The sequence below is a fragment of the Halomonas ventosae genome (genome assembly GCF_004363555.1).
Classification (GTDB): Bacteria; Pseudomonadota; Gammaproteobacteria; order Pseudomonadales; family Halomonadaceae; genus Halomonas; species Halomonas ventosae.
Map to the genome: position 1 here is coordinate 55,866 of NZ_SNZJ01000004.1, position 114,225 is coordinate 170,090.

The following is a 114,225-nucleotide window of genomic DNA, read 5'->3' on the forward strand; positions in this document are numbered from 1 at the left end:
TTACATGCGCGAGCTGCTGCATACCCTGGCCCCCTTGCTGAACGAGCTCGACAACCGCATCAGCATCAGCGGCCATACCGACAGCCTTCCCTATGTGAATGGCCAACGCGGCTACGGCAACTGGGAGCTGTCCAGCAACCGTGCCAACGCCTCGCGTCGCGAACTGGTCAGCGGCGGCCTGGACCCCGGCAAGCTCTTGCGTGTCTCCGGCATGGGGGACCAGCTCCCCCTTCCCGATGCGCCACCCGATGACCCCATGAATCGCCGGATCACCCTGCTGGTCCTCGACACCGAAGCCAGAAACCGCATACAGCGCCAGGGCGAACTGTGGCAGCTCGCCGAACGCGCGCCCCTTCCAGTGACCGATTAGCGTGGCATTCGCCACGCTATTCCCCCGATCACCCGTCGCCGGGCCTGAGCAGAATACGCACCATCCCCAATAGCGTATGACTGACAGGCACCGCCGGGCATGGCCGATCAGAGCAGCGACCAGGAAAAGACCGAACCCGCCACGCCCCGACGGCTGGAGAAGGCCCGCGAGGAGGGCCAGGTCGCCCGTTCCCGTGAGCTGACCACCTTCATGCTGCTGCTGGCCGGGGTCGGCGGACTCTGGGGCATGGGCAGCATGCTCTACGACCAGCTTGGGCTGGTCATGGAACAGGCCTTCCTGTTCGAACGCCGAGAGGCATTGGAGGTCATGCCGATGCTGACCCTGGCGCTGGCGCTGGGGGAGCGCACCCTGCTGGCCCTGCTGCCGCTGTTTCTGCTGCTCACCGTGGTGGCCCTGGTGGCCCCCGCCTTGCTGGGCGGCTGGCTGATCTCGGCCAAGTCCCTCCAGCCGCAGCTCTCCAAGCTCAACCCCTTCAAGGGGCTCAAGCGCATGTTCGGCGTGCAGGCACTCGTTGAACTGGCCAAGGCGATCGCCAAGTCGGTGCTGGTGGGCAGCGTCGCAGTCGCCTTCCTGTGGTCACGGCGTGACGACTTCCTGGCGCTGATGGACCAGCCGATCCAGCAGGCACTGGCCAGTGCCCTGACCATGTCGGCCCAGGCTGGTGGATTGGTGGTGCTGACGCTTCTGGTCGTCATCCTCATCGATGTCCCGTTCCAGCTCTGGAACCACGCCAAGAAGCTGCGCATGTCCAAGGAAGAGGTGAAGCGTGAGCACAAGGAGACGGAGGGTGACCCGCACGTCAAGGCGCGGATCCGCTCCCAGCAGCAGGCCATGGCCCGCGGGCGCATGATGAGCCAGGTTCCCGAGGCGGATGTCATCGTCACCAACCCCACCCACTTCGCCGTCGCGCTGCGCTACGACGGGGCGCGCATGGGGGCGCCTTGCGTGGTCGCCAAGGGGCGCAACGACGTTGCCCTGCGCATCCGTAAGATCGCCAGCGACCACCAGGTGCCACAGCTGGAGGCACCTCCTCTGGCGCGTGCGCTCTATCAGCACGTGGACCTTGAACAGGAGGTCCCGGCTACCCTGTATACCGCCGTGGCCGAGGTGATGGCGTGGGCATACAGCCTGCGCGCCCGGGATGGCAGCCCCCCCCTCGATACCCCCCACGACCTGCCGGTTCCCGAGGCACTTGATCCCGGTGCCGATGCGGACGACCTGCCTGGAGCCGCACCTTGAAAGCGTTGAGCCAACTGCTGGGACAGACCACTGCCCTGCGCCAGGTACAGATGAAACTGCTGGCGGGCCCGCTGCTGATCCTCCTGGTGATGGCGATGCTGATCCTGCCATTGCCGCCCTTCGCCCTGGACATGTTCTTTACCTTCAACATCGCGCTGTCGGTGATGGTCCTGCTGGTCAGCATGTTCACCCGGCAGCCACTGGATTTCGCCGCCTTCCCCGCGGTACTGCTGTTCACCACCCTGCTGCGCCTCTCGCTCAACGTGGCGTCTACCCGAGTCATCCTGATGGAGGGCCATCAGGGTGGGGATGCCGCCGGGCGGGTCATCGAGGCGTTCGGCCAGTTCCTGATCGGTGGCAACTTTGCCGTGGGCCTGGTGGTGTTCGCCATCCTGGTGGTGATCAACTTCATGGTGATCACCAAGGGTGCCGGCCGCATCGCCGAGGTCGGGGCTCGCTTCATGCTCGATGCCATGCCCGGCAAGCAGATGGCGATCGACGCCGACCTCAATGCCGGCCTGATCGGCGAGGAGGACGCTCGCCGGCGCCGCGCCGAGGTTGCCCAGGAGGCCGACTTCTACGGCTCCATGGATGGCGCCAGCAAGTTCGTGCGTGGCGATGCGATGGCCGGCCTGGTGATCATGGTGGTCAACGTGATCGGTGGCCTGCTGATCGGCATGCTGCAGCACGACATGGCGTTCGGCGACGCGGCGCGCACCTATACGTTGATGACCATCGGCGATGGCCTGGTGGCACAGATTCCGGCCCTGGTGATCTCCACCGCGGCCGGCGTGACGGTCTCCCGCGTCAACACCGATCAGGACGTCGGCCAGCAGATGATGAGCCAGCTGTTCGTCAGCCCTCAGGTCCTGATCCTGTGCGCCGCGGTGATGGGCCTGCTGGGCCTGGTGCCCGGCATGCCGAACCTGGTGTTCCTGCTGTTTACCGGCGTTCTCGCCGGCCTGGCCTGGACGCTGCAGCGCCGGGCCGCCAGGGAGCAGGCCGAAGCCGATCTGAAGGCGCCTCCGCCCCCTGCACCAGAGGCGCCGGAAGCCAGCTGGGATGATGTCCAGCTGGTCGACCCGCTCGGCCTAGAGGTCGGGCACCGTCTGATACCGCTGGTCGACGAGCGCCAGGACGCGGAACTCCTCGGTCGCATCAAGAGCGTGCGCAAGAAGTTCGCCCAGGAGATCGGCTTCCTGCCCCCCGTGGTGCATATCCGCGACAACCTCGAGCTCGGCGCCAACACCTATGTAATCTCGCTGAAGGGCGTGGAGATCGGCCGGGGAGAATCCTTCCCTGGCCGCTGGCTGGCCATCGACCCCGGGCAGGTCTCCGGGGAGGTCGAGGGCACGCCCACCCAGGACCCGGCCTTCGGGCTGCCGGCTCGCTGGATTCAGCAGGATCAGCGCGAGCTGGCCCAGGTGTACGGCTATACCGTGGTGGACGCAGGAACGGTGGTGGCGACCCACCTCAATCACCTGCTCCAGCAACACGCCGCCGACATGCTTGGCAGACATGAGGTGCAGCAGCTGCTCGACAAGCTCGGCGAGGAACAGAAGGCCCTGGTGGAGGAGGTCGTCCCCAAGGCACTGACGCTCACCACCCTGCAGCGCATCCTGCAGTCCCTGCTGCAGGAGGAGGTGTCGATCCGCGACCTGCCGACCATCCTCGACACCCTGGCCGAGCACGCCCCCCACCAGCAGGATGTCAACGAGCTGGTGGCCCAGGTGCGCATCGCCCTGGGCCGCGGCATCACCCAGCAGTGGTTCCCGCCGGGCGAGGAGCTGCGCGTCATCGGCCTGGATGCCGGTCTGGAGCGTGTACTGCTGCAGGCCATGAACAACAACAGCGCCCTGGAGCCGGGACTCGCCGACAGCCTGATGGAACAGGCCGGTATCGCCCTGTCGGAACAGGAGGCACGCGGGGAGCCGCCGGTGATGGTCGTGCAGCATGCGCTCAGACCGCTCCTGTCGCGCTTCCTGCGCCGCCAGCTCCCCCATCTTGTCGTGATGTCACAAGCCGAAGTCTCCGCCGACCGAACGTTGAGGGTCACGAGCCTCGTCGGCGGTCAGGCTGCATCGAGAGGATAACCCGACACCATGAGTGTGATTCGTTTCACCGGCGTCAACAGCCGGGATGCCATGCGCCGGGTCAGGGATGCCCTGGGTGAGGACGCCCTGATCCTGGCCAACCGACGCACGGAACAGGGCTACGAAATCCTGGCCATGGCGGAGGAGCATGCCGTCGCCGCCACCCAGGCTCCAGAGGCTCTGCCGCCAGCAGTCCCCTCGAGCGCCAAGGCACCTGCCGAGCCAACGCCCGGTCCACAGCTGGAGCGGCATCCCCTGACACAGGCCTCCACACCTGAGGTCGTCGAAGATGCCTCCGTAAAGCATGCCCCACGTCCTGCGCGGCCGCCAGCCGAGCCCCTTGAGCAGGACTTCGCCGCCCTGGGAAGGCGCCTGCTCGATGAGATGCAGGAGATGCGGACCCTGCTCGATCGTCCACGGGTAGCCCCTGGCGAGAAGTCACTGACGGCGCAGTTGATGCAGGAGCTCCACAACGCGGGGTTCAGCCAGCCGCTCGCCGACAGCCTGCTGACCGGCCTGCCACCGGAGCTAGCCGATGCCCCCACGCGTATCGCCGAGGGGCGTGAGTGGCTGATGCAACGTCTTACCCGGCGGCTGAGCCACGAGACGACCCATGACCCCTTCTCGGCAGGTGGCATCGTGGCGCTGGTCGGCCCGACCGGTGTCGGCAAGACCACCACCACCGCCAAGCTGGCGGCACGCCAGGTCATGCGCCTTGGCGCCGATGCGGTGGCACTGGTCAGCACCGACAGCTACCGCATCGGCGCCCATGAACAGCTCCGCATCTACGCCGAGCTGCTTGGTGTCTCCCTGCTCACCGTCGACAACGACACTCCCCTCGAGACGCTGCTACCGCGCCTGGCCGACAAGCAACTGGTGATCGTCGATACCGTGGGCATGAGTCAGCGCGATGCACGCCTCGTGGACCAGCTGGAGAGCCTGCGCGCCACGGGCCGCCCCCTGCACCTGCTGCTGTTGCTGAATGCCGGCAGCCAGGGGGAAACCCTCGAGGAGGTGGTCACCACCTACCAGCGCGCAGCCAATGCCGCCGGTCATCCATTACGCGAGGCCATACTCACCAAGCACGATGAGGCCGCACGACTGGCGCCAGTGCTGGATGTCGTGATCCGCCACGGGTTACGCCTGCACTATGTCTCCCATGGCCAGCGCGTACCGGAAGACCTGTCACCGGTGCAGGCCGACACCCTTGCTCAGCAGGCGCTGGTCCAGGGCGCCGAGCATGCCGGCAGCGCCTGGCACTCGAGGGCCGAGGCTCCACGCCTGAGCCGGCTGTCACACCAGCTGCTCGGCCAGGGCAGAAACCTGGCAACCCTGTGGCAGACCCTGCGTCGTGAGGTGCCCGGCTTCAGCGCCCTGGAAGCGGCCTGGGAGCTGACCGACCTTCCGGCGGGCCGGCAAGACGACGCCCTGGCACGCCTGCAGGGACGACCGACCGAGGCAAGCTGCCTGCTCTGGGCTCGCCCGGGCCCGGCCCGTGGTCAGACCTGGGCAATGCCGGCACTGTGGCTGACCGAGGACGGGATGCCCTGCGGGTTGCCGCTGCTGCAGCATCAGCAGCCGGCAGGGTGGCCGGAGCGGCTGGCTTGGTCCTCGGCCTGGCAGCCGCGCATGCATATCCTGCCCAACCTGCCCGATGCCGGCACGCGCCACTGGCTGGAAAGCGAAGGGTGTACCTGGCTAAGCCACGCCAGCCCGCATAACCGCCTATGGTATGCCGGTATCAAGCAGCCCCTCAGGGAGCTCGCTCCCCTGGCGACCTGGCAGAACCAGCAAGTGACGATGCTTCGTCAGCAGCCTCTCCTTGCCGACTTTCATCGACTCTCGCTACCCGAGGGACTGGCTCCCAGACACAACGAAGGCGCTCCTCTGGAGGCATGGTGCGGTCGGCTGACCCATGCGGAGAGTGGCAAGACCGCGAGTGAGCGCTACTGGATCGCCTCCGCGACAGCACCTTCTGCGCTCTCTCTCCTGCTGGGTCGCCTGGTCATGCTGGACTCGATGACGACGCTGACCGCACGCGCCGACAAGGCGCTTGCAGAGACGCAGCTGGGCGAGATCGACCGCAACTGGCGCCTGGCCATGGCCGCCGGGCTTGCGGGCCTTGCCTGTCACCTGACCGCCACGCAAGCCTCCTGGGCCCTGGACCTAAGGGGGGAGCTGCTGGCGCTTAACGGCAGCAGGCGCCGCGCCGGAACGCAAGCGCTGCTCGACGGCTTGATTCTGCTGTTCCTGGTGGAAGACACCTTCGTCAATCTCGGCGCCCAGTGGCGGGGAGGCAGCGCACATGCCAGCTGATCAGGCACAGGGCTTGCGGCAGTGGATGCAGCGGCAAGAATCGGCATCGGAGTCAAGCGAGGAAGCACTGGAGGACACCTCTCCCACGCACGCTTCGGCATCATCACCGGCGGAATCGACACCGGCGTCACCGCCGGCGGTTCGGCACACCCTGATGGTGGTGGGACTAGCCGATGCCTCCAGCATCCAGGTTGCCCGCGTACGGCAAGTGCTCGACCGCTGGGCCAGTGCGGGGCGCCACTGGGTCGGTGACCCGGATGCCTGGCGGATCGTGCCGGTCATGGCAGACTCACCGCACCTGCCGTACCTGACCCAGCATCAGGCGCACTGGGGGCTTTGGGTCGATGACGATCGGCAGGCCTTCCGACGAGCCCATGACACCCTGAAGCTCCTGCAGGAGCAGCCAGTTCCCCGCCACATGGTCCTGCTTCACCCGGCACCTCCGACACAGGGGTTGGTGCCCAACGTCCGTGCCGTGGCCAAAGCGGTTTTCGACATCAACCTGCTGGTGGTGTCGGCATGAAGCTTCGCACGGCGTTGGCACTCGTCGGGATGCTGGTCGCAGCGGATGCCCATGCCACGGGAAGCTGGTCACAGCAGGTACCGGGGCCGCTTCTCACGAGCCCGGGGCGCACGGTCGAGACACTTCTCTCGCCACCTGACGCCGCCTCGTTGTCCGGTCAGCTGGTCACTCGGGTCCGCTGGCGATTCGACCACGACTCGGCCCCTGGTGGCTTCGAGGGCTCACTATGCCATCAAGAAGCGTGTGTGGAGGTGATCCATCCCTTCGGCTGGACCGACGCCTTGTACGGCAAGCCTGCCGATCGCTCCCTGCACTTCCGCTTTCGCCGGCTCTCTCCTCAGGGCCCACCGATCAAGATTCGCTACCTGCAGGTCATCGTCGACTACCGCTAACCCATGATTAATCGGCCAAACTCCTGCTTTCTCGCCAGTTGCCCGATACCCGACCTGGCCAATAATGGCATGTGTGGGACCACGACTCGCGAGGAGATGCATGTACACGGCTAAGGGCAAAGTCGATCAAGGCAGCCTGCTTGATCAATACCTGCCGCTGGTGCGCCGCCAGGCATTGGCCCTGCAGGTGCGGCTGCCGGCAAGCGTTGACCTGGATGATCTTATCCAGGCCGGCGCTGTGGGCCTGCTCGATGCGTTCAACCGCTATGACGCCAGTGCTGGCGCTACCTTCGCGACCTTCGCCAGCCAAAGAATTCGTGGCGCCATGCTCGATGAGCTGCGCACGCGTGACTGGCTTCCTCGCAGCGTCAGGCGTCAGGCTCGGGCCATGGAAGAGAGCCATCGAAGATTGGCTCAGCTGCTGGGACGCGCCCCCGACGAGCGCGATATTGCCGCTGACCTGGGCATGCCCCTGGCCGAGTACCAGAAGCTGCTCAATGATACGAACTGCGGTTTGCTGATGCCCTTCGAGGAGGTGGTGGCAGCCGGCGGTGAACCGGCCCCGGAGCAGGCGGAGAGCCTGACGCCGCAGGCCTTGCTGGAGGCCTTCGAGGACCAGACACAGCTTGCCGCCGCCATCGAGGCCCTTCCCGAACGCGAAAAACTGCTGATGGCCCTCTACTACCAGGAAGAGTTGAATCTCAAGGAGATCGGCCTGGTGCTTGATGTCAGCGAGTCACGAGTCTGCCAGCTGCACAGCCAGGCGATTCGTCGCCTCCGCGCACAGCTCCTTTAACGCTGACCGGCGCCCGGCGCTCAGCGTAACGCCATGAGCGCTTGAGTTTGGGCCACGGCCTCCAGATAGGCGCCCCGCAATTGATCCGCCGCCAGCTCATCACTGTGGGCCCCTGCATCGGCCTGGAGCGTCTCATACTCCTCGACCAGCGTCAACAGCGCCCCCTGCTCGCCACGCCGCTCGCGCAGCGCCCTGATGATGTCATCGTGAAGCGGAATCTCTACCAGCAGGGTCTGCTGGTCGATCTGCAACAACCGATCCATCAACGAGAAGAACCCCGTCGAAAAGGCATGCTCGGCCTCCAGCGATGCGAAGGGGCGAGCCAGCGCGCGGCACATGAACCCCCGCACCAAGGCCTGACGCAGGGTGAACACCAGCCGAGGCGTGTCATAGGCCAGCAACAGGGTGGCCACCAATACCCGCAGTTCCCGCAAGCCGATGACCATGATGGCCTGCCGTAGCCCCAGCGGCTGGCTCGGCGGCTGGAAATAGCTCGAGTGGGCCAGCTTGATAATGCTGGCATGCAGGTAGGGATACTGAATGATGTAGCGCTCTATGGACTCCAGGCTGACATCGACACGGTAAAGCTCCGAGAACAGGCGAAGCTTGATGTTGGGATTGCCATGACGACCCGGATGCACAGGCGCATGTGGTACCGGCTGCTCCAGGCAGCGGCCGGAGAAAAGGTCACAGCCTGCTCCCCGCGACACGTTCAACTCGTTCAAGCTGTCGATACCACAAGCCGCCACCCGCCCACCAGACTGTCGCCAGGAGAGATATGCCTCTTGCGCAAACGACCGTCTGCCGTGGACCAGCAGCAGGTCAACGGCATCCAGCAGCTCCGGGTCGGGCAATTCATCCGCAGCCAGGTGCATCCCCAGGCGATAACCTTCCGATCGAAGCCGCTGGATCGTCCGTTTTCCCGGCCTTTTGGAATCGTCAGCTGGCAGGATAATCCGCAGCCTCTCTGGCTGCGCTGGCCACAGTTCCGGATAGGCCAGCCACTCCCCCCCTAGATCCAACCATAGGGGTCGATTCCCCACCAGTCGATCGAGGCCTGTCTCATACAGCAAGTGGCAGCAGGCCCTGGCACTTTGCGTCAGCTGATCCTCACTGGTGGCGTCCGTCGTGAAGAAGGCCCGCTCGGCGATATGCGTCCACTCATCATCGAAGACGGGCTCTATCAGGATAAGGCTTGGATGATGTGTCAATACGCGGCTCCTTAGCGTCGTCACTCAGGTGGCGAGTTGTACGCGGTTGCGACCTGCGCTCTTGGCCTGATACATCGCCTCATCGGCGCGCTGCACCAACCCCTTGCGGCTATCCCCTTTTCGCCAACTGGCCACCCCGATGCTGATGGTGATCCCTTGCGACAGGCCAGGAACCTCCAATGCTTCCACACGCTCCCGCAAACGTCGAGCCAGGCCTTCGCCGGCGACCTGGTCAGAGCTGGTGGCAAGTACGATGAACTCTTCTCCACCCCAGCGGCCGACATAGTCACAGCTTCTCAGCGTTCTGGTCAGCTCTTCTGCAAGGGCAATAAGGGCCTGGTCACCAACATCGTGACCCAGGGTGTCGTTGATCTGCTTGAAATGATCGACATCCAGCAACAGCACGGAGAGTGGACGCCGATAGCGTTCTGCGGCGGCCAGTTCCTCTTCCATGAGCTGCTCTATCCGGTAACGGTTGGCCACACCGGTCAAGGAGTCCCGGTGAGCCAGCTCCACCAGGCGCTTGTTGGCCTCTCTGAGGTGCTCACTTTTTCGTTGCAAGCGTGCATTGAGATGCGAGATTTCCTCGGCAGACTCCATCACCGCGAGGTCTTCCGCCAGGTCCATCGCCGCCAGCCTTTCGATTCGCTCCCACTCCTCACTGCGCCCACGGACCTCCTCACGCCATACCTGATGGCGTTCGAGCAGGCTTGAGGACCCTGCCGGCTCCACGACCAACATTCCCGTTTCCGGCATGCCCGCCCAGGTATGCGACTGTCGAAGCTCGGCACGAAACAGAATGAGCCAGCGCCTGGTCTTATCAGCAGTCAGCATCGGTACGGCCAACACGCCACAGGCATCGCCAAGATCCAGGTCATGCGTGAGGTCTTCCTCACTGACTGAAGCGGTGTACCAGGGGCCGCCGTGCTGCTGGGCTGACTCAAGCCGCTCTCTGAAAAGCGTCAGCTGATGATGGGATGGCACCTTTCCCCGGGTCTCTTGTACTCCGGGGGAGACCAGCGCAACGCCGCTCGCCCGAAACAATGCCTGCCAGTCGTCGCCGTGCCGCACCAGTAAGTCCGCGGGGGTCAGAAGTCCGGCATGGTGCGATGCCAGGAGGTCGCGGCTATCCTGAACCTGCTGCCGATAGCGGGCTTCGGCCCTGGCCTTGAGCAGGAAAAGTCGCTGCGTGGCCATCTGTACCAACCCCATGGCCGCATCACGGATTTCCGGCGCCACATGATGAGGCCGCCCGGACTGGGCAACGAGCAGTCCCCAGACTCCCGAGTCACCTTGGATCGCCATGTTCAGGATGCTCTCGACTCCCATGCGCTGAAGGTACCGTCGCTGTCGCGACGACAACCCCCTCAAGCCTCCCGCGTCGTGCCTGACTTCCTGATCCACCGGCTCGCTTCCCTGCATGATCGGCACGTAAGGTGCCTGGATATCAGGCACATACCTCAGCGGCAGAGCGTCGAAGCGCTTGCGCACCTCAGGTGGGAAGTCACTGTTCGGAAAGCGCATGCCCAGCAGGGAGCGGACGCCGCGGCAGGCATCCTCCGACACCACTGCACCATGCCCCTCTGCATCGAAGGCACAGACCATCACCCTCTCATGCCCGGTGAGCTGCCTGACACCTTGAGTCAGGCAGGTGAGTAGCGCATCGGCATGATTGGCGTCAGCAAGCAGACGTATCCAAGCGTTGACATCAGCCAACAGGTTTCGCTGGTTAAGTGCGCCAATGCGCTCGATCTCCAGCAGCACGACGTCGCCTTGTAGCGAGGCCTCCAGCTGAAAGCGAAAGCTCAGCTGGCCCACCTTGCGCTTGACCCGCAAGGTGCCTCCAACACTCCCCGCACCAAGAGGCTCACGGCGGAGACGCTGAAGGGCACTACGGCCCAGCACTGCCATGGGCCCCTTGGCGATTGCCTCGTGAGGCATTATCCCAGTGAAGTCTTCCAGGTTCTGACTCGCTTGTAGCACCCTGCTACAGGCGGAATCCAACACCAGCAACGCGCCATGCGACTGAATCGCAGGCGGCAATGGGGGAACAGTTTCAGCAAGCTGCAGGTCATCAGGATCAGAGGTCAACACGATTTGACTCCACCAGACACAGAGTCGCCTGTTCACTGGGTAGTTAACCTCCACAGCGGGAGTGGACGAGGCATCTCGGTGCGTATACAGGAAGGTGGCCGATCATATCTTCAACCCGTCCTCTCCATAACGATCATAAGGGGCACCTTTCATGCCTAATCGTTGGCTATGCACCTTGCGTGGCGGCTTCGGCGGCACGCCCGCAAGGGAGGCGGCCCTGGTTGCGATCAAGATCCGCGCGGGTGCGGCCGGCGCCTCCAAGACCAGCGTTTCTCGCTATTTCAGTGAAGATCGTGAGCGCCTATCGCCGGGCATGCAGACACGCATCGCCGCCGCTGCTCAGCGTCTGGGCTACCGCCCCAATCAGATCGCCCGGAGCCTCAAGGGTGGTCACTCAGGGTTGATCGGCATGCTGGTGGCCGACATTCGCAATCCCTTCTCGGTGGCCGTCATGCATGGCGTGGAACAGGCCTGCCGCGAGCGCGGCCTGTCGTTGATGGTCTGCAACACCGACAATGACCCGGCCCAGGAGCGCGAACACCTCGCCTTGCTCGCCTCCTACCGGGTTGAGGGCCTAGTGATCAATGCCGCCGGCAGTCCCGATCGTGAACTTCAGGCCTGGGTGGATGAGGGCATCCCCCTGGTATTGCTGGACCGGGAGCTGAACGCCGTCGACGCCGAAGTCGTGGGCCTCGACAATGCCCGCGCCATCGATCTCGCCCTGGACCATCTCCAGGCTCACGGCTATGGCGATCTTCTCTATCTCAGCGAGCCGCCGGAGCAGGCCAGTCCCCGCCAGGTGCGTCTGACCCACTTCCTGCAGGGGGTGGCAGCCCGTGGCCTGGCCGGCGAGGTTCATTGCCAGCCACTCATGGAGCACGACGCCCTGCAGCGCACCATCGGCGACTTCCTGGCTCACCCCGGCATGCGGCCCCGTGCGCTACTCTGCGCCAACGGCAACGCCACCCTGGCGACGACCCGGGCACTGCAGGCCCTCGGCGCCCGCCTCGGCGAGACCGGCCTGATGGGCATCGATGAGCTCGACTGGTGCGAGCTGGTTACCCCGGGCATCACCACGCTGGCCCAGCCCACCGACGCGATCGGTCGCGCCGCCGTGGCGTGCCTGGTGCCCTCTCACGGCGATGGTGCCAGCTCAGCGTTACGTCGCCATGCGCCCGAGTTGATCGTCCGCGGTTCGACCCGGCGCCCGGTGCCATAAGCCTGCAGGACAATACCGACAATTCCCGGCAATGACACATCAGCCACCCTTCATATGACTGCGAGGTCCTTCATGCCCGCCCCTGCTTCTTCCGCCCCCGAGCTCCTCACCTTCGGCGAGGCCATGGCCATGTTCGTTGCCGAGAGCCCGGGCGAGCTGGCCGAGGTCGAACACTTTCGGCGTCGCATCGCCGGTGCCGATACCAACGTCGCCATCGGCCTGGCCCGCCTGGGCTTTCACGTCGGCTGGTTGAGCCGGGTCGGCGACGATGGCTTCGGAACCTTCATTCGTCGCACCCTGGAGGCCGAGGGACTGGACTGCCGGCATCTGAGCTGTGACCCCGACCACCCCACCGGCCTGCTGTTCAAGGAGCGCGCGCTGGCAGGAGCCGATCCCAGTGTCACCTACTTCCGTCGCGGCAGCGCCGCCAGCCACCTGGGCCCCGCCGATGCCGAGGCCGTCGACTTCCGGGCCTTGCGCCACCTGCACGCCACCGGCATCCCGTCCGCGCTCTCGCCCAGTGCCCGGGCATTGTCGGGACACATGCTCACCCGGGCGCGCGATGCCGGCGCCAGCGTCTCCTTCGACCCCAACCTTCGCCCCAGCCTGTGGCCGAGCGAGACCGAGATGCGCGACACCCTGAACGAGCTGGCCGCCCATAGCGACTGGGTGCTGCCCGGCCTGTCCGAGGGACGCCGGCTCACCGGCCGGGACAGCCCCGAGGCCATCGCCGACTTCTACCTGGAGCGCGGCGCCCAGGCCGTCATCATCAAGCTGGGACCCGAGGGCAGCTACTATCGCGGTACCCTGGGCGGCCAGCAGGATAGCTTTACCCTGCCGGGCTTTGCGGTCGACGACGTGGTGGATACGGTGGGGGCCGGCGACGGTTTCGCGGTGGGCGTGGTCAGCGCCCTGCTCGACGGCCGCTCGCCCCGGGAGGCGGTCCGCCGCGGTAACCTGATCGGTTCGTTGGCGGTGCAGGTGGTGGGCGACATGGAGGGGTTGCCGAATCGCAAGCACCTCGCCACCTTGGAAGCCAAGCTGTCCGCTCTCAAGACAAGGAGCCTGACCCATGAAGAAGCGCATCCTGGCCTATGGCCGCCTGAATGATGACCAGCTGGCCCAGCTTGGCCAGGACTTCGAGGTCCAGGCCTTTCCGGACCTGTCGTCCGCCGACGACCCGGCCTTCCGGGCCGCGCTACCCGAGGCCCATGGCCTCATCGGCGCCAGCCTGGCCATCACCCCCGAGCTGCTCGACGCCGCGCCAAAGCTCGAAGCCATCGCCACCATCTCGTTGGGCTACGACAACTACCCGGTCGAGGCGCTGACCCGTCGCGGCATCCTTCTGTGCAATACCCCGGACGTGCTCACCGAGACCACCGCCGACACCGGCTTCCTGCTGATCATGGCCGCCGCCCGGCGCGCCGTGGAGCTGGCCGACCTGGTCAAGCGCGGCGACTGGCAAGCCGGGATCGGTCCCGAGCACTTCGGCAGCGACGTGCACGGCAAGACCCTGGGCCTGATCGGCTTCGGGCGCATCGGCGCCGCCGTGGCCCGGCGCGGCGCCCTGGGCTTCGGCATGCGCATCCTCTACTCGAACGCTTCACCCAAGCCCGAGCTGGACGCGGAGCTCGGTGCCGAGCGCCGCGAACTCGACGAGCTGCTCGAAGCGTCTGACTTCGTGTGCGTCACCGTGCCCCTCACCGCCGAGACCGAGCACCTGATCGGCGAGCGAGAGTTTGCCCTGATGAAGCCGTCGGCGATCTTCGTCAACATCGCGCGCGGCAAGGTCGTCAACGAGGCGGCGCTCATCGAGGCGCTGGAGATGGGGCGCATTCGCGCCGCCGGCCTGGACGTCTTCGAGCAGGAGCCGCTGTCGCCGGAGTCACCGCTGCCGCACATGGCCAACGTGGTGGCCCTGCCACATATCGGCTCGGCGACCCACGAGACACGTACCGCCATGGCCCAGCGCGCCGTGGACAACCTGATCCTGGCGCTAAGAGGCGAGGGCCCGCTCAACCTGGTCAATGACGCAGCCTGGAGACCCGCATGACCCTACCGCTCTGCCTGCTCTTCGACTCCGATGGCACCCTGGTCGACAGCGAGATCCTGCTCGCCGAGGTGATGGGCGTCATCCCGGGCCACATCCCGCTAGATCTCTGGCTGGGCAGGACAAACTGCAAGGGTGATTGACGCAAAAAGCCCCGCCAAAACGGGGCAAAAAGGAACACCGCTAGCAACTCTACTTCCTAGAAAAAATACTTGAAACGCAGTCGTCCACCGTAGCGATCGGCATTATCGATATTGTCGATTTCCTCATGATCAACCCGGCTATAGTAGGCGCCGAGATAAATATCAAAGTTGTCAATACTCATCACATTGGGAAACCGGTAGGAAGTATAGAGCGTATCGACGGTGTACTCACCCGGGACACTAAGATCGAAGTCCCCATTGGTACCAGGCTTGACTTCATCGATCTCGTTGCGGGCATGGATATACCCCACCCCGATATTGTGCCACACCGTATTGAGGCCCAGTGTCAGGTTGTCTTCCTCGAGGGCATCCAGATAAGCCAGGTTAACATTCACCGACCAGTCGCCCTCGGCGTAGGTCAGGCGCGTACCGTAGCCGGTGCGGTCACTGATATCCTCACCGCGCTCATCGACAAGGGCATTGTCTACCAGGTTAGTCTCCATGCCGGCGGCCAGCGTCCAGGGACCCGGCGACCAGGCAAGCACCGGTCGCACGATAAAGGAGTTCTTGGCATCCGGGTCGATGTCGAAGCCATGATAGGTACCACCATTGCCGGCACCATGGAAGAAGTCGGTACGGTCGCCGAACAACGTCGAGAGTTCAGCGTAGAAGTCACCGCTGCGCTGGCTCAACATCACCTGCCCCGCACTATCTGCGCGACCTCGCCCCTCCTTGGCCTGATACACATAGCCCTGCCCGTCTGTATAGAGGCCGTCTGATGTACTGCCGCTATAGCTGTAGATCGTGTCCTGCCCCAAGGGGAACAGATCGAAGGCCTCATAACGACCCACCTTGACTTCCTGACCGGCAGGAGTTCCGAAGGCGAACCAGGCATCATCGATACCGGGGTCACCATTGGTCTTGATCAGAGGTTGTGCCTTGAAGCGGGCATAGTTTCCGGTATCACTGGTCCGTTCGCCACTCACGTCGAGCAGAATGCGCCCACTCTGATTGTATTCATCGTTGCTATCGATATCGTCGGCAAAGAATATCGGGCCTTCCTGGGTGTTCTGCGCGTTGATATCAAGTTCCACATCACCGCTGAACGACAGCCTCCCCGCTTCACCCTCTACAACCAGCTCGGCAAATGCCGGCATGGCAGAAAAAAGGGCCAATGACCCCATGCAGATTGTTGTTGATGTTTTAAAACTCACTTCATTCCTCCTAGTGTTGTTGTCATCCACGTTGCTGTTGCTGTGCTGCTCTTGTCGGGCTCGTTGCTGTCTATCACCTCCCGGGATTGACCTTGTCATCGCCCGCACTTTCCCAAGTGACCGGCGCAGGAGCGCCGTCACGGTGGCGGGATGAGAAAGGTAGTGAAGGTGCCCACGCCTGCCTGGCGGTGCGCCAGCGGCGTGGGCGGGGAGGAGGTCAGGCGGTCTTGTTGCGCTTGCGCTGACGGTATTGATCGACCACCACGGCGGCGACGATGATCGCGCCCTTAACGATATCCTGGTAGTAGGCGTCGACGCCCAGGAAAGTGAAACCGCTGAGCATCACCCCGAGGATCAGCGCCCCGATCACGGTGCCGGCAATGCGCCCCACACCCCCAGCCAAGCTGGTACCACCGATTACCGCTGCAGCAATAGCATCGAGCTCGTACATCAGCCCCATGCCGGCCTGCCCGGTGCCTGCACGGGCCGACGCCACCACACCGGCCAGGCCCGCCAGCAGGCCACCGATGGTGTAAACCAGTACCAGGTGACGGCGTACGTTGATGCCTGACACGCGGGCCGCCTGGGGGTTGGCACCAATGGCATAGGTGTACTTACCGTAGCGGGTGTACTTCAGGGCGATGTGGAAGATCACGGCCACCGCAAGGAAGATGATCACCGGGTTGGCGCCGGAGCCGATCCAGGTGAACTCGTCGGTCAACATGCTGACGGGTTGGCCGTCGGTGTAGGCGCGAGCCACACCACGGGCGCTGACCATCATGCCCAGGGTAGCGATGAATGGCGGAATCACAGCGAAGGAAATCAAGGCACCGTTGATCAACCCGCACAGGGCACCAACCAGAACACCGGCGATAAGTGGGATGATCCAAGGCATATCGGTCAGTGCGGGGTAGACGGCACGCACGTAGTCGGACTGCTGGGCCAGACTGGCCGTGACCATGGCCGTCAGGGCCAGTACCGAGCCCGACGAGAGGTCGATGCCGCCAGTGATGATGATCTGCGTCACCCCGATGGCAATGATGCCGATGATCGACATCTGCAGGATCATGATCAACAGGCGCTGGGGGTTCATCAGGAAAGAGTCGCCGCGCACGACCCAACCAAGTATCTCGAAGAGAATCGCGATGCCGACGAGGACGAGAAAGATGCTCACCTCGGTAGGCAGCTTCTTGCGGCGTTTACGGACCACCTCCAGGTGGTCGGTAGCTTCCATTGTCTTGGTCATTGTCTTCTACCTCATTGGTACCCGTAGCTCGGGAAGAACTCAGCTTTCTACGACCGGAGGCTCCACCGGCGAGGAGGCGAGTTGCATGATGTTCACCTGGTTGGCTTCGCTGCGGTCGAGGAATCCGGTGACCCTGCCCTCGTGCATCACCATGATGCGGTCGCTCATGCCAAGCACCTCGGGAAGCTCAGAAGAGATCATGATCACGGCCACACCTTGTCTGACGAGTTCGGTGATCAACTTGTGGATCTCGGCCTTGGCACCCACATCGATTCCGCGAGTCGGTTCGTCGAGAATCAGGATGCGAGGTTTGGTCATCAACCAGCGGCCGATCAGCACCTTCTGCTGATTGCCCCCCGAGAGATTGCCGATGCGTTCATCCATGGACGGGGTCTTGACGCTCAATCGTTCCGTCATCGAGTCACACTCCTGGTCGAGTCGATCCTGCTCGACGAAGGTGGCCTTGGTGTAGCCGTCCCGCAGTACGGCCATTTCCATGTTCTCGATGACCGAAAGACCGAGGAACAGACCGGTTTCCTTGCGGTCCTCAGTCAGTAGCGCCAAGCCGCGCAGCATCGCCTGGTGCGGTGAGCTGATGATTTCTTCCTTGCCATCGATGGTGATCCTGCCCGAGGTGGGCGGCGTCACGCCGAACAGAGTCTCGGCGACATTGGTGCGACCTGAGCCCACCAGGCCGGCGAGGCCGAGGATCTCGCCCGCACGCACCTCGAAGCTGATGTTCTCGAAGACTCCTTGCAGGCTGAGGCTGTCTACCGACAGCACCACATCTCCGATCGGCACCTCCTCCTTGGGAAACATCTGGGTGACCTCGCGGCCGACCATCAGCTTGATGATCTCGTCGGAAGTCATGTCGCTGGCTGCAGCGGAGTGGATGAACTGGCCGTCACGAAACACCGAGATGTCGTCGGCGATCTCGAAAACCTCGTCCATCTTGTGGGTGATATAGATGATCCCCTTACCCTGGGCCCGCAAGTCGTTGATGATCCGGAACAGGTGCTCCACTTCACGATCGGCCAATGACGAAGTGGGCTCATCCATGATCAGGACATCGGATTCATAGGAGACGGCCTTGGCGATCTCGATCATCTGGCGGCCGGCCACGGTGAGGCGGCGAACCTCCATTTCCGGGTCCATGTCGATGCCCAAACGCTCGAACAGCGCCCCAGTCATCTGGTTCATCCTGTCGTGATTCACCATGCCGAAGGCATTGAGCGGCTCACGCCGGATCCAGATGTTTTCGGCGATGGTCATGTAGGGCATCAGGTTGAGTTCCTGATGAATCATTGCAATGCCCGCTTCCAGGGCGTCCAGCGGGCCTTGCAACTGCAGCGGCATGCCATTCAGGCGCACCTCACCCTGGTCGGGAATGTAGACGCCGGCGATGATCTTCATCAGGGTCGACTTGCCAGCACCATTTTCGCCCATCAGGGCATGCACGGTGCCAGGGCGGACCTTGAGCTGGACGTTGTCCAGTGCCACCACACCAGGAAAGGTCTTGCGGACATCGGCCACTTCGAGAATGAACTCGGCGGTGTCGGGGGTCAGGTCTTCGGCGGTCATCGTAGCCATGGCGATACTCCTGGGCGTGATAGGTAGCCCGTCTGACGACGGGCCGCCTGCCCGTTAGTCGGCAAGGAAGTCATCCAGGTTATCGGGGGTGACCAGTTGGAAGGGCACCATCTTGATCTTCTCGACGTCTTCACCATTGATCAGGCCGATGGCCGATTCGACGGCACCACCACCCTGGCCCACCGGGTCCTGGAAGACGCTGACCGCCAACTCACCGCGTTTCATTGCCTCCAAGGCATCGCGCGTAGCATCGATACCGCCGACCAGGATGTCGTCGGGCGAGATGCCGGACTGCTTCATGGCGATCAGGGCACCCAAGGCCATTTCGTCATTGTTGGCGGCAATGGCATCGATCTGCTGCCCCCCTACAATCCAGTTGTTCATCAGATTGATGGCCTCGGTGCGGAGGTAGTCGGCCGGCTGCTCCGCAATGATCTCGATCCCGGGGTATTCGGCGGCAACTTCCTTTACCCCTTCGGTGCGCTGGTGGGTGGCGCCCGACGAGAGCTCACCGAGCATGATGGCAACGTTACCCTCACCACCAAGCATCTCGGCCAGCGCCTCCATCTGAAGGGTGCCCGAGAGTTTCTGGTCGGAGCCCACGAAGACGACATCCTCGTTCTCGAGATCGCTGCCTTCCGGCTGGCGGTTTACGTATACCAGCGGGATACCGTTCTGTACGGCGACTTCGGTCATCTTTCCGGTGGCAGCGGTGTCGACGGGGTTGATGATGATGGCATCAACATCCTGGGCGGACAGGGATTGCGTCTGGCTCAGCTGGCGGCCGATATCGCCCTGGGCGTCGAGGAACTGGATGTCGTGGCCCTGGGCATCGGCTTCAGCCTGCATGGCATTGCGCATGGTGGTAAGGAAGTTGTCATCGAAATAGGCCACGGATACGCCAATGGTGGCGGCCATGGCAGAGCTGGAGCAGGTGGCGAGAACGGCGGCACCGAGCAGTAGGCGTTTCATGTGCATTCTCCTGTGGATCTGTCGTTGTGGTTGTTGCCAGCGAGGCTGGTGGAACGCAGGGTCTGTTCAAGCCCGTACATGGAATTTAGATTCCATAGCCCGAAAATGCAAAAAGGAATGTTCTATACTTTGGTATATGTGGAACGTTTATTTCGAGCCTGCACCACCCACACCAGGCGCCAAGTCGCTGGATCAGGCAAAAAAAACCCCGCCGTGGCGGGGAAGAGAGACGTCAGGACGTCACGGAAACCGTTTCGTCATCGGGGACTCACTGTTTGACGATCCACTCGTGAGCCGGGTCGTTCTGGAATTTCCACTTACGCTTGGGGCCGGCCATCACGTTCAGGTAGTAGAGCTCGTAGCCGTGTGGAGCACCCACCGGGTGGTAACCCCTAGGCACCATCACGCAGCAGCCGTTCTCCACGGCCATCGTCTCGTCCAGCGAGCGGTCATCGGTATAGACCCGCTGGAAGGCGAAACCCTGTGACGGGTTGATCCGGTGATAGTAGGTCTCCTCGAGGATCGACTCTTCCGGGAGGTTGTCCACATCATGCTTGTGGGGCGGATAGCTGGACCAGTTGCCAGCAGGCGTGTAGACCTCTACCACCAGCAGGCTATCTGCCGGCTCGGTCTCCGGCAGGATGTCCTGAATATGGCGGGTATTGGTACCGCTGCCGCGGGTGGCCTGCTTGACCTGGCCGGGGTCGATGAGGCGCGGTTCGTGGTTGCCATGGCCGGGAGCGCTACAGACCGCCAGTTCAAGATCGGTGGTGGCTTCCACCCTGTAGCTGACGCCACCGGGAAGATAGACGGCGTAGGGAGGGATCTTCTCGAAAATGTCCATCCGCTCGCCGATATCCTCCCAGCGGTGCTCACCGCTGGTGACAGTGGCGCGCCCGGAGAGCAGGACCAGGCACTGCTCGCGATCCTCGGTGGAGGCTTCGATGCTCTGGCCCTTGGCCAGCCGATGGACGCGAAAGCCGACATGCTCCCAGCCTGCGGAATCTGGGGTGACTTCAAGCACCCTGCCCTGGGCGTCAGGTTCATGGGGCCGTACCAGTAGTGACGACATGGGTCGCTCCTGTCGTGTCATTGGAGTGAATTCAGGGATGAGTGCCTGGGTCAGGCACGTTCAGCGCCATCGTCCTCGGCCTTGCGATCGCGAGCCTTGTCTTGGCGGACACCCAAGGCGATCGCAAGCGTCTGAGTGAGACAAAGCGAGGCGGTCAGGCCGCGGAAGCTCTTCACCTCAGCCTCATGCACCACCAGTGTGACGTCTGCCAAGCGGGCCAGCGGGCTCAAGTTGGAGTCAGTAATGACCACCAGCGGGATACCGCGCCTGCGAGCTTCATCGGCCACGTCCCGGGACTCCTGGGCATAGGGCGAGAAGCTCACCACCAGCAGTGCATCCTCGGCGTCGATGGCACGAACCTGCTCGCCATACATGCCTCCCAGGCCATTGACCAGAAAGGTGCGCTTGTCGATGTGGTGCAACGCATAGGTCATGTAGCTGGCCACCACGAAGCTGCGACGCGCCCCCATCACGTGGATGGCGCGCGCCCGTTCGAAGATATCCAGGGTCCGCTCCAGGAGGCGCGGGTCGGTGCGTCCCGGAAGCTGGTCCAGCACCTCACGGTTGGCCTCGGCGAATTCCCACAACAGCTCGGTGCTGTCGGGTGTCTCGCCGGTGGCGCTGCGGACGGCACGTATGCGCTCGTTGTAGTTGGGCAGCTCGTCGACCAGGCGTGCCCGGAACAGCTGCTGCATCTCAGAGAAGCCGGAGAAACCGAAGTGATTGGCGAAGCGGATCAGCGTGGAAGGGGTGACACCGGCACGCTCGGCCAGCTTTGCCACCGTCGCGAACGCGATCTCCTGGGGATGATCCAGGAGGAAACGGGCCGTCTGCTGCAGACGACGACTGAGCGACGGATAGTCGGCCGTGATGCGTTCTTCCAGTGTGGAGAAATCCTGCGGTGTCTGGCTCATGGTGTCCGCCTCGTGGGTGGCTTCTCGCAATGCATTGAATCCTGTTTCCTAGAGCATAGCCTTTTGGGAACAAAAATTCCATTAACACGTTAGTCTAGAATGCCGTCTCTGGCAATGGTGGTGCATCCGAGGCCATCTCGATCATGCCGGGCAGCTGCTGCTTTGGTCGAAGACCTATCCCTCGGGCAACCCCGAAATCTTTCTTCAACATACTGATTCACTTGAAAAATCGACGCATGTCTCGGGTGAATGTCAAACAAGATGGAATATTCTGTTTGTTGATCAGTTGGAATATGTATTCTAGCCTTCCTGCAACCCTGGACAGCGTACCCCTCTGCCAGTTGGGCGATACGGCCCCGCGATGGGTTACGACGACACCACCAAGTCACCTGGAGGCCGCCATGACACAACACGCCCTGAAGTTCTCCCTGAATCATATGGTCTGTCCCCGCTGGACCCCGCAGCAGCTGATCGAGACCGCCGCCGAGATGGGCGTCGGTGCTGTGGAGCTGCGCAATGACGTGGGTGAGAACAGCATCCTCGACCTTGAGGCCGCGCATGGTGCCGGTCAGCGCGCGAAGGAACTGGGTATCGAGGTACTCAGTATCAATGCGCTCTATCCCTTCAATATCTGGAACGAGGAGCGCGCAACCAAGGCGCAAGAGCTGGCGGAGCTGGTCGATGCCGCCGGCGGGCGAGGCCTGGTGCTCTGCCCGCTGGTGGATGCCGACTATTCCGCCAGCGCCGAGGAGAAACGCACGAGGCTGGAAAAGGCACTCATCGAGCTGGATGCCATCCTGGGCCGCTATAGCCTGCAGGGCTTCGTCGAGCCCTTGGGCTTCCCCATCTCCTCGCTTCGCACCAAGGCCGAGGCAGTGGAGGCGATTCGCTCGCTGGGCCTGCAATCGCGCTTCGGTCTGGTCCACGACACCTTCCACCATCAGGGGGCCGGCGAGACCGCATTCTTCGCCGAAGATACCGGGCTGGTGCACATCTCGGGGCTCGAAGACCCGGCCATCGGTTTCGAGGCGATGCTCGACGAGCATCGTCTGCTGGTCGGGGAGCATGACCGCCTCGACAACATCGGTCAGCTCCAGCGGCTGCTGGCCGACGGCTATGACGGCTATGTGTCGTTCGAGCCCTTCGCCGCAGCGATTCATGACCTGGCGGATCCCGTGCAGGCCCTGCGCCAGAGCATGGACCATATCCGCTCACGGCTGGCGATCTGAATTCATCACAGGACAATAAACAGGAGTGACGCCATGAAAATCGCCCTCGACCCCTTCATGCACCGCCATGTACCCCTCGATGACCTGCCAAGGCTCGCCGCCGACCTGGGCTACGAATACATCGAGCTTTCTCCGCGCGCGGACTTCCTCGACTGGTTCGTGCATCCACGGGTCTATCCCGACCGCCTCCAGTCCTTCAAGAAGTCGCTCAAGGACCACGGCGTCCAGCTCTCCTCCCTGCTGCCCATGTATCGCTGGGCGAGCCCCCACGAGGACGAGCGCCAGGCAGCGGTGAAGTACTGGAAAAAGGCCATCGAGGTCGCCGTGGAACTGGGTGTGGACACCATGAACTCCGAGATGGGACGCGGCCCACACCCCGAGCGCGGCAGCTGTTCCAGCTGCTGCCAGGGCGGCGCGACCACCGAGTCCAGCGAGGCCTCCTGGTGGCGCTCCATGGAGGAATTGGTACCGATCTTCGAGCGTGAAGGTATCCAGCTCAATATCGAGCCCCACCCGGACGATTTCGTCGAGACCCTGCACCCCGCGGTCGACATGATTCGCACCGTCAACTCGGACAACGTCAAGTTTCTCTATTGCGCGCCGCACACCTTCCACTTCGGCGATGACATGGAGCAGATGATTCGTGACTGCGCCCCGGTGCTGGCCCACGTCCACGTGGCGGACACCTTCAACCACAAGGCGTCCTCCGGGCTGCGCTACATCATCAATCCGCCGGGATCCACCGCCCGGGTCCACCAGCACCTCAATATCGGCGAGGGCGAGGTCGACTGGGACCTGTTCTTCAAGACCCTGGCCGACGTGGGCTTCGACGGCATCATGACCGCCTGCGTCTTCGCTTGGGAAGAAAAGGCCGAGGACTCCTCTCGCTTCATGCGCAACGAGATCCAGCGTTACGTCGACAAGTACTGGAAATAAAACGGAGAGAACACCATGACAGTCAGAATCGGAGTCATCGGCACGGGGATGATCGGTGAAGAGCACTCGCGCCGCATTACAGAACAACTCACCGGCGGCAAGATAACCGCCGTCAGCGACGTCAACCTGGACCAGGCGCGGGCCGTGGTCGACCGCCTGGGACTCGAGGCCCGCGTCTTCGATGACGGCCAGGCGCTAATCCAGTCCGAAGACGTGGACGCCGTGCTGGTCACCTCCTGGGGGCCAACCCATGAGGAGTACGTGCTGGCCGCCATCGCCGCCGGAAAACCGGTGTTCTGCGAGAAGCCCCTGGCGACCACCGCCGAGGGCTGCCGCAATATCATCGATGCCGAAATCAAGGCAGGCCGTCGACACGTGCAGGTCGGCTTCATGCGCCGCTACGACAGCGGCTATCGCATGATGAAGGACACCATCGACGGCAATCGCCTGGGCGAGCCGTTGATCATCCACGCCGCCCACCGTAACCCCGAGGTGCCGGAGCGCTATGTTACGCCCATGGCGATCCACGACACCCTGATCCATGAGCTGGACACCTTCCGCTGGCTGCTGGACGACGACTACAAGAGCGCCCAGGTGCTCTTCCCACGCAAGACGCGTCATGCCCACAGCAAGGTCGAGGACCCGCAGATCGTGCTGCTGGAGACGGTCAAGGGCGTGCGCATCGACGTCGAGGTATTCGTCAACTGCCGCTACGGCTACGACATCCAGTGCGATGTGGTCGGCGAAGACGGCATTGCCCGCCTGCCCGAGCCCCAGAGCCTGCAGTTCCGCCAGGCCGGCCAGCGCTCCAACGAGATCCTCCAGGACTGGAAGAAACGTTTCAGTGATGCGTTCGACGTGGAACTGCAGTCGTTTATCGACGGCGCCGCCACCGGCGAGATCGGCGGACCTTCCTCCTGGGACGGCTATGCGGCGGCCATCGCTGGCGATGTCTGCGTTCAGGCTCAGGAGAGTGGCGGTATCGAGGCCATCGAGATGCCAGAACGACCGGCCTTCTACGCCTGAGACCTGTCTCTCGGCCGTCCTTGAGCGGCCCCGGCCCTGGCAGGGCCGGGGCCGCTTCTTTTGTCGAGCGCCTCGTGCCGCCCCGATCTTTCCCTCATGTCGAACATCGTCGCCCAATGCGACCAAAGCACTACGAATCATCTTTTCCATTTATTGATTGGATGGAATTTCCGTTCTAAACTGATCTTCAATGAAACACACAAATTGAACGTGAACCCCGTTCCCAACAAACCGACCGGCCGAGCCGCGGAGCTGTGATATCCGCGCAGGGCTCGCGACTGGCCAAGCGTAGGATGTGATCCCATGAACGACACCAAGACACTGGATCTGATCTGCCTGGGGCGTGCCGCCGTCGATCTCTATGGTGACCAGATCGGCAGCCGCCTCGAGGACATGACCAGCTTCGCCAAGTACCTCGGCGGCTCATCCGGCAACATCGCCTATGGCACCGCCCGCATGGGCCTGAAATCGGCGATGCTCACCCGGGTGGGCGACGAGCATATGGGTCGCTTCGTGCGCGAGGAGCTGGCGCGGGCGGGCGTCGACACCAGTCACGTGGTAACCGACGCCGAGCGTCTCACCGGCCTGGTGATCCTGGGCATCAAGGACCGAGATACCTTCCCGCTGATCTTCTACCGCAACGATTGCGCCGACATGGCGGTCGACAGCGCTGACTTCGATCCGGCGTACATCGCCTCCAGCCGGGCGCTGCTGATCACAGGCACCCACTTCTCCACCGAGCAGACCTACCAGACCAGCAAGACCGCCATCGAGTACGCCAAGGCGGCCGGCACCAAGGTGATCCTTGATATCGACTATCGGCCGGTGCTGTGGGGCCTGACCACCCTGGGCGATGGTGAGACCCGCTTCGTCTCCAACGAGGGCGTCAGCCGCCACCTGCAGACCATCCTGCCCGACCTGGACCTGGTGGTGGGTACCGAGGAGGAGGTGCATATCGCCGGCGGCAGCACCGATACCATCACTGCCCTGAAGACGATCCGGGAACTGACCGATGCCACCATCGTGCTCAAGCTCGGCGCCCAGGGATGCACGGTGCTCGATGGTCAGATCCCTGATAGCGAGGCCGACTTCGAGGTGCACACCGGGGTTCGCGTCGACGTACTCAACGTGCTGGGGGCCGGTGACGCCTTCATGAGCGGCTTCCTGCGCGGCTGGTTGCGCGGCGAGTCCCATGCCCAAAGCTGCGCCTACGCCAATGCCTGTGGCGCCCTTGTGGTCTCGCGCCATGGCTGCGCCCCGGCCATCCCCAGTGCCGAGGAGCTCGACGACTACCTGGCGCGTGCCGAGTCGATTCCTCGTCCCGACCTGGACACACGTCTCAACCACCTGCATAGGGTCACCACCCAGCGCCTGCCGACCCAGTGGAAGGACCTCTGCATCCTGGCGTTCGACCACCGCAAGCAGCTCTTCGACATGGCACGCGAGGAAGGCGCCGATCCGGTCCGCATCAACACCCTCAAGCGCTTGCTGGTCCAGGCCACCGAGCGCGGCAGCGAGCACCTGGGCGACAGCCAGGTCGGCGTGCTGATCGATGACACCTACGGTCAGGACGCCCTCAACGATGTCACCGGCCGCGGCTGGTGGATCGGCCGCCCCGTCGAGCTGCCCAGTTCGCGCCCCATCGAGCTGGAGGGTGGCCGCAGCATTGGCTCGCGGCTCAAGACCTGGCCGCGCGAGCATATCGTCAAGTGTCTGGTGTTCTACCACCCCGAGGATCAGGGGGAACTGCGCCGCGCCCAGGAGCGCCAGGTGATCGAGCTCTATCGCGCCTGCTGCGAGTCCGGCAACGAGCTGTTGCTGGAGATCATTCCGCCTCGCGACCTAGCCAAGGATGACGACACCTACCTCAACGCCATGCAGCGCTTCTACAACCTGGGCGTGCAACCCGACTGGTGGAAGCTGCCCCCCCAGACCCCGGACGCCTGGCAGCGCATCGGCGACCTGCTCGCCGAGCGAGCACCCCACTGTCGCGGTGTGGTCATGCTCGGCCTGGACGCGCCGGCCGAGGAACTCAAGAAGGGCATCATGGACAGCGCCGGTGTCGGTGTCTGCAAGGGCTTCGCGGTGGGCCGCACCATCTTCGGTGAGCCGAGCCGCAAGTGGCTGCGCGGCGACGTCGACGACGAGCAATTGATCGAGGCCGTGAAGGCCAACTATCTCGAGCTGGTGGAAACCTGGCAGGCGCGCCAGCGCGCCTGATCCCGAACGATCCTGTTGAAGGGTTACTGACATGAAGACTATCCGACTCACCATGGCCCAGGCCGTCGTCCGCTACATGATGGCCCAGAAGGTCGACGTCAACGGCGAGATCAAGCCACTGTTCCCCGGGGTCTGGGCGATCTTCGGCCACGGCAACGTGGCCGGCCTCGGCGAGGCGCTCTACCAGGCCAGGGAGAGCCTGCCCACCTACCGGGCCCATAACGAGCAGGGCATGGCCCACGCCGCCATCGCCTATACCAAGACCCTCAATCGCCGCCAGGTGATGGCCTGTACCGCGTCGGCGGGGCCGGGCTCCACCAACATGGTCACCGCCGCCGCAGTGGCCCACGTCAATCGCCTGCCGGTGCTCTTCCTGCCGGGTGATACCTTCGCCACCCGCATGCCCGACCCGGTGCTGCAGCAGGTGGAAAACTTCCACGACCACACCCTGACCACCAACGACTGCTTCAAGCCGGTGAGCCGCTTCTTCGATCGCATCACCCGCCCCGAGCAGCTGCTCACCTCGCTGCCCCAGGCGGTGCGCGTGCTCACCGACCCGGTGGAGTGCGGTCCGGTCACCCTGGCGCTGCCCCAGGACATCCAGACCTTCGCCTTCGACTATCCCGAGCACTTCTTCGCCGAGAAGGTGCACCGCCTGCGTCGCCAGGCCGCCGACCGGCAGGAGCTCGCGGACGCCATCGCCCTGATTCGCCAGGCCAAGAAGCCGCTGGTGATCGCCGGGGGTGGGGCCCACTACTCGGGTGCCCTGGCCGAGCTCGACGCCTTCGTCTCCCACCACCACCTGCCGGTGGGCGAGACCCAGGCCGGCAAGGGCGCCCTGCCCTGGGACCATGAGCAGAACCTGGGGACCATCGGCGTCACCGGCGGTGCGGCCGCCAACGCCCTGGCCGCCGAGGCCGACCTGATCATCGCCGTGGGCACCCGGCTGGGTGATTTCGCCTCCGGCTCCCGCGCCATGATCAACCCCGAGGCCAAGCTCTTGAGCGTGAACGTCGCCTCCTTCGATGCCGTCAAGCACAAGGGCCAGGCGCTGGTGGGTGATGCCAAGCTCACTCTGCCGGAGCTGAGCGCAGGCCTGGAAGAGTGGCAACCCGAGGGGGGCTGGATCGAGCAGGCTGCCTCGCTGCGCACCGACTGGAACCAGACCGTGGAACGCGTCACCGCCGATCGTGGCACCAATCTGCCGTGTGACGCCGAGGTGGTGGGAGCGGTAAACCGCGCCGCCGGCGAGCGCGACATCGTGGTGTGTGCCGCCGGTGGCCTGCCCGGCGAGCTTCAGAAGCTCTGGCGCACCCGCTTCGACCGTGGCTACCACATGGAGTATGGCTACTCCTGCATGGGCTATGAGCTGGCCGGGGGTCTGGGCGCCAAGATGGCCCTCCCCGACTCCGAGGTCTTCGTCATGGTCGGCGACGGTTCCTACCTGATGCTCAACTCTGAGATCGCCACCTCGGTGATGCTGGGTCACAAGATCATCGCCGTGGTGCTCGACAACCGTGGCTACGGCTGTATCCACCGCTTACAGCAGTTCTGTGGCGGCCCCGGCTTCAACAACATGCTCGACGACTGCCTGACCATCGAGGGAGGCGCCCCCAAGACCGACTTCGCCGCTCATGCGATCTCGCTGGGTGCCAAGGCCGAGCAAGTAGACAACATCCAGGAGCTCGAGAAGGCACTTGAGCGTGCCAAGGCTTCGGACGTGAGCTACGCGATCGCCATCGATACCGATGCACTGGCCGACACCCAGGATGGCGGCAGCTGGTGGGACGTAGCAGTGCCCGAGGTCTCTCCACGCGCCGAGGTCGAGGAGGCCCGTGAGCGCTACGAAGCGTACAAGGCTCGCCAATTCAAGAATCTCTAAACCTCCGATCACGACGACCAACTTCAGGAGTTCGCCATGAGTGTAAGACTGGGCATCAACCCGCTGACCTGGACCAACGACGACATGCCGTCCCTCGGTGGTAATACGCCTCTCGAGGTGTGTCTCTCCGAGGGCAGGCAGGCCGGTTTCTCCGGCTTCGAGCTGGGCCACAAGTTCCCCCGCGACCCCGAGGTACTGGGGCCGATCCTCGACAAGCACGGCCTTTCCCTGGTCTCCGGCTGGTACAGCAGCGAGCTCTTGACCCGCAGTGCCGAGGAGGAGATCGAGGCACTCAAGCCACACCTGCACCTGCTCAAGTCGCTGGGCGCCACGGCGATGGTGTTCTGCGAGGTGACACACTGCATCCATGGGCAGCGTGAGACGCCGCTCTCCCACTCGCCACGGATGAGCAAGGAGGGCTGGAAGACGCTCATTCCGCGTCTCAACCAAGTGGCCGACTACTGCCTGGAGCAGGGCGTGCAGATCGCCTACCACCATCATCTGGGCACGGTGATTGAGACGCCCGCGGAGATCGAGCGGCTGATGGCCGAGACCAAGCCCTCCGTCGGCCTGCTGCTGGACTCCGGCCACCTGGTGGGCGCCGGAGGTGACCCCGTCGCTGCCCAGCAGCAGTATGCCGACCGCATCGTTCACGTGCACTGCAAGGACATCCGCCGAGAAGTGCTCGAGGACGTGCGCAACCGAGACCTCAGCTTCCTGGACGGTGTGCTGAACGGCATGTTCACCGTACCGGGCGACGGCTACATCGACTACGTCCCCCTGTTCAGGGGGCTGCGCGAGAGCGGCTACGAGGGCTGGATGGTGGTCGAGGCCGAGCAGGACCCCGCCGTGGCGCATCCGCTGACCTATGCACGCCTGGGGCATGACAACCTGAAGCGCTTCTGCACCGAGGCCGGGCTTCAGGTCACCGAATAAGCCAATACACGATTCAAGAGGAGCTCCCTTATGAGCATTCTGGGCAACTTCATCAATGGCCAGGCCGTGGCCAGTCAGAGTGGCCGCACCGCGCCGGTCTACAACCCCGCCACCGGCCAGCAGAGCCTGCAGGTGGCACTCTCCTCTGCCGACGAGACCCGCGAGGCGGTGCGCCTCGCCCATGAGGCGTTTCCCGCCTGGGCCAAGGTCACGCCACTCAAGCGTTCGCGGATCCTGTTCAAGTTCAAGGCGCTGGTCGAAGAGCATGCCGACGAGTTGGCGCGGCTGATCTCCAGCGAGCACGGCAAGGTGTTCTCAGACGCCAAGGGTGAGGTGACCCGCGGCCTGGAGGTCGTCGAATTCGCCTGCGGCATCCCGCACCTGCAGAAGGGCGAGCACTCCATGAACGTCGGCACCGGGGTGGACAGCTACTCTATGATGCAGCCGCTGGGGGTCTGTGCCGGCATCTCGCCGTTCAACTTCCCGGCCATGGTGCCGATGTGGATGTTCCCCATCGCGCTGGCCTGCGGCAATACCTTCGTGATGAAACCTTCCGAGAAGGATCCGTCCACCTCCATCCGCCTCGCCGAGCTGCTCCAGGAGGCCGGCCTGCCCGACGGCGTCTTCAACGTGGTCAACGGTGACAAGGAGTCGGTGGACGTGCTGCTCACCGACGAGCGGGTCGAGGCGGTGAGCTTCGTCGGCTCCACCCCCATTGCCGAGTACATATATGCCACCGGCTCGGCCCATGGCAAGCGCGTCCAGGCGCTGGGCGGCGCCAAGAACCACATGGTGATCATGCCCGACGCCGACCTCGACCAGGCTGTCGGAGCGCTGATGGGCGCCGCCTACGGCAGTGCCGGCGAGCGCTGCATGGCCATTTCCGTCGCCGTGCCGGTCGGCGAGGAGACCGCCAACCGTCTGCGCGACAAGCTGGTCGCCGAACTCGACAAGCTGAGCATCGGCCCGGGCCTCGTGGAGGGGCCGGACAACGACATGGGCCCGCTGGTCACCCGCGAGCACCTGGAGAAGGTCAAGGGCTATATCCAGACCGGGGTGGACGAGGGCGCCGAGCTGGTGGTGGACGGCCGAGAGGTGACCATCGAAGGCGACGGCTTCTTCCTGGGTGGCTCGCTGTTCGACCACGTCACGCCGGAGATGCGCATTCACAGCGAGGAAATCTTCGGTCCGGTGCTGGCCATCGCCCGCGCCGACAGCTTCGATGACGCGGTCACGATGATCAACGACCATGAGTTCGGCAACGGCACCGCCATCTTCACCCGCGACGGCGACGCCGCGCGCCAGTACTGCGAGCAGATCCAGGTGGGCATGGTCGGTGTCAACGTGCCGATCCCGGTGCCCATGGCCTTCCACAGCTTCGGTGGCTGGAAGCGCTCGCTGTTCGGGCCGCTTCACATGCACGGCCCGGACGGTGTGCGCTTCAATACCCGCATGAAGACCATCACCCAGCGCTGGCCCAGCGGCATCCGTGAGGAGACTAACCACTTCACCATGCCGACGCACTGAGCCTAACCCGCCAAACGGGATACCAGTGACAGCAAAACGCCGGGGCCCTGAGGTCCCGGCGTTTTGGTAGGCAATGCTTTATCTGGATTGACGGTGTAGTGCTTCTTCGCTGCGCCGAGCCCTTCCCACGATACAAAAAGCACTGGATCTCAGCGGGACTCGCTCTCTTTTGCCGTCTCTACCCCCCATATCCCAGCCTGTCACTGTTCGGAATGGAAATTCCATAGCAATCACCTCAGAAATGAGCGCGAGCCTTCACCGCAGCTAGCCATAAAAAGGCTTTATTATCAGATTTCTGGCATGAGCTCCTACATCGAATCAGCGTTCTATTTATACTAAAGTATAGAACAATAGATTTGATGTGGTGGCATATGGAATATATATTTCATGCAGTGAATGACAACCACGTATCACTGCCTCTGGATCCATGCCCTTTTCTGACCATGGCTCCCACCACGGAACCAACGAGCGAAGCAAGGGTAGGTCCAGACCGAAGAAACACAACATTCAGGCAGTAGCATCAGGAGAGCTCGATATGGACAGCTCCAAATACAATATAAGATACCTGCTGACGATCTGCGGCGTTGCGGCCCTTGGCGGCCTGTTGTTCGGCTACGACACCGCGGTGATTTCCGGTGCCATCGGCCCGATTCAGCGTCATTTCGACCTCAGCTCACTCGAGACCGGCTGGGCAGTCTCCAACGTTGCCATCGGCTGCATCATCGGCGCCTTCGCATCAGGCGCCGTGGCTGCCCGACTGGGGCGAAAGAAGACGCTGATCATCGCCGCACTGCTCTTCACGATATCGGCCGTCGGCGCCGCTGTGGCCACGAGTTTCTTCTGGTTCATCATCTACCGCTTTATTGGCGGCATCGCTGTCGGCATAGCCTCGGCGGTTTCGCCCATGTACATGAGCGAAGTCTCGCCCAAGAACCTCCGTGGCCGCGCGCTCAGCATGCAGAACATCGCGATCGTGTTCGGCCAGGTGGTGATCTTCGTGGTCAACTACCTGATTGCCAGGGGCGCAACAGACGCCTGGCTCGCCGATGTGGGTTGGCGCGTGATGATAGGCTCCGAGGTCCTGCCCTGCATCCTGTTCTGCCTGGTCGTGTTCTTCATCCCGGAATCACCGCGCTGGCTGGTAATGGTCGGGCGTGATCAGGAGGCCCAGAAGACCCTGGGCCGTATCGGTGGTGCAGGGTACGGTGAGCGCGTACTGGCCGAGATCCGCGAGTCGCTGGCCAGTGACCGGTTACGTCGTCAGCAGGCGGACCGCAAGGGCGAGCTGCTCCGGGATCGGCGATTCTGGTTCATCGCCTCCATTGCCTGCCTGATCGCCTTCTTCCAGCAGGCCAGTGGCGTCAATGTGATGATGTACTTCGCCCCGGTGGTGCTGGGGAATGTCACCGGCAATACCGAGGTGGCCATGTTCCTGACCATCTGGATCGGCGTCGTCCAGCTGCTCGGTAACGTGCTCGGCATGATGCTGATGGACAAGGTGGGCCGCGTTCCTCTGTTCAAGGTTGGCACCGTCGGATGCGTGGTCGGCCTGCTGATGACTTCCTTCTTCCTGTATCGCTCGGGCGGCCTCAGCGGTGACGCTGCCGTCCTCCAGGGTTACCTGACGCTGGCAGGCATGCTGGTGTTCATGCTGTTCTTCGCCTTCTCCTGGGCGTTGGGTGCCTGGATCATCGTGTCGGAGATCTTCCCTAACCGCATGCGGGCCTTCGGCATGTCGCTCTCGGTTACCACGCTGTGGATCAGCAACTTCCTGATCGGCCTCGGCTTCCCGATACTGAACCAGAACCCCTGGCTCACGGAACAGTTCAATGGCGCCTTCCCGATGTGGCTGTTCGCGGCACTGATGGCGCTGGCCTTCCTGTTCATCCGCCGTTTCCTGCCGGAAACCAACGGGATCGCCCTGGAGGAGATGGAGGACAACGTCCTGACCAAGTACCCGGGTGGCACTGCCAAGCGCCGAGGCGCCACCGGAGAACTCGCAGGGGCCACACGCTGATCCACCAGCAGTCGGGGGGCCAAGAAGCCCCCCGCTTCATCCGCGGGGCGACCGGCAACTCAGCGCCGGCGATGGGAGTCGCGGAGAATCAACTCTCCCGGCAACAGATGGCAACGAGGGACCTCTTCCTCGAGACCGATTCGCCGAATTGCTTCACCGACCAGCCGTTCCAGGGGCTGTCGATAGGTCGTCAAGGCGTAGCAAGGTGACGCCGCCAGATCGATATCGTCGAAACCGATGATCCCCATGCTGCTGGCCTCTCCTCTCTTGTGAAGGGCATCGAGAGCGCCGATGGCGAGGATATCGTTCTCGCAGAACAAGGCCTCTACCCGGCCGTTGGCTGGCCTCGACGCCAGGTATTGGCTCAATGCGTTAAAGCCAGCACCTCGCTGGTAATGTCCCGCCTCCACGATCTCCTCTACCGCCAAGCCGTGTTCGGCCAAGCCATCACGGAATCCTTCGAGACGCCTCAATTGCGTCGACTCGCTGAGCGGGCCGGCCATGTAGCCGATCCGCTGATATCCCTGTTCGACCATTGCCTCTGCGATCTCGCGTCCCGCGAGATGGCCGTCGGTCGATACGACCTGGATATGGGGAATATCACTGTTGCGATAGAGAACGATCAAAGGGATATGGTGGATCTGCTGGGCCAGGTGCACCAGTTCATCGGTCAGCACGGTGCCGAGGAAGATCAGGCCATCGACCTGGAATTGATCTGCGAGTGAGATGGCGGCCCCCTCCCTGTCCTCCTCGCTGATGTTGAGCAGCATGGAAAGATAGCCCCGCCTCTGAAGCTGCAGACTGGTTTCCTTCAGCAGGCCCAGCAGGTTGGGGTTATCCATCTCGTCCACGACCAGACCCACGATGCGCGTTTGACGCTTGGTCAGGCCGCGGGCCAGCAGATTGGGGCGATAGCCCAGTTCCGCCGCTGCCTTCAGAACCTTCTCGCGAGCCTTGGGAGAAATGGAGGCGCCCTCGGTAAAGGCCCTCGAGACGGTCCACTTGGAGACACCGGCCCGTCGGGCCACATCGCTGGCGGTCACCTTGTGGGTGCCACCCGCCGCCTGCATGTTTTTAGACTTTTTGATCATTATTTCACCTTGACGGAATTTTTGTTCCATTCTAGTCTTTATGCAACCGGGTGCAGAACTGGTTTCGATACTAGCAGATGGAGCCTCGCCTGACGCTGGTGGCATGAAGCCATCAAATTTTTTTGCCGCAATTTGCACCCGGTTGCAAATTGTTGCGAGCAAGCAAGAAGGCGGTTGGAAGTAGACGAATCAAAACAATTCACAAGAGGAGCATTGCCATGCTGAACGGCGAGAAAACGATCGAGCGCCCCCTGCGTTGGGGCATGGTGGGCGGCGGCCGCACCGGCCAGGTTGGCTACAAGCACCGCACCGGCGCCCTGCGCGACAATACGGCCTATCGGCTGGTGGCCGGAGCCTTCGATCTGGACGCCGAACGCGGGCGCGACTTCGGCACCCAGCTGGGTGTCGCCGAGGATCGCTGCTACGCGACCTATCAGGATCTCATCACCGGCGAAGCCTCGCGAGACGACGGCGTCGAGGTGGTGTCGATCGCCACTCCCAATTTCACCCACTACGAGATCACTAAGGCCTGCCTGGAAGCCGGCCTCCACGTGATCTGCGAGAAGCCGTTGTTCTTCACCGTCGCCGAATGCGACGAGGTGGCGAGACTGGCCGAGGACAAGGGGCTGATCGTGGGGGTCACCTACGGCTTCAGCGGTCACCCGCTGGTTCACCAGATGGCCGCCATGGTCAAGAAGGGCATGCTGGGCGATATCCGTATCGTCGACATGCAATACACCCATGGCTTCAACTCGGGCGACGATACGGACGCGGGCGAGGCCGTGAAATGGCGCACCAACCCGGAGACCGCCGGCCCCACCTTCGTGCTGGGCGACATCGGCACGCACCTCTACTACCTCTCGGAGGTGGTGCTGCCGCATATGAAGATCGAGAAGCTGCTCTGCGACCGCAAGGCCTTCATTCCCACCCGCGAGCCGCTCGAAGACCATGCCACCGTGTTGACCCACTACGATAATGGCGCTCGCGGCCGCCTGTGGGTGTCATCGGTGAACGCCGGTCACATGGGTTCTCAGCGCTACCGTTTCGTCGGCTCCCGCGCCTCACTCGAGTGGTCCGATGCCCATCCCGACCAGCTGATCTACGAAGTGCAGGGCGAGCCGCCTCGCACCCTGCACCATGGCATGCCCTACCTTGAGGAAGAAAGCCTGGCCATCGATCGCATGGGGGCACTGCACACCGAAGGGCTCGGTGACAGCTGGGCCAACATCTATCTGTGGATCGCCCAAGCCATCGACGCCAGGCAGCGTGGAGACGACGCCTTCCTGAAGACCCATCACTACCCGGGCATCGCGGCCGGTACCGAAGGGGTGCGCTGGCTGGAGAACTGTGTCCGTTCCGCCGACAAAGGCTCGGCCTGGGTCGATTTCCACTAAGACAGGAGACCACCACGATGAAGCTTTCCATCTGTACCGACGTGATGGGCGATCTCCCCTTTACCGAGATGCTCGACAAATGCGTGGCCCTGGGTGTCGAGGGCATCGAGATGACCGGCGGCGGCTGGTCGCCGGCACCCCATTTCCGCGCCGACGAACTGCTGGCCGACAAGGGCCTGCTGAAGCAGAGAATGAATGAGATCGAGGCCCGCGGCCTCGAGATCGCCGCCCTCAACTGCTCGGGCAACCCGCTCGATCCCGGTGCGCTGGGCGAGCGTCACCGCAAGCAGATCGAACAGACCTTCCGCCTGGCCGGCGAGATCGGCGTCAAGAAGATAGTGACCATGTCCGGCCTGCCGGCTGCGGCGCCGGGTGACAGCGTGCCGAACTGGCTGGTCTATACCAAGAGCTGGCCGGAAGAGATGCCCGAACGCGACCGTTACCAGTGGGAGGACTGCGCCTTCCCCTACTGGCATCGCCTGGTGAAGCTCAGCAAGGAAGTGGGTGTCGAGAAGATCGCACTGGAGAACTTCTCGGCGATGCTGGTCTGGAACCCCGAGACCCTGTTCCGTCTACGTAACGAAGTGGGGCCGATGGTCGGCATGAACCTCGACCCGTCACACCTGTTCTGGAAGGGGGCCTGCCCGATCGCCGGGGCACGTGCCTTGGGCGATGCGATCCATCACGTGCACGGCAAGGACACCCGCATCGAGCGTGGCCTGGCCGACGTGAATGGCCTGCTGGAGCTCCGGGAGGTCACCGACGTGGCCAACCGCGCCTGGAACTACGTCGCCGTCGGCGCCGGTCACGACCTCCAGTGGTGGAAAGAGTTCTTCTCGGTCGTGCGCATGCTTGGCTACAACGACTGGGTCAGCCTCGAGATGGAGGACTTCACCATGTCCACAGAGGCGGGCATCCAGTCCTCCATAGACGCCCTGCAGCAGACCATCAGCCGGTAAGAACCACTTCCCACGAAGACAACAACAACGGAGTCATTCGATGAAAAAGCTCAGCCTGCTTCCGCTCGCCGCCGCCCTGATGACCGGCCCCGCCCTGGCCGAGGAGCTCGATATCGGCGTCAGTTTCTTCAACCTCAATGAGCGTTTCATCATCGGCCTGCGCGAGAGCCTCGAGCAGTCCGCTGAGGCGCAGGGCATGGACGTCAACGTCGAGGATGCCCGCAACGACATCGGCCGCCAGCTCAGCCAGGTGCAGAACTTCATTGCCTCGGGAGTCGACGGCATCATCGTCAATCCGGTGCACTCGGACTCGACCAGCGCCATGAGCCGCGCCGCCGCCGAGGCGGGTATCCCACTGGTCTACGTGAACCGCCAGCCTGTGGACATCGACTCGCTGCCCGACAATCAGGCCTTCGTCGGCTCCGACGAGAGGGAGTCCGGCACCCTGCAGACCCAGGAGGTCTGCCGGCAACTCGATAGCGAAGGGAAACTGCTTGTGATGATGGGCACCTTGGGTGACAACGCCGCAGAAGTGCGTACGCAGGACATCCATGACGTCATCGCAACTCCCAAGTGCAGTGGGCTCGAGATCGTCGAGCAGCAGGATGCCGACTTCCAGCGCATCGAGGGCAACAACCTGATGACCAACTGGCTGACCTCGGGCCTCGAGTTCGACGCGGTGATCGCCAACAATGACGAGATGGCCATCGGTGCTATCCAGGCGCTGAAGAATGTCGGCTACGACATGGATGAGGTGATCGTCGCCGGCATCGATGCCACCAGCGATGCACTGGCCGCCATGCAGGCCGGCGAACTGGACATCACCGTGTTCCAGAACGGTCCTGGCCAGGGCGAAGGTGCCGTCGACACCCTGCAACGGTTGATCGAGGGCGAGGACGTCGACAATGCCGTATGGGTACCCTTCGAACTGGTAACCCCTGACAACCTGGACGAGGACGTCGGGCGCAACTGAGGCACTTTTCCCTGCCGATGACACCAGGCCCCGGATTCGAAAATCCGGGGCCTGGCATCTGTTATGGATGGCCGACCTGACCGGTAACGGCGTTACAGGCCACTACCAGCGCAAGAAAATGAAGTCTAGTGCCTACGCTTACCCGCCTTACACACAAGACACAGCAATGAAGCGAGCTTGAAGGACAACGCCTCTTCCGGATGGTGGGTAATAAAGCAAGAAAGTGACATCTAGCTGGCAGCAGGATTGCTGTAATGGGTGCGATCGGGAGGAAGCCCGTTACCAATGACAACAACCAGCGGAGTCATCTAGATGAACATGCGAATCGCCAGCGCACCCTGCTGCTGGGGCGTCGACGACGTCAACAACCCCCATCTGCCGCCTTGGCAGAAGGTCCTGGATGAGGCCGCCCAGGCAGGCTACCAGGGCCTGGAGCTCGGCCCCTACGGCTATCTGCCCCTGGACCGCGAACGGCTCGGCCAGGCCCTGGACGAGCGTGGCCTGAAGGTCGTCGCCGGAACCATCTTCGATGACCTGGTCAATCCTGCCAATCGTGACAGCCTGATCCGCCAGACCCATGAGATCTGTGCCTTTCTCAAACAGCTGCCGGAACTTCCCCGCGAGCCGGGCCAGCACTACCCGGCGCCCTACCTGGTGGTGATCGACCACGTGCATGCCGAGCGCAGCCGCTACGCGGGACATCCCGACACGGCGCCGCGACTCGACGATCCGCAGTGGGACACGTTGATGGAACATATCCGCACCATCGCCGAGCTGGCCAGCCGGGAGTACGGCATCCGCGCCGTCATCCACCCCCATGCCGGCGGCTACATCGAGTTCGAGGACGAGATCCTGCGCCTGATGGGGGCTATCCCCTACGAAACCGCTGGGCTGTGCCTGGATACCGGCCACCTCTACTACTCCGGCATGGATCCCGTGACCTGGATCCACGAACACGCCACGCGCATGGACTACCTGCACTTCAAGGATATCGAGCCGAAGGTCTTCGATGATGTCATGGCCCGCCAGGTGGATTTCTTCGATGCCTGCGCCCAAGGGGTGATGTGCCCCATCGGCGAAGGCATCGTAGATTACGAGGCCATCCAACGGCTGCTCCAGGAGATCGATTACCAGGGCTATATCACCATCGAACAGGAACGCGACCCCCGCGATGCCCATGGCAGCCTCGCCGATGTCACGGCGAGTCTCGAGTACCTGAAGCGTCAGGGCTTCCAAGCCAGCCTCTAACACAGGAGACATGACCATGATCCAGGGTGACCTGAAAGTTGCAGCCCCGATTCGCTGGGCGATGGTGGGCGGCGGCCGCGGCAGCCAGATCGGCTATAGCCACCGCTGTGCGGCGCTGCGCGACAACAGTTTCCAACTGGTGGCCGGTGCCTTCGACATCGACCCGGCCCAGGGCCGCGAGTTCGGCGAATCGCTGCGGCTGGATCCCGAACGCTGTTACGCGGACTACCCGACGCTGTTTGCCGAGGAAGCCAAGCGCAAGGACGGGATTCAGGCGGTCTCTATCGCCACGCCCAACAGCACCCACTTCGCCATCTGCAAGGCGGCGCTGGAGGCCGGGCTGCACGTGGTCTGCGAGAAGCCGCTGTGCTTCAGTGTGGATGAGGCCGAGGAACTCCGTGCCCTGGCTCAGGAGCGGCGACGCATCGTCGGCGTGACCTATGGCTACGCCGGGCATCAGTTGATCCGCCAGGCGCGTGAGATGATCGCCAACGGCGACCTCGGCGAGATCCGCATGGTCCACATGCAGTTTGCACATGGCTTCCACAGCGAGGCCGTCGAACAGGCCAACCCTGGCACCCGATGGCGGGTCGATCCGCGCTACGCCGGGCCCAGCTACGTGCTCGGGGACCTAGCGACACACCCCTATTACATCGCCGAAATGATGCTTCCGGAGTTGCGCATCAAGCGATTGCTGTGTTCGCGTCAGAGCTTCGTGGCCAGCAGAGCACCGCTGGAGGACAACGCCTACGTGCTGATGGAGTACGAGGGGGGCGTCATGGGCCACCTCTGGACCTCGGCAGTGAATGCCGGCTCCATGCACGGCCAGAAGGTGCGGGTCATCGGCTCCCGGGCCAGCGTCGAGTGGTGGGACGAGCACCCCAACCAGCTACGCTACGAAATCCAGGGCGAACCGGTGCGGATTCTGGAGCGCGGCATGGACTACCTCTATCCCCAGGCGCGGGAGGATGATCGCATCGGCGCAGGGCATCCCGAGGGGCTGTTCGAAGCATGGGCCAATCTCTACTACCGTTTCGCATTGGCCATGGAAGCACAGGATCGCGGCGACACCGAGGCCGTCGAGGCGCTTGGTATACCCGATATCGATGCCGGCGTGGAGGGCGTGCGCTGGGTCGAGAACTGCGTGCGATCCGCCGATGCCGGGGCGGCCTGGGTAGACTATGTCTAACGACTCGCACCGACCCGTCGGAAAGCTCCAACGGGCTGGCATGTGACGCCGAGGATAGGCGAAGATGACAGGTGAACGTAGCCATTGCGGAGGGGCAGCGGTGATTCAGCGTTTCATTAGTCCTGGCACTCGTGGACCTTTGGTGGTGGAGCACCCGGCCGAACTGCTCTATATGTGCAAGGCCGAGGGCAGCCAGAGCGCGATGCCTCGCGCCATGCACCTCCATGACGACCGTACCGAGATCGTCTTCATCCGCGAAGGCCAGGGCACGCATATCATCGGCGGACACGAGTACCAGACCCACAAGGGCGACGTGCTTATCTACAACAGCGGTATCCTGCACGATGAGTCTGCCCGGCCCGAGGTTGGCATCACCGCCTACTGTTGCGGCTTCCGTGGGCTAAAGCTCAGGGGGTTGCCGACCAATTATCTGGTTTCCGAGCAGGGGTGCCCGGTGCTGGCCAGTGGCGAGCAGCATGCCGCCTTCGAGGGCCTGATGCAGTTGCTCTACGATCAGGTGGGACAGGACGGTGCCGCCGAGACCTGCCACCACCTACTGCAGGCATTGGTGCAGATGGTGGGGCGGCTGCTCCAGCGGCCGGAGCCTCGCCTCGATATTCCCGGTCACGACCTCGGCCAGGAGGTTCGGCGCTACATAGACGAGCGCTATGCCGAGGACCTCGACCTGCAAGCCATCGCCAAGCGCTTCAAGGTCAGCCACTTCCATCTCGCGCACCGTTTCAAGGCCACCGTAGGCTGCTCGCCTATCTACTACTTGATCCGACGCCGGGTAGGTGAAGCCCAGTCTTTGCTGATCAACACCGACCTCAGCGTAACCGATGTTGGCGAGCGGGTCGGCTATCGCTATCCCAGCTACTTCAACCGTGCCTTCAAGAGGGTCGTCGGCGTGCCCCCCGGCGACTATAGAAGACGCTACCTCGTTGGCTGAGGTGCCGAAGGCCCATACAGTACCTGTTTCCCCGACGATTGCCTTCTTACAAGTACGCGTTGCCAGGTTTGCCTAAAAGCCCCCCTTCGAGTGAATCACCAAACCACTGCTGACGCAGGCCGCGCTGCTCGCGAAGCAAGATGGGAAGGTAGAAGTAGTCGGCCAGCGCCGGAGGGTCGGCGCGAAGGCGTAGAAGCCATCGCGGTTCTCGACCTGAACCAACCCGTCGAAGGCGTCGAGGTCGCGCCAATCGAGGTCGAGAAAATCCCGGGGTGCATCTGGCCAGGCCTTGGAGCTGCTCTGCCACAGCGGGGAACTGGCCAGTACACGTCAATCGCGAGGCTTCTCGCAGACGCTCTTCTCCTTCTGGTTCCCCAGGTGAGCCTTTTTGGCGGTGGTCAGGCCGCTGAGCTCAATTTCGCTCTCTACCAGGTAGCCTCGAGGCTATAAGGGCCCCAACGATGTTGGTGTGGCCGACAACAGTGAGTTCCAGCAACCCTTGAGGTGACCGCGGATCATAACGATGTGTTGCAGGTGAGCCATGGCGGCACCTCAAGGGGGGGTGAACTGGGTCCGCACGCTCGTCACTCTCCTTTTCCTGGATACCATTTGGTTGCTACGCTATCGTCTGGGTCGGATCAGGTGTAAACCCCATGCTCTATCCTGCCGATCAGATCCAGCACCTGCTGAGGGTCTTCTTGCATGACATCGATGGGGCGCTTCCACCCCAGTCCCATGGCCTCATGATGTAACCAGCGGTCTGCCGCTGTTCTATCACCCTCAAACATTTCGATGGCCGCCCGCCAGACTGCGACTGTGTTGTGCACTTCTGGGCCATCAGTGCCGAGCATCATCCAATCCTCCTCTTCTGCAGCAGGCTCCAGCGGGGGCTCATACTTGATGACGCTCCCCCGTAGCCGTTCAGGCGGCGTATCGCGTCGATTCGTCACCGCAGCCTCCATCAGATAACCGAGTAACGGGGGGTAGCTCTCCATTGACAGGCTTGCCAAATGGATCGGCGTGCCATCAGGACTGAGCCTCGTGAAGAACTGCCGAAGAATTCTTAGCAGTTGCCGCCTCATCCAAGCCAGCCGGCATCCAGTGACCGCAGATAGCGGCACAGCGCCTCGGTGTGACCGGCAGCCACAAGCTGCTCAGCAGTTTGGCCGTCGAACACATCAATTGGTTCGTTGTGGAACCAGGTGCGAGTTTGAACCCTAGAGGCGCAGATCCGTTCGGCGGCGTCCAGCACTGCCGCTGTGTGGTTTTCAATAGTGCTAGGCTCTGCACGCATTCGCTGTCACTCGGTATCACTGCGAGGAGGTGCAATTATGGGCACCTTTCTTCAAGGATAATTCAAACTCATGATGTAAAGAAAACGTAGTGTTTCTTATCGGATGCAACCAGAAAGGTCATAGCCACCGTGGGCGGTATCGTGGGCGTCTATAGGGGAGTCGGCGTTTATCCATCAAGGAGTTCCTTGCGCGTTGATCAGCGCCTCCTGGGTAGCGAAGTCTTCCTCTGAGATCTGCTCGTCCAGGAAGTCGAGCAGCGCCCGCACCGCCGGCAGCAGACCCCGCCGCGAGGGGAAGACCGCATGCAGGATTCCACCCCGGGGCTCCCAGCCCGGCAGGACGTCGATCAGGCGCCCGGCCTGGATATCCCGAGCGCCCACCAGTAGCCCCAGCTTGACCACGCCGAGCCCTTTCAGGGCGGCGGCATGCAGGGTCTCGGCGCTGTCAGTGACCAGCCGCGGCCAGTGGAGGATTTGCGCGCTGGCCCCCTCTGGCCCCACGAGGTCCCAGCAGTGGCGATGGTCGTACTGTTCGAAGTCGAGGCTCGGAAGCTCGGCGAGATCCGCTGGGCTGCGGGGCCGTGACCGGTCGTCGAACAGGGCGGGGGCGGCCATCAGCCGCTGAGGGCTTGAAGCGAGTACCTTCATGGTCAGGTCGCTGTCCTCAAGCGGCGGGAAGCGTACGCGGATCGCCAGATCGAAGCCCTCCTTGATCACGTCCACCCGCCGGCTGGTGGCCTCCACCTGAACCTCCACCTTGGGACAGCGCGCCATGAAGTTCACCAGCAGCGGCGTGATCAGGTAGTGCAGCACGCTGGGCGAGCAGCTCAGCCGCACTGTGCCCTGGGGCTCGGCGTGATGGCGCTGGATCAGCTCCTCAGCGGCTTGCGCCTCCACCAGCATGGCCAGGCAGTGGCGATAGTAGGCCTGTCCCAGCTCGGTGACCGAGACGTGACGTGTCGAACGGTTGAGCAGCCGAGTGGTGAGGCGCTCCTCGAGCTGGGTGATGCGCCGGCTCAGCTTCGACTTGGGAATGCCCAGTGCGCGCCCGGCCGGGGCGAAGCCGCCGTGGTCCACCACCTGAACGAAGTAGTAGAGGTCGTTGAGGTCCTGCATGCTTTCGTTCCATCTATGAAACGCTGAATGCCATTTCCAGCGTATACCGAATAGGTCGTTCATGAAATACGCTTTCTTCATCGGGAGATGACCCTCCCTTGTCATCACAGGAGCCGACGATGAAGAAGATACAGGCAGTATACGGTGCCCCGCGCGGCCATTGGGTCGGCGACGGTTTTCCGGTGCGCTCCCTGCTCAGCTATGACCGCCTGGGGGCAGAGCACATCAGCCCCTTCCTGCTGCTCGATCATGCCGGCCCGCACCGCTTTGGCCCGACTCGCCACCGCCGGGGGGTGGGTCCCCATCCCCACCGGGGCTTCGAGACCGTGACACTGGTCTACCAGGGAGCCCTTGAGCACCGTGACTCGGCGGGGCATGGCGGCCAGATCGGCGAGGGCGATATCCAGTGGATGACTGCTGGCGCTGGCATCGTCCACGAGGAGTACCACGCTTCGGCGTTCGCCGAGTCTGGTGGCCTGCTGGAAATGGTGCAGCTCTGGGTCAACCTCCCGGCCCGGGACAAGTCCGCCCCACCGGCCTACCAGACCCTTCTCGACAGCGAGATCCCCCGAGTCGACCTTCAGGGCAATGCTGGCCAGCTCAGAGTGGTGGCCGGCAGCTATCTCGATCGGCAAGGCCCGGCGCGCACTTTTACTCCCATCAACGTCTGGGACCTGCGCCTGGTGGCCGATGGCGATGTCCGGCTCGACGTGCCCGAGGGCCATACCACCCTGCTGGTCGTGCTGGAGGGCACGGTACTCGTCAACGGCGAGCGCATCGTCCGCGACGAGAGCGTCGTCGCCTTCGAGCGCCGCGGTGAGACCCTTCACCTGGAGGCCAACAACGACGCCAAGCTGCTGCTGCTGAGCGGTGAGCCCATCGACGAACCGGTGGCCGGGCAGGGTCCCTTCGTGATGAATCATGAGACCGAGCTCCACCAAGCCTTTGCTGACTTCCACGCCGGGAAGTTCGGCAACCCGCGGGGCGCATGAGCCGACTCATGCCCCACTACTGCTCGGCGATGGTCGCCGGGCAGCCCCCTGACTGCCAAAGACAGCGAAAGGAGAACGATCATGTCCTTTACCTACAATCGACTCGACAAGGATGACGTGGCCCTGCTGATGGTGGACCATCAGGCCGGCCTGCTCTCCCTGGTGCGCGACTTCAGCCCGGACGACTTCAAGAACAATGTCATGGCCCTGGCCGATATCGCCAAGTTCTTCGAACTCCCCACCATCCTCACCACCAGTTTCGAGGATGGCCCCAACGGCCCCATGGTGCCGGAGCTCAAGGAGATGTTCCCGCAGGCGCCTTATCTGGCCCGCCCGGGGCAGATCAATGCCTGGGACAACGAGGAGTTCGTCGCCGCCATCAAGGCCACCGGCAAGAAGCAGCTGCTGATCGCTGGGGTGGTCACCGAGGTGTGCGTGGCCTTCCCGGCGCTCTCGGCCCTCGAGGAGGGCTATGAGGTCTTCGTGGTCACCGATGCCTCCGGGACCTTCAACCAGACCACCCGGGACGCCGCCTGGGATCGCATGTCCCAGGCCGGCGCCCAGCTGATGACCTGGTTCGGGGTGGGCTGCGAACTGCACCGTGACTGGCGCAACGATATCGAGGGCTTCGGCGGCCTGCTGGCCGGCCATCTGCCCGCCTACGCCAACCTGATGCAGAGTTATAATCAGCAAAGCCAACTGGGCTAAGGTGCCAGCCCGATAGCAACTAATGGCGTCGGCCAGGCGACAAGCCTCGAACAGGCACCGCTGTGCGTCTCGAGGCTGTCGGTAGAGCGCCGAGGGCTCGGCCCCTGGCAAGGTTCTTCGGGGCCTATGTTAGGGGCCGGGTCCTTCTTCACATCCCAGGAGCGCTAAACCATGAGCAACCTCGTCAACGAACGCGAACTGGTCAGCTCCCTCGACTGCCCCATCGTCGACGGCCAGCGACAGGTACAGCATGTCACCCCACATAGCGCCGAGGTGGGCGGGATTCCCGTCAACCGCGCCCTACCACGCCGCCAGCGCCGGCTGATCGGCGCCTGGTGTTTCCTCGATCATATCGGCCCCGCCGACTTCGCGGCGGATGATCCTGGCCTTCGGGTCGGCCCCCATCCGCATATCGGCCTGCAGACCTTCACCTGGATGCTCGAGGGCGAGATCCTCCACCGCGACAGCTTGGGCACCGCCCAGGTGATCCGCCCCGGCCAGGTCAACCTGATGACTGCCGGCCGCGGCATCAGCCATACCGAGGAGTCGCTGTCCGGCGAGGCGACCCTGCATGCCGCCCAGCTGTGGATTGCCCTACCTGAGGCCGATCGCGCCACCGACCCGCGCTTCGACCACTACCCAACCCTGCCCAGCTGGCAGGAAGAGGGCACTGAGCTGACCCTGCTGGTGGGCGAGTTCGCCGGACATCGGGCGCCGACTCTGACCTTCTCGCCCCTGGTGGCCCTGGACCTGGCCAGCCCCCGGGGTGGCCAGTTGCGCCTGCCGCTGCGCGAGGATTTCGAATACGGCCTGGTACCCCTTCAAGGTGACTTGGAGATCGATGGCGACACCTTCGCCACCCATGAGCTGGCCTACCTGGGCCGCGGCCGCGACGATGTGACACTAACGCTGCCGCTCGACGGCCGGGTCTTGTTGGTGGGCGGTGAACCCCTGAGCGAGGAGATCCTGATCTGGTGGAACTTCGTCGGCCACAGCAAGGCGGAGATCAGCGATGCTCAGCGCGACTGGGAGGCCGAGAGCCCACGTTTCGGTAGCATTCCCGGGTTCGACGGCCCGCGGCTGACCGCGCCGCAGCTACCCTGGCCGGCCTGATCCTCTTCTCGACTCTGACCAAGGAGGCTCCATGAGAGCTACCTCCATCCTAGTCTTCGCCTGCAGCACTAGGCCCGGCTCCCATAATCAGCACTTGGGCCGGCTCGCTGCCGAGCTCCTCGAGCACCACGGCACCCAGGTCCCTCAAGGACTACCCCTGCCCATACCATTGGTGATGTCGCCAACATCATAACCTTCCTCCCTCAGCTGCCAAGCCTGCCTGGAGCGTCTCGATCTGAGAGGTGGTGACTTGCCTTCTCGTTCGTCACCTGCTCAGAGTAGCAGGGGGGGAAATAGCAGGCGCTGAATGGAAGTTCAATCCGGATACGAGACCACTCGGTGCTGGAGCATGAGGTAACAATGCCCCGCGCTTGACCAGAACAGATGAGGCTCACTGCCACGAAAGCAGAAAGCCTCGGAGCAGGACCCAAAGGTTTGAGCACTGGATCGATTTGTCCAACGGAGTCCTAATTGGTTCGGGGGAAGCCACGCGCAAAGTATGGGCTGAGGTATGGGCCAAGATTAGCCAGAAAAAGAAAAAGCCGCTGAAATCAGCGGCTTATTCGATATTCGTGGCGGAGGGGGAGGGATTCGAACCCTCGAGGCCTTTCGACCTACACACTTTCCAGGCGTGCTCCTTCGACCACTCGGACACCCCTCCACATAGTGGTTCTCGAGTCGAGCGACCTCGGCTGTGCCGCGCCTTCTCCTCCAGAACGGCGCACATGTTATCGACTTAAGTGCGCGATTGCAAGCCGTTTTCCCTTGGCCGCCCGCTCATCCGGCGGGCAGCACGGCATAGTCGCCGCGGGCCTCCAGGCAGAGGGTATCGCCGCACCAGAGCCGCTGGACCAGGGCGATGCGCCCCTTGCCGCGCTGCGCCAACCGCTCGGCCAGGGCCGAGGGTCCATCGCCGGCCTCGGGCTCACAGGTCAGGCGATAGTCGCCGGTCACCGGGGCCAGGAACCGCTGGGTGGCCTCGGCCACCACCACGTCCCGGGCGAGTCCGCGGCGACGCAGCCAGAGGGTGGTCCAGCACCAGCCCAGCAGAGTCGTCTGGGCGGTGAGGGCGCCGCCGAAGCCGGTGCCCTTGTCATTCAGACTGGGCGTGAGCGAGAGTGACCAGTCCAGGCAGTCGCCGTCGCACGTCATCTCGCGGATACCCAGCGAGGGGACCATGGGGATCGCCTCGCCCAGCCAGGCGAGGAAGTCGGCCATGTCGTCCTCGCCGCCGGCAGCGGGCAGCGGCAGGCGCGGGTGGGGAACGCCGATCTGTCGCATCTCAGTCCCAGCGCTCCACGAAGGCCTCGATGTCGTGTTCGGGGAGCGGCTTGTGGCGCCCGCCCGGAGTGCCCAGGTAGAGGAAGGCCACCACCTCGTCCTCCTCGCCAAGCCCCAGGCCCTTGCGCACCGTGGGATCGAAGGCGTACTTGCCGCTGCGCCACATGGCGCCGAGCCCTTGGGCGTGGGCGGCGAGAAGGATGCCGTGGGCCGCACAGCCGGCGGAGATCACCTGCTCGATCCTCGGCACCTTGGGGATGTCGGGCGTGACCTTGGCAATTACCGCGATGATCATCGGCGCACGCCGCGGCTTCTTGCGCGCGGCATCGAGGGCCGCGTCGCCCACGTGGGGATCCTCGCGGAACTCCGCCTCGGCAAACAGCTCACCGAGCCGCGAGAGGCCCTCGCCGGAGAACTCGATGAAGCGCCAGGGGCGCAGCTCCTTGTGATCCGGCGCCCGCAGGGCCGCCCGGTAGATCGCCTCTAGCTGCTCGGGGCTCGGCGGCGGCCCCATCAGCTTGCCCATGGAGCTGCGTTCGTGCAGCAGCGTCATCGCATCCATATCGCACTCCTGTTCAAGTTCTGTCGGCACTCTACCCAAGCGGCTACTGGCGCGCCAGCCGCAGCGGCGCGGGCGGGCGCTCGCCGGGGGTGGCACGCCAGGGGCTGATGTCCAGCCCGCCGCGGCGCACATAGCGCGCCAGCACCAGCAGTCGCTCCGGGCGGGTGCGGGCCATCAGGTCCATGAAGATGTGTTCCACGCAGTGCTCGTGGAAGTCCTGGTGCTGGCGATAGCCGATCAGATAGCGCAAGAGCCCCTCGCGTTCGAGTCGCGGGCCCCGGTAGCGGATCAGCACGCTGCCCCAGTCGGGCTGACCGGTGACCGGGCAGTTGGACTTGAGCAGGTGGGAGTGCAGCGTCTCCTCGACGACCTCCTCCCCTGCCCGCAGATGCTCGGCGCTGGGCGTGTAGTCGGTCACCTCGATATCCAGGTCGTCCAGGCACTCACCCGGCAGAGGCCTCACCGCCAGCGCCTCATCGTCCACGTGGAAGAGCTCGACGGACACCGGCGCACCGGCGGCCGCCGACAGGTCGTGCTCCAGGGTGTCGATGACCGCCTGGCGACTCTCGAAGCGGGTCTGGTTGAAGCCGTTGAGGTAGAGCTTCCAGGACTTGGACTCGATCAGGTTTGGCGAATCCGCCGGCAGGCGGAAGCGCGCCACGGCGACCAGCGGCTTGCCCCGGGTGTTGAGCCAGGAGACCTCGAAGGCGTGCCACTCGTCCTCGCCGACGAAGGGCAAGGCGCCCTCCTCGATGCCCAGCGGCACCCGGTTGGCAGCACGGGGGATGGCAAAGAGCAGCCCGGCATCGTAGTGCTCCGGGTAGGCGGCCTCGCGCCCCAGGGGGGCATGCATGAGGGTATCGGGTCGGTGATGTGCCATGTCAGCTCCTGATGCCCTTGCCGCGATTCAGCATCCACAGCGCTACCCCGAAGAGCACGCTGATGAAGGCCAGAATGGCGGCCAGCGCCCAGCCCACGGGGATGTCGGAGACGCCGAGGAAGCCGTAGCGGAAGACGTTGACCATGTAGAGGATGGGGTTGAGCATCGAGACGCCCTGCCAGAAGGCCGGCAGCAGCGAGATCGAGTAGAAGACGCCGCCGAGGTAGGTCAGCGGCGTGAGCACGAAGGTCGGCACGATGGAGATGTCATCGAACTTCTTGCCCAGCAGGGCGTTGATGAAGCCGCCGATGGCGAACAGCGCCGCGGTCAGTACCACCACGAACACCGTCAGCAGCGGGTGCGCAACCTCGATGCGGGTGAAGAACAGCGACACCCCGGTGACGATCAACCCCACGCCGAGGCCGCGGGCCATGCCGCCCAGCACGAAGCCGGTGAGGATCACCCAGTTGGGCATGGGCGAGACCATCATCTCCTCGATGGAGCGCTGGAACTTGTTCGAGAAGAAGCTCGAAGCAACGTTGGAATAGCTGTTGGTGATCACCGCCATCATGATCAGACCCGGGACGATGAAGTCCATGTAGCTGTAACCATCCATCTCGCCGATCCGCGAGCCGATCAGGTTGCCGAATATGATGAAGTACATGGTCATGGTGATCGAGGGCGGCAACAGGGTCTGCGGCCAGATCCGCGTAAAGCGCTTGACCTCCTTGTGCACCAGGGTCCAGAGGGCGATGGCGATCTGGGTCGGGTTCATGCGCGTGCCTCCGCCTTATCCGCCGCCGCCTTGTCGCTGTTGCCCTGCTCCACCATGGAGACGAACATCTCCTCTAGCCGGTTGGCGCGGTTGCGCATCGACATCACCTGCAGCCCCTGGGCGCTGAGCGCCTCGAAGACATCGTTGAGGCGCTGGCCGCGGTGCACCACCACCGCCAGCTGGGCGGCATCGACCCGGCTCACCTCGAAGCCCGCCACCTCGGGGGCAGCCTCGATCGGGTGCGCCAGGTCCAGCAGGAAGGTCTCGGTATCCAGCTCGGCGAGCAGCTCACGTACGCTGGTGTTCCGGATGATCTCGCCGTGGTTGATGATCCCCACGTTGCGGCACAGGCTCTCGGCCTCCTCCAGGTAGTGGGTGGTGAGGATGATGGTGGTGCCCTCGTCGCGATTGATGCGGCGCATGTATTCCCACATGCTGCGGCGCAGCTCGATATCCACGCCGGCGGTGGGCTCGTCGAGGATCAGCAGCCGTGGCCGGTGCATCAGGGCACGGGCGATCATCAGCCGACGTTTCATGCCCCCGGAGAGCATCCGCGCGCTGCCGTTGCGCTTGTCCCAGAGGCCCAGGTCGCGCAGCAGCTCCTCGGCCCTTGGCAGTGCCTCGCGGCGCGACATGCCGTAGTAGCCGGCCTGGGCCAGCACGATGTCGATGACCTTCTCGAACTGGTTGAAGTTGAACTCCTGGGGCACCACGCCGAGATGGTACTTGGCACGGGCGAAGTCCCGGTCGATGTCGATGCCGAAGATCGAGACGCTGCCCGCCGTCTTCTGGACCAGCGAGCAGACCACGCCCAGGGTGGTGGACTTGCCTGCGCCGTTGGGCCCCAGCAGGGCATAGAAGTCGCCCTCGGCGACGTCGAGGTCGATGCCCTTCAGGGCCTGGAAGCCATTGCCGTAGACCTTGGTCAGGCCACGGATGGACAGTGCCGGTTCGGCCATGTGCGATCCCGTCAGAGAAATGAAAGTCGTCGAGAGAACCCGATGAGATGGGGATGGCCCGGGAAACTTCAAGGTTCCCCCTCCCAGCCCGGCAGCGAGAACTCCTCCTGCAGGTGGCGGAGTTCGGGCTGGTGCAGGGCCGCGATGCGCTCGGCCAGCTCTGCGCCCCTGGCGAGCAGGTGCACCTCCATGCGGCGACGATCGGCCCGCCCGGGCCGGCGCTCCACCAGGCCGGCCTCCTCGCAGCGCCCGACCAGCGCCACGGTGCCGTGGTGCTTGGCCTGCAGCCGCTCGGCCAGCTCACCGACGCTCGCCCACTCGCGCCCCGCGAAGCCCTTCAGGTGCAGCAGCAGCTGGTACTGCAGGGGGGTGAGGCCGTGGTCACGACAGATGTCCTCGCTCTGGCGCAGGAAGCAGCGCAGCCGGTAGCGGAAGTGCGAGAGGCGCTCGAAGTCCTGCTTGGTCAGGGACTCGGGGCTCGGATCGAGGTCTCGGGGCATGGTGGACTCCTTGACAGCGGGTGACACGGAGACTAATACATATCATAACATGATATAAAACAGCGATCCTGACCACGAGGTGCCCCATGAACGCCATGACCCTCTTCCGCCTGCCCTTCTCGCGCACTGCGGGCTGGAAGGAGCTCCAGCAGCGGCGCATCCCGATCCCGAGCCTGGCCTGGCTGGTGGTCCTGCCGATGTCGTTGCTCCCCCCGCTGATGCTCTACTATGCCGGCACCCACTACGGTGACGACTTCGTCACCGGCTTCGCCGAACGCCCCTGGCGGTTCATCACCACCATCCTCTTCCTGGCCGAGCTGCTGACCTTCTTCGTCATGGGCTGGCTGATCCATGCCGTGGTCAACGGCCAGGAGGAACTGTCGATCGATTACCACGATGCCTACCTGCTGGCCGCCATGGCTCCGCTGCCGTTGTGGAGCGCCTCGCTGTTGCTGTTCGTGCCCAGCCTGCTGCTCAACGCCCTGGCCGTGCTGGTGGCGCTGGGGATCTCGTGCAGCCTGATCTACCACGGCCTGCAGGGGCTGTGCCGGCGAGGGGATGACGACCTGGTGGCCCAGTCGGCGACCTACACCATCATGGCGTCCGGCGTGCTGGCGTGGGGCGTGCTGATGGCCGTGGTCTGGGCATACTGATCCGCCTACCCGGGGAGGCCGCAAGGATTCCGGACGGAGCGAAGAATTAGAATAAATCGATTGGAGCGGGAAACGAGATTCGAACTCGCGACCCTCGCCTTGGCAAGGCGATGCTCTACCACTGAGCTATTCCCGCCTGGAAGGAGTGACATGCGAGCGAGGTGGCGTCCCATAGGGGGTTCGAACCCCTGTTACCGCCGTGAAAGGGCGGTGTCCTAGGCCACTAGACGAATGGGACGCATGGAGCGGGAAACGAGATTCAGCCGGGCTGGCGTTCCAGCTCGCGACTCTCACTATCCAACTCTTGGCCCATCTGCCCGAAGGAAGATGGAGCGGGAAACGAGATTCGAACTCGCGACCCTCGCCTTGGCAAGGCGATGCTCTACCACTGAGCTATTCCCGCAGGTCTCGCACTGTCAATACCGGAAGTGGCGTCCCATAGGGGGTTCGAACCCCTGTTACCGCCGTGAAAGGGCGGTGTCCTGGACCACTAGACGAATGGGACGCATAAGCTATTTTAGCTTGGAGCGGGAAACGAGATTCGAACTCGCGACCCTCGCCTTGGCAAGGCGATGCTCTACCACTGAGCTATTCCCGCACTCCAGTACCTGATGAGTCGAGTGGCGTCCCATAGGGGGTTCGAACCCCTGTTACCGCCGTGAAAGGGCGGTGTCCTGGACCACTAGACGAATGGGACGCAATGTCTCGCCTCGTCGAGGTGCGGCGAATATTACCCAGCACCCGGGAAGCTGTCAAGCGGGTCTCGCCGGACGTTGATATCCCGTGACGGAACCTGCCCGATGACTGGAAACACCCGCCCCTGTTGATGTCAGAATGGGAGTGACACGCGCGGGGGCCGCCCCCGGCGCCAAGACAAGGAGCAGAGGCCATGCGCAGCAAGATCCAGAAGAGCGGTGCCGAATGGCAGCAGCAGCTGACGCCCGAGCAGTACCGCGTCACCCGCGAGAAAGGCACCGAGCCGCCCTTCAGCGGCCACTACCACGTGAGTGACGAGCACGGCATCTACCACTGTGTCTGTTGCAACGCCCCGCTGTTCGAGAACGAGCACAAGTTCGACGCCGGCTGCGGCTGGCCCAGCTTCGACCGTCCCTTCACGCCGAGCTGCGTGGCGGAGCAGACCGATACCAGCCACGGCATGCAGCGCACCGAAGTGACCTGCGCCCGCTGCGATGCCCATCTCGGGCACGTGTTCCCGGATGGCCCCCAGGAGACCACCGGGCTGCGCTACTGCATCAATTCGGTGGCGATCCAGTTCCACGCCGGGGAGTAGTCCCGGCGCATCTCCGCCTTCCCCTGACACGGCCGCCCATCTGCTATGATGGGCGGCCGTTTTCATTCATGCGCATGCAGGAGAGGCTCGATGCTCGGCTGGTACCCGGGACACATGAACAAGGCGCGCCGGCAGATCCTCGAGGCGCTGCCGGAGATCGACGTGGTGATCGAGGTCCTCGACGCCCGCCTGCCCTACTCCAGCGCCAACCCCATGCTGGCCGAGCTGACCCGTCACAAGCCGGTGTTGAAGATCCTCTCGCGGGCCGACCTCGCCGACCCCGAGCGGACCCGCGAGTGGGTCAGCTTCTTCGACGCCCAGGACGACATGCGGGCCCTGGCGGTGACCACTACCCAGGCCCGGGAGCTCAAGCGCATCCCGAAGCTATGCCATGAGCTGGCCGGTCAGGTGCGCGCCGACCGCGACGTGCGGGTGATGGTCATGGGCATTCCCAACGTCGGCAAGTCGACCCTGATCAACGGCCTGGCCGGGCGCACCATCGCCAAGACCGGCAACGAGCCGGCGGTGACCAAGCGCCAGCAGAAGGTGCGCATCGGCGGCCGCGTGGCGCTGATCGATACCCCCGGGGTGCTGTGGCCCAAGATCGAGGACCAGGCCAGCGCCCACCGCCTGGCCGCCAGCGGTGCCATCCGCGACACCGCCATCGACTACGTGGAGGTCGCCGTGGTCGCCGCCGCCGAACTGGCCAGGCGCTACCCCGAGGCCCTCAAGGCGCGCTACAAGCTCAAGTCCCTGCCCGAGTACGCCCCCCACCCCGAGGCCGGGCTGGTCGAGGCCGATGGCCCGGAGCGGGTCGACCTGCTCGCGCTGGCCGGCTTCGATGGCCATGCGATCCTTGCCGAGATCGCCGCCAGGCGCGGCGGGCTGCGCCCCGGTGGCGAGGTCGACCTGCACCGCGGTGCCGAGGTGCTGCTCCACGAGCTGCGCGACGGCAAGCTGGGCCGGCTGACCCTGGAGACCCCGGCGGACATCCCGCCCGAGCCCGAACCCGACGCCGCCGACGCGGTTGGTGGCGACGGTGCCGAGCCCGCATAATCACCGGCAACACTTCCCCGAGACGACGCCCGCCCCGGCAGAGGCGGCACACCGACACCACTGGATCTCAGCGCCCATGGACACTCCCCCGATCAGGAAATCGCACAAGCTCGAGAACGTCTGCTACGACATCCGCGGCCCGGTGCTCGAGCACGCCAAGCGGCTCGAGGAGGAAGGCCAGCGCGTCCTCAAGCTGAACATCGGCAACCCCGCCCCCTTCGGCTTCGAGGCACCGGAGGAGATCCTCCAGGACGTGATGCGCAACCTGCCCACCGCTCAGGGCTACTGCGACTCCAAGGGGCTCTACTCGGCGCGCAAGGCGATCATGCAGGAGTGCCAGCGCAAGGAGATTCCCGGCGTCGGCATCGAGGACATCTACATCGGCAATGGTGTCTCCGAGCTGATCGTGATGGCCATGCAGGCGCTGCTCAACGACGGCGACGAGGTGCTGATCCCTGCCCCGGACTACCCGCTGTGGACCGCGGCGGCCAACCTCTCGGGCGGCCATGCCGTGCACTACCTGTGCGACGAGCAGGCCGACTGGGCGCCGGACATGGCCGACATCCGCGCCAAGGTCACCGCCCACACCCGGGCGATCGTGATCATCAACCCCAACAACCCCACCGGGGCCGTCTACCCGCCGGCGGTGGTGCACGAGCTGCTGGAGATCGCCCGGGAACACGACCTGGTGGTGTTTTCTGATGAGATCTACGACAAGATCCTCTACGACGGGGTCGAGCATGTCTCCACCGGGGCCCTGGCCGGCGAGGACCAGCTGGTGGTGACCATGAACGGGCTCTCCAAGAGCTATCGCTGCGCCGGTTTCCGCAGCGGCTGGATGATCCTCTCGGGGAACATCGCCAAGCAGCGCGCGGCCGACTTCATCCAGGGGCTGACCATGCTGGCCTCGATGCGCCTGTGTGCCAACGTGCCGGCGCAGCACGCCATCCAGACCGCCCTGGGGGGCTACCAGTCGATCAACGACCTGATCCTGCCCGGCGGCCGCCTGCTCGCCCAGCGCGACATCACCGTCGAGAAACTCAACGCCATCCCCGGGGTCAGCTGCACCCGGCCCAAGGGGGCGCTCTACGCCTTCCCGAAGCTCGACCCCAAGGTGTTCAACATCCGCGACGACCAGCAACTGGTGCTCGACCTGCTGCTGCAGGAGAAGATCCTGCTGGTGCAGGGCACCGCCTTCAACTGGCCCGACCCCGACCATGTGCGCATCGTCACGCTGCCCTGGGCCGACCAGCTCGAGGACGCCCTGGACCGCTTTGCCCGTTTCCTGTCGCGCTACCGCCAGTAGATCGGGGATGCCTTTCTTCCCGCCGCTTGAAACCCGGCGGGGAAGCACGTATCTAAGCAACAGCTTTTGCAGCCCGCAACGTGGGGCGCCCCCTTCCCGACGACTGGAGATTTCCGGCAATGATGAGAATCCTGCTCTTCCTGGGCACCAACCTGGCCGTGATCGTGGTGGCCAGCATCACCCTGCGCCTGCTGGGGGTGGAGGGCTACCTGACCGAACAGGGCATGAACTTCAATGCCCTGCTGATCTTCTGTTTCATCTTCGGCATGGCTGGCTCGATGGTCTCGCTGTTCATCTCCAAGTGGATGGCCAAGCGCACCACCGGCACCGTGATCATCGAGACGCCGTCGAATGCCACCGAGAAGTGGCTGGTGGATACCGTGGCGGAACTGGCCCGCGACGCCGGTATCAAGACCCCCGAGGTGGGCATCTTCCCGGCCCAGCAGTCCAACGCCTTCGCCACCGGCTGGAACAAGGATGACGCCCTGGTGGCGGTCTCCGCCGGCCTGCTCAACCGCATGCGTCCGGAGGAGGTGCGCGCGGTGCTGGCCCACGAGATCGGCCACGTGGCCAACGGCGACATGGTCACCCTGGCGCTGATCCAGGGCGTGCTCAACACCTTCGTGATGTTCTTCGCGCGGGTGGTCGCCCACCTGGTCGACGGCTTCCTGAAGAGTCGCAGCGACGGAGAAGGGGGCCTGGGTTTCATGGGCTACTTCGCGGTGGTAATCGTCGCCGAGATCGTCTTCGGGCTGATCGCCTCGGCCATCGTCGCCTGGTTCTCGCGCTTCCGGGAGTATCGCGCGGACAGCGCCGGCGCTCACCTCGCCGGCAGCGGGGCCATGATCAACGCCCTGGCCCGCCTCAAGGCCGAGACAGAGATGCCGGACCAGATGCCGGACACCATGCGGGCCATGGCCATCACCAAGGGTCAGACGCGCTCGCTGATGGAGAAGCTGTTCGCCAGCCACCCGCCGCTGGATGATCGCATCCGTGCATTGAAGGAAGCGGCCTACCGGCAGTAACGGCGATCCGCGGCGGGGGTCACCCGCCGCTGCTCTCTGTACAGGCCGCATCCGTGCGTTGAAGGCAGCGACCTATAGGCAATAGCCACAGCGGATAACACCTCGCAGTGAGCCATCGCGATAACATCAGCGGGCCCGCTGATGTTTGCCGCCCCATCGTCGTCAGGCAGTGGCGGTCTCGACCCGGAAGCCCGCGCCTGACAGCAGCGGTGCGAGCTCCCAAGCCCCCTCGCGAAGCTCTATGGCGAGGGTCGCGCACTCCCGACGCAGCGGATAGGCCGCCCGGCAGGCATCGAAGCCCTTGGCCATGCCCTGGCGACGGGCCTCGCGGTGCAGGCTATCGTGGTCACGCCGCACGTCGTAGACGGCGCGAAGGCACAGGCGCAGCGCCTCCTCGGGGCCGAGGCCGGCGTCCAGCGCCAGGCGCCTGACCGGGGGAGCCGGTGCGAGGTCTGCCAGCGTCAGCCGCGCCGGCAGGCCTACATGGCGGGCCAGGGCGCGGTAGATCCGGTGGGTGCCGCGCAGCTTGCCGTCCAGGCTGTAGCCGGCGACATGCGGCGTGGCAATGGCGGCGAGGTCCGCCAGGCCGCTGTCGATGGTGGGCTCGTGCTCCCAGACATCGAGCACCGCGCTGACATCGCCCTGCCCCGCCAGCCGCTGACGCAGCGCCTGGCCATCCACGCAGTCGCCGCGTCCGGCGTTGAGCAGCACGCTGCCCGGGGCCAGGGCCGCGATGCGCTGGGCATCGAGCAGGTGGTGCGTCGGGTAGGGCTCCTCGGTCACCAGCGGGGTATGCAGGCAGAGCACGTCGCATTCGTCGATCAGGGTGTCCAGGTCCACGAAGCCGGCCAGCCCCTCGGCACCCTCCGCCGCCACGCGGGGCGGGTCACAGGCCAGGCAGTCGACGCCCATCGCCGTGAGACGCGCCAGCAAGCGCCCGCCCACGTTGCCCACGCCGACGATGCCGACGCGGCGCTCGATCAACCGCCATCCCTGGCGCTCGGCCAGGGTCGAGAGGCTGCCCAGCACGTAGTCCACCACCGCCTCGGCGTTGCAGCCCGGGGCGCTGGCGAAGGCGATGCCGCGCTCGGCCAGGGCCCGCTCGTCCACATGGTCGGTGCCGATGGTGCAGGTCCCGACAAAGCGCAGCCGGGAAGCTCGCGCCAGCAGGGCCTCGTCGACGCGGGTGATGGAGCGCACCACCAGGGCGTCGGCCTCCTGCAGCGCGTCGGCATCGATCTCGCGCCCCGGCAGGCGGACCACCTCGCCCAGTTCCCCGAAACATTTCTCGGCGGCGGGCACGTTGGCATCGACGACGATTCTCATGGCTGGTTCCCTTCCGGCTGGTGATACGACTTGTTCAGTGTGCCCAAGCCCTTACAATACCGCCATTGCCACTCGCGCGCCGCAGGCCTGCGGCGCCCTCCACCTCGGGAGCTGCCGTGATCGTCCGCTGGGAAACCGACCATGACTATGTGCTGGTGCATGTCCATCAGGACATGTTCGGCGACTGGATCTTCAGCCGTGCCTGGGGGCAGATCGGCACCCAGTTCGGCGGCCTGAAGCATCGCCTGGCCGATGACCACGACCAGGCGATGATGTGGCTGGCTGACGAGACCACCATCCTGTCCTCGCGGGGCTTTCGCAAGGTGCTGGAGGTGGAGGCCGAGAGTGCCGAGGGACGCGACGCCGTCAGCCAGCTCTCGCTGCTGGACTCGCTGTAGCCGCCGGATGCCGGCCGAGGGGGATCAGCCCAGATAGCGCCGCCCGCCGCGCAGGGTTGCCCCCTTCGACGCCCTCTTCGTCACCCCGGGCGACGGCTCGCCACTCAGCTGCTGCAGCTGCTGCCAGGCCGTCTCGTCCAGCCAGCCCCGAGCCGCCAGCCAGGCGGCCAGGCGGTCGGGTTCCATGCCGCGGTCCAGCTCCCGCCCCACCTCGTCCACCAGCACCGGGATGCGCACCCCGTAGCGGGCGACCAGCCCCTCGTCCTCGCTGATCTCGACCCGCTCCAGCCGGTAGCGCTCGGCACACAGGGTCGCCAGCACCGCCTCCAGCTGCTCGCAGAGATGACAGCCCAGGGTGGTATAGAGCCTCAGACGGATCATGCGCCCTCCCGATGGCGAATCAGGAACACATGGTGCAGGTCGGGGTTCCTCGAGAAATCGGGATCGAAGGTGCGCGAGGAGATATCCTCCACCCGGAACTGCTCGGCGAGGTCCGCATCCAGCTTGAAGCGCCGCTGGTTGTTGGAGAACACCAGGGTCCCCCCCGGCGCCAGGCGTGCCATGGCCAGGCGCACCAGTTGGCCGTGGTCGCGCTGGACATCCAGGGTATCGGCCATCTTCTTGGAATTGGAGAAGGTGGGCGGGTCCAGGAAGATCAGGTCGAACTCGCCGCCGGCGGTCGCCAACCAGCGCAGGCAATCGTCACGCACCACCCGATGACACCCGGGGTCGAGCCGGTTGAGGGCGAAGTTGTCCCGGGCCCACTCCAGGTAGGTGTTGGAAAGGTCGACGCTGACGCTCTCGCTGGCCCCGCCGGCCGTCTCCGTGCCCTCTTCCTGCGCTCCGAGGGCGGCCTGGACCGTGGCGGCCCCGGTATAGCAGAAGAGGTTGAGGAAGCGCTTGCCGGAGGCCATCTCGCCGAGCAGCCGGCGAACCGGGCGATGGTCGAGGAAGAGGCCGGTATCCAGGTAGTCGCGCAGGTTGACCCACAGCCGCGCCCGGCCCTCGCGCACCTCGAAGCGCTCACCGCTGGCCGCCTGCTTGCGGTACTGCGCCTTGCCGCTCTGCCGCTCGCGACGCTTGACCACGACCTTCCCGGCATCTACGCCGAGCACCTCGGGAATCACGCCCAGCGCCTCGTGCAGCCGCTTCTGGGCCTGGGCGGCATCCACGGACCTGGGTGGCGCATACTCCTGGACGTGCACCCGGTCGCCGTAGAGGTCGATGGCCAGGGCGTACTCGGGCATGTCGGCATCATAGAGCCGGTAGCAGCTCTCGCCGCTCTTCTTGAGCCACTTCTTCAGCCGCTTGCGGTTCTTCTCCAGGCGATTGGCGAACATCTGCGCCCCCTCGGAGCGCGCGGGGGCAGCCCCCCCGGAGGGCGATTCCTCCGCTTCGGGAATCGCCATCAGCAGCAGCTTCGCTTCCAGGGGGCCGTTGCGCAGCGCGTACTGCTTGCGGGCGCGCAGCCCGATGCGATGCCCGAGGTCCGGGTTGGCGGTGAAGACCGCCAACTGCCAGCCGGGGAAGGCCGCCTTGACCCGCTCGCCGAGCTGGCCGTAGAGGCGCACCAGTTCGGGAAGCTCGCCGAGGCGCTCGCCGTAGGGCGGGTTGGTGATCACCAGCCCGCGGGGGGTGTCAGGCAGCCCCGCGGGGCGCGCGAACCCGGCCAGGGAGGCCCCTTCGAGCTCGATCAGCGCCGGCACGCCGGCGCGCATGGCGTTGGACTTCGCCGCAGCCAGCGCCGGGGGGCTCTCGTCGAAGCCGTAAAGCCGCGAGCGGCAGCGCTTGCGCCCGATGCTGGCCCGTGCCTCGGCCTCGCGCTTGAGCTCCCGCCAGCAGCGCTCGTCGTGGCCGGCCCAGCCGTGGAAGCCGAAGCGCTCCCTGGCCAGACCGGGGGCGATGTCGGCGGCCATCAGGGCGGCCTCGATCAGCAGGGTACCGGCACCACACAGCGGGTCGACCAGCGGCGCCCCCTCCCGGGCCATCGCCGGCCAGCCGGCGCGCACCAGCAGGGCGGCGGCCAGGTTCTCCTTGAGCGGTGCATGGCCCACGTCGCGGCGATAGCCACGGCGGTGGAGGCTGTCGCCCGCGAGGTCCACGCCCAGGGTCAGCCGACCACGGTGCAGGTGGGCATAGAGGCGCAGGTCCGGCTGCCGGGTATCGACGTCGGGCCGCGGCCGACCCTCGGCGTGGAGGCGGTCGACCACCCCGTCCTTGACGGTCTGGGCACCGAAGCGGGTGTGGCGGATCGCCTCGGCGCGGCCATGGAAGTCCACCGCCAGGGTCGCGCCCGGTGCGAGGTGGTCCCGCCAGTCGACGGCCGCGGCGGCGGCCCGCAGCGCCTCGGGAGTCTCGATGCCCTCCCCCTGCGCCAGGCACAGCACCAGCCGGTTGGCCAGCCGCGACCACAGGCAGATGCGGTAGGCGCTCTCGAGGCTCGCGCGCAGGTGGACCCCGGCCACCGTGGTCTTGCCGGGCACGGCACCCAGGGCGGCCAGCTCATCGGCCAGCAGCAGCTCGATGCCCCGCGGGCAGGTGGCCAGAAGATCCAGTGAATCAGGGGAGTGCAGTTCAGTCATGACATATCCATCGGCGTGGCGCCTGGCCGGGGTGAAGGTGTGACAGGCAGGTAAACGCCTTGTTACAAATCATCGGTCGACAATCGTCGTCATCCTGGGCTATCAATGACTGAGTAGCTACTGAATGACGCATGCGTTCTGTCAGCGGGCCTCAAGTCGTCGTGCAGCACGGAGTTGCCGCAGAGACCGATGTCGCCCGGGCAACATGAATCCGGTCTCGAGGCCGGGTTCTCGTCGGTACCTTCATCAAGAGGTAGTCCAATGAAACGACAGAAACGTGATCGCTTCCAGCGTGCCTATGTTCATGGGTACAAGGCGGGTCTCTCAGGTCGTTCCCGCGATGACTGTCCAAGTCAGGATATCAATCTACGCGAGTACTGGATGAGCGGTTGGCGTGAAGGTCGTGGGGATCAATGGTCCGGCATGACGGGAGTCTCCGGCATTCACAAGAACCCCATGGTGATGTGACCCCCGCATTCACCGGGTCATCAGACCATCGTCAGAGGTGTTGACGAACATATCAAGCCCATGGCCCTGCCATGGGCTTTTTAGTGGCCGCCCGCCGGGACCTCACTGCCCGGCGAAGCGGGCCTGAAGTGCCCGGGCACACTCCCCCACCAGCGCCGGCCCGCGATAGATGAAGCCCGAATAGAGCTGCACCAGGTCGGCGCCGGCCGCCACCTTGGCCCGCGCCGCCTCGCCGCTGTCGATGCCGCCCACGCCGATGATCGGCATGCCGGGAAGCCGGCGGCGCAGTTCGCGGATGACCGTGTTCGAGGGTTCGAATACCGGCCTACCGGAGAGCCCCCCCTGCTCGTCGGCATGCGCAAGCCCCGCCACCGCCTCGCGAGAGACGGTGGTATTGGTGGCGATCACCGCGTCGATGCCATTGGCCTCGAGGGTGCGCGCCACCAGGCCGACCTCCTCGTCGCTCATGTCCGGGGCGATCTTCACCGCCAGGGGGACGCGGCGACCGGCCTCCCGGTCGAGCCGGCTTCCCTCCGCGCGCAGGGCACCGAGCAGCGCATCCAGGTGCTCGCCGAACTGGAGGTTGCGCAGCCCCGGGGTATTGGGCGAGGAGATGTTCACTGTGATGTAGTGCGCATGGCCATGCACCTTGCGCAGGCAGGTCAGGTAGTCGTCCACCGCCTGCTCCACCGGGGTGGTGAGGTTCTTGCCGATGTTGATGCCGATCACCCCGTCGTAGCGGCTCGCCTTCACACGCTCGACCAGGTGATCCACCCCGGCATTGTTGAAGCCCATGCGATTGATGATGGCGCCGGCCTCCGGCAGGCGGAACAGCCGCGGCCGGGGGTTGCCGTACTGGGGCCGGGGCGTCACGGTGCCCACCTCGACGAAGCCGAAGCCCAGCGCTCCCAGGGCATCCAGGTGGTCGGCATTCTTGTCCAGCCCGGCGGCCAGGCCAACCCGGTTTGGAAAGCGCAGCCCCATCAGTTCCACCGGGTCCTCGACCCGCCCGCCGCCGAGTCGCTCCGCCAGGCCCAGGCGACCGGCCAGGTCGAGCCCCTTCAGGGCGACGCCGTGGGCGGTCTCGGCGTCCAGGCGAAACAGCAGCGAACGGGCAAGCGAATACATGGCGACTCCGGTCAAGGGGGCGGGCGGGGGCCGCAGAGTATAGCAGTGCCGGTGGCCAGACACGACGCCGACGCCTCAGGCGCCCGACGACCGTCCCCGCGGCGACAGCCAGGGGGCGTTCTGTGATCTACTGTACGCAACGCCGTCGCGATCACGGCCGGGTGGGCCGTGCAGCCTAACAAGCCAGGGAGATCCATATGGCCGATACCACCGAAACCCTCGAGGACCGCCTGTCGCGCATTCACCGGGCGCTGGGCGACGAGCGGCTCGATGCCGTCGACGACGTCCTGGCCGACCTGGAGCCGGCGGAGGTCGCCCTGCTGCTGGAGTCACTGCCCCCGGCGGCACGCATCAAGCTGTGGGAACGGGTGCCGGGCGAGGTCGACGGTGAGGTCCTGCTTCACGTGCACGACGAGGTGCGCAGCACCCTGCTCGATGACATGGACCATGCCGAGATCGTGGCCGCCACCTCGGGCCTCGATACCACGGACCTCGCCGAGATCTTCGAGGACCTCCCCCAGCAGGTGGCCGAGGACATGCTGCGCTCGATGGACGAGCTGCAGCGCAGCCGGCTGCAGGAGACGCTCTCCTTCGAGGAGGACAGTGCCGGGCGCCTGATGCGCACCGACACCATCGCCGTGCGCGCCGACGTCAGCCTGGAGACGGTCAAGCGCTTCCTGCGCTGGAAGGAGGCGGTGCCCGACAACACCCATGCGCTGATGGTGGTCGACCGCAACGGCTTCTTCGTGGGGGTGCTGCCGTTGGCGCGCCTGGTCTCCAATGACCCCGAGATGGCCGTCGCCGACCTGATGGACCGCGACGTGGACAGCATCCAGGTGACCATGCACTCCCGCGAGGTGGCCACCCTCTTCCAGACTCACGACCTGGCCTCCGCGCCGGTGGTCGACGAGGAGGGCCTGCTGCTCGGTCGCATCGTCATCGACGACATCGTCGACGTGATCCGCGAGAACTCCGAGCAGGCGCTGATGAACATGGCCGGCCTGGACGAGGAGGAAGACCTCTTCGCGCCGGTGATGCCCAGCGCCAAGCGACGCGCCGTGTGGCTCGGCATCAATCTGGTCACCGCCTTCCTGGCCGCCTGGGTGATCGGCCGCTTCGAGGATGCCCTGGACAAGATCGTGGCCCTGGCCGTGCTGATGCCCATCGTCGCCAGCATGGGCGGCATCGCCGGCAGCCAGACCCTGACCCTGGCGATCCGCGGCCTGGCCCTGGGCCAGATCAGCCGCACCAACAGCAGCTGGCTGCTGCGCAAGGAGATCGGCATCGCTGCCCTCAACGGCGTGCTCTGGTCGCTGGTGGTGGCCGTGCTCGCGGTGCTGTGGTTCGGCAGCATCGCCATCGGCGTCATCATCGCCGCCGCCCTCGTGATCAACATGCTGGCGGCCGGCATCGCCGGCATCGTCATCCCGCTGATGCTCAAGCGCTCGGGCATCGATCCCGCCCTCTCGGGGTCGGTGATCCTGACCACGGTGACCGACGTGGTGGGCTTCATGGCCTTCCTGGGGCTGGCCACGCTGTTCCTGCTCTGACCGCTGCCTTGCCCGCCCCCTGGAAACACGAACCCCCGCCGATGGCGGGGGTTCGTGGCATTGGCCATCAGCAAGGCGGAGCGGTCAGGTCTCGCGATTGCTCTCGGCCAGGTCGACCAGCTCGCGCACGGCCACCGCGAAGAGCGGGAAGCCGCCATGGCTGCCGCTGCCCACCTCCTCGAGCAGGCGGCACCAGCGCCGGTGCATGCCCTGGTGGAGCGAGAGCCACTGCTCCACCCGTTCCGCGCAGTCCCGCGGGCCGCCTTCCATGCCCAGCACGCTGATGGTCAGCGCCAGCTGCTGGCGGTCGATGTCGTCGCGGAAGGTCTCGCGGGCCTGGGCCTGCCAGCTGTCACGCACCTTGAGCTCGGTGATCTGCTGGATCATCCACGGCAGCTCCAGGCGATCGCCGATCTCGTAGAACACCTCGGCGACGCGCTGCGGCTTCTCGTTGGTCTGGCGGGCCGCCTGGATAATGCCGAGCGCCGCGTAGAGGCTGCCGGCGGCCGCCACGGTCGATGCCAGGGCCTCCGGCACGCCCGCCTCGGTGAGCTCGTTGCGGCGGGCCTCCCAGGCCTCGTGCTCCTCGCCGCGCAGGCGCTTGCCGATGTTCTCCTGCAGCTGGGCCAGCCGCGGGGCGAAGAAGTCGATGGCATCCCGGGTGCTCATGCCGGTGCGGTTGCGCAGGAACCAGCGGGTGGCGCGCCGCAGCATGCGCATCAGGTCGAGCATCATGGCGTACTGCACGTCGCTCGGCACCCGGTTGTCCAGCGCCTCGATCTGCTCCCAGAGGCGCGGCAGCTGGAAGCTGTCGCGCGCCACGACGTAGGAGCGGGCGATGGTGGCGCGATCAGCGCCGGTGGAGTCGATCAGCCGGCGCACGAAGACGATGCCCATGTGGTCGACCAGGTCGTTGGCCACCTGGGTGGCGACGATCTCGCGCTTCAGGCGGTGGTCGTACATCTCGTCCTTGTAGCGCTCGACCAGCACCTTCGGGAAGATCCGCTCGACGAACTTGACGATGGTCGGGTCGTCCGGGACGTCCGAGGCGATCAGGTCGCCCTTGAGCACGCTCTTGGCGTAGGAGATCAGCACCGAGAGCTCCGGCAGCAGCATCCCCTGCTCGTTGGCGGCGCGCTCGTTGAGGATCTCGTCGTCGGGCAGGAACTCCAGCTCGCGGTCGATCTGGCCGGCGGCCTCGAGCTCGCTGATGAAGCGCCGGAAGGGCCCGATGCCCTGCCGGGAGAGGAGCTCGGCGAGATCCAGCGCCTGGGTCTGGCGGTAGTTGTCCAGCAGCACCAGGTCCGAGACCTCACCGGTCATGTCGGCGAGCAGCTGGTTGCGCTGCTTCTCCGTCATGTCGCCACGCTTGACCACCTCGTCGATGAGGATCTTGATGTTGACCTCATGGTCGGAGCAGTTGACCCCACCGGCATTGTCGATGAAGTCGGTGTTGACCCGCACGCCCCGCGCTGCTGCTTCCATGCGCCCGCGCTGGGTGAGGCCGAGGTTGCCGCCCTCGCCGACGACACGGCACTGCAGCTCGCGGCCATCGATGCGCAGGCCGTCATTGGCCTTGTCGCCCACCTGGGCATCGGTCTCCTCGCTGCTCTTGACGTAGGTCCCGATGCCGCCGTTCCACAGCAGGTCGACCCGGGACTTGAGCATGGCGCGGATCAGCTCGTTGGGGGCGAGCTTGTCCTCCTTGATGTCGAACAGCGCCTTCATCTGCTTCGAGATGGGGACGGTCTTGGCCGAGCGCTTGAACACCCCGCCGCCCTCGGAGATCAGCTCGGCGTTGTAGTCCTCCCAGCTGGAGCGCGGCAGGGCGAAGAGGCGCTGGCGCTCGGCGAAGCTCGCCGCCACGTCCGGGCTCGGGTCGACGAAGATATGCAGGTGGTTGAAGGCCCCCACCAGGCGGATCCTGTCGGAGAGCAGCATGCCGTTGCCGAAGACGTCGCCCGCCATGTCGCCGATGCCGAGCACCGAGAACTCGTCCTCCTGGGTATTCAGCCCCAGGCCACGGAAGTGGCGCTTGACCGACTCCCAGGCCCCCTTGGCGGTGATGCCCATCTTCTTGTGGTCGTAGCCGTTGGCCCCGCCCGAGGCGAAGGCATCGCCCAGCCAGTGCCCGTACTCGGCCGAGATCTCGTTGGCGATATCGGAGAAGGTCGCGGTGCCCTTGTCGGCCGCCACCACCAGGTAGGCGTCGTCGTCGTCGTGGCGCACCACGTCGCGAGGCGGCACGATCTCGCCCCCCACGCGGTTGTCGGTGACGTCGAGCAGAGCACGGATGAAGGTCTTGTAGCAGGCGATGCCCTCCTGCTGGATGGCATCGCGGTCACCGCCCTCGGGAAGGCGCTTGCAGACGAAGCCGCCCTTGGCGCCCACCGGCACGATCACCGCGTTCTTGACCTGCTGCGCCTTGACCAGGCCAAGCACCTCGGTGCGGAAGTCCTCGAAGCGGTCGGACCAGCGCAGCCCGCCCCGCGCCACCTTGCCACCGCGCAGGTGAACCCCCTCCACGCGCGGCGAGCAGACGAAGATCTCGTAGGCCGGCCGCGGCTTGGGCATGCCGGTGACCCGGGAAGGCTCCATCTTGAAGGACATGTAGTCCTTGTGACGGCCATCGGGGCCCGGCTGGTAGTAGTTGGTGCGCTGGGTCGCCTGGATCAGCTCAATGTAGCGGCGCAGCAGCTGATCGTCGTTGAGGCTGGCCACATCGTCGAGCAGCCGGATGATGCGCCCCGTGCAGGCCTCGATCTCGCCCTCCGGCGGGCGCTCGGCTGGATCGAAGCGCAGCTCGAAGAGGGTCACCAGCTCGCGGGTGATCTCCGGGTGGTTTACCAGGGTGGTGGCCATGTAGTCCTGGGAGACGCCGAAGCGGATCTGCTTGAGGTAGCGGGCATAGCCCCGCAGCATGGCCACCTCGCGCCAGTCCAGGTTGGCGCCGATGATCAGCCGGTTGAAGGCGTCGTTGTCGGCTTCCCCGTTCCAGATGCGCTGGAAGGCCTCGACGAAGGGCTCGCGCATCTCCTGCAGGTTGACCTCGGTGCTGGTGTGGTGCTCCAGGTCGAAGTCATGGATCCAGTAGCTGCCGTCGCTGGCCTCCAACTCGTAGGGGCGCTCGCCGATCACCCGCAGCCCCAGGTTCTCCATCATCGGCAGCACGTCGGAGAGCGGGATCGGCTGGTCGCGGTGGAACAGCTTGAGGTTGACCCCGCTGCCCTCCTCTTCGACCAGCCGGTAGAGGGAGAGCGCCAGCGGGGTGCCGTCATCCAGCTCGCTGATGTGCTGCAGGTCGTAGACCGCTGTACGCGCCGAGAAGTCGTCGCGATAGCTGGCGGGGAAGGCATCGCGGAAGCGGTCCATCAGCAGGTTGGCCTGCTCCTCGCCGAACCCCTCGATGGCGGCGCCCTGAAGGTCGTCGCGCCAGTTGCGGGCCAGGGTCGCCAGCTTGGCTTCCAGGCGCCGCAGGTCGTAGTCGGCCGGCTGGTCGCCCTTGAAGCGCAGGATGAACTGGATGCGGGCCAGCACCGACTCCGAGAGGTAGGTGTTGAAGTCGCCGAAGGTGGCGTCGAGCTCCTCGCAGAGCAGGTTCTGGATGCGCAGGCGCAGCTCGGTGGAGAAGACGTCGCGCGGCACGAAGGCCAGACAGGAGTAGAACTTGCCGGAGCGATCCTCGCGGATGAACAGCCTCACCCGGCGCCGCTCGCGCATGTCGAGGATGCCCAGGGCCGTCTGGGTCAGCTCGTCGGTGTCGATCTGGAAGAGATCGTCGCGGGGATAGACCTCGAGGATGTGCAGCAGGTGCTTGCCGTTGTGCCCCTTGGGATTGAAGCCGGACTTCTCCATCACCGTCGCGAGCTTGCGGCGCAGGATCGGCACGTTGCGCGGCGACTCGTTATAGACGGTGGCGGTGAACAGGCCGAGGAAGCGGCGCTCGCCGATCACCCGTCCCTGGTCATCGTAACGGTCGATGGAGATGTAGTCGGGATAGGTCGGGCGATGGATCCGCGCATGGTGGGCGCTCTTGGCGAACGACAGCAGTTGGGGAACCAGCACGTAGCGGTCACCCTCCACCCCCTGGTCGGTGCGGATACGCTCCTGGTAGCGGGGCTGGTCGAGGCGGAACACGCCCAGCTTGCTCTCGTCGACCCGGTCGAGGCGCTGCCGCCCCTCGGCCTCGTGGACGACATACTCGTCGTAACCGAGGAAGGTGAAGTTGTCATGCAGCAGCCATTCGAGAAAGGCGATGGCCTCCTCGTGGTCACCGGCATCGACCTGCTCCGGGCGCGAGGCCTTGAGCTCGGCGACGGCCGCCCGGGCCTGCTCGCGCATCGGCTCGAAGTCGGCCACCGCGGTACGCACGTCGCGCAGCACCTCCTGAAGGCTCGTCTCGATCTCCTCGAGCAGCGCCGGGTCCGAGTGGCGGTCCACCTCGATGGCGATCAACGACTCCCGCCCCTGCGGGGCGTCGGCCTGCCGGGTCGGGGTGACCCGGGTGAGCCGGTGCTGTCCGTCGCGCTCCGCCGCCAGCACGGCATTGTGGATGGCGTGGACGGTCATGCCCCGCCGGTTGAGCTCGATGCGTACCGAGTCGACCAGGAAGGGCATGTCCTCGTGGAGCACGGCGATGAAGGTGTGGGTGGACTGCCAGCCATGCTGCTCGAAGTCGGGGTTGAAGACTCGCACCTTGGGGTCGGCAGGATCGAACTGCTGCAGGAAGTGCCACACGGCGAGGGTGGCGCCATAGAGGTCGTCGAGACGGCGGTCGGCCAGATCATCGAGCGGTACCGTGGCATAGAAGTGGCGGGCGAAGGCACCGACCTGGGTGGCCTTGTCCTCGTCCAGACGGCCTTGCAGCCGCTCCTCGAGTTGCTTGAGCAGATCCTGGCGGGTCTCCTCGTGTGCGACGTGTTGCATCCATCACCTCGGCTGCCTGCGGCCGCCGTAGGCGGCCGGGAGAACTTGACGTGGCGGCCTCCTGGCCGCATCGCCTTCCAGCTTACGTCACTTCCCGAGCCCACCCCAGCCACATGCCCCTTCGCTCATGGAGCATGTCGGTTGCGCATCGCCGCTTGACAGCGTGCCGGGCACGCCGCCCCCTCAGCCACGCCGCTCCAGCAGGACACCGCATTCGCAGTGGTGCGTCCAGGGGAACTGGTCGAAGAGCGCGAAGCGCCGGATCTCGTGGCTGCGGGTCAGCACCTCGAGGTTGTCGGCCAGGGTCTCGGGATTGCATGAAATATAGACGATACGCGCATATTCGCTGAGCTGGCGGCAGCTCTCCTCATCGAGCCCCGCCCGTGGCGGGTCGACCAGCACCGTGGAGAAGGCGTAGTCGTCGAGGGCCATCTCGGCCACCCGGCGCCCGCCCTTCTCGCCCTTCAGGGCCTGGGAGAACTCCTCGGCGGACATGCGACCGACCTCGGTATTGGCGATGCCGTTGGCCGCCAGGTTGACCCGGGCACTGGCCACCGAGGTCCGCGATATCTCGGTGGCCAGCACCCGCCGGAAGTTGCCGGCCAGCGCCACGGTGAAGTTGCCATTGCCGCAGTAGAGCTCCACCAGGTCGCCGTCCTGGCTGTCCCGGGTGACGTCCCGGGCCCAGGCCAGCATCGCGCGGCAGATCTCGGCATTGGGCTGGGTGAAACTGTTCTCCACCTGCTGGTAGACCAGCTCGTCGCCGTCAACCGCGAGGCGCTCCCACACATGGTCACGCGTCAGCACCAGGCGCTGCTTGCGGGCGCGGCCGATGACCATGATGCCCAGCGCCTGCTGGAGGGCACGGGCCTCGGCCTCCCAGGCCTCGTCGAGCCGGCGGTGGTAGATCAGGGTGACCAGCGCCTCGCCGGAGAGGGTGGTGAGGAACTCCACCTGAAACAGCCGGCGGCGCAGCAGGTCGTTGTCGCGGAGGGCATCGAGCAGGCGCGGCATGAGGTCGTTGATCTGCCGGCCGGCCACCGGGTAGTCGTCCAGGCGGACCACCGTCTTGCGTTTCGGGTCCTCGGGGTCCACCTCGGACCCCTGAATTTCAAACATCGCATAGAAGAGGTCGTCCCCCTCGTGCCAGAGGCGAAATTCACAGCGCTGGCGAAAGTGGCTCGGCGGCGAGGGAAACACCTCGAGCATCGGCGGCGAGAAGCGCGCGAAGTCACGGGTGATGCGCTCGCGCTTGGCCTCGAGCTGCTGGTCATAGCGGGCGGGGTCGACGACGGGAATGGCCACGGCGGCTCCTGGTTAAGATGACGAGAGTAAGATGACGAGATTGAGGAAATAACGATGGTGCCGGCCCTCGCGGTCGACTCAGGCCGGGTGCAGCAGCCTCGGCGGGGCAAAGCCGAAGTCGGCCAGCCCCCTGTCCAGGCGTTCGTCGGGGGCGGTGACGAAGCTCGGCTCATCCCCCTGGCGGGGGGCGAGCGCCGTCACCACCTGCCCGACCCGGCGGGCGATGGCCTCGCCGGAGTCGATCCAGCTCACCTGCCACGGCGCGGCCTCGGCGAGCCACGGGGCCAGCAGCGGGAAGTGGGTGCAGCCGAGCACCACGGTATCCAGGTGGGGATCCTCCCACAGCGGGGCGAGGGCCCGGTGCAGGATCGCCCGATGGGGGGGCTCCCCGGCCACCAGGCGCTCCGCCTCGCGGACCAGGGCGTCCGCGGCGACCCGCGTCACCCGGCAGTCGGCGGCGAAGTCACGGATCAGCTGCAGGGTATAGGGCCGCGACACCGTGGCACTGGTCGCCAGCAGGCCGATATGGCGCGTCCGGCTGATCCCGGCCGCCGGCTTGATGGCGGGCACGGTGCCGACCACGGGAATCGTCAGGGAAGCGCGCAGGACGTCCAGCGCCAGGGTGCTGGCGGTATTGCAGGCCACCACCAGGGCGCTGCAGCCGCTGGCCGCCACGGCGGCCTCGCAGACGACCCGGATGCGCTGGACCAGCCAGGCATCCTCCCGCTGGCCGTAAGGCAGCATGGCATTGTCGCAGGCATAGGCCAGGGCGGCCTCGGGCAGGCACCGGCGCAGCGCCCTGACCACCGACAGCCCGCCGACGCCCGAATCGAAGACCAGGATCGGACCCGCCATCATCCTGCCCCTCGACGCTTCAGGGCCGAGTGACGCGAGCAGGACGATGGCAGGGCGAGGCGAAACAGGTTGGGCATGACGTAGAAGGGGGCCGATGAGAATGCCGGCCATTCTACCCCAGACCCGCGGCAGGGCCGAAACGCCGGCCAGACGTCATCAGGTCACCGGCTCGGGGGCATCTCGCAGCTCGGCATAGAGCTCGGGGTAGGCCTCCTGCAGCCGTTCGAGCTGCGTCTGGGCGCCCTCCGGCAGGGCCGCCGCGAGGGCCTCGAGGTCCTGGTCGTTGAAGTTCTTCTGGATCAGCGGGAACAGCAGCTCGCGCTCGTCACGCAGGTAGGCGCGGTGGCTCTCCAGGTAGGACTTGAGGTCTTCGGCGAAGCGGTCCATGGGCACCACGGCATCCATCAGGATCATGTCGAGGTCGTTGGAGAGGCGCTTCAGCCGGGACTTCAGCGACCGATAGTCCCGGGAGAGGCGCTCGGTGACCTCGACACTCGAGGGGTCGAGCTCCTTGAGGCGCTCGGTGCAGACCTTCTCGAGGGGCTGGGTGAAGCCTTCCTGGTAATCGAGGATGTAGTCGACGACCTCCCGGACCAGCTGGAAGTTGGGACGCTCGCCGCACGCCAGGGACTTCTGCTTGAGCTGCAGGACGTGCAACATGCGCGCCATGTTGGCATGATCCTGACGCAACTGCTTCAGCATGGGCATGACGGGAGTCTCCTCTGTGGCGATGTGGAACAGAAGGCTGTCTAGGTTGGATTCGCCGCGGCGGATCGGGTTCACCGCGCCGTGCCCCCGGCAGGGCCGACCTGTCTCAAGCTAGCCGGTCGGGGGGAATTGTGCCTGTCGCCCAAGGTCGTATTGCCTGCGACGACACATCCACTCTAGCAGTCGCGAGCCAAGGAGTCAGAAATGGATCTCTTCCAGGGCAACACCCCCGACGATGCCGCGCCGCTCGCCTTCCGCATGCGTCCACGCCGCCTCGAGGACTACGTGGGGCAGCAGGCGCTGGTCGGCCCTGGCAAGCCGCTGGCGCGCATGGCCGAGAGCGGCGTGGTGCGCTCGATGATCCTCTGGGGCCCCCCGGGGACCGGCAAGACCACCCTGGCCGAGATCCTCGCCGAGGTCTCCGGCGCCCACCTGGAGCACCTCTCGGCGGTGATGGCCGGAGTGAAGGAGATCCGGGCCGCCGTCGATCGCGCGCGGGACATGCAGGCCCGTCAGCGCCCCACCCTGCTGTTCCTCGACGAGATCCACCGCCTCAACAAGAGCCAGCAGGACGCCCTGCTGCCCCACGTGGAGTCGGGGCTGCTGACGCTGATCGGCGCCACCACCGAGAACCCCTCCTTCGAGGTCAACTCGGCGCTGCTCTCCCGGGCGCGGGTGCACGTGCTGAAGTCGCTCACCGAGGAGGAACTCGTCGAGGTGATGCAGCGGGCGCTGGCCGACGAGACGCGTGGCCTGGGCACCCGGCGGATCCGCGTGGACGAGGGGGTACTGGCGCTGCTGGCGCGGGCCGCCGCCGGGGACGCCCGCCGCGCCCTGGGCCTGCTGGAGACCGCCTGCGACTTCACCGTGGCCGAGGGCGACGGCGAGCGCCTGCCCCGCGAGGCACTGGAGGACGTCATCGGGCACCAGGCCAGCGCCTTCGACAAGCAGGGCGACCACTTCTACGACCTGCTCTCGGCGATCCACAAGTCGGTGCGCTCCTCGCGCCCCGATGCCGCCCTGCTCTACATCGCCCGTTTCATGCAGGGTGGCGGCGACCCGCTCGACGTGATCCGCCGCCTCTCGGCCATCGCCTCGGAGGACGTCGGCAACGCCGACCCGCGGGCCCTGCCCCTGGTGATGGCCGCCTGGGACGCCTACCTGCGCCTGGGCGACTACGAGGGCCAGCGCGCCATTGCCCATGCCGCCATCCACCTGGCGGTGGCCCCCAAGAGCAACGCCATCGACCAGGCCTGGAAGCAGGCCAAGGCCTTCGTGGCGGAGCAGCCACAGCTGGAGGTGCCGACCTACCTGCGCAATGCCCCGACGAAGCTGATGGAGTCCCTGGGGCACGGCCAGGGCTACCGCTACGCGCACCACGAGCCCCACGGCTACCCGGCCGGCAGCGCCCATGACTGCTGGCCCGACGAGATCCCGCACCAGCGTTTCTACCAACCGACGGAATATGGCCAGGAGAAGCGCTACGGCCAGCTGATGGCCTGGCGGGCGCAGCTCGATGCCGAGGCGGACGACGGGGCATAGCGCCAAGCCGCCAAGCCGCCAAGCCGCCAAGCCGCCAAGCCGCCAAGCCGCCAAGCCGCCAAGCAGGATAACCCAGCCCAAATAAAGAACCCCCGCCGGACCTGACATCCGACGGGGGAACGCAATTCATTGCCTCCACGCCTGCCACCCACCACCGAACGGCTTGGCCGCTCGGCGCGTTCAGCTCGGCGCGTTACTGCGTGTCGCGGATCACGTCGGTGCCCTCGGGGATCTCGAAGGTGAAGCGGCTGTCGTCCAGCGGCTCGTTCATGCGCACGTTGTCGAACTCGATGGCGGTGCGCTGCCCGGTACTGTCGGTCATCTGCAGCAGGTCCAGCGCCTCGCCGCGGAAGGTCATCTGCAGCTCCTCGAAGAGGGTATCGGGGTCCTTGGGCACCAGGGTGAAGGTCTCGCTGCTGCCCTGCTGGCGACGGGTGACGTCATAGCTGCCGGTCAGCTCATCGGCACTGCCGGAGAGCAGCAGGGCCGGGGTGTGGGTCACCCGCTGGTCCAGCGCCTGCACCGTGGCCTGTTCCAGGTCCGGGTCATAGAGGGTGACCTCCTCGCCCGCGGAGACCACCAGCTGCTCGTAGGGGGCGTCCACCTCCCAGCGGAACTTGCCGGGACGCGACAGCCACATGCGGCCCCGGGCCTCCTGCAGGCGCTGGCCGCTGCCATCGAGGATCTGCTGCTCGAAGTCCGCCACGTAGGTCTGGAGCGGCTCGAGAATGTCCGCCAGGCGCTCGGCGCCTTCGCTGGCCAGGGCCGACATCGGCACGGCGAGGGTCATGGTCAGCGCGGCGAGGGTCTTCTTCACTGTCATCGTCTCTGTCTCCCTGGACGGGTCCATCATGGCATCCTGTCACTCGGACCCGGGACACCCCGGCGGGTTGCATTGCTACCGGGGCTTCCATCATTGCTGCAAGGTTGGCGCGCGTCAGTCGCCCACCGGTGGCGGGGCCAGCACCTCTCGCGCGCCGTTGGTGCCCATGGTGGAGACCACACCGGCCATCTCCATGGACTCGACCAGGCGCGCCGCGCGGTTGTAGCCGATCTTGAAGCGACGCTGAACCGCCGAGATGGAGGCACGGCGACTCTCGGTGACGAAGGCCACCGCCTCGTCGTAGAGGGCATCCTGCTCGGCGTCGTCGTCACCGCCGCCCTCGGCCTCGAGGCCGGTGAGGGCCTCGGCGGAGACGCCGCCGGAGAGGATCTCGTCGATGTACTCCGGCTCGCCGCGACGCTTCCAGTCCTCGACCACCCGATGCACCTCGTCGTCGTCGACGAAGGCCCCATGGACGCGGGTCGGCATGCCCGACCCGGCCGGCAGGTAGAGCATGTCGCCATGGCCGAGCAGGTTCTCGGCGCCGCCTTGGTCGAGGATGGTGCGCGAGTCGACCCGGGACGAGACCTGAAAGGCCATGCGGGTGGGAATGTTGGCCTTGATCAGGCCGGTGACCACGTCCACCGAGGGCCGCTGGGTGGCCAGTATCAGGTGGATACCGGCGGCGCGGGCCTTCTGGGCCAGCCGCGCGATCAGCTCCTCGACTTTCTTGCCGACGATCATGAACATGTCGGCGAACTCGTCGATCACCACCACGATGTAGGGCAGCTTCTCGAGCACCGGCGGCGACTGGTGCATCTCCCAGGGCTGGGGCTCCCAGAGTGGATCGGCCACCTGGGCGCCAGCCCGCTCGGCCTCGTCGAGCTTGCCGTTGAAGCCGGCGATGTTGCGCACGCCCATCGATGCCATCAGCTTGTAGCGACGCTCCATCTCGGCCACGCACCAGCGCAGCGCATTGGCCGCCTCCTTCATGTCGGTGACCACCGGCGCCAGCAGGTGCGGGATGCCGTCGTAGACTGACAGTTCCAGCATCTTGGGGTCGACCATGATCATGCGTACCTCGTCGGGTGTCGCCTTGAGCAGCATGGAGATCAGCATGGCATTGACCCCCACCGACTTGCCCGAGCCGGTGGTGCCGGCCACCAGCAGGTGGGGCATCTTGCCGAGGTTGGCCACCACCGGGCCACCGCCGATGTCCTGGCCCAGCGCCAGGGTCAGCGCCGAGGCCTCGTGCTGGTAGCGGTCGGAGTCGATCACCTCGCGCAGCCGGATCATGGCGCGATGCGGGTTGGGGATCTCGATGCCCACGGTCGGTCGGCCGGGAATCACCTCCACCACGCGCACGCTCTTGACCATCAGCGAGCGCGCCAGGTCCTTGGCCAGGTTGCTGATCTTGGAGACCTTGACGCCGGCCGCCGGCTTGATCTCGAAGCGGGTGATCACCGGGCCCGGCCAGGTATCGACCACTTCGGCCTTGACCCCGTACTCGCGCAGCCGCGTCTCGAGCAGTTCGGCCATCTCGGCCAGCTGCTGTTCGGAATAGTTGCGCTGCTGGGGCTGCGGCGGCGTCAGCAGTCGCAGGCTGGGCAGCTCGCCATCGGGCTCCGGCAGCTCGTCGAGCACCGGCCGCTGGTTCTGCAGGTGCTCCACGGTCCACAGGGCTGGCCCCTCGGGCTCGTCGGCGGCCTCGCGCCCCTGCTCGGCGGTCGCCACCTGGGGCACGGGCTCCGGCGTCGGTTCCGGTGGGGCAACCCCCGGGTCACGACGACCGGCCGACGCCTCCCCGTCCCCCATGGCGCCCGCGGGCGCCCAGGCCAGCTGCGGTTCGTCCGCGTCGTCGGGCTCTTCCCAGTCGGCGTACTGCCAGTTGGCCAGCTCCGGTTCACGGCGTCGCCCCTCGCGGGCCGGCGAGTGCGGCGAGGCACCCGAGGAGGCCCGGGCGGGGGGCGGCGCATCGGCCTCCTCCCCGGCCTCGGGGCTGCCGGAGGCGGCATCGACGTCCGCATCGAGACGCCCCTCGTCACGCTGGGCCCGCAGGGCGGGCCCCTGCCAGGCCGGCACTACCTCGTCGTCATCGGGCAGCACGGGCTCGGGCACCGTCTCCGGGACCCGGCGGGGGCTCTTCTCGTCGCTGGGCTCCGGCCGGTTGCGAGGTGTCTCGCCGGATGCGGGGGAGACGGCGCGGCCGGCATCCGACATCGGCTCACGTGAGGTCGGGGGAAGGGGGGATTCAGCGGGCCTGGCCCCGGCGAGAGGCGAGGAAGCAGCCGTCTGCTTCTCTCCCGGCGGGGTGATCGCCACCCGCGGCTCCACGGCCTCACGGGAGGCCCGAGCGGTATAGGCCGCCTCGGGCTGCTTGGCCGACGGCGTGCGCTCGGGCACTTCCCAGGGAATGTCGGTCTCGCCGTCATTGCAGAAACCGGGCTCGCGACGCGAGCCCCCGTCGACGGCCAGGACCGGTTCGGCCTCGCGACGACGTCTCCCCCCCAGACGCTGCCACCAGCGCGACCGAGGCTCAGCTTCGGGGGCCTCATCGGCCCCTTGCGCATCGTCCTGGGCGGCCGAGGACTCGCTCTCCTCCCGGGCCTCGTCGCGCCGCTCGGCGCGTCGTTCCCGGACCAGCCCGAAGCGGTCCGCCACCCAGCGCCACAGCACCAGGCTGCGGTGGCCCAGTTCGTCCATCACCGTCAGCCAGGAGAGCCCGGTGAACAGGGGAAAGCCACAGAGCATGGCGGCCGCGGCCAGCAGGCCGGTACCGCCCGTCCCCACCAGGGGGATCAGGGCACCGACCAGCCCCTCGCCGAGGATGCCCCCCGTGGAGTAGGGCAAGGGGCCATCGGGTCGGTAGAAGTGCAGCGCCCCGAGGGTGGTGGAGCCCAGCAGCAGCAGCACCAGCCCCCCGCAGCGCACCGCCAGGGCGGTGGCATCCCACTCGAAGCGCACCTGCCGCGAGCGGATCAGCCACCAGGCGGCGAACCCCAGCATGCCGGGCCACCACAGGGCACTCACCCCGAACAGTGAATAGAGCACATCGGCGAGCCAGGCCCCGATGGGCCCCATCCAGTTGGCGACCTCGGTCTCGGGGCCGCTGCGTGACCAGCCGGGATCCTGGGCGCGGAAGCTGTAGAGCGCCAGCAGCAGGAACACACAGGCGGCCAGCAGCAGGATCACCACGCCCTCGCGAGCCGACCCCTGCAGTCGCAGGCCGAAGCGCTTCGCCGTCTCCCTGGCATTCGCCGCCGTCACCCGACGTGACGAGGTCCTCTTCTTGACACTCAAGCGGCCATCCCCCTTGCGCCAACATGGCGTCTTCCGGATTTCACTGCGCTCAATCATACCGAGCAAGTGCTCACCATCACAGGGGCCTGCATGCCTTGAGCCCCATCGCGCCGCGCGGCAGACTGGACGGGTCGTCATCGAGGAAGACGCTGCCCATGCTCCCCTGGCTCCCTGACCGCCCCGTGGGCTTCCCGCCCGTCGCGTCGGCCCTGCGCGACCCCGACGGCCTGCTGGCCGCCGGCGGGGCCCTGACTCCGGAATGGCTGCTGGCCGCCTACCGCCGCGGCATATTCCCGTGGTTCAGCGATGACCAGCCGGTGCTGTGGTGGAGCCCGGACCCACGCATGGTGCTGTTTCCGGACGAGATCCGGGTGCGCCGCAGCCTCGCCAAGCGGCTGCGCAACGCCGGCTTTTCGGTCACGGCCGACACCGCCTTCGAGCGGGTGGTGGCGGCATGCGCCGCCCCCCGCGACGGCCAGCCAGGCACCTGGATCACCGCCGAGATGCAAGCGGCCTACGGGTGCCTGCACCGGCTCGGCGCGGCCCGTTCGGTGGAGGTCTGGCGCGCCGGCGAGCTGGTGGGCGGCCTTTATGGGGTGGCCATGGGACCGGTGTTCTTCGGCGAGTCGATGTTCTCGCGCGCGCCGGATGCCTCGAAGGTGGCCCTGGTGCACCTGGCACGCGCCATGAGCGCCGGCGGTGGCCGGCTGATCGACTGCCAGATGCATACCGGCCACCTGGCGAGCCTGGGGGCCAGGGACATCGCCCGGAGCGAGTTCATCGGCTATCTTGAACAGTGGCTGGGCGATGCCGACAGTGGCCGCCGGGAGACGTTCGACGGCATCTCGGCACCGACCTGGTCCTTCGATGCGATCGACACCAGTGCATGACCGGGCCACCGATTCAGAGGAGATGGCAGCCTTGAGCAGCAACGCCCCCCGGCAGCCGGTCAGGGACCTGCGCTTCTTCCTGACTGTCCCCCATGCCTGCAGCTACCTGGAGGGCCGCGAAGCGACCACCCTGTTCCTCGACCCCCAGGAGTCGCCCGGCCAGGGGGTCTACGACGCCCTGGCCCTGCTCGGCTTTCGCCGCAGCGGCCGTCACCTCTACCGTCCCCACTGCGATGCCTGCAACGCCTGCATCTCGGTACGCATACCGGTAGCGGAGTTCGCGCCGAGTCGCACCCAGCGCAAGCTGGCCAATCGCAATGCCGACCTGACGCTCCACGTGCGCCCCGCCCTCTTCGATGCCGAGCACTATGCGCTCTATGCCCACTACGTCCGGACTCGCCACGCCGACGGCGACATGTACCCGCCGAGCCACGAGCAGTACCGTACCTTCCTGACCCTCGACCAGGCCTACGCCCGGCTGCTGGAGTTCCGCCTCGATGGCCGGCTGGTGGCCGTCTCGGCCTTCGACCAGCTCGAGCACGGCCTCTCGGCCATCTACACCTTCTTCGATCCCGCGCCGGAACTGGAGCGTCGCTCGCTGGGCACCTTCGCCGTGCTCTCGCTGATCCAGCGCGCCCGGGACCAGGGGCTACCCCACGTTTATCTGGGCTACTGGATCCGCGAGTGCCGCAAGATGAACTACAAGCAGTCCTTCCGGCCGCTGGAGATGCTCGACGGCCGCCACTGGCGCCGCATGATTGCCCTGTAGGGGCTCCAGAGGGCGGGTTCCTTTGCCTTGACGAGCGGCATGCGGCACAATATCGCGCTATCCTGTCGGCACGGGCGGCCAGGCCGTGAGACCGTGCCACCTTCTTTCGTCATCATCAGCGAGGAACCGCCTATATGGCACGTGAAGACCATATCGAAATGGAAGGCGTCGTCGTCGATACCCTTCCCAACACCATGTTCCGCGTCGAGCTGGAGAACGGCCACGTGGTCACCGCCCATATCTCGGGCAAGATGCGCAAGCACTACATCCGCATCCTCACCGGCGACAAGGTCAAGGTCGAGCTGACCCCCTACGACCTGTCCAAGGGCCGCATCGTCTACCGCGCCCGCTGAGCCCCGGCCGGGCACGCCGCAACGCCCGCCCCGCGCTCGAGCGCCGTCCGCACCCCGCGTCCGCCGCCTCCCCCGCTGCCAGGCCAGAAAGAACAACGCCCCGTCCGCAGACAGGGCGCTGTGCCTTGGTGGCCGTCTGAGACCCGTCAGGGCGCGTCGGCCAGCTCCGACTCCGTGGAAAGGTGGAGCTCGCCCTCCTCCACGCTGACGTGCACCACCCCGCCGTGCTCGGCCAGCTCGCCGAACAGGATCAGCTCGGCCAGCGGCTTCTTGAGCTTCTCCTGGATCAGGCGGGCCATCGGGCGCGCGCCCATGTCGGGGTCGTAGCCCTTCTCTGCCAGCCAGTCCCGGGCGGCCTCGTCCACGTCGAGCTGGACCCGCTTCTCGTCGAGCTGCGCCTGCAGCTCCACCAGGAACTTGTCCACCACGTTGCGCACCACCGAGGTGGGCAGCGCATGGAACTGGATGATGCCGTCCAGGCGGTTGCGGAACTCCGGCGAGAAGGTCTTGCGGATCACCTCCATGGCGTCCGTGGAGTGGTCCTGGGTCTGGAAGCCGATGGAGCGCCGCGTGGCCTGCTCGACCCCGGCGTTGGAGGTCATGATCAGGATCACGTGACGGAAGTCGGCCTCGCGGCCGTTGTTGTCGGTCAGGCGGCCGTGGTCCATGACCTGCAGCAGCAGGTTGAAGACCTCGGGATGCGCCTTCTCGATCTCGTCGAGCAGCAGCACGCAGTGGGGCTGCTTGGTGATCGCTTCGGTCAGCAGGCCGCCCTGGTCATAGCCGACGTAGCCGGGAGGCGCACCGATCAGCCGTGACACGGTATGGCGTTCCATGTACTCGGACATGTCGAAGCGCACCAGCTCGATGCCCATGATATGGGAGAGCTGCCGGGCCACCTCGGTCTTGCCCACCCCGGTGGGACCGGCGAACAGGAAGCTGCCCACCGGCTTGTCCGGCGCCTTGAGACCGGCCCGCGACAGCTTGATCGCCGCGGCGAGGCTGTCGATCGCCTCGTCCTGGCCGAACACCAGCATCTTCAGGTCGCGGTCGATGTTGGCCAGCAGCTTGCGGTCGGAGCTGGAGACGCTCTTCGGCGGGATGCGCGCGATGGAGGCCACCACCGCCTCGACCTGGTCGACGTCGATGGTGTCCACGCGCACCTCCGGCGGCAGCAGCCGCTGGTGGGCGCCGGCCTCGTCGATCACGTCGATGGCCTTGTCGGGCAGGTGGCGGTCGTTGATGTAGCGGTCCGACAGCCGGGCGGCACTCTCCAGGGCCGCATCGGTGTACTTCAGCTGGTGGTGCTCCTCGAAGCGCGAGCGCAGCCCCTTGAGGATGCGGGTGGTGTCCTCCACCGAGGGCGCCATGACGTCGACCTTCTGGAAACGCCGCGCCAGGGCGCGATCCTTCTCGAAGATGCCGCGGTACTCCTGGAAAGTGGTGGAGCCGATGCAGCGCAGCTCGCCGGAGGAGAGCAGCGGCTTGAGCAGGTTGGAGGCGTCCATCACGCCCCCGGAGGCGGCGCCGGCGCCGATCACGGTATGGATCTCGTCGATGAACAGGATGGCGTTGGGCTGCTTGCGCAGCTCGGCCAGCAGGTTCTTGAGGCGCTTCTCGAAGTCGCCGCGATACTTGGTGCCGGCGAGCAGGGCGCCCATGTCCAGGGAATAGACCACCGCATCGCTGATGACGTCGGGCACATCCTCCTCGACGACACGCTTGGCCAGCCCCTCGGCGATGGCGGTCTTGCCCACGCCGGCCTCGCCGACCAGCAACGGGTTGTTCTTGCGCCGGCGGGCCAGGATCTGCACCACCCGCTCGAGCTCATGGTCGCGGCCGATCAGCGGGTCGATCTTGCCCAGTCGCGCCTGCTCGTTGAGGTTGGTGGCATAGCTGGTGAGCGGGTTGGAGCCGGACTCGCCCCCCCCCTCCTCGGCCTCCTCGGCTTCCGGGGAGGGAGACGACTGGCTCTGGCCGTGCCCGGCCACCTTGGAGATGCCATGGGCGATATAGTTGACGGCATCGACCCGGGCCACGTTCTGCTGCTTGAGGAAGTAGACCGCCTGGCTCTCCTGCTCGGAGAAGATCGCCACCAGCACGTTGGCGCCGGTGACCTCGCTCTTGCCGGAGGACTGGACATGGAAGACGGCGCGCTGGAGCACGCGCTGGAAGCCCAGGGTCGGCTGGGTCTCCCGATCCGACTGGTCCTCGGGGATCAGCGGCGTGGTGGAATTGATGAAATCCTGCAGGTCGGACCGCAGCTTGTCGAGGTTGGCCCCGCAGGCACGCAGCACGTCCGCCGCCGAGGCGTTGTCGAGCAGCGCCAGCAGCAGGTGCTCCACGGTCATGAACTCGTGGCGCTTGGAGCGGGCCACGGTGAAGGCCGTGTTCAGGGTCAGTTCAAGTTCTTTACTCAGCATGGCAGTCCCCTTCTCGCCGCCCAGGGCTTCGCGTCGGATCATTCATGGTCCGGCATCATCAACATCGGGTACAAACGGCGCCGTTGCAAGTCTCCCTTCAACGCAGGACCGTCGCTGTCCCTCTTCGACCATGCCGCTCAGTCCGCCGCCTCGATGTCGCACAGCAGCGGATGCTGACACTCTCTTGCATATTGATTGACCTGATGGCTTTTGGTTTCCGCGATATCGCGGGTGAAGACACCACAGGTGGCCTTGCCGCGAGTGTGCACGGTCAGCATCACCTGCACCGCGGTCTCGCTGTCCATGTGGAAGAAGGTCTGCAGCACCTCGACCACGAACTCCATGGGTGTGAAGTCATCGTTGTGCAGCACCACCTTGTACAGGGGAGGACGCGCCACCTCCGGGTCGGCATTCTGCACCGCCAGGTCGCCGTCCTCCTCGGGGCCCGGAGGCCGGGTCATGCCTCCTCGTGGGAACACCATGGCCACTCGTCGCGCCACCTCGTCGTCTCTACTGAACATAAGAGCCACTATCCATCTCGACAAGCCGGAGGCCGTCCATCATCTCAACCGTGATTGGACGCCGCAGGGCCGGCAGGGTTCACCACCTGGTTTCGATACCAGGACGTCTCAACGCAAAGGGCCCCCGCCCGCCGGATGGCGGACGGGGGCCCCGGGTCCGTCATCGCGACTTACATGTTGTCGGCGACGGCCTGGCCGAACTCGGAGCACTTGAGAAGCTTGGCATCGTCCATCTGGCGATGGAAGTCATAGGTGACCTCGCCCTTGGAGATGGCCTTCTCCATGCCCTTGAGCACCAGGTCGGCCGCCTCGACCCAGCCCATGTGGCGCAGCATCATTTCCGCGGAGAGGATCAGCGAGCCGGGGTTGACCTTGTCCTGCCCGGCGTACTTGGGCGCGGTGCCGTGGGTCGCCTCGAACATCGCAGTGGTGTCGGAGATGTTGGCGCCCGGCGCGATGCCGATGCCGCCCACCTCGGCCGCCAGGGCATCGGAGAGGTAGTCGCCGTTGAGGTTCAGCGTGGCGATGACGTCGTACTCGGCCGGACGCAGCAGGATCTGCTGCAGCATGGCGTCGGCGATGACGTCCTTGACGACGATCTCCTTGCCGGTCTTCGGGTTCTTCATGGTCATCCAGGGGCCGCCATCGAGCAGTTCGGCACCGAACTCCTCCTTGGCGAGCTCGTAGCCCCAGTCCTTGAAGGCCCCCTCGGTGAACTTCATGATATTGCCCTTGTGCACCAGGGTCAGCGACTCGCGGTCGTTGTCGATGGTGTACTGCAGGGCCTGGCGCACCAGACGCTTGGTGCCCTCGACGGAGACCGGCTTGACGCCGATGCCGCAGTTCTCGGGGAAGCGGATGTTCTGGACACCCATCTCCTCGCGCAGGAACTTGATGACCTTGTCGGCCTCCGGGGTACCGGCCTTCCACTCGATGCCGGCGTAGATGTCCTCGGAGTTCTCGCGGAAGATCACCATGTCGACGTCGCCGGGCTTCTTGACCGGGCTCGGCACGCCCTCGAACCAGCGCACCGGGCGCTGGCAGACGTAGAGGTCGAGCTTCTGGCGCAGGGCGACGTTCAGGGAGCGGATGCCACCGCCCACCGGCGTGGTCAGCGGGCCCTTGATAGACACCACGTAGTCCTTGACCGCCTCGAGGGTCTCTTCCGGCATCCAGGTGTCGGCATCATAGACGTGAGTGGCCTTCTCGCCGGCGTAGACCTCCATCCAGTGGATCTTGCGCTCGCCGTTATAGGCCTTCTGCACGGCGGCATCGATGGCGATCATCATCGCCGGCGTCACGTCGACACCGATGCCGTCACCCTCGATGTACGGGATGATCGGATTGTTCGGCACGTTCAGGGTGTTGTCGGCGTTGGCGGTGATCTTCTGGCCACTCTCAGGAACGACGATCTTGTTGAACCCCATGGCGAACTCCCCTTTTGGTCTATTGAGTGGAGCCCGGAGTGTACCACTCCCCCCCAGCAGGGGTAAGCTGCGCGGGACACTTGTCGACAATCTTGATAGGCTTGTCCACATCCGCCGGGGCGCCCGCGCATGGCACCCCAATCCCATGCCACCGCAGTGACCAGAGAGATCCACGCCCCATGCCCCACACGCCGAAGATTATCTACACCTTTACCGACGAAGCGCCTGCGCTGGCGACCCACTCGCTGCTACCGATCATCGACGCCTTCACCGACGCGGCGGGCATCGACGTGGAAACGCGCGACATCTCCCTGGCGGCACGGATTCTCTCGCAGTTTCCCGACTACCTGGCAGACGACCAGCGTGTCGAGGACCACCTGGCCGAACTGGGCGCCCTGGCCAAGACGCCGGAAGCCAACATCATCAAGCTGCCCAACATCAGCGCGTCCATGCCGCAGCTTCATGAGGCCATCAAGGAGCTGCAGGGACAGGGCTATCCCCTGCCGGACTACCCATACGAGCCGAAGAGCGACGAAGAGAAGGACATCCAGGCCCGCTACGACAAGGTCAGGGGGAGTGCCGTCAACCCGGTGCTGCGTGAAGGGAACTCCGACCGCCGGGCGCCCAAGGCCGTCAAGGCCTATGCCCGCAAGTACCCGCATCACATGGGCGAGTGGAGCCAGGCCTCGCGCAGCCACGTCTCGCACATGCACGGCGGCGACTTCTACCACGGCGAGAAGTCGATGACCTTGGATCGCCCCCGCAAGGTGAAGATGGAGCTGATCCCCGAGAGCGGCCAGGCACACGTGCTCAAGCCCGAGGTCTCGCTGCAGGAAGGCGAGGTCATCGACAGCATGTTCATGAGCAAGAAGGCGCTGCTCGAGTTCTACGAGCGGGAAATCGAGGATGCGCGCAAGACCGGCGTCATGTTCTCCCTGCACGTCAAGGCGACGATGATGAAGGTCTCGCACCCGATCGTGTTCGGCCACTGCGTGAAGATCTTCTACAAGGATGCCTTCGAGAAGCACGGTGCGCTGTTCGATGAGCTGGGTGTCGACGTCAACAACGGGATGGCGAACCTGTACGAGAAGATCGACACGCTGCCCGAGACCCAGCGCGAGGAGGTCATCCGCGACCTGCACGCCTGCCACGACCAGCGACCGGAACTGGCCATGGTGGACTCGGCGCGCGGCATCACCAACTTCCACTCGCCCAGCGATGTGATCGTGGACGCCTCGATGCCTGCCATGATTCGTGCCGGCGGCAAGATGTACGGCGCCGACGGCCGCCTCAAGGACGTCAAGGCGGTGATGCCGGAGTCGACCTTCGCCCGCATCTACCAGGAGATGATCAACTTCTGCAAATGGAATGGCGCCTTCGACCCCGCCACCATGGGCACCGTGCCCAACGTCGGCCTGATGGCCCAGAAGGCCGAGGAGTACGGCTCCCACGACAAGACCTTCGAGGTCCCGGTGGCCGGCGTGGCCAACATCACCGACCTGGAGACCGGCGAGGTGCTGCTCTCCCAGACCGTCGAGGAAGGCGATATCTGGCGGATGTGCCAGGTCAAGGATGCGCCGATCCGCGACTGGGTGAAGCTGGCGGTGGAGCGTTGCCGCGACTCCGGCATGCCGGCCGTGTTCTGGCTCGACCCCTACCGCCCCCACGAGAACGAGCTGATCAAGAAGGTCCGGGCCTACCTCGAGGAGCACGACACCGAGGGGCTCGACATCCAGATCATGTCCCAGGTCCGGGCCATGCGCTACACCCTCGAACGCGTGGTCCGCGGCCTCGACACCATCTCGGTGACCGGCAACATCCTGCGCGACTACCTCACCGACCTGTTTCCGATCCTGGAGCTGGGCACCAGCGCCAAGATGCTCTCCATCGTGCCCCTGATGGCCGGCGGCGGCATGTTCGAGACCGGGGCCGGCGGCTCGGCGCCCAAGCACGTCCAGCAGCTCCTCGAGGAGAACCACCTGCGCTGGGACAGCCTTGGCGAGTTCCTCGCCATGGGGGCCTCCCTGGAGCATCTCGCCAAGCAGTTCGGCAACGAGCGTGCGACCCTGCTGGCCGATGCGCTGGACACGGCCACCGGCGAGTTCCTCGAGCACAACAAGTCGCCCTCCCGTAAGGCGGGAGAGCTGGACAACCGCGGCAGCCACTTCTACCTCGCCCTCTACTGGGCCCAGGCCCTGGCCTCCCAGGACGAGGATGCCGAACTCAAGAGACTCTTCACCCGCCTGGCCGAGACCTTGACGGCCAACGAGGCGACCATTCTCGACGAGCTGAACGGCGTGCAGGGGCAACCGGTGGACATCGGCGGGTACTACCATGCCGACCCCGCGCTCGCGCGTGCCGTCATGCGTCCCAGCAAGACCCTGAACGACGCCCTGGCCCTGGTCGCCCAGGACTGACGCATCGCCACGAGACAACCTGCCGCCCGCTGCGGGCGGCCCTTCCGGCTCCCGTCCGCCCCATGGCGGGGGGGAGCCGTCGCGTTATGGCATCGGGCGTTGATTGGCGTCAGGCACCCGGTATAGTGGAAGGAGACGATGAACCTCTACCTGCTGCACAAGCCCTACCGCATGCTCTCCCAGTTCACCGACCGTGGTGTCGGCGAATCGGAGCGCCGCGCCACCCTGGCCGATGTCATCCCGGTGCCGGGGGTCTATGCTGCCGGGCGCCTGGACTACGACTCCGAGGGCCTGCTGCTGCTCAGCGACGACGGCGAGCTGATCCATCGCATCAGCGACCCCCGCCACAAGCAGCCCAAGACCTACCGCGTGCAGGTGGAGGGCGAGCCCGATGAGGCCGCCCTGCAGGCACTGCGCAACGGCGTCGCGCTCAAGGACGGCAGCACCCGGCCCGCGAAGGTGCGGCGCCTGGCCGAGAGCGGGCTGCCCGAGCGGGACCCGCCCCTGGACACGCGACGCCACCCGCGAACCACCTGGCTCGAGCTGACCATCACCGAGGGCCGCAACCGCCAGGTCCGCCGCATGACCGCCCATGTCGGCCACCCCACCCTGCGGCTGGTCCGGGTGGCCATCGGCCCCTGGCGCCTGGATGGCCTGGCCCCGGGCGAGTGGCGACGGGAGACCCTTCACGCCCCGCGCAGGCCGCCGGCAGGCGCTCGCCGGGGCCAAGCAAGAGGAGGCCGCCGATGAGTCGCTGGCAACCCTATATCAGCGTGGCCACCGTGGTGGAACGGGCCGGGCGCTTCCTGATGGTCGAGGAGGACCGCGGCGGGGACGAGACCCTCTTCAACCAGCCCGCCGGCCACCTGGAGCCCGGCGAGCGCATCCAGGAGGCCGCCCTTCGCGAGATCCGCGAGGAGACCGCCTGGCAGGTGGGCATCACCGACTACCTGGGCATGTACATCTACCGCACGCCGGATGGCCTGACCTTCCACAGTCACGGCTTCTTCGGCATGGCCCTGGCCCACCTGGGCAACGAGCTGGACCCGGCCATCCTCGCCGTGCACTGGCTGACCCTCGACGAGCTCGAGGCGCTGGACCGGGAAGGCCGCCTGCGCAGCCCGCTGGTGCTGCGGCGCGTCCGCGACGCCCTGGCGAGCCGCTTCTACCCCATGGACGTGATCCACGAGCGCTGAGGGGGCAAGCGGCCAAGCGGCCAAGCGGCCAAGCGGCCAAGCGGCCAAGCGGCCAAGCCGAGGCTCAAGTAGAAAGCAAGACGTAACGAGCCCCCTTGCTCCTTGGCGGCTCGGCGCTCGGCGCTCGTATCATGTATAATCGCGCCCCATTTATGACACACCGATTCCGAGGGCGCCCATGACCGCCACCACAGGCAAGGTGATCGTCGGCATGTCCGGCGGCGTCGACTCCTCCGTGTCTGCCCTGTTGCTGCTGGAGCAGGGGTTCGACGTCGAAGGCCTGTTCATGAAGAACTGGGACGAGGACGACGGCACTGAGTACTGCACCGCCAAGGCCGACCTGGCCGACGCCGAGGCGGTGTGCGAGAAGCTGGGCATCCGGCTGCATACCGCCAACTTCGCCGCCGAATACTGGGACAACGTCTTCGAGCACTTCCTGGCCGAGTACCAGGCCGGGCGCACGCCGAACCCGGACATCCTCTGCAACCGCGAGATCAAGTTCAAGGTGTTCCTCGAGTACGCCGAGATGCTAGGCGCCGAGAAGATCGCCACCGGCCACTATGTTCGTGCAGGGCGGGTGCCCCAGGGCATCCGCGGAGAGGTCCGCCCGAGATTGCTCAAGGGGCTCGATCCCAACAAGGACCAGAGCTACTTCCTGCACGCCGTCCCCGAGGCCGCCATCGCCCGCACCCTCTTCCCGGTGGGCGAGCTGGAGAAGCCCGAGGTGCGCGCCATTGCCGAGCGCCATGACCTGGTCACCGCGCGCAAAAAGGACTCCACAGGGATCTGCTTCATCGGCGAGCGTCGCTTCCGCGACTTCCTCAAGCAGTACCTGCCGGCGCAGCCCGGCGTGATCGAGACCCCCGAGGGAGAGGTGATCGGCGAACACATGGGACTGATGTACTACACCCTGGGCCAGCGCCAGGGACTGGGTATCGGCGGGCTCGCCAACCATCCGGACGCCCCCTGGTACGTTGCCGCCAAGGACCTCGAGCGCAACGTGCTCGTCGCCGTGCAGGGCAAGCATCACCCGCTGCTCTACACCGACGCCCTGGCCACGGAGGCCATGGACTGGGTGGCCGGCACGCCCCCCGCCGCCGAGGGCCGCTACACCGCCAAGACCCGCTACCGCCAGGCCGACGTGCCCTGTACGTTCCACACGCGGGAGGATGGCGGGGTGGAGGTGCACTTCGATGAGCCCCAACGCGCCGTCACCCCCGGTCAGTCGCTGGTCCTCTACGATGGCGAGATCTGCCTCGGCGGCGGGGTGATCCGCGAGACCTGGAACGCCACGGAGCCTGACGCATGACCGCCTCGACCCCGATCCACCGCGCCCCGGACACCCCGACGGCCCGCCAGGCCCTGGCACTCGCCGGGGTCTTCCAGGCGGCCAGCCTGGTCGACGAGCTCGCCCGCACCGGCCAGGTCGACCAGCGCGCCTGGGAGACCCTGATTCGCGCCACTCTGGACACCAACCCCGAGAGCTTCGAGGCGATCTACGGCGGCCATCCCAACAACCTGCGCCGCGGTCTCGAGGTACTCGAGGGCGTGGTCGGCCGCCAGCAGGCCAACCCGGTGGTGCTGCGCTACGGCTTCTCGCTGCTGATGTTGATGAACAAGCTGCGCGGCAACGATGCCATGATGGATGACCTCGGCACGCGCCTGGCCCGCATCCAGGGCCAGGCCGAGCACTTCGGTGAGACCCACGAGAACGTCATCGCCAGTCTCGGCGAGGCCTACCAGGAGACGCTCTCGACCCTCAAGACCCGCATCGTCGTCCAGGGCGACCCCTCGCTGCTGCAGAGTCGCATGATGCCCGAGCGGGTGCGCGCCATCCTGCTTGCCGGCATCCGTTTCGCCCTGCTCTGGCACCAGCAGGGGGGGCGACGCTGGAAGCTGGTCTTCCAGCGCGGCGCCCTGAAGAAGACCCTCGACCAGCTGGGCTGACCCTTCCACTTCCCTTGACCGGAACCCGATCATGCAAGCCGCTTCCCTGCCTCTCTCCGCCCTGACCGCCCTCTCCCCCGTCGACGGCCGCTACGCCGGCAAGGCCGAGGCCCTGCGCGAGCACTTCAGCGAGTTCGGCCTGATCCGCGCCCGGGTCATCGTCGAGATCCGCTGGCTGCAGCGCCTCGCCGAGCACCCGCAGATCACCGAGGTGCCCAGGCTCTCCGCCGAGGCCACCGCCTTCCTCGAGGCGCTGCTGCGCGACTTCTCCCTGGAAGACGCCGCGCGCATCAAGGAGATCGAGCGCACCACCAATCACGACGTCAAGGCGGTGGAGTACTTCATCAAGGAGAAGATCGCCGGCCAGCCCGAACTGCACGCCGTCACCGAGTTCGTGCACTTCGCCTGCACCAGCGAGGACATCAACAACCTCTCCCACGGTGTGATGCTGACCGACGGCCTGAAGAGCCTGCTGCCGGTGATGCACCGGGTGGCCGACGAGGTCGCCAGGCTCGCCCATGAGCACGCCGCCCAGCCGATGCTCTCGCGCACCCACGGCCAGACGGCGAGCCCCACCACCCTGGGCAAGGAGATGGCCAACGTCGCCTACCGCCTGCGCCGCCAGCTCGCGCAGATCGAGGGCGTCGAGATCCTGGGCAAGATCAACGGGGCAGTCGGCAACTACAATGCCCATCTCGCGACCTACCCGGAAGTGGACTGGGAAGCCAATGCCCGCACCTTCGTCGAGGGCCTGGGGCTGACCTTCAACCCCTTTACCACCCAGATCGAGCCCCATGACTACATCGCCGAGCTGTTCGATGCGGTTTGCCGCTTCAACACCATCCTAATCGACTTCGATCGTGACGTCTGGGGCTACATCTCGCTGGGCTACTTCAAGCAGAAGACCATCGAGGGCGAGATCGGCTCCTCGACCATGCCCCACAAGGTCAACCCCATCGACTTCGAGAACTCCGAGGGCAACCTGGGGCTTGCCAATGCCATACTCGGCCACCTGGCCCAGAAGCTGCCGATCTCCCGCTGGCAGCGCGACCTCACCGACTCCACGGTGCTGCGCAACCTGGGCGTCGGCCTGGCCTATGGCCTGATCGCCTACGAGGCCTCGCTCAAGGGCATCGGCAAGCTCGAGGCCAACCCGGCGCGCATCGCCGAGGACCTCGACGCCAGCTGGGAGGTGCTCGCCGAGCCGATCCAGACGGTGATGCGCCGCTACGGCATCGAGAAGCCCTACGAGAAGCTCAAGGAGCTGACCCGCGGCAAGCGCATCGACCAGACCGGCTTCGCCGCCTTTATCGACACCCTGGCGCTGCCTGACAAGGTGAAGACCGAGCTCAAGGCCCTGAGCCCGGCGACCTATATCGGCAACGCGGAAGAGCAGGCGAGGAAGCTATGAACTCCGATGCGCCGCTGCCCACGCTGGGCGGCCTGACCGCCGCCGACTTCCTGCGCGACATCTGGCAGCAGAAGCCGCTGCTGATCCGTGGCGCCTTCCCCGATTTCCAGTGCCCGCTGGACCCGGACGAGCTGGCAGGGCTCGCCTGCGAGGAGGGGGTCGAGGCCCGCCTGGTGGAAGAACACGGTGCCGAGGGCCCCTGGCAGGTCCGCCACGGGCCCTTCGATGAGGCCACCTTCGCCCGGCTTCCCGAGCGCGACTGGACCCTGCTGGTGCAGGCCGTGGACCACTACGTGCCGGAAGTCGCCGAGGTGCTCGAGGCCTTCACCTTCCTGCCCCGCTGGCGACTCGACGACATCATGATCAGCTATGCCCCCCCGGGCGGCAGCGTCGGTCCCCACGTCGACCAGTACGACGTCTTCCTGCTGCAGGGCAGCGGCCGTCGCCGCTGGCAACTGGGCGGAAAGGTCGACGACGATGCTCCCATTCTCGACGGCATCGACCTGCGCATCCTCGAGACCTTCGAGGTCGAGGCCGGCAGCGATTGGGTGCTGGAACCCGGCGACATGCTCTACCTGCCGCCCGCCTGGGCCCACCATGGCGTCAGCCAGTCCGACGACTGCATGACCCTCTCGGTGGGCTTTCGCGCCCCCTCCGCGGACGAGGCGATCACCTCGTTTGCCGACTATCTCGGCGAGCAGCTGCCGGCATCACGGCGCTACGCCGATGCCGGCATGACGCCGCCCGAAGACCCCGCCGAGCTCGACGACGCCGCGGTGGCGCGCATGCGCCGCCTGATCCTGGAGACCCTGGACGACCCGGCCCAGCTGGCCCAGTGGTTCGGCCGCGTGATGACCCAGCCCAAGTACGTCGACCAGCTGGTCCCCACCGAGACCCCGACCGAGGTCGAGGCGCTTGTCGCCGCACTACAGGAGGGCGAGGAACTGGTACGCAGCCCCGGTTCGCGTTTCGCCTGGCGGGCCCTGGACGACGACCGCGCGACCCTCTTCGCCGATGGCGATGGGCTGAACTGTGCCCTGCCCCTGGCCCGGCACGTGGCCTCCGACGCCCCTCTGGACGCCGAGGTGCTGGCCCTGCCCGGCGCCGACGCGCTGCTCGCCCGCCTGCTCGATATCGGCAGCCTCGGCTGGGCCGCGGACTTCGCGGAGGAGTGAGGCCATGGACACCACTGTCGAGATTCGCGAAGGGGACTGGGCGGCAATCGGCGAGGCCGCCTCGGAGATCCGCCGGATCGTGTTCATCGAGGAGCAGCGGGTGCCGCGGGAGGAGGAGTGGGACGGCCGCGACCCCGAGTGCCGCCACTTCCTGGCCCTGCACGACAACCTCCCGCTGGGCACCGCCCGGCTGCTGCCCGATGCCCATATCGGGCGGGTGGCCGTGCTCGCCCAGGCCCGCGGCCTGGGGATCGGTGCCGCCCTGATGCGGGCCGCCATCGAGGCCGCCCGCCGTGACGGCCATGCCAGCGTGGAGCTCGCCGCCCAGACCCATGCCCTGGCATTCTACGAGCAGCTGGGCTTCATGGCCTTCGGGGACGAGTTCCTCGATGCCGGCATTCCGCACCGCAATATGCGCCTTGACCTCGACCATTGAGGCGCGATTACCCCGCTGGCTCCGCGGAAACCCGACTACAGGAAAGGTCCATCAAGGCACCGTCCTGTAGTCGAGTTACAACGACCTCTCCCCCCAAGTGTCAATTGTTGAAGCCCGTCCTCAGGGGCCATAGTGGCTGCCATGGCGAGGGTAAAACAGCTGTTTGCCAACGGACCCACGGGGTCAGGCACATCAGCTGGCACTCCCTCCCCGGGGTTCGACCAAGGCCGTAGAGACAAGCCCCGGCATCTGGTCGAACCTGACAGCACTTCGCAGATGCAGCATAAGGCATTGCCGAATGGTGCAGCAGGCGATTCCAGCGGCCGCGACACCGGTTTTTCCCGACATCGCGATCACGAGATTCCACTCCTGACCCGAAGGATGGCCCCATGACGACATTCAAAGACGAACTCAAGGCTCTGGCTCAACTGCGCGAAGCCCAGCAGGGCAAGTGGGACAACATCAACCCCGAGCATGCCGCCCGCATGCGCGTGCAGAACCGTTTCCAGACCGGCCTGGACATCGCCCGCTACACCGCCAGGATCATGCGCGAGGACATGGCGGCCTATGACGCCGACACCTCGCAGTACACCCAGTCACTGGGCTGCTGGCACGGTTTCATCGGCCAGCAGAAGATGATCTCCATCAAGAAGCACTTCGGCACCACCAAGCGCTCCTACCTCTACCTCTCCGGCTGGATGGTCGCCGCCCTGCGCTCCGAGTTCGGCCCCCTGCCCGACCAGTCCATGCACGAGAAGACCACCGTGCCGGGCCTGATCGAGGAGCTCTACACCTTCCTGCGCCAGGCCGATGCCTGGGAGCTCAACCACCTCTTCCGTGACCTGGACGAGGCCAAGAAGGCCGGTGACCAGGCGAAGGCCGACGAGGCCATGGCGAAGATCGACGGCTTCGAGACCCACGTCGTGCCGATCATCGCCGACATCGATGCAGGGTTCGGCAACGCCGAGGCCACCTACCTGCTGGCCAAGAAGATGATCGAGGCTGGCGCCTGCTGCATCCAGATCGAGAACCAGGTCTCCGACGAGAAGCAGTGCGGCCACCAGGCGGGCAAGGTCACCGTGCCCCACGAGGACTTCATCGCCAAGCTCAACGCCGTGCGCTATGCCTTCCTGGAACTCGGCGTGGATGACGGCGTGATCGTGGCCCGCACCGACTCCCTGGGCGCCGGCCTGACCCAGAAGATCGCCGTGACCAACGAGCCGGGCGACCTTGGCGACCAGTACAACAGCTTCCTCGACGGAGATGAGATCGCCTCGGCCTCCGACATCAACAACGGCGACGTCGTCATCAAGCAGGACGGCAAGCTGGTCAAGCCCAAGCGCCTGGCCTCCGGCCTCTACGAGTTCAAGCCGGGCACCGGCGAGGACCGCGTGGTGCTGGACTGCATCACCAGCCTGCAGAACGGTGCCGACCTGCTGTGGATCGAGACCGAGAAGCCCCACGTCGGCCAGATCGCCGGCATGGTCAACCGCATCCGCGAGGTCTGCCCGGACGCCAAGCTGGTCTACAACAACAGCCCGTCCTTCAACTGGACCCTGAACTTCCGCCAGCAGGTATTCGATGCCTGGGAGCAGGAGGGCAAGGACGTCTCCGCCTACGACCGCAACAACCTGATGAGTGCCGACTACGACGACACCGAGCTCGGCCGCCTGGCCGACGAGTGGACCCAGAACTTCCAGCGCGACGCCGCTCGCGAAGCCGGTATCTTCCACCACCTGATCACCCTGCCGACCTACCACACCGCGGCCCTCTCCACCGACAACCTGGCCAAGGGCTACTTCGGCGACGAGGGCATGCTGGCCTATGTGGCCGGCGTGCAGCGCAAGGAGATCCGCGAGGGCATCGCCACCGTCAAGCACCAGGACATGGCGGGCTCCAACATCGGGGACGACCACAAGGAGTTCTTCCACGGCGAGGCGGCACTCAAGGCCGGCGGCAAGGACAACACCATGAACCAGTTCGGCTGAGGCCGCTGGCAACACTCACTGGACCCATTGGGGAGGCCGATTGGCCTCCCTTTTTTCATATTGTCGGCCACCTGGCGGCGCTACACTCGTGACAGGAAGCCCGACGCGCTGGCCAAGCCGGTTTGCAGTGGGTAGACTCGTTAAAGAACACTGTCCATTAACCTTTGGTCACCCTCCGGGGACCGAGTGTTCGTCACGGACATCAAGGAGATCCTGAATGAAACGCCTTCTTCCCGTTCTGGCCATCGGCGTCCTGACCCTGACCGGTTGCGCCAATACCGCCCCCATGGGCGGCAACGTCTACAGCAGCAACCAGGTGGGCACCGAACAGACGGTCCGCTTCGGCACCATCCAGGCCCTGCGCCGGGTGCAGGTCCAGGCCGACAGTCGCGCCGGCGGCATCGTCGGTACCGGTGGCGGCGCGGTGATCGGCGGCCTGCTGGGTAATCAGGTGGGCGGCGGCTCCGGCCGCACCCTCGCCACCGCCGCCGGGGTCATCGCCGGCAGCGTGGCCGGCAGCAAGATCGAGGAGTCCTCCAACCGCATTGACGCCTGGGAGATGGAGATCCGTCGCGACGACGGGATGAACGTCGTCGTCGTGCAGAAGGCCGACCAGGCCTTCCAGGTCGGCCAGCGCGTCCGCCTGATCGGCAGCGGCAGCAGCATCAGCGTGGCCCCCTACTGAGATCGGCAACGACAGCCAGGGCAGCCGCCCATATGAAGAAGGCCCGCGGAGTGCTCCGCGGGCCTTCCTCGTTCCGGTCTTGATCGGGGATGAGCGGGGACGGCCTCAGTGCAGATCGACCTTGTTCATGGCCCAGCCGGCCAGCTTGGTGGCGACCAGTGCCACCAGGCCGATCACGATCACCGTGAACAGCAGGTCCACGGGACGCACGATGAAGGTGGCGCCCAGCACCGCCAGGGCCGGACACCATACCCAGCGATCATCCTCGCTGCGCAGCACGGCAGGCAGCAGCGCATCGAGAATGCCGCTGACGGAGGCCTCCCAGCGCTTCAGGAACAGATACAGGAAGACGGCAAAGGCGATCAGCCAGATCAGGGTCAAGGTCATGGCACTCTCCATGCAAGGGACGTTCGAAGGGAATCGGGAAATCGGACTCCGGCAAGGGTATCCCTGCCCGGTAGGCCACGCAACCGTCCGAAAGTCCCCCGCGCGCGGGCACGTTAGAGGGCGTGAATGCGGCTCAGGCTCGATCCCCACATCCTGAATTTCCTCCATGCCCCTGACAGTGGCTTGACTGCCGCGTTACCATGTCGCGCTACATGCACTCACCGAAAGGTTCATCAATGCAGATTGCGCAGAATTCCGTTGTCGCGTTCCACTACACCCTGACCAACGATTCAGGTGAAGTGCTGGACAGCTCGGAAGGCCGCGAGCCGCTGACCTACCTCCACGGCGCCGGCAACATCATTCCGGGCCTCGAGAAGCAGCTGGAAGGTCGCGCCACCGGCGACAAGCTCCAGGCCAAGGTTTCCCCGGAAGAAGGCTACGGCGAAGTCCAGCCCCAGCTGGTGCAGGAAGTGCCGCGTGACGCCTTCCAGGGTGTCGACAGCGTCGAGCCGGGCATGCAGTTCCAGGCCCAGACCCAGGGCGGCCCGCTGATGGTCACCGTGACCAGCGTGGAAGGCGACACCGTCACCGTCGACGGCAACCATCCGCTCGCCGGCCAGGCCCTGAACTTCGATGTGGAGATCGCCGAAGTCCGCGAGGCCAGCGAGGAAGAGGTCGAGCACGGCCACGTGCACGGCGAGGGCGGCCACGAGCACTGAAGGCTCGTCCGACCACAACGGCCGCCGAGAGGCGCCGCCGGATTCACGAGGGGGCAGCCAGGGGCTGCCCCCTCGTCGTTCAGGGATGAGATCCTTCCTGGCTGGCCTGCTCGAAGGCGCGCAGGGTGCGGTGCCCGCCCCATAGCCGGGTGGCGGTGGTGACCAGGCAGGCCGCGCCGAAGACCCACGCCAGCAGCGCAAAGTGCCCGGGAAACAGGCAGAAGAGCACGAAGGCCAGCACCGTCTCCGTGCCCTCGGTCAGACCGTGCAGGTAGTAGAAGGCCTTCTGCTGGAAGCGGGGCCGCTCCAGGCCGTGGCGCGTGGCCATGATGGCGAAGGCCAGGAAGGAGGTCCCGGTGCCGATGAAGGCGAACAGCAGGAAGGCCGCCGCCAGGGCATTGGCCGCCGGATCGGCCAGGGCGAAGCCCAGCACCACCGCCGCGTAGAAGACGAAGTCCAGGCCGATGTCAAGAAAGCCCCCGGCATCGCTCGCCTCTCGCGTCAGCCTGGCCAGGGCGCCATCCAGCCCATCGCCCAGACGATTGAGCAGGATGGCCACCAGCGCCGGCAGGGTCCACCCCAGGGCCAGCAGCGGCAGGGCCAGCATTCCCACCAGGAAGGCGGCGACCGTCACCTGATCGGGACGCACCTGGCACCTGGCGAGGCCACGGGACAGCCACGTCAGCGGCCCCTGGGTGAGCGGCATGGTCCAGCGATCGAGCATGCTACCTCCCCCTCTCCTCGGTACCGTCGCCACCCCGCCGCCAGGCGAAGTAGCGCTTAAGCCAGCCCAGCAGGCGCTCGGGCTTGTGGGCATTCTTCCACACCCCGGCCGTGGCCTTCACCGCCTCGCTGTGGGTCGGATAGGGATGGATGGTGCCCAGCAGCTTGTTGAGCCCGATGCCGCGGGTCATCGCCAGGGTGAACTCGGCGAGCATCTCCCCCGCCCCCTGGCCGACGATGGTGGCCCCGAGTATCCGGTCGCGGCCGGGCACGGTCAGCACCTTCACGAAGCCGCGGGTACTGCCCTCGGCGATGGCGCGATCCAGCTCGCTCAGGGCGTAGCGGGTGACCTCGACCTCGACGCCCGCCGCGAAGGCCTCGCGCTCGTTGAGCCCGACCCGCGCCACCTCGGGGTCGGTGAAGGTGACTGCCGGCAGGGCCCGATAGCTCACCCGGAAGCGCTTGAGCTCGCCGAACAGCGCATTCACCGTGGCATGCCAGGCCTGGTGGGCGCTGGCATGGGTCAGCTGATAGGGGCCCGCCACGTCGCCGCAGGCCCAGACGTTGGGCAGCACGCTCTGCAGGGCCTCGTCCACGGCCAGGGTGCCGTCGGGACGGGTCTCGACACCCAGGGCCTCGAGGCCCAGCCCCTCGACGTTGGCCTGGCGCCCCACTGCCACCAGCAGGTGGGAGAAGGGCAGCCGCTCGATCACCGCCTCGCCCCGGGCGTCATGCCCCTCGACCTCCAGGGCATGGCCACTGCCCTCCTCGGCCACCACCCGCAGCGCCCGGGTGGCGAGATGCAATGCCAGGCCCTCCTCCCCCAGCCAGGCCTCGACCTCGGCGGCCACCTCCCGGTCTTCCCGGGGCAGCAGCTGGCCCCCCATCTCCACCAGCGCCACCCGGCTGCCCAGCCGGGCGAAGCTCTGGCTCAGCTCGCAGCCGATGGGGCCCCCGCCCAGCACCACCAGGCGCTCGGGCAGTGTCTCGAGCCGCCAGAGGTTATCGGAGGTGAGCACCTCGATCGCCTCCAGGCCGGGCAGCGACGGCACGCGCGGCCGCGCCCCGCTGGCGATGATCACATGGCGCGTGGTCACCACCCGCTCGCCCGAGGCCTCGCGGATACGCACCCGCCAGGGATCCTCGAGGACGGCCTCCCCGGCGATCACCTCCACGCCGAGCCCCTCGTAACGCTCGCGACTGTCGTGGGGCTCCACCTCGCGGATGGCGCGGTGGACATGGCCCATCACCGCGGCGAAGTCCACCTCGGGCGCCCCGGCGGAGACCCCGTAGCGCGGGGCCTCGCGGATCTCGCTGGCGACACGCGCGGCCCGGATCAGCGCCTTGGAGGGGACGCAGCCGGTGTTGAGGCAGTCCCCGCCCAGGCGGTCGCGCTCCACCAGCGCGACCCGGGCCTTGACCGCCGCGGCGATATAGCTGGCGACCAGCCCGGCCGATCCGCCACCGATCACCACGATGTCCTGGTCGAAGTGGCGCGGGCGGTCGAAGCGACGGGCCAGCTGGCGCCGCTTGCCGATGGCCACCAGGGCACGGGCCAGCCAGGGAAAGAGGCCGATCAGCACGAAGGAGCCGATCAGCCCCGGGGAGAGGACCCCGGAGAGTGATTCCAGGTGGCCGAGCTCGCGCCCGGCGTTCACGAACACCGCCGTGCCTGGCAGCATGCCGACCTGGCTGACCCAGTAGAAGGTCAGCAACCGCATGCGGGTCAGCCCCATCACCAGGTTGATGACGAAGAAGGGAAAGAGCGGGATCAGTCGCAGGGTGAAGAGGTAGAAGGCCCCCTCGCGCTCGATGCCGGCATTGATGCGGGCGAGTTGGGTGGCAAAGCGCCGCTCCAGGGGCCCGCGCGCCAGGGTGCGGGCGATCAGCGCGGCCAGCGTGGCGCCGAGGGCGCTGGCGAAGGAGATCAGCAGCAGCCCCCAGCCGAAGCCGAACAGCGCCCCGCCGAGCAGGGTCAGCAGGGTCGCCCCGGGCAGCGAGACCGCCGTGATGGCCACGTAGATCAGGAAGAAGCCGCCGGCGACGGTCAGCGGTTCGGCGGCCAGCCAGGCCTGGAACTGCGCCTGCTCGGCCTGCAGGTTGTCGAGGCTCAGGGCCTGGTGGGCCCCACTGAGGAAGTAGGCCGCGACCAGCAGGGCGATCACGGCCGCGAGTATCAGGCGTCGTCGGGTCAAGGGAAGCTCCGATGGTGAAGGGTCGAAAGGTCGTCAGGGCGAAGGGGAACGCCGCTCTGTCGCGACGGGATAGCGTCCCTTACAGTGGGGGATGATTGGACAGGAGTTGTACGGAACCCCAGGCCAGAAACAGCCTCTAATCTATCACCCTTGCCCCATGGAGCCATACGATGCGCCTGCTGCCCCGCCCCATTTTTCGCCATCTCGCCCTGCTTGCCCTGCCGACCGCCATGGCCCTCTCCGGCACGTCCCAGGCCGATGGCGAGAGCGCCAGTGCCGTCTTCGCCGGCGGCTGCTTCTGGTGCATGGAGGAAGCCTACGACAAGGTCGAAGGGGTCAGGGCCACCATCTCCGGCTACAGTGGCGGCCACACCGAGGACCCGACCTATAACCAGGTAACGGCCGGCGGCACCGGCCATGCCGAGGTGGTCAAGGTCGACTACGACCCCGACCAGGTGGACTACGAGACCCTGCTGCACGTGTTCTGGCGCAACATCGACCCCTTCGCCGTGGATCGCCAGTTCTGCGACCAGGGCGCCTCCTACCGCAGCGCCATCTTCCCCATGGACGCCGAGCAGCGCGCGCTGGCCGAGGCCAGCCGGGACGCCGTCGCCGAGCGCTTCGACCAGCCCATCGCCACCGAGATCAATGACTTCGAGGCCTTCTACCCGGCCGAGGCCTACCACCAGGACTACTACCTGGAGAACCCGGTGCGCTATCGCTTCTACAAGTCGGCCTGCGGCCGCGTCGAGCGCCTCGAGGAGGTCTGGGGCGAGGAGGCCGGCGCCAGCGCGGCCTCCTGATCCTCGCGGCGTTCGCGCCGCCACAGCCAGCCGGCCAGCCCCAGGGTCACCGCCAGCATCAGCCAGGAGGCCAATGCCACGCCTGGCCAGCCGGCGGCCCGCCAGAACGGCTCCAGCCAGAAGCCGCCCAGGCTGGCGCCGCTGTAGTAGAACACCAGGTAGAGCGCCGAGGCGCTGCCCCGCGCCGCGCGGGCCCGTCGCCCCACCCAGCTCGAGGCCATGGAGTGGGCCAGGAAGAACCCGAAGGCGTTGACGGTCAGCCCGGCGATGATCCACCACAGCGACCCGGCCAGGGTCACCGCCGTGCCGACGATCAGGATCAGGATCCCCAGCATCATGCAGGCCGGCTGCGACCAGCGCGTGGCCAGCCGGCCGGAGAGCGACGAGCCGAGCGTGCCACCCAGGTAGGTCAAAAAGATCAGCCCCAGCACCCGGGTACCCAGCTCGAAGGGAGCATCGGCCAGCCGGAAGGTGATGTAGCTGTACTGGTTGATGAAGATCAGGAAGTTGAGCCCGCCGAGCAGGTAGGCGCCAAGCAGCAACGGATTGCGCAGATGGCCGCCAAGGTCGGCCAGGGCACCGCGCAGCTCGAAACGCCGCGGCTTGAAGGCGCGGGCGGCGGGCAGCAGCTTCCAGAACAGCGCCAGCCCGACCAGCGTCATCGCCCCCACCGCCAGGAAGCTGGCCGGTGCCCCGCCAACCTCGGCCACGGCGCCGCCCACCACCCGGCCGCTGATGCCGCCCAGGGAGTTGGCACCGATATAGAGTCCCACCGCCGAGAGCAGGGCCGGTCGCTCGAACTCGTCGCCCATCCAGGCGATCGCCACCGCCGGCAGCCCGCCCAGCACGAAGCCCTGCAGGGCACGCAGCGCCAGCAGCGTCTCGAAGTTCGGCGCGAACGCCAGCCCCAGCGAGAGCAGCCCGGCCGCCAGCAGGGTCAGGCGCATGATGGCGTCCCGGCCGATGGCATCCGAGAGCGGGCCGAACACCAGCAGCGAGGCGGCCAGCGCCAGGGTGGCAACCGACATCACCAGGCTGATGCCCAGCGTCGAGACCCCGAAGGCCTCGCGCAGCGCCGGCAGCAGCGGCTGTGGGGCATAGAGGTTGATGAAGACCAGAAAGGAGCCCAGGCACAGGGCCAGGGTGGCGCGCCACCAGGCGCGGGTATGTGCGGTGATCATGGTGTCCTCCGGCTTGGCAGGCCATGATCCATCGGCGAGAATGATAAGCCAAACAGAATATCCAGATCATTACCATCTGGTTTGCTTATGCCTCGAATCCCGTAACGCCGATGAGCCTGCCCTTCGACCTGCGCACCCTCAGGGTCTTCCTGGCCGTGGCCGACCAGAGAAGCTTCACGGCTGCCGCCCGGACGCTCCATGTGGCGCAGTCGGCGGTCAGCCAGACCATCGCCGGTCTCGAGAAGGGCCTGGAGTTGCCGCTCTTCCACCGCCACGAGCGACGCATCACCCTCACCCCCGAGGGGGAGGCCCTGGTTCCCCATGCCCGGGCGCTGCTCGACCGCGCCGAGGCCGCGCACCTCGCCATGCGCGAGCTGCATGGCCTGGTCAAGGGCGAGGTGCGCATCGGAATCCCCTCGATGCTCGGTTCCTACTACTTCCCGCCGCTGCTGATGGGCTTCAAGACCCGCCATCCCGGCATCCGGCTGACCGTGGTGGAAGCCGGTGCGCGACGCCTGCAGCGGATGATCGCCGACGGCGAGCTGGACCTGGGCGTGGTAATCGACGACGACAGCAGCCGTCACCTGGAACGGCGGCGCCTGGTGCGCGAGGAGATGGTGGTCTGCGTGCCGCGAGAGCACCCCTTCGCCCGGCGCGAAAGCGTCTCCGCCGAGGCCTTCTTCGGCGAGACCCTGGTGCTGTTCCAGGGTGGCTACTTCCACCGCGAGTTCGTCGATGCCCTGGCGCGCGAGACCGGCACCACGGCCGACATTGCCTTCCAGTCGAACCTGATACCGCTGACCAAGGCGATCGTCCGTCAGGGGTTCGGCATCACCACCTTCCTGCGGCGGGTGGTGGAGGAGCCGGAGCTCCAGGCGGTCTCCTTCGACCCGCCCGCCTGGCTGGACCTGTCACTGGCCTGGGGGCGCGGTGCCTACCTGTCGCGGGCCGAGCAGGCCTTCCTGGACTTCGTGCTGGCCCACCGCGAGGTGCTCTAGCAGGCCCTCAGCCCTCGCCGGTCTCGCCCAGGCGCCGGGCCAGCAGGGTCGGCTCCAGGGTGCGCCTCGCCTGCCAGAAGTGGCGCTGCCAGTAGCGGTTGTCGAGCTCGGAGATCATCACGCCCCGTGAGGTGGAGGCATGCAGGAAGCGGCCCTCGCCGACGTAGATGCCCACATGGCGGTAGGCCCCGGGGGGACGGAAGAACACCAGGTCGCCGGGACGCAGGGCATCACGCTCGACCTCGAGGCCGGCGCGCACCTGCTCCTCGGTGGTGCGCGGCAGGTCGAAGCGGAAGGTGTCACTGAAGACGTTCTGCACCAGGGCCGAGCAGTCGATCCCGCGAAAGGAGCTGCCGCCCAGCCGGTAGGGGGTGCCGGCCCAGCGCTCGTGCTGGGCCAGCAGGGCCCGGCGGATCACCCTCGGGGGCGGGTTGTGCAGGCCGCGGGCCTCCAGGATGGGATTGTCCACGGGGGACATCCGGGGGTTGGCGGGCATCCCGGGCAGGTCCCGGGCGAAGTAGCCGCCGACGGCCTCCTCCTCGACGCCGCCCGAAGCGGCACAGCCCGCCAGCAGCGCCAGGGCTCCCCCGATGACGGTGATGCGACACACGCGTTTGACCAGCATCCTGCGAAGACCTCGTTCCCTGAGCCGCACCCGTGCCTTCGACGCCCTGCGTCGTCCGGTCTGCGGATAGTGTCGCTGTGGCAGTGCTGCCGGGAGCGGCCCGGTATCACTGCCAGAGCGGCCTGTCGGCGGCTCGCTGCCTGGCGAAGGCTCCCGACAGGAGGAGCCATGTCATCAATATCGTTGACTATAAACCATACTTTCTTATCACGGCGAGCCCTCAGTGGAGGGTACGGCTGTCGCCCGGCAGCGTATCGATGTGCAGCGGCGCCCAGTGGCGTGGCCGCGCCCCGGGAAAGTCGAGGCTGGCCCAGGCCCCCGCCAGCGGCGGCGCCCCCGAGAGCCAGGCCACCAGGGCCTGGCGGAAGCCGGCCAGGAAGCTCTCGCGCTCTGGCGTCTCGCCCATGAAGAACGAGAAGCCGGCGTGCAGACCGCGGGCATACTCCTCCCAGCCCGCATAGTGCTCGCCGGCCAGCCCATGGGCACGCTCGAGCAGCCCCAGGAACGCCGCCTCGCCGAGCCAGCCCAGCTGGCGGCCGGCGATGGCCAGGTCCACGGCCTGGGCGATGTCCCAGGCCGCCAGATCGACCTCGTTGCAGCCGTCCTCGTTGTCCCTGACCCGCTGCAGGCGCAACAGGTGGGCGCCCTCCTCCTCGCTGCACTCGCCGCTCTCGAGGGTGGCGATCTCCGAGGCCAGCCGCCCGTGATTGAGCGTGTAGGGGGCATAGTTGATCTGGTACTCCTGGCGATCGCCGGCCTCGATCAGGTACTCGAGGAACTCGCCCAGCTCCGCCTCCCCGTGGAGGGCATAGTGCCCATCGACCCAGTCGCGGATGGCCGCGCACTCGCGCTCGCTCTCTGGCTGCGGCAGGCTCCAGGCCGGACTGTTGAGCGGCCCGACCAGCGCCATGGCGGTGAAGTGGGCGAGCGTCGGTCGCGGCCCGGGCTCGTGCCACGCCCCGACGCGCCAGTCCAGCCAGTGGAAGAGGCTCCCGGGATCCTCCAGATGCCAGCGGATCTCGGCCAGCATGGGGGGCTGCTCGGGCTCGGGCAGCAGGGTCTCCCAGTGGGCCCAGGCCTGCAGCAGGCGACGGGCATCGGGATAGAAGCGGCACAGCGAGCCCTGCAGGGCCTCGGCCAGGCCGGCCAGGCGGGACGCGTCGAAGTCTCCGCTGTCCATGGCCATCTGCAGGTGGAAGGCGAACTTCTCGGCCATGTGGATGGTCGCGGCGTGGCGGCTGGCCTGCCGGAGGGCATCGCGGCTCGCCAGCTCGTCCGGGACCGGGTGGCCGAAGGGGGTCTCGGCCGGCGGCAGGGCAGCGTGGGCGGCATCCGCCGCCAGCTGGTTGAGGTGGTGAGCCTGGGCCGGCAGCCAGTAGCGGGAGAGCGCCTCGACGCCCTCGTCGGCATGCAGGTCGAGGGTCTCGACCAGGTAGTGGCGCGCCTCCTCGCGCCGCGCGACCGGCAGCTCGGGCAGCGGCCCCTGGCGGGCGGCGAACTCGGGCTCGCGCACCGCGGCCAGCGCCAGCGTCCAGTGACGGGGGTCACCACGCCAGGCCCGCAGGGCATCACGCGAGGCCGCGATGAGCTCCTCCGTCACCAGCCCCTGCAGGGCCGGGCGCCAGGGACTCACCGGCGAATGCAACAGCAGCGCCCAGTCCGCCTGGAGGGCGGGCAGCAGGTTGCGCCCCTCGAACAGGCTGCGCCCGCGCTGGTAGGCCCGGGCCAGGGCCGCCCAGTCGCTGTAGCGGCGCAGCGCCAGGTCGGCGCCGTGGACGGCGAAGTCGCGGGCCTCCCGCGCATCGAGCCAGCCCAGGCAGGCGCCGGCCCAGGCCAGGTCGATCAGCCGCAGCCAGTCCCAGGCGGCCCACTCCAGCGGCTCGCCCTGATCGAGAAAGCCCAGCAGCACCCGGCCGTAGTCCCGCTCTGTGCCGGCCAGGGCTTCCTGCCACTGCCGGCGCATCCCGGCATCCGCCTCGAGCAGGCGTCCGGCATCCAGGTCCCAGGCCTGGCGATCGCCCTGGGAGGCCAGCCACAGCAGGCTGCGCACCAGGTCCTCGCGGCTGCGAATCTCCCAGGCCTCCTCCAGCCAGCCCGCCAGCCCCTGCCAGTCCTGGGGGCCGGCGGGCAGCTCGACGACCGGCGAGAAGGCGGCGCGCAACCGCCAGACCTGATCCTCGGGGGCCGACGGCCAGAGCGCGAGTGGCATGGCATGGGTAGCCAGCCACTCCTGCATCATCTCCCAGGTCACCCCCTCTCCGTCGTGCTCCAGAACAGAGAGGGCCTCGCAGGCCTCGAAGAAGCCGTCATCGCCACGCACCCAGCCCTCGGCGCTGCGGGCATGCAGCAGCGCCTCCAGCCAGGCATCGAGGCTCGCGTGGTGGGCGCTGACCTCCTCGGCGATCCGCTGGGCCCAGGCCCGGGCGCGCGACTCCCCGAGCCAGCCCGCCGCACCGCCCAGGGCGATGACCTCCAGCCCGGCCAGCAGCCTGGCCGGGTCGACGCCGGCGCCGCCGGCGCCCAGGGCCTCCAGCAGGCACCAGCCCAGCTCGCCACGGTCGGCCACCCCGAGGGCGGCCAGCCGCTCGACGGCCATATCGGCCTCCACCGTCAGGGGATCGGGTGTGAAGGCCCAGTCACACAGCACCAGCTGCTGGGCCCACCAGGCATTCAGGGGATCGACCAAGGCTCACCTCGCCATAAAACCGGAACAGGAACGTGCCGCGCCGCGCACCGCGGCGAGTCGGCGCCATAGTGTAGCGGAAAGCGTTGCCGGCGCCGATGGCCGTGTGGCCAGCGACCGCGAAAAACGGGCGACATCGGGGCTTGGCGACTTGTTTTAAATAATGCACACTCGTCCAACAAGATGACCACCCCCGACGAGGAGTTCCCATGTCCGCGGATCCCCAGCTGCTGATCGACAAGGCCTATGTGGCCGGCCAGTGGCGCGAAGGCGCACGCCGCTTCGCCGTGACCAACCCCGCCACCGGCGAGCCCCTGGCCGAGGTCCCGGACCTCGATGCCGAGGAGGCCCGCGAGGCCGTCGCTGCCGCGTCGGACGCCTGGCCGGCCTGGAAGCGGCGCACCGCAAAGGAGCGCGCCGCCCTGCTGCGCGCCTGGTACGAGGCCATCATGGCCCACCAGGAAGCCCTGGCGCGTCTGATGACCCTGGAACAGGGCAAGCCGCTGGCCGAGGCCCGCGGCGAGGTGGCCTACGGCGCCTCCTTCGTGGAGTACTACGCCGAGGAGGCCAAGCGCGTCGCCGGCGAGACCCTGCCCAGCCACGGCGTGGACAAGCGCATCCTGGTGTTCCGCGAGCCGATCGGCGTGGTGGCGGCCATCACCCCCTGGAACTTCCCGCTGGCGATGATTACCCGCAAGTGCGCCCCGGCCCTGGCCGCCGGCTGCCCGGTGGTGATCAAGCCCGCCGAGGCCACCCCGCTCACCGCCCTGGCCCTGGTGAAGCTCGCCGAGGAGGTCGGCTTCCCGGCCGGGGTGATCAACGTCGTCACCGCCTCCCGGCCGGCCGAGATCGGCGAGGTGCTGACCACCGACCCGCGGGTGCGCAAGATCTCCTTCACCGGTTCCACCCCCGTGGGCAAGCGGCTGCTTGCCCAGTGCGCCGGCACCGTCAAGAAGGCCTCCATGGAACTGGGCGGCAACGCCCCCTTCATCGTCTTCGACGACGCCGACCTGGATGCCGCCGTCGAGGGGGCGGTGGCCTCCAAGTACCGAAACTCCGGCCAGACCTGCGTCTGCACCAACCGCCTGCTGGTGCAGGCAGGTGTCTACGAGGCCTTCCTGGAGAAGCTGGCCGCACGTGTGGCCCAGCTCCAGGTCGGCAACGGCCTCGACGAGGGCGTGGTGCAGGGCCCGCTGATCAACGCCGCCGCCGTGGAGAAGGTACAGAGCCACGTACGCGACGCCCTGGACAAGGGCGGCCGGCTGGTCTGCGGCGGCGAACCCCATGCGCTGGGTGGCACCTTCTTCCAGCCGACGATCATTGCCGACGTGACCGAGGAGATGAAGGTGGCCACCGAGGAGACCTTCGGCCCCCTGGCGCCGGTGTTCCGCTTCGAGACGGAGGAGGAGGCCATCGCCATGGCCAACGCCACCGAGTTCGGTCTTGCCGCCTACTTCTATGCCCGCGACTATCGTCGTATCTGGCATGTCATGGAAGGGCTGGAATATGGCATGGTGGCAGTGAACGAAGGCATTCTCTCCACCGAGCTGGCGCCCTTCGGTGGGGTCAAGGAGTCGGGGCTGGGACGCGAGGGGTCGCGCCACGGCCTGGATGAGTACACTGAACTAAAATACGTCTGTGTCGGCGGCCTGTGATCGCCCGCAGCCTCTTACCAAGGAGACAGGACCCATGAACAACGCAGAACTCAACGAACTCAAGCAGCGCTACGTGGCCAGCGGCGCAGCCAGCCCGGCCACCCAGTTTGCCGACCGCGCCGAGAACGCCCTGGTGTGGGACGCCGACGGCAATCGCATCATCGATTTCGCCGGCGGCATCGGCGTGCTCAACATCGGCCACCGCCATCCCAAGGTGGTCCAGGCGGTCAAGGACCAGCTCGACAAGGTGATGCACACCTGCCAGACCGTGATGCCCTATGAGGGCTACGTGAAGGTGGCCGAGAAGCTCAGCCAGGTCACCCCGGTGCGCGGCCACGCCAAGGTGATGCTGGCCAACTCCGGGGCCGAGGCGCTGGAGAACGCCGTCAAGGTCGCTCGCGCCGCCACCGGCAAGAACAACGTGATCTGCTTCGACGGCGGCTACCACGGCCGCACCTTCATGACCATGGCCATGAACGGCAAGGTCGCGCCCTACGCCACCGACTTCGGCTCCATGCCGGGCAACGTCTTCCGCGCCCCCTACCCGGTGCCCTACCACGGGGTCAGCGAGGACGAGGCCCTGCGCGGCCTGAAGATGGCGCTGAAGACCGATGCCAACCCGCGCGACACCGCGGCCATCGTGCTGGAGCCGGTGCTCGGCGAGGGCGGCTTCTATCCGGCGCCGACGAGCTTCCTCAAGGCGATCCGCGAGATCTGTGACGAGCACGGCATGCTGATGATCGTCGACGAGGTGCAGTCCGGCTTCGGGCGCACCGGCAAGCTGTTCGCCATCGAGCACAGCGGCGTCGAGCCCGACATCATCACCATGGCCAAGAGCATGGCCGATGGCATGCCGATCTCCGCGGTGGTCGGCACCGACAAGCACATGGACGCCTCCGGCCCCAACTCCCTGGGCGGCACCTACACCGGCAGCCCGGTCTCCTGCGCGGCCACCCTGGCTGTGCTCGAGGTCTTCGAGCAGGAGAACATCCTCGAGAAGAGCCAGGCGCTCGGCGACAAGCTGGCCAAGCGCTTCGCCCAGTGGCAGCAGACGTTCGACTGCGTCGACAACGGCCGCAACATGGGCGCCATGGCGGCCATCGACCTCGTCTCCGACAAGGCCAATCACACCCCGGACGCCGACCTGGCCGGCGCGCTGTGCAAGAAGGCCCGCGAGAAGGGGCTGATCCTGCTCTCCTGCGGCCTCTACGGCAACACCATCCGCTTCCTGATGCCGGTCACCATCGAGGACGAGGTGCTCGAGGAAGGCCTCGCCATCGTCGAGGAGTCCCTCAAGGAACTGGTCGGCAGCAAGAGCGCCGCCACCGCCTGATCGGGCTCGACCGGAAACGGCACACGCCCCTACCGCCCGGCTGGAGACAGCCGGGCGGTTCGCGTTGGCGCCCAGGGCGTTGACGCCATGAGGCCGAAACCCTGCTATGGTCGCTACCTGCCGCTCGGCCCCTCGCTACCCGCTCGCACATCGGAATGGCGCCATGATCCTTCGCACGCTCTCCCTGCTGCGCTCCCTGCAGGGCGCTCATCACACGGTCACCGATGCCCAGGCCCGCATCCAGCAGGCCTGCGACTACCGCTGGCTGCGGCGACAGCTGGGCCACGGAGTGGTCGCTGCCCGGCAGGGCTCGCTGGCCGACGGCACCCCCGCCGTCTCGGTGGTGCTGCCCTTCGTGGCCACCCCGGCGCGGCGCCGCGGGGGGCGCTGGCCAGAGGACCCCGACGAGCGGGAGCGCTGCTTCGTGGAGGGGGCCCACGCCTGCCGGGCGGCCGGGGCCCCGGGCTACCGCAAGCTGGAGAGCCTCTCCCAGGGGCTGGCCCAGGGCGGCATGGCCATATTGAAGGACGCGGCACGCCTCCAGTACCTGCTCGACCAGCAGGCCCTGCGGCTCACCTGGCGGCGCTCGGGCACCCTGCCGCCCGACCTCGCCCGGCAACTCGGCCGCCGCCTGACCGACGGCGATGCCGAGCGCCACGGCCTCTTCCTGCTGACCCTCAAGGTGCCCGCCCCGCCCCCCGAGGGCTCGCCGAACGGTGCCTGGCTGGACGCCAGCCTGGATCGCTACCGGCGCATCCTGCCGACCCCCGCCGGCTGATACACCACGCGAAACCGCCCGGCTGTCTCCAGCCGGGCGGTTTTTCGCGCGTCGGGTCGGGCCCGCTGCCTCAGGCCTTCTTGACCTTGGCGATCACCCACAGCAGCACCACGGCCCCGACGATGGCGGTGACCAGCGAGCCGATGAAACCGCCCGCCTGCAGGCCCAGCAGGCTGAACAGCCCCCCGCCGATGACGGCCCCCACCACGCCGACCCCGATATTGCCAAGGATGCCGAAGCCGCCGCCGCGAATGATATGGCCGGCGATCCAGCCGGCCAGGCCACCGATGATCAACCAGGCAATGATTCCCATGGCATACACTCCTTTTTCCTTGGTGAAGGTGGTTCGATGGTGCCTTGCCGGGCGCCGGGAGAAAAGCCTCAGAACGCGGAACCGGGCTGCTCGAGGAAAGCCCGCTCCTCGCGGGTGGAGTCCCGCCCCAGCACGGCATTGCGATGGGGATAGCGGCCGAAGCGCGCGATGACCTCGCGGTGACGGTGCGCGTGGCGCAGGTTCTCCTCCAGCCCCGGCTGGGCGAACAGGCGCATCGCCTCGTCATGGATCGCCAGCGACTCGCTGTGCATGTAGGGCATGAAGAGGAAGGCCCGCCAGGGCACGTCCAGCAGCCGGTCCGCGCGCTGGGCGACCGCCTCCTGGGCCAATACCAGGGCCACCGGGTCCCAGGCGAAGGCGAGGGACGCCCCGCGATGAATGTTGCGCGGGAACTGGTCGAGCAGGATCACCTCGGCCAGACGGCCGCGGGCGGACGCCCGCCACTGCCAGAACTCGCCACGCCCCGCGGCCGCGAGCCAGTCGCCGAAGCGCCGTGCGATCTCGGCATCCAGGGCCGGGTCCTTGCGAAACCACTGGGCGGGCGCGAGCTCCCTGAACCAGAAGTCGATCACCACCTCGGGGCGACGCTCTTCCATGATGGCCTCCTCTTCGCCCCGGGGTGGAGCTGGTACCATCACAGGGTAGCCGCCCCACCCCCTGCCCACCACCGAAGGGAGCCACATGACCACCTACGACCTGCTGCAGATGCTGGGTTACGTCTTCAACATCCTCGGCCTGCTGGTCTGCATCGGCGGCCTGACCCTGGCCCGTCGTCCCGACCGCCGCCTGCTCGGCCGCAGCCTCGCGGTGCTGGGGTTCGTGATCGCCGCGGCCCCCGTGCTGGTACAGCTCCTCGGCCTGGTCGAGCCCGTGCCGGTGAGTGCCCTGCCGCCCCGCTAGCCGGGATGACAGTGCCCCACCAATGTCGGACAATTAGACGAAAGGTGAATGGCGGTGCCGAGTCACGGGACTAGACTCGCCCACCATCCTGGTAAGTTTACCTACATTCCTGCCGCAAACGACGCATATGCGGCCGAATCCACCCCTCACAAGGATGTTTCCAACATGCACGCCCTGACCCTGGCGTCCTTCCTCTTCTTCACGGGGCTGGTCGCCTTCATCACCTGGCGCATCACGCGCCGCGACGACCACTCGACCTCCAGCGGCTTCTTCCTGGCCGGGCGCAGCCTGACCTTCCCGCTGATCGCCGGGTCGCTCTTGATGACCAACCTCTCCACCGAGCAGATGGTGGGGCTCAACGGCGCAGCCTTCAGCGATGGCCTCTCGGTGATGGCCTGGGAGGTGGTGGCGGTCATCGCCCTGGTGGCGCTGGCGCTGTTCTTCCTGCCGCGCTTCCTGAGGAGCGGCATCGCCACCCTGCCCCAGCTGCTGGAGCTGCGCTTCGACAAGACCACCCAGCTGATCACCAACATCATCTTCCTGATCGCCTATGCGGTGATCCTGCTGCCGATCATCCTCTACTCCGGCGCCATGGGCCTGCAGGGCATGCTTGACCTGCAGGGGCTCACTGGCATCGAATCGCCCACCGTGCTGCTGTGGCTGACGGTCTGGCTGGTGGGGCTGATCGGCTCCGTCTATGCCCTGTTCGGTGGGCTGCGCACCGTCGCCGTCTCCGACACCCTCAACGGCGTGGGGCTGCTGGTCGGCGGCTTCGTGATCGTCTACTTCGGCCTGCAGGCGGTGAGCAGCGACGGCGGCATCCTGGAGGGCTGGGCGATCCTCAAGGAGAGCGACCCCGAGATGCTCAACTCCATCGGGACCAGCGAGCAGCAGGTGCCCTTCGCGACACTCTTCACCGGGGTCTTCCTGATCAACCTCTTCTACTGGACCACCAACCAGCAGATCATCCAGCGCACCTTCGCCGCCAAGACCCTCGCCGAGGGCCAGAAGGGCGTGCTGCTGACCGGCTTCTTCAAGCTGCTCGGCCCCCTCTACCTGGTGCTGCCCGGGATCATCGCCTTCCACCTCTATGCCGACCAGGGCGTGCGCGCCGACGAGGCCTATGGCCACCTGGTGTTCAACGTGCTGCCCGCGCCGCTCACCGGCTTCTTCGCCGCGGTGATGGTCGGCGCCATCCTGTCGTCGTTCAACTCCGCGCTCAACAGCACCACGACCCTGTTCAGCCTCGGCTTCTACAAGGTGGTGCTCAACAAGGACGCCAGCGAGGCGCAGGTGGTGCGCTCGAGCAAGGTCTTCGGCTGGATCATGGCCGTCGCCGCCATGACCATCGCCCCGCTGCTGGCCGGCCAGGAGAGCCTGTTCGGCTACCTGCAGAAGATGAACGCCATCTATTTCATCCCCATCCTGGCCGTGGTGCTGGTGGGCCTGCTGACCCGTCGCGTGCCGGCCCTGGCGGCCAAGGTGGCGCTGGTGGGCGGCTGCCTGCTGATCTTCGCCGGCTACTTCATCCCGCCCTTCGACAGGCTGCCGGTGGTGATGCACGAGTTCCACTTCGTGGCCAGCGTCTTCGTGCTGCTGGTGGCGGTGATGCTGCTGATCGGCCGGCTGCGTCCCCGCGAGACCGCCTGGGTCCACGAGGACAGCGGCGCCGTCGACCTGACCCCCTGGCGGGGCGCCATCCCCGCCGGCATCGTGCTGGTGATCCTGGTGATCGCCATCTACGCGGCCTTCGCCGGCTGACGCCGCCAGGCCCTCTCCTCGCTGCCCCGCCCCGCGCGGGGCAGCGTCGTTTCATGATCCCACGCCTTGTCAGGCGCGCGCCCGACCCGCACATTAGGGCAGCATACGACCCCGCAAGGACGCCCCATGCGCACCCCGCTGACCCGTGAACTCCATGATCTGCTCGAGCGCGGCCGCGACCGCCAGCTGCGCCTGGCGGTGACCGGCCTGTCGCGCTCGGGCAAGACGGCCTTCCTCACCTCGCTGGTCAACCAGCTGCGCCATGCCGGCCTCGAGGCGCGACTCGACCTGCTGCCGGCTGCCCGCGAGGGGCGCCTGCTCGGCGCCCGACGCGTGCAGCAGCAGGACCTCGCCGTGCCGCGCTTCCCCTACGACCAGGCGATGCTGGCGCTGGATGACCAGCCCCCACGCTGGCCCGAGCCGACCCGCGGCATCAGCGAGCTGCGCCTGGCGATCCGCTACCGGCCGTCACGGCGTGGCCTGCTCGGTGGCGAGACCCGCCAGCTGACCCTGGACCTCTTCGACTACCCCGGGGAGTGGCTGCTCGACCTGCCGCTGCTGGAGCACGACTATCTGAGCTGGAGCCGGGCCCAGCGGCATGACGGCGGCAGCGAGCGTTCCGCCCTGTTCGCCGACTGGCACCGCGCGGTGGCCGCCCTCGACCCCGCCGAGGAGGTCGACGAGGCGCGCCTGGCCGAGATCGCCGAGCTGTATGCCAGGGGACTGCGGGCCGCCCGGGAGGCCGGCTTCGCCGACCTGCAGCCGGGACGCTTCCTGCTGCCCGGGGAGCTCGAGGGGGCCCCGGTGCTGCAGTTCTTTCCCCTGCCGGGCATCAGGGAGGCCGACCGCGACGAACTCGCCGCCCTGCCGGCAGAGAGCCTCTATGCTACCCTCGCCCGGCGCTTTCGCCACTACCAGCAGCACATCGTCAAGCCCTTCTATCGTGAACACTTCCGCCGCTTCGACCGCCAGATCGTGCTGGTCGACGTGCTCGGGGCCCTCAACGCCGGGCCGGAGCACTTCGAGGACCTATCCCGCGCCCTGTCGAACCTGATGCAGAGCTTCGACTATGGCCGACGCAGCCTGCTGACGCGGCTGTTCGCCCCGCGCATCGACCGCCTGGCCATCGCCGCCACCAAGGCCGACCACGTCACCCCCGAGCAGCACGGCCGCCTGGTCGCCCTGCTCGAGGCGCTGCTCGCCGACCCGCTGAAGGACCTGCGCTTCGCCGACGTGCCGGTCCGGGCCCTGTCGCTGGCGGCGATCCGCGCCACCCAGAGCCGCGAGGTCAGCCAGCAGGGGCGACGTACCCCGGCCCTGCGCGGCACCACCCTGGCCGGCGAGTCGCTGCTGCTGTTCCCCGGCGAGGTCCCCGACCGGCTGCCGGGGGCGGACTTCTGGACCCGCCAGGGCTTCGACTTCACGGCCTTTCGCCCCCTGCCCCGCGAGAAGGGGGCACCGCTGCCCCACATCCGCATGGATGCCGCCCTGGACTGGTTGATCGGAGACAAGCTGTCATGACCCCTTCCCGCGAACAGGACCCTCGCCCGGGCGAGCGCTTCACCCTCGATGACGCGCCGGCCCCGGAGGCCGAGGCTCGGGATCCCCGGCCCGGGCGGCACTTCGAGGCCGGACTGCCGAGCCAGCCGCTGGACGACCCCCAGGCCGATGCGGCCCCCGGCGAAAAGGCGCTGGGGGATAGCCTGATGCGCCCGCGCAAGCGGCGCTGGGGACTGCTCGCCCTGCTCGGCGGCAGCCTGGGCCTGGGCGCGGTGGAGGCCGGCCGGACCCTGCAGGCCGCCAGCCTCGGCGGCGACTGGCTGGCCGGCGGCTGGAGCCTGCTGCTGCTGCTGGCCCTGGGGCTCGGCGGTTCGGCCCTGCTGCGCGAGCTGTGGCGCCTGCGCCGCCTGGCCCGCCACGCCCGGCTGCGCGAGCGCCTCGCCGCCCTGTCCGAGGCCACCCCCGCCCGGGCACAGTCGCTGGCCGGGCAGCTGCGCCGCGACCTCGGCCTGGACGACGACCACCCCCACTGGCAGGCC

98 protein-coding genes, 7 tRNA genes and 1 pseudogene (2 of these 106 running past the window's edge) are annotated in these 114,225 nt (G+C 66.3%); 60 read left to right on the top strand and 46 right to left on the bottom strand.

Features of this window, described 5'->3' with window-relative positions; genetic code table 11:
• The 7 genes from motB to DFP85_RS04370 all read left to right on the top strand — a co-directional run.
• Nucleotides 1-370: the 3' portion of a flagellar motor protein MotB gene (gene motB, locus DFP85_RS04340; RefSeq protein ID WP_133635094.1), read on the top strand. The gene continues 494 nt to the left of window position 1, outside the view; only the last 370 of its 864 coding nucleotides appear in the window; its start codon lies off the left edge, out of view; its stop codon occupies nt 368-370.
• Between the two features lie 99 nt (nt 371-469).
• Nucleotides 470-1,630: a flagellar biosynthesis protein FlhB gene (gene flhB / locus DFP85_RS04345; RefSeq protein ID WP_133635095.1), complete on the top strand. Its 1,161-nt coding sequence runs from the start codon at nt 470-472 to the stop codon at nt 1,628-1,630.
• A complete protein-coding gene (gene flhA / locus DFP85_RS04350; RefSeq protein ID WP_133635096.1) occupies nt 1,627-3,723 on the top strand; it encodes a flagellar biosynthesis protein FlhA in 2,097 nt (698 codons plus the stop codon). Before flhB ends, flhA begins: the two co-directional genes overlap by 4 nt.
• A gap of 9 nt (nt 3,724-3,732) precedes the next feature.
• Nucleotides 3,733-6,039: a flagellar biosynthesis GTPase FlhF gene (flhF, locus tag DFP85_RS04355; protein ID WP_133635097.1), complete on the top strand. Its 2,307-nt coding sequence runs from the start codon at nt 3,733-3,735 to the stop codon at nt 6,037-6,039.
• Nucleotides 6,029-6,562, top strand: coding sequence for a hypothetical protein (locus DFP85_RS04360; protein ID WP_133635098.1), 534 nt, complete (start codon nt 6,029-6,031; stop codon nt 6,560-6,562). Before flhF ends, DFP85_RS04360 begins: the two co-directional genes overlap by 11 nt.
• Nucleotides 6,559-6,954: a flagellar protein FlhE gene (locus tag DFP85_RS04365; protein WP_133635099.1), complete on the top strand. Its 396-nt coding sequence runs from the start codon at nt 6,559-6,561 to the stop codon at nt 6,952-6,954. The genes DFP85_RS04360 and DFP85_RS04365 overlap by 4 nt, the downstream gene beginning before the upstream one ends.
• Nucleotides 6,955-7,054: 100 nt before the next feature.
• Nucleotides 7,055-7,750, top strand: coding sequence for an RNA polymerase sigma factor FliA (locus DFP85_RS04370; RefSeq protein ID WP_133635100.1), 696 nt, complete (start codon nt 7,055-7,057; stop codon nt 7,748-7,750).
• A 20-nt stretch (nt 7,751-7,770) separates the two neighbouring features.
• On the opposite strand, the gene DFP85_RS04375 is transcribed toward DFP85_RS04370, so the two are convergent.
• Together DFP85_RS04375 and DFP85_RS04380 are read right to left on the bottom strand one after the other, a co-directional pair.
• Nucleotides 7,771-8,961, bottom strand: a complete 1,191-nt coding sequence (locus tag DFP85_RS04375) for an HDOD domain-containing protein (RefSeq protein WP_133635101.1) — start codon at nt 8,959-8,961, stop codon at nt 7,771-7,773.
• A 24-nt stretch (nt 8,962-8,985) separates the two neighbouring features.
• Nucleotides 8,986-11,055, bottom strand: coding sequence for a sensor domain-containing diguanylate cyclase (locus DFP85_RS04380; RefSeq protein WP_133635102.1), 2,070 nt, complete (start codon nt 11,053-11,055; stop codon nt 8,986-8,988).
• A 151-nt stretch (nt 11,056-11,206) separates the two neighbouring features.
• Here DFP85_RS04380 and DFP85_RS04385 point away from each other — a divergent pair, with 151 nt between their 5' ends.
• The 4 genes and pseudogenes from DFP85_RS04385 to DFP85_RS04400 all read left to right on the top strand — a co-directional run.
• Nucleotides 11,207-12,274 (top strand): LacI family DNA-binding transcriptional regulator, encoded by a 1,068-nt coding sequence (locus DFP85_RS04385; protein WP_133635103.1) that lies wholly within the window; start codon nt 11,207-11,209, stop codon nt 12,272-12,274.
• Nucleotides 12,275-12,346: 72 nt separating this feature from the next.
• A complete protein-coding gene (locus tag DFP85_RS04390) occupies nt 12,347-13,384 on the top strand; it encodes a sugar kinase (protein ID WP_133635104.1) in 1,038 nt (345 codons plus the stop codon).
• The gene (locus DFP85_RS04395) at nt 13,347-14,327 is read left to right on the top strand and encodes a 2-hydroxyacid dehydrogenase (protein ID WP_133635105.1); all 981 of its coding nucleotides are present in this window, start codon (nt 13,347-13,349) and stop codon (nt 14,325-14,327) included. The genes DFP85_RS04390 and DFP85_RS04395 overlap by 38 nt, the downstream gene beginning before the upstream one ends.
• Nucleotides 14,324-14,410: pseudogene (locus tag DFP85_RS04400) on the top strand (haloacid dehalogenase); the annotation flags it as partial. The gene DFP85_RS04395 and the pseudogene DFP85_RS04400, both read left to right, overlap by 4 nt.
• 113 nt (nt 14,411-14,523) lie before the next feature.
• Here DFP85_RS04400 and DFP85_RS04405 read toward each other — a convergent pair.
• The 6 genes from DFP85_RS04405 to DFP85_RS04430 form a co-directional block, all read right to left on the bottom strand.
• The gene (locus DFP85_RS04405; RefSeq protein ID WP_166644600.1) at nt 14,524-15,711 is read right to left on the bottom strand and encodes a carbohydrate porin; all 1,188 of its coding nucleotides are present in this window, start codon (nt 15,709-15,711) and stop codon (nt 14,524-14,526) included.
• A 187-nt stretch (nt 15,712-15,898) separates the two neighbouring features.
• Complete coding sequence (locus tag DFP85_RS04410; RefSeq protein ID WP_341776967.1) at nt 15,899-16,927, bottom strand: ABC transporter permease; 1,029 nt, start codon at nt 16,925-16,927, stop codon at nt 15,899-15,901.
• 39 nt (nt 16,928-16,966) lie between these two features.
• Nucleotides 16,967-18,517 (bottom strand): sugar ABC transporter ATP-binding protein, encoded by a 1,551-nt coding sequence (locus DFP85_RS04415; RefSeq protein WP_133635107.1) that lies wholly within the window; start codon nt 18,515-18,517, stop codon nt 16,967-16,969.
• Between the two features lie 54 nt (nt 18,518-18,571).
• Nucleotides 18,572-19,489 (bottom strand): sugar ABC transporter substrate-binding protein, encoded by a 918-nt coding sequence (locus tag DFP85_RS04420; protein WP_133635108.1) that lies wholly within the window; start codon nt 19,487-19,489, stop codon nt 18,572-18,574.
• Between the two features lie 268 nt (nt 19,490-19,757).
• Nucleotides 19,758-20,561 (bottom strand): 5-deoxy-glucuronate isomerase, encoded by an 804-nt coding sequence (gene iolB, locus DFP85_RS04425; protein WP_133635109.1) that lies wholly within the window; start codon nt 20,559-20,561, stop codon nt 19,758-19,760.
• A gap of 50 nt (nt 20,562-20,611) precedes the next feature.
• Nucleotides 20,612-21,475, bottom strand: coding sequence for a MurR/RpiR family transcriptional regulator (locus tag DFP85_RS04430; protein ID WP_133635110.1), 864 nt, complete (start codon nt 21,473-21,475; stop codon nt 20,612-20,614).
• Nucleotides 21,476-21,876: 401 nt separating this feature from the next.
• Between DFP85_RS04430 and DFP85_RS04435 the strand changes: the two genes are divergently transcribed.
• From DFP85_RS04435 to DFP85_RS04470, 8 genes are all read left to right on the top strand, one after another.
• Nucleotides 21,877-22,704, top strand: a complete 828-nt coding sequence (locus DFP85_RS04435; RefSeq protein WP_133635111.1) for a TIM barrel protein — start codon at nt 21,877-21,879, stop codon at nt 22,702-22,704.
• A gap of 33 nt (nt 22,705-22,737) precedes the next feature.
• A complete protein-coding gene (locus DFP85_RS04440; protein WP_133635112.1) occupies nt 22,738-23,640 on the top strand; it encodes a sugar phosphate isomerase/epimerase family protein in 903 nt (300 codons plus the stop codon).
• A gap of 15 nt (nt 23,641-23,655) precedes the next feature.
• The gene (iolG, locus tag DFP85_RS04445; protein WP_133635113.1) at nt 23,656-24,666 is read left to right on the top strand and encodes a bifunctional inositol 2-dehydrogenase/D-chiro-inositol 1-dehydrogenase; all 1,011 of its coding nucleotides are present in this window, start codon (nt 23,656-23,658) and stop codon (nt 24,664-24,666) included.
• Nucleotides 24,667-24,969: 303 nt separating this feature from the next.
• Nucleotides 24,970-26,886, top strand: coding sequence for a bifunctional 5-dehydro-2-deoxygluconokinase/5-dehydro-2-deoxyphosphogluconate aldolase (locus DFP85_RS04450; protein ID WP_133635114.1), 1,917 nt, complete (start codon nt 24,970-24,972; stop codon nt 26,884-26,886).
• A gap of 31 nt (nt 26,887-26,917) precedes the next feature.
• On the top strand, nt 26,918-28,768 hold the full coding sequence (gene iolD, locus DFP85_RS04455; RefSeq protein ID WP_133635115.1) for a 3D-(3,5/4)-trihydroxycyclohexane-1,2-dione acylhydrolase (decyclizing): 1,851 nt from the start codon (nt 26,918-26,920) through the stop codon (nt 28,766-28,768).
• Nucleotides 28,769-28,804: 36 nt separating this feature from the next.
• Nucleotides 28,805-29,704: a myo-inosose-2 dehydratase gene (iolE, locus tag DFP85_RS04460; RefSeq protein WP_133635116.1), complete on the top strand. Its 900-nt coding sequence runs from the start codon at nt 28,805-28,807 to the stop codon at nt 29,702-29,704.
• A 30-nt stretch (nt 29,705-29,734) separates the two neighbouring features.
• Nucleotides 29,735-31,231 carry a CoA-acylating methylmalonate-semialdehyde dehydrogenase gene (locus tag DFP85_RS04465; protein WP_133635117.1) on the top strand — a complete coding sequence of 499 codons (1,497 nt, stop codon included), beginning with the start codon at nt 29,735-29,737 and terminating at the stop codon, nt 31,229-31,231.
• 535 nt (nt 31,232-31,766) lie between these two features.
• Nucleotides 31,767-33,248, top strand: a complete 1,482-nt coding sequence (locus tag DFP85_RS04470) for a sugar porter family MFS transporter (RefSeq protein WP_133635118.1) — start codon at nt 31,767-31,769, stop codon at nt 33,246-33,248.
• Between the two features lie 59 nt (nt 33,249-33,307).
• On the opposite strand, the gene DFP85_RS04475 is transcribed toward DFP85_RS04470, so the two are convergent.
• Entirely contained in the window at nt 33,308-34,339 is a 1,032-nt protein-coding gene (locus DFP85_RS04475; RefSeq protein ID WP_243737202.1) for a LacI family DNA-binding transcriptional regulator, read from the bottom strand.
• Between the two features lie 218 nt (nt 34,340-34,557).
• Here DFP85_RS04475 and DFP85_RS04480 point away from each other — a divergent pair, with 218 nt between their 5' ends.
• From DFP85_RS04480 to DFP85_RS04505, 6 genes are all read left to right on the top strand, one after another.
• Nucleotides 34,558-35,733 (top strand): Gfo/Idh/MocA family protein, encoded by a 1,176-nt coding sequence (locus DFP85_RS04480; RefSeq protein ID WP_133635119.1) that lies wholly within the window; start codon nt 34,558-34,560, stop codon nt 35,731-35,733.
• A 17-nt stretch (nt 35,734-35,750) separates the two neighbouring features.
• Entirely contained in the window at nt 35,751-36,692 is a 942-nt protein-coding gene (locus tag DFP85_RS04485; RefSeq protein WP_133635120.1) for a sugar phosphate isomerase/epimerase family protein, read from the top strand.
• A 40-nt stretch (nt 36,693-36,732) separates the two neighbouring features.
• Nucleotides 36,733-37,665 carry a sugar ABC transporter substrate-binding protein gene (locus DFP85_RS04490; RefSeq protein WP_133635121.1) on the top strand — a complete coding sequence of 311 codons (933 nt, stop codon included), beginning with the start codon at nt 36,733-36,735 and terminating at the stop codon, nt 37,663-37,665.
• 312 nt (nt 37,666-37,977) lie between these two features.
• Complete coding sequence (locus tag DFP85_RS04495; RefSeq protein ID WP_133635122.1) at nt 37,978-38,913, top strand: TIM barrel protein; 936 nt, start codon at nt 37,978-37,980, stop codon at nt 38,911-38,913.
• Nucleotides 38,914-38,929: 16 nt separating this feature from the next.
• Nucleotides 38,930-40,102, top strand: coding sequence for a Gfo/Idh/MocA family protein (locus DFP85_RS04500; protein WP_133635123.1), 1,173 nt, complete (start codon nt 38,930-38,932; stop codon nt 40,100-40,102).
• 64 nt (nt 40,103-40,166) lie between these two features.
• Nucleotides 40,167-41,051 (top strand): helix-turn-helix domain-containing protein, encoded by an 885-nt coding sequence (locus DFP85_RS04505; RefSeq protein WP_133635124.1) that lies wholly within the window; start codon nt 40,167-40,169, stop codon nt 41,049-41,051.
• Nucleotides 41,052-41,689: 638 nt separating this feature from the next.
• Here DFP85_RS04505 and DFP85_RS04510 read toward each other — a convergent pair.
• From DFP85_RS04510 to DFP85_RS04520, 3 genes are all read right to left on the bottom strand, one after another.
• Complete coding sequence (locus tag DFP85_RS04510) at nt 41,690-41,905, bottom strand: antitoxin Xre/MbcA/ParS toxin-binding domain-containing protein (protein ID WP_208108448.1); 216 nt, start codon at nt 41,903-41,905, stop codon at nt 41,690-41,692.
• Between the two features lie 224 nt (nt 41,906-42,129).
• Entirely contained in the window at nt 42,130-42,345 is a 216-nt protein-coding gene (locus DFP85_RS04515; RefSeq protein ID WP_133635125.1) for a hypothetical protein, read from the bottom strand.
• Between the two features lie 174 nt (nt 42,346-42,519).
• Entirely contained in the window at nt 42,520-43,461 is a 942-nt protein-coding gene (locus DFP85_RS04520) for a LysR substrate-binding domain-containing protein (protein ID WP_133635126.1), read from the bottom strand.
• Nucleotides 43,462-43,580: 119 nt separating this feature from the next.
• On the opposite strand from DFP85_RS04520, the gene DFP85_RS04525 reads away from it, so the two are divergent.
• The 3 genes from DFP85_RS04525 (at nt 43,581) to DFP85_RS04535 (ending at nt 46,274) form a co-directional block, all read left to right on the top strand.
• A complete protein-coding gene (locus DFP85_RS04525; protein ID WP_133635127.1) occupies nt 43,581-44,453 on the top strand; it encodes a pirin family protein in 873 nt (290 codons plus the stop codon).
• Nucleotides 44,454-44,534: 81 nt separating this feature from the next.
• Nucleotides 44,535-45,161, top strand: coding sequence for an isochorismate family cysteine hydrolase YcaC (gene ycaC / locus DFP85_RS04530; protein WP_133635128.1), 627 nt, complete (start codon nt 44,535-44,537; stop codon nt 45,159-45,161).
• Nucleotides 45,162-45,332: 171 nt separating this feature from the next.
• Entirely contained in the window at nt 45,333-46,274 is a 942-nt protein-coding gene (locus tag DFP85_RS04535) for a pirin family protein (protein ID WP_133635129.1), read from the top strand.
• 573 nt (nt 46,275-46,847) lie between these two features.
• Here the strand turns inward: DFP85_RS04535 and DFP85_RS04540 are convergent.
• The 7 genes from DFP85_RS04540 to DFP85_RS04570 form a co-directional block, all read right to left on the bottom strand.
• Nucleotides 46,848-46,935: transfer RNA gene (locus DFP85_RS04540), tRNA-Ser, on the bottom strand.
• Nucleotides 46,936-47,051: 116 nt separating this feature from the next.
• Nucleotides 47,052-47,555: a YiiD C-terminal domain-containing protein gene (locus DFP85_RS04545; RefSeq protein WP_133635130.1), complete on the bottom strand. Its 504-nt coding sequence runs from the start codon at nt 47,553-47,555 to the stop codon at nt 47,052-47,054.
• 1 nt (nt 47,556) lies between these two features.
• Entirely contained in the window at nt 47,557-48,117 is a 561-nt protein-coding gene (locus DFP85_RS04550) for a nitroreductase family protein (protein WP_133635131.1), read from the bottom strand.
• 43 nt (nt 48,118-48,160) lie between these two features.
• Nucleotides 48,161-48,997 (bottom strand): NADPH-dependent 7-cyano-7-deazaguanine reductase QueF, encoded by an 837-nt coding sequence (gene queF, locus DFP85_RS04555; protein ID WP_133635132.1) that lies wholly within the window; start codon nt 48,995-48,997, stop codon nt 48,161-48,163.
• A 1-nt stretch (nt 48,998) separates the two neighbouring features.
• On the bottom strand, nt 48,999-49,772 hold the full coding sequence (locus tag DFP85_RS04560) for an ABC transporter permease (protein ID WP_106230216.1): 774 nt from the start codon (nt 49,770-49,772) through the stop codon (nt 48,999-49,001).
• The gene (locus DFP85_RS04565; RefSeq protein WP_133635133.1) at nt 49,769-50,731 is read right to left on the bottom strand and encodes an ABC transporter ATP-binding protein; all 963 of its coding nucleotides are present in this window, start codon (nt 50,729-50,731) and stop codon (nt 49,769-49,771) included. Before DFP85_RS04565 ends, DFP85_RS04560 begins: the two co-directional genes overlap by 4 nt.
• 68 nt (nt 50,732-50,799) lie before the next feature.
• Entirely contained in the window at nt 50,800-51,231 is a 432-nt protein-coding gene (locus DFP85_RS04570; protein ID WP_133635134.1) for a MarR family winged helix-turn-helix transcriptional regulator, read from the bottom strand.
• An 86-nt stretch (nt 51,232-51,317) separates the two neighbouring features.
• On the opposite strand from DFP85_RS04570, the gene DFP85_RS04575 reads away from it, so the two are divergent.
• On the top strand, nt 51,318-51,884 hold the full coding sequence (locus tag DFP85_RS04575; protein WP_133635135.1) for a YIP1 family protein: 567 nt from the start codon (nt 51,318-51,320) through the stop codon (nt 51,882-51,884).
• A 61-nt stretch (nt 51,885-51,945) separates the two neighbouring features.
• Here the strand turns inward: DFP85_RS04575 and DFP85_RS04580 are convergent.
• From DFP85_RS04580 to DFP85_RS04605, 6 genes are all read right to left on the bottom strand, one after another.
• Nucleotides 51,946-52,020, bottom strand: a tRNA-Gly gene (locus DFP85_RS04580).
• 26 nt (nt 52,021-52,046) lie between these two features.
• Nucleotides 52,047-52,122: transfer RNA gene (locus tag DFP85_RS04585), tRNA-Glu, on the bottom strand.
• A gap of 90 nt (nt 52,123-52,212) precedes the next feature.
• Nucleotides 52,213-52,287, bottom strand: a tRNA-Gly gene (locus tag DFP85_RS04590).
• A 26-nt stretch (nt 52,288-52,313) separates the two neighbouring features.
• Nucleotides 52,314-52,389: transfer RNA gene (locus tag DFP85_RS04595), tRNA-Glu, on the bottom strand.
• An 18-nt stretch (nt 52,390-52,407) separates the two neighbouring features.
• A tRNA-Gly gene (locus tag DFP85_RS04600) sits at nt 52,408-52,482 on the bottom strand.
• Between the two features lie 23 nt (nt 52,483-52,505).
• Nucleotides 52,506-52,581 (bottom strand) — tRNA-Glu (locus DFP85_RS04605).
• A gap of 192 nt (nt 52,582-52,773) precedes the next feature.
• Here DFP85_RS04605 and msrB point away from each other — a divergent pair.
• From msrB to htpX, 4 genes are all read left to right on the top strand, one after another.
• Nucleotides 52,774-53,175, top strand: a complete 402-nt coding sequence (gene msrB, locus DFP85_RS04610; protein WP_133635136.1) for a peptide-methionine (R)-S-oxide reductase MsrB — start codon at nt 52,774-52,776, stop codon at nt 53,173-53,175.
• A 90-nt stretch (nt 53,176-53,265) separates the two neighbouring features.
• Complete coding sequence (ylqF, locus tag DFP85_RS04615) at nt 53,266-54,231, top strand: ribosome biogenesis GTPase YlqF (protein ID WP_133635137.1); 966 nt, start codon at nt 53,266-53,268, stop codon at nt 54,229-54,231.
• A 76-nt stretch (nt 54,232-54,307) separates the two neighbouring features.
• The gene (locus DFP85_RS04620) at nt 54,308-55,537 is read left to right on the top strand and encodes a pyridoxal phosphate-dependent aminotransferase (protein ID WP_133635138.1); all 1,230 of its coding nucleotides are present in this window, start codon (nt 54,308-54,310) and stop codon (nt 55,535-55,537) included.
• Nucleotides 55,538-55,656: 119 nt separating this feature from the next.
• Nucleotides 55,657-56,562 (top strand): protease HtpX, encoded by a 906-nt coding sequence (htpX, locus tag DFP85_RS04625; protein WP_133635139.1) that lies wholly within the window; start codon nt 55,657-55,659, stop codon nt 56,560-56,562.
• 162 nt (nt 56,563-56,724) lie between these two features.
• Here htpX and pdxB read toward each other — a convergent pair whose 3' ends face one another.
• Nucleotides 56,725-57,888, bottom strand: a complete 1,164-nt coding sequence (pdxB, locus tag DFP85_RS04630; RefSeq protein ID WP_133635140.1) for a 4-phosphoerythronate dehydrogenase PdxB — start codon at nt 57,886-57,888, stop codon at nt 56,725-56,727.
• A gap of 116 nt (nt 57,889-58,004) precedes the next feature.
• On the opposite strand from pdxB, the gene DFP85_RS04635 reads away from it, so the two are divergent.
• On the top strand, nt 58,005-58,286 hold the full coding sequence (locus DFP85_RS04635) for a hypothetical protein (protein ID WP_133635141.1): 282 nt from the start codon (nt 58,005-58,007) through the stop codon (nt 58,284-58,286).
• A gap of 24 nt (nt 58,287-58,310) precedes the next feature.
• On the opposite strand, the gene DFP85_RS04640 is transcribed toward DFP85_RS04635, so the two are convergent.
• Both DFP85_RS04640 and rlmKL read right to left on the bottom strand, forming a co-directional pair.
• Nucleotides 58,311-58,667 carry a glutaredoxin family protein gene (locus DFP85_RS04640; RefSeq protein ID WP_133635142.1) on the bottom strand — a complete coding sequence of 119 codons (357 nt, stop codon included), beginning with the start codon at nt 58,665-58,667 and terminating at the stop codon, nt 58,311-58,313.
• Nucleotides 58,664-60,868: a bifunctional 23S rRNA (guanine(2069)-N(7))-methyltransferase RlmK/23S rRNA (guanine(2445)-N(2))-methyltransferase RlmL gene (rlmKL, locus tag DFP85_RS04645; protein WP_133635143.1), complete on the bottom strand. Its 2,205-nt coding sequence runs from the start codon at nt 60,866-60,868 to the stop codon at nt 58,664-58,666. The genes DFP85_RS04640 and rlmKL overlap by 4 nt, the downstream gene beginning before the upstream one ends.
• Before the next feature lie 261 nt (nt 60,869-61,129).
• Between rlmKL and rmf the strand changes: the two genes are divergently transcribed.
• Nucleotides 61,130-61,336 carry a ribosome modulation factor gene (gene rmf / locus DFP85_RS04650; RefSeq protein ID WP_082042631.1) on the top strand — a complete coding sequence of 69 codons (207 nt, stop codon included), beginning with the start codon at nt 61,130-61,132 and terminating at the stop codon, nt 61,334-61,336.
• A gap of 102 nt (nt 61,337-61,438) precedes the next feature.
• On the opposite strand, the gene DFP85_RS04655 is transcribed toward rmf, so the two are convergent.
• Nucleotides 61,439-62,464: a quinone-dependent dihydroorotate dehydrogenase gene (locus DFP85_RS04655; RefSeq protein ID WP_133635144.1), complete on the bottom strand. Its 1,026-nt coding sequence runs from the start codon at nt 62,462-62,464 to the stop codon at nt 61,439-61,441.
• Nucleotides 62,465-62,661: 197 nt separating this feature from the next.
• Here DFP85_RS04655 and mgtE point away from each other — a divergent pair, with 197 nt between their 5' ends.
• Nucleotides 62,662-64,014 carry a magnesium transporter gene (mgtE, locus tag DFP85_RS04660; protein WP_133635145.1) on the top strand — a complete coding sequence of 451 codons (1,353 nt, stop codon included), beginning with the start codon at nt 62,662-62,664 and terminating at the stop codon, nt 64,012-64,014.
• Between the two features lie 84 nt (nt 64,015-64,098).
• Here mgtE and DFP85_RS04665 read toward each other — a convergent pair whose 3' ends face one another.
• The 4 genes from DFP85_RS04665 to DFP85_RS04680 all read right to left on the bottom strand — a co-directional run bounded on the left by DFP85_RS04665 (nt 64,099) and on the right by DFP85_RS04680 (nt 71,802).
• Nucleotides 64,099-68,940, bottom strand: a complete 4,842-nt coding sequence (locus DFP85_RS04665) for an NAD-glutamate dehydrogenase (protein ID WP_133635146.1) — start codon at nt 68,938-68,940, stop codon at nt 64,099-64,101.
• A gap of 183 nt (nt 68,941-69,123) precedes the next feature.
• On the bottom strand, nt 69,124-70,245 hold the full coding sequence (gene trmA / locus DFP85_RS04670) for a tRNA (uridine(54)-C5)-methyltransferase TrmA (protein ID WP_133635147.1): 1,122 nt from the start codon (nt 70,243-70,245) through the stop codon (nt 69,124-69,126).
• Nucleotides 70,246-70,323: 78 nt separating this feature from the next.
• The gene (gene murI, locus DFP85_RS04675) at nt 70,324-71,100 is read right to left on the bottom strand and encodes a glutamate racemase (protein WP_133635148.1); all 777 of its coding nucleotides are present in this window, start codon (nt 71,098-71,100) and stop codon (nt 70,324-70,326) included.
• 156 nt (nt 71,101-71,256) lie between these two features.
• On the bottom strand, nt 71,257-71,802 hold the full coding sequence (locus DFP85_RS04680; RefSeq protein WP_133635259.1) for a hemerythrin domain-containing protein: 546 nt from the start codon (nt 71,800-71,802) through the stop codon (nt 71,257-71,259).
• A gap of 210 nt (nt 71,803-72,012) precedes the next feature.
• On the opposite strand from DFP85_RS04680, the gene DFP85_RS04685 reads away from it, so the two are divergent.
• Nucleotides 72,013-73,350, top strand: a complete 1,338-nt coding sequence (locus DFP85_RS04685) for a replication-associated recombination protein A (RefSeq protein ID WP_133635149.1) — start codon at nt 72,013-72,015, stop codon at nt 73,348-73,350.
• Nucleotides 73,351-73,543: 193 nt separating this feature from the next.
• Here DFP85_RS04685 and lolA read toward each other — a convergent pair whose 3' ends face one another.
• Nucleotides 73,544-74,173 (bottom strand): outer membrane lipoprotein periplasmic chaperone LolA, encoded by a 630-nt coding sequence (lolA, locus tag DFP85_RS04695; protein ID WP_133635151.1) that lies wholly within the window; start codon nt 74,171-74,173, stop codon nt 73,544-73,546.
• Nucleotides 74,174-74,287: 114 nt separating this feature from the next.
• Nucleotides 74,288-77,473, bottom strand: coding sequence for a DNA translocase FtsK (locus tag DFP85_RS04700; protein ID WP_243737203.1), 3,186 nt, complete (start codon nt 77,471-77,473; stop codon nt 74,288-74,290).
• Between the two features lie 155 nt (nt 77,474-77,628).
• Between DFP85_RS04700 and aat the strand changes: the two genes are divergently transcribed.
• The 3 genes from aat to infA all read left to right on the top strand — a co-directional run bounded on the left by aat (nt 77,629) and on the right by infA (nt 79,485).
• Nucleotides 77,629-78,363 (top strand): leucyl/phenylalanyl-tRNA--protein transferase, encoded by a 735-nt coding sequence (aat, locus tag DFP85_RS04705; protein WP_133635152.1) that lies wholly within the window; start codon nt 77,629-77,631, stop codon nt 78,361-78,363.
• Between the two features lie 31 nt (nt 78,364-78,394).
• Nucleotides 78,395-79,132 (top strand): arginyltransferase, encoded by a 738-nt coding sequence (locus DFP85_RS04710; protein ID WP_106230196.1) that lies wholly within the window; start codon nt 78,395-78,397, stop codon nt 79,130-79,132.
• 134 nt (nt 79,133-79,266) lie between these two features.
• The gene (gene infA, locus DFP85_RS04715) at nt 79,267-79,485 is read left to right on the top strand and encodes a translation initiation factor IF-1 (RefSeq protein WP_040185975.1); all 219 of its coding nucleotides are present in this window, start codon (nt 79,267-79,269) and stop codon (nt 79,483-79,485) included.
• Between the two features lie 146 nt (nt 79,486-79,631).
• On the opposite strand, the gene clpA is transcribed toward infA, so the two are convergent.
• The 3 genes from clpA to icd all read right to left on the bottom strand — a co-directional run bounded on the left by clpA (nt 79,632) and on the right by icd (nt 83,856).
• On the bottom strand, nt 79,632-81,908 hold the full coding sequence (gene clpA / locus DFP85_RS04720) for an ATP-dependent Clp protease ATP-binding subunit ClpA (protein WP_133635261.1): 2,277 nt from the start codon (nt 81,906-81,908) through the stop codon (nt 79,632-79,634).
• Nucleotides 81,909-82,045: 137 nt separating this feature from the next.
• Nucleotides 82,046-82,369 carry an ATP-dependent Clp protease adapter ClpS gene (gene clpS, locus DFP85_RS04725; protein WP_106230195.1) on the bottom strand — a complete coding sequence of 108 codons (324 nt, stop codon included), beginning with the start codon at nt 82,367-82,369 and terminating at the stop codon, nt 82,046-82,048.
• Nucleotides 82,370-82,599: 230 nt separating this feature from the next.
• A complete protein-coding gene (gene icd, locus DFP85_RS04730) occupies nt 82,600-83,856 on the bottom strand; it encodes an NADP-dependent isocitrate dehydrogenase (RefSeq protein WP_133635153.1) in 1,257 nt (418 codons plus the stop codon).
• 179 nt (nt 83,857-84,035) lie between these two features.
• Between icd and DFP85_RS04735 the strand changes: the two genes are divergently transcribed.
• The 10 genes from DFP85_RS04735 to DFP85_RS04780 all read left to right on the top strand — a co-directional run bounded on the left by DFP85_RS04735 (nt 84,036) and on the right by DFP85_RS04780 (nt 95,111).
• On the top strand, nt 84,036-86,273 hold the full coding sequence (locus tag DFP85_RS04735) for an NADP-dependent isocitrate dehydrogenase (RefSeq protein ID WP_133635154.1): 2,238 nt from the start codon (nt 84,036-84,038) through the stop codon (nt 86,271-86,273).
• Nucleotides 86,274-86,411: 138 nt separating this feature from the next.
• The gene (locus tag DFP85_RS04740) at nt 86,412-87,023 is read left to right on the top strand and encodes a pseudouridine synthase (RefSeq protein WP_133635155.1); all 612 of its coding nucleotides are present in this window, start codon (nt 86,412-86,414) and stop codon (nt 87,021-87,023) included.
• Nucleotides 87,020-87,469 (top strand): NUDIX domain-containing protein, encoded by a 450-nt coding sequence (locus tag DFP85_RS04745; RefSeq protein ID WP_133635156.1) that lies wholly within the window; start codon nt 87,020-87,022, stop codon nt 87,467-87,469. Before DFP85_RS04740 ends, DFP85_RS04745 begins: the two co-directional genes overlap by 4 nt.
• Before the next feature lie 178 nt (nt 87,470-87,647).
• Nucleotides 87,648-88,778, top strand: a complete 1,131-nt coding sequence (mnmA, locus tag DFP85_RS04750; protein WP_133635157.1) for a tRNA 2-thiouridine(34) synthase MnmA — start codon at nt 87,648-87,650, stop codon at nt 88,776-88,778.
• Complete coding sequence (gene hflD, locus DFP85_RS04755) at nt 88,775-89,416, top strand: high frequency lysogenization protein HflD (protein WP_133635158.1); 642 nt, start codon at nt 88,775-88,777, stop codon at nt 89,414-89,416. The genes mnmA and hflD overlap by 4 nt, the downstream gene beginning before the upstream one ends.
• 46 nt (nt 89,417-89,462) lie before the next feature.
• Nucleotides 89,463-90,827, top strand: a complete 1,365-nt coding sequence (gene purB / locus DFP85_RS04760) for an adenylosuccinate lyase (RefSeq protein WP_133635262.1) — start codon at nt 89,463-89,465, stop codon at nt 90,825-90,827.
• Nucleotides 90,824-92,002, top strand: a complete 1,179-nt coding sequence (locus DFP85_RS04765) for a cupin domain-containing protein (RefSeq protein ID WP_133635159.1) — start codon at nt 90,824-90,826, stop codon at nt 92,000-92,002. Before purB ends, DFP85_RS04765 begins: the two co-directional genes overlap by 4 nt.
• Nucleotides 92,003-92,006: 4 nt before the next feature.
• Complete coding sequence (locus DFP85_RS04770) at nt 92,007-92,438, top strand: GNAT family N-acetyltransferase (RefSeq protein ID WP_133635160.1); 432 nt, start codon at nt 92,007-92,009, stop codon at nt 92,436-92,438.
• A gap of 389 nt (nt 92,439-92,827) precedes the next feature.
• Nucleotides 92,828-94,426, top strand: a complete 1,599-nt coding sequence (locus DFP85_RS04775; RefSeq protein ID WP_133635161.1) for an isocitrate lyase — start codon at nt 92,828-92,830, stop codon at nt 94,424-94,426.
• 217 nt (nt 94,427-94,643) lie between these two features.
• On the top strand, nt 94,644-95,111 hold the full coding sequence (locus DFP85_RS04780) for an outer membrane lipoprotein (RefSeq protein WP_133635162.1): 468 nt from the start codon (nt 94,644-94,646) through the stop codon (nt 95,109-95,111).
• A 105-nt stretch (nt 95,112-95,216) separates the two neighbouring features.
• On the opposite strand, the gene DFP85_RS04785 is transcribed toward DFP85_RS04780, so the two are convergent.
• Nucleotides 95,217-95,498 carry a hypothetical protein gene (locus DFP85_RS04785; protein WP_133635163.1) on the bottom strand — a complete coding sequence of 94 codons (282 nt, stop codon included), beginning with the start codon at nt 95,496-95,498 and terminating at the stop codon, nt 95,217-95,219.
• 236 nt (nt 95,499-95,734) lie between these two features.
• Here DFP85_RS04785 and DFP85_RS04790 point away from each other — a divergent pair, with 236 nt between their 5' ends.
• On the top strand, nt 95,735-96,217 hold the full coding sequence (locus tag DFP85_RS04790; RefSeq protein ID WP_133635164.1) for an FKBP-type peptidyl-prolyl cis-trans isomerase: 483 nt from the start codon (nt 95,735-95,737) through the stop codon (nt 96,215-96,217).
• 79 nt (nt 96,218-96,296) lie between these two features.
• Here the strand turns inward: DFP85_RS04790 and DFP85_RS04795 are convergent, their stop codons facing one another.
• Both DFP85_RS04795 and DFP85_RS04800 read right to left on the bottom strand, forming a co-directional pair.
• The gene (locus DFP85_RS04795; RefSeq protein ID WP_133635165.1) at nt 96,297-96,941 is read right to left on the bottom strand and encodes a CDP-alcohol phosphatidyltransferase family protein; all 645 of its coding nucleotides are present in this window, start codon (nt 96,939-96,941) and stop codon (nt 96,297-96,299) included.
• Between the two features lies 1 nt (nt 96,942).
• A complete protein-coding gene (locus DFP85_RS04800) occupies nt 96,943-99,135 on the bottom strand; it encodes an FAD-dependent oxidoreductase (RefSeq protein ID WP_133635166.1) in 2,193 nt (730 codons plus the stop codon).
• A gap of 170 nt (nt 99,136-99,305) precedes the next feature.
• Between DFP85_RS04800 and msrA the strand changes: the two genes are divergently transcribed.
• A complete protein-coding gene (msrA, locus tag DFP85_RS04805; RefSeq protein WP_133635167.1) occupies nt 99,306-99,938 on the top strand; it encodes a peptide-methionine (S)-S-oxide reductase MsrA in 633 nt (210 codons plus the stop codon).
• Here msrA and DFP85_RS04810 read toward each other — a convergent pair.
• A complete protein-coding gene (locus DFP85_RS04810) occupies nt 99,860-101,119 on the bottom strand; it encodes an MFS transporter (protein WP_133635168.1) in 1,260 nt (419 codons plus the stop codon). The genes msrA and DFP85_RS04810 overlap by 79 nt on opposite strands.
• A 110-nt stretch (nt 101,120-101,229) precedes the next feature.
• Here DFP85_RS04810 and DFP85_RS04815 point away from each other — a divergent pair, with 110 nt between their 5' ends.
• The gene (locus DFP85_RS04815; protein ID WP_133635169.1) at nt 101,230-102,117 is read left to right on the top strand and encodes a LysR family transcriptional regulator; all 888 of its coding nucleotides are present in this window, start codon (nt 101,230-101,232) and stop codon (nt 102,115-102,117) included.
• Nucleotides 102,118-102,124: 7 nt separating this feature from the next.
• On the opposite strand, the gene DFP85_RS04820 is transcribed toward DFP85_RS04815, so the two are convergent.
• Together DFP85_RS04820 and DFP85_RS04825 are read right to left on the bottom strand one after the other, a co-directional pair.
• On the bottom strand, nt 102,125-102,742 hold the full coding sequence (locus DFP85_RS04820) for an NlpC/P60 family protein (protein ID WP_133635170.1): 618 nt from the start codon (nt 102,740-102,742) through the stop codon (nt 102,125-102,127).
• A 220-nt stretch (nt 102,743-102,962) separates the two neighbouring features.
• Entirely contained in the window at nt 102,963-105,428 is a 2,466-nt protein-coding gene (locus DFP85_RS04825; protein ID WP_133635171.1) for a DUF1266 domain-containing protein, read from the bottom strand.
• A 206-nt stretch (nt 105,429-105,634) separates the two neighbouring features.
• On the opposite strand from DFP85_RS04825, the gene DFP85_RS04830 reads away from it, so the two are divergent.
• From DFP85_RS04830 to DFP85_RS04840, 3 genes are all read left to right on the top strand, one after another.
• Nucleotides 105,635-107,080 (top strand): NAD-dependent succinate-semialdehyde dehydrogenase, encoded by a 1,446-nt coding sequence (locus tag DFP85_RS04830; protein ID WP_133635172.1) that lies wholly within the window; start codon nt 105,635-105,637, stop codon nt 107,078-107,080.
• Nucleotides 107,081-107,114: 34 nt separating this feature from the next.
• Nucleotides 107,115-108,413, top strand: a complete 1,299-nt coding sequence (gabT, locus tag DFP85_RS04835; RefSeq protein WP_133635173.1) for a 4-aminobutyrate--2-oxoglutarate transaminase — start codon at nt 107,115-107,117, stop codon at nt 108,411-108,413.
• 163 nt (nt 108,414-108,576) lie between these two features.
• Nucleotides 108,577-109,191 (top strand): hypothetical protein, encoded by a 615-nt coding sequence (locus DFP85_RS04840; RefSeq protein WP_133635174.1) that lies wholly within the window; start codon nt 108,577-108,579, stop codon nt 109,189-109,191.
• 70 nt (nt 109,192-109,261) lie between these two features.
• Here the strand turns inward: DFP85_RS04840 and DFP85_RS04845 are convergent, their stop codons facing one another.
• A complete protein-coding gene (locus DFP85_RS04845) occupies nt 109,262-109,504 on the bottom strand; it encodes a GlsB/YeaQ/YmgE family stress response membrane protein (protein WP_133635175.1) in 243 nt (80 codons plus the stop codon).
• 68 nt (nt 109,505-109,572) lie between these two features.
• Nucleotides 109,573-110,121, bottom strand: coding sequence for a DUF924 family protein (locus DFP85_RS04850; RefSeq protein WP_133635176.1), 549 nt, complete (start codon nt 110,119-110,121; stop codon nt 109,573-109,575).
• Nucleotides 110,122-110,206: 85 nt separating this feature from the next.
• Between DFP85_RS04850 and DFP85_RS04855 the strand changes: the two genes are divergently transcribed.
• The 4 genes from DFP85_RS04855 to DFP85_RS04870 all read left to right on the top strand — a co-directional run.
• Complete coding sequence (locus DFP85_RS04855) at nt 110,207-110,425, top strand: hypothetical protein (RefSeq protein ID WP_133635177.1); 219 nt, start codon at nt 110,207-110,209, stop codon at nt 110,423-110,425.
• Nucleotides 110,426-110,590: 165 nt separating this feature from the next.
• Complete coding sequence (locus DFP85_RS04860; RefSeq protein ID WP_133635178.1) at nt 110,591-112,186, top strand: solute:sodium symporter family transporter; 1,596 nt, start codon at nt 110,591-110,593, stop codon at nt 112,184-112,186.
• Nucleotides 112,187-112,312: 126 nt separating this feature from the next.
• Nucleotides 112,313-113,707, top strand: a complete 1,395-nt coding sequence (locus tag DFP85_RS04865) for a YcjX family GTP-binding protein (protein WP_133635179.1) — start codon at nt 112,313-112,315, stop codon at nt 113,705-113,707.
• Nucleotides 113,704-114,225, top strand: partial view of a TIGR01620 family protein gene (locus DFP85_RS04870; protein WP_133635180.1) — the 5' portion only. The gene runs 549 nt beyond the window's last position; the window shows 522 of its 1,071 coding nt (coding positions 1-522); it begins with the start codon at nt 113,704-113,706; its stop codon lies beyond the right edge, outside the window. The genes DFP85_RS04865 and DFP85_RS04870 overlap by 4 nt, the downstream gene beginning before the upstream one ends.

Coding starts and splice junctions, on each gene's coding strand:
- flhB (WP_133635095.1), top strand. CDS start 470: ATGGCCGATCAGAGCAGCGACCAGGAAAAGACCGAACCCGCCACGCCC.
- flhF (WP_133635097.1), top strand. CDS start 3,733: ATGAGTGTGATTCGTTTCACCGGCGTCAACAGCCGGGATGCCATGCGC.
- DFP85_RS04360 (WP_133635098.1), top strand. CDS start 6,029: ATGCCAGCTGATCAGGCACAGGGCTTGCGGCAGTGGATGCAGCGGCAA.
- DFP85_RS04365 (WP_133635099.1), top strand. CDS start 6,559: ATGAAGCTTCGCACGGCGTTGGCACTCGTCGGGATGCTGGTCGCAGCG.
- DFP85_RS04370 (WP_133635100.1), top strand. CDS start 7,055: ATGTACACGGCTAAGGGCAAAGTCGATCAAGGCAGCCTGCTTGATCAA.
- DFP85_RS04385 (WP_133635103.1), top strand. CDS start 11,207: ATGCCTAATCGTTGGCTATGCACCTTGCGTGGCGGCTTCGGCGGCACG.
- DFP85_RS04390 (WP_133635104.1), top strand. CDS start 12,347: ATGCCCGCCCCTGCTTCTTCCGCCCCCGAGCTCCTCACCTTCGGCGAG.
- DFP85_RS04395 (WP_133635105.1), top strand. CDS start 13,347: ATGAAGAAGCGCATCCTGGCCTATGGCCGCCTGAATGATGACCAGCTG.
- DFP85_RS04410 (WP_341776967.1), bottom strand. CDS start 16,927: ATGACCAAGACAATGGAAGCTACCGACCACCTGGAGGTGGTCCGTAAA.
- DFP85_RS04415 (WP_133635107.1), bottom strand. CDS start 18,517: ATGGCTACGATGACCGCCGAAGACCTGACCCCCGACACCGCCGAGTTC.
- DFP85_RS04420 (WP_133635108.1), bottom strand. CDS start 19,489: ATGAAACGCCTACTGCTCGGTGCCGCCGTTCTCGCCACCTGCTCCAGC.
- iolB (WP_133635109.1), bottom strand. CDS start 20,561: ATGTCGTCACTACTGGTACGGCCCCATGAACCTGACGCCCAGGGCAGG.
- DFP85_RS04430 (WP_133635110.1), bottom strand. CDS start 21,475: ATGAGCCAGACACCGCAGGATTTCTCCACACTGGAAGAACGCATCACG.
- DFP85_RS04435 (WP_133635111.1), top strand. CDS start 21,877: ATGACACAACACGCCCTGAAGTTCTCCCTGAATCATATGGTCTGTCCC.
- DFP85_RS04440 (WP_133635112.1), top strand. CDS start 22,738: ATGAAAATCGCCCTCGACCCCTTCATGCACCGCCATGTACCCCTCGAT.
- iolG (WP_133635113.1), top strand. CDS start 23,656: ATGACAGTCAGAATCGGAGTCATCGGCACGGGGATGATCGGTGAAGAG.
- DFP85_RS04450 (WP_133635114.1), top strand. CDS start 24,970: ATGAACGACACCAAGACACTGGATCTGATCTGCCTGGGGCGTGCCGCC.
- iolD (WP_133635115.1), top strand. CDS start 26,918: ATGAAGACTATCCGACTCACCATGGCCCAGGCCGTCGTCCGCTACATG.
- iolE (WP_133635116.1), top strand. CDS start 28,805: ATGAGTGTAAGACTGGGCATCAACCCGCTGACCTGGACCAACGACGAC.
- DFP85_RS04465 (WP_133635117.1), top strand. CDS start 29,735: ATGAGCATTCTGGGCAACTTCATCAATGGCCAGGCCGTGGCCAGTCAG.
- DFP85_RS04470 (WP_133635118.1), top strand. CDS start 31,767: ATGGACAGCTCCAAATACAATATAAGATACCTGCTGACGATCTGCGGC.
- DFP85_RS04475 (WP_243737202.1), bottom strand. CDS start 34,339: ATGATCAAAAAGTCTAAAAACATGCAGGCGGCGGGTGGCACCCACAAG.
- DFP85_RS04480 (WP_133635119.1), top strand. CDS start 34,558: ATGCTGAACGGCGAGAAAACGATCGAGCGCCCCCTGCGTTGGGGCATG.
- DFP85_RS04485 (WP_133635120.1), top strand. CDS start 35,751: ATGAAGCTTTCCATCTGTACCGACGTGATGGGCGATCTCCCCTTTACC.
- DFP85_RS04490 (WP_133635121.1), top strand. CDS start 36,733: ATGAAAAAGCTCAGCCTGCTTCCGCTCGCCGCCGCCCTGATGACCGGC.
- DFP85_RS04495 (WP_133635122.1), top strand. CDS start 37,978: ATGAACATGCGAATCGCCAGCGCACCCTGCTGCTGGGGCGTCGACGAC.
- DFP85_RS04500 (WP_133635123.1), top strand. CDS start 38,930: ATGATCCAGGGTGACCTGAAAGTTGCAGCCCCGATTCGCTGGGCGATG.
- DFP85_RS04505 (WP_133635124.1), top strand. CDS start 40,167: ATGACAGGTGAACGTAGCCATTGCGGAGGGGCAGCGGTGATTCAGCGT.
- DFP85_RS04510 (WP_208108448.1), bottom strand. CDS start 41,905: ATGATGCTCGGCACTGATGGCCCAGAAGTGCACAACACAGTCGCAGTC.
- DFP85_RS04515 (WP_133635125.1), bottom strand. CDS start 42,345: ATGCGTGCAGAGCCTAGCACTATTGAAAACCACACAGCGGCAGTGCTG.
- DFP85_RS04520 (WP_133635126.1), bottom strand. CDS start 43,461: ATGCAGGACCTCAACGACCTCTACTACTTCGTTCAGGTGGTGGACCAC.
- DFP85_RS04525 (WP_133635127.1), top strand. CDS start 43,581: ATGAAGAAGATACAGGCAGTATACGGTGCCCCGCGCGGCCATTGGGTC.
- ycaC (WP_133635128.1), top strand. CDS start 44,535: ATGTCCTTTACCTACAATCGACTCGACAAGGATGACGTGGCCCTGCTG.
- DFP85_RS04535 (WP_133635129.1), top strand. CDS start 45,333: ATGAGCAACCTCGTCAACGAACGCGAACTGGTCAGCTCCCTCGACTGC.
- DFP85_RS04545 (WP_133635130.1), bottom strand. CDS start 47,555: ATGCGACAGATCGGCGTTCCCCACCCGCGCCTGCCGCTGCCCGCTGCC.
- DFP85_RS04550 (WP_133635131.1), bottom strand. CDS start 48,117: ATGGATGCGATGACGCTGCTGCACGAACGCAGCTCCATGGGCAAGCTG.
- queF (WP_133635132.1), bottom strand. CDS start 48,997: ATGGCACATCACCGACCCGATACCCTCATGCATGCCCCCCTGGGGCGC.
- DFP85_RS04560 (WP_106230216.1), bottom strand. CDS start 49,772: ATGAACCCGACCCAGATCGCCATCGCCCTCTGGACCCTGGTGCACAAG.
- DFP85_RS04565 (WP_133635133.1), bottom strand. CDS start 50,731: ATGGCCGAACCGGCACTGTCCATCCGTGGCCTGACCAAGGTCTACGGC.
- DFP85_RS04570 (WP_133635134.1), bottom strand. CDS start 51,231: ATGCCCCGAGACCTCGATCCGAGCCCCGAGTCCCTGACCAAGCAGGAC.
- DFP85_RS04575 (WP_133635135.1), top strand. CDS start 51,318: ATGAACGCCATGACCCTCTTCCGCCTGCCCTTCTCGCGCACTGCGGGC.
- msrB (WP_133635136.1), top strand. CDS start 52,774: ATGCGCAGCAAGATCCAGAAGAGCGGTGCCGAATGGCAGCAGCAGCTG.
- ylqF (WP_133635137.1), top strand. CDS start 53,266: ATGCTCGGCTGGTACCCGGGACACATGAACAAGGCGCGCCGGCAGATC.
- DFP85_RS04620 (WP_133635138.1), top strand. CDS start 54,308: ATGGACACTCCCCCGATCAGGAAATCGCACAAGCTCGAGAACGTCTGC.
- htpX (WP_133635139.1), top strand. CDS start 55,657: ATGATGAGAATCCTGCTCTTCCTGGGCACCAACCTGGCCGTGATCGTG.
- pdxB (WP_133635140.1), bottom strand. CDS start 57,888: ATGAGAATCGTCGTCGATGCCAACGTGCCCGCCGCCGAGAAATGTTTC.
- DFP85_RS04640 (WP_133635142.1), bottom strand. CDS start 58,667: ATGATCCGTCTGAGGCTCTATACCACCCTGGGCTGTCATCTCTGCGAG.
- rlmKL (WP_133635143.1), bottom strand. CDS start 60,868: ATGACTGAACTGCACTCCCCTGATTCACTGGATCTTCTGGCCACCTGC.
- rmf (WP_082042631.1), top strand. CDS start 61,130: ATGAAACGACAGAAACGTGATCGCTTCCAGCGTGCCTATGTTCATGGG.
- DFP85_RS04655 (WP_133635144.1), bottom strand. CDS start 62,464: ATGTATTCGCTTGCCCGTTCGCTGCTGTTTCGCCTGGACGCCGAGACC.
- mgtE (WP_133635145.1), top strand. CDS start 62,662: ATGGCCGATACCACCGAAACCCTCGAGGACCGCCTGTCGCGCATTCAC.
- DFP85_RS04665 (WP_133635146.1), bottom strand. CDS start 68,940: ATGCAACACGTCGCACACGAGGAGACCCGCCAGGATCTGCTCAAGCAA.
- murI (WP_133635148.1), bottom strand. CDS start 71,100: ATGGCGGGTCCGATCCTGGTCTTCGATTCGGGCGTCGGCGGGCTGTCG.
- DFP85_RS04680 (WP_133635259.1), bottom strand. CDS start 71,802: ATGCTGAAGCAGTTGCGTCAGGATCATGCCAACATGGCGCGCATGTTG.
- DFP85_RS04685 (WP_133635149.1), top strand. CDS start 72,013: ATGGATCTCTTCCAGGGCAACACCCCCGACGATGCCGCGCCGCTCGCC.
- lolA (WP_133635151.1), bottom strand. CDS start 74,173: ATGACAGTGAAGAAGACCCTCGCCGCGCTGACCATGACCCTCGCCGTG.
- aat (WP_133635152.1), top strand. CDS start 77,629: ATGCTCCCCTGGCTCCCTGACCGCCCCGTGGGCTTCCCGCCCGTCGCG.
- infA (WP_040185975.1), top strand. CDS start 79,267: ATGGCACGTGAAGACCATATCGAAATGGAAGGCGTCGTCGTCGATACC.
- clpA (WP_133635261.1), bottom strand. CDS start 81,908: ATGCTGAGTAAAGAACTTGAACTGACCCTGAACACGGCCTTCACCGTG.
- clpS (WP_106230195.1), bottom strand. CDS start 82,369: ATGACCCGGCCTCCGGGCCCCGAGGAGGACGGCGACCTGGCGGTGCAG.
- icd (WP_133635153.1), bottom strand. CDS start 83,856: ATGGGGTTCAACAAGATCGTCGTTCCTGAGAGTGGCCAGAAGATCACC.
- DFP85_RS04735 (WP_133635154.1), top strand. CDS start 84,036: ATGCCCCACACGCCGAAGATTATCTACACCTTTACCGACGAAGCGCCT.
- DFP85_RS04740 (WP_133635155.1), top strand. CDS start 86,412: ATGAACCTCTACCTGCTGCACAAGCCCTACCGCATGCTCTCCCAGTTC.
- DFP85_RS04745 (WP_133635156.1), top strand. CDS start 87,020: ATGAGTCGCTGGCAACCCTATATCAGCGTGGCCACCGTGGTGGAACGG.
- mnmA (WP_133635157.1), top strand. CDS start 87,648: ATGACCGCCACCACAGGCAAGGTGATCGTCGGCATGTCCGGCGGCGTC.
- hflD (WP_133635158.1), top strand. CDS start 88,775: ATGACCGCCTCGACCCCGATCCACCGCGCCCCGGACACCCCGACGGCC.
- DFP85_RS04765 (WP_133635159.1), top strand. CDS start 90,824: ATGAACTCCGATGCGCCGCTGCCCACGCTGGGCGGCCTGACCGCCGCC.
- DFP85_RS04770 (WP_133635160.1), top strand. CDS start 92,007: ATGGACACCACTGTCGAGATTCGCGAAGGGGACTGGGCGGCAATCGGC.
- DFP85_RS04775 (WP_133635161.1), top strand. CDS start 92,828: ATGACGACATTCAAAGACGAACTCAAGGCTCTGGCTCAACTGCGCGAA.
- DFP85_RS04780 (WP_133635162.1), top strand. CDS start 94,644: ATGAAACGCCTTCTTCCCGTTCTGGCCATCGGCGTCCTGACCCTGACC.
- DFP85_RS04785 (WP_133635163.1), bottom strand. CDS start 95,498: ATGACCTTGACCCTGATCTGGCTGATCGCCTTTGCCGTCTTCCTGTAT.
- DFP85_RS04790 (WP_133635164.1), top strand. CDS start 95,735: ATGCAGATTGCGCAGAATTCCGTTGTCGCGTTCCACTACACCCTGACC.
- DFP85_RS04795 (WP_133635165.1), bottom strand. CDS start 96,941: ATGCTCGATCGCTGGACCATGCCGCTCACCCAGGGGCCGCTGACGTGG.
- msrA (WP_133635167.1), top strand. CDS start 99,306: ATGCGCCTGCTGCCCCGCCCCATTTTTCGCCATCTCGCCCTGCTTGCC.
- DFP85_RS04810 (WP_133635168.1), bottom strand. CDS start 101,119: ATGATCACCGCACATACCCGCGCCTGGTGGCGCGCCACCCTGGCCCTG.
- DFP85_RS04815 (WP_133635169.1), top strand. CDS start 101,230: ATGAGCCTGCCCTTCGACCTGCGCACCCTCAGGGTCTTCCTGGCCGTG.
- DFP85_RS04820 (WP_133635170.1), bottom strand. CDS start 102,742: ATGCTGGTCAAACGCGTGTGTCGCATCACCGTCATCGGGGGAGCCCTG.
- DFP85_RS04830 (WP_133635172.1), top strand. CDS start 105,635: ATGTCCGCGGATCCCCAGCTGCTGATCGACAAGGCCTATGTGGCCGGC.
- gabT (WP_133635173.1), top strand. CDS start 107,115: ATGAACAACGCAGAACTCAACGAACTCAAGCAGCGCTACGTGGCCAGC.
- DFP85_RS04840 (WP_133635174.1), top strand. CDS start 108,577: ATGATCCTTCGCACGCTCTCCCTGCTGCGCTCCCTGCAGGGCGCTCAT.
- DFP85_RS04845 (WP_133635175.1), bottom strand. CDS start 109,504: ATGGGAATCATTGCCTGGTTGATCATCGGTGGCCTGGCCGGCTGGATC.
- DFP85_RS04850 (WP_133635176.1), bottom strand. CDS start 110,121: ATGGAAGAGCGTCGCCCCGAGGTGGTGATCGACTTCTGGTTCAGGGAG.
- DFP85_RS04855 (WP_133635177.1), top strand. CDS start 110,207: ATGACCACCTACGACCTGCTGCAGATGCTGGGTTACGTCTTCAACATC.
- DFP85_RS04860 (WP_133635178.1), top strand. CDS start 110,591: ATGCACGCCCTGACCCTGGCGTCCTTCCTCTTCTTCACGGGGCTGGTC.
- DFP85_RS04865 (WP_133635179.1), top strand. CDS start 112,313: ATGCGCACCCCGCTGACCCGTGAACTCCATGATCTGCTCGAGCGCGGC.